106 protein-coding genes (1 of these 106 running past the window's edge) are annotated in these 115,343 nt (G+C 37.6%); 82 read left to right on the top strand and 24 right to left on the bottom strand.

Annotated elements, in window-relative coordinates; all coding sequences use genetic code 11:
- Nucleotides 1-46: 46 nt before the first annotated feature.
- Nucleotides 47-1,330 (bottom strand): UDP-N-acetylmuramoyl-tripeptide--D-alanyl-D-alanine ligase, encoded by a 1,284-nt coding sequence (gene murF, locus LZZ90_RS07750; RefSeq protein WP_237790110.1) that lies wholly within the window; start codon nt 1,328-1,330, stop codon nt 47-49.
- A gap of 71 nt (nt 1,331-1,401) precedes the next feature.
- A complete protein-coding gene (gldJ, locus tag LZZ90_RS07745) occupies nt 1,402-3,111 on the bottom strand; it encodes a gliding motility lipoprotein GldJ (protein WP_237790109.1) in 1,710 nt (569 codons plus the stop codon).
- Nucleotides 3,112-3,322: 211 nt separating this feature from the next.
- Between gldJ and porU the strand changes: the two genes are divergently transcribed.
- The 8 genes from porU to LZZ90_RS07705 all read left to right on the top strand — a co-directional run bounded on the left by porU (nt 3,323) and on the right by LZZ90_RS07705 (nt 14,196).
- Nucleotides 3,323-7,195 (top strand): type IX secretion system sortase PorU, encoded by a 3,873-nt coding sequence (porU, locus tag LZZ90_RS07740; protein ID WP_237790108.1) that lies wholly within the window; start codon nt 3,323-3,325, stop codon nt 7,193-7,195.
- A gap of 38 nt (nt 7,196-7,233) precedes the next feature.
- A complete protein-coding gene (gene porV, locus LZZ90_RS07735; protein ID WP_237790107.1) occupies nt 7,234-8,427 on the top strand; it encodes a type IX secretion system outer membrane channel protein PorV in 1,194 nt (397 codons plus the stop codon).
- A 73-nt stretch (nt 8,428-8,500) separates the two neighbouring features.
- Nucleotides 8,501-8,983, top strand: a complete 483-nt coding sequence (gene cdd, locus LZZ90_RS07730) for a cytidine deaminase (RefSeq protein ID WP_237790106.1) — start codon at nt 8,501-8,503, stop codon at nt 8,981-8,983.
- A 134-nt stretch (nt 8,984-9,117) separates the two neighbouring features.
- On the top strand, nt 9,118-10,116 hold the full coding sequence (gene pdhA, locus LZZ90_RS07725) for a pyruvate dehydrogenase (acetyl-transferring) E1 component subunit alpha (protein WP_237790105.1): 999 nt from the start codon (nt 9,118-9,120) through the stop codon (nt 10,114-10,116).
- 6 nt (nt 10,117-10,122) lie between these two features.
- Nucleotides 10,123-11,730 (top strand): pyruvate dehydrogenase complex dihydrolipoamide acetyltransferase, encoded by a 1,608-nt coding sequence (locus LZZ90_RS07720; protein ID WP_237790104.1) that lies wholly within the window; start codon nt 10,123-10,125, stop codon nt 11,728-11,730.
- Between the two features lie 68 nt (nt 11,731-11,798).
- Complete coding sequence (locus tag LZZ90_RS07715) at nt 11,799-12,476, top strand: SDR family oxidoreductase (protein WP_237790103.1); 678 nt, start codon at nt 11,799-11,801, stop codon at nt 12,474-12,476.
- Between the two features lie 3 nt (nt 12,477-12,479).
- The gene (locus LZZ90_RS07710; protein ID WP_237790102.1) at nt 12,480-13,079 is read left to right on the top strand and encodes a SprT-like domain-containing protein; all 600 of its coding nucleotides are present in this window, start codon (nt 12,480-12,482) and stop codon (nt 13,077-13,079) included.
- A 49-nt stretch (nt 13,080-13,128) separates the two neighbouring features.
- Nucleotides 13,129-14,196 (top strand): mannose-1-phosphate guanylyltransferase, encoded by a 1,068-nt coding sequence (locus LZZ90_RS07705; RefSeq protein ID WP_237790101.1) that lies wholly within the window; start codon nt 13,129-13,131, stop codon nt 14,194-14,196.
- A gap of 26 nt (nt 14,197-14,222) precedes the next feature.
- On the opposite strand, the gene LZZ90_RS07700 is transcribed toward LZZ90_RS07705, so the two are convergent.
- Together LZZ90_RS07700 and LZZ90_RS07695 are read right to left on the bottom strand one after the other, a co-directional pair.
- On the bottom strand, nt 14,223-14,993 hold the full coding sequence (locus tag LZZ90_RS07700; protein WP_237790100.1) for an ABC transporter ATP-binding protein: 771 nt from the start codon (nt 14,991-14,993) through the stop codon (nt 14,223-14,225).
- 1 nt (nt 14,994) lies between these two features.
- Nucleotides 14,995-15,738: an ABC transporter permease gene (locus tag LZZ90_RS07695; protein WP_237790099.1), complete on the bottom strand. Its 744-nt coding sequence runs from the start codon at nt 15,736-15,738 to the stop codon at nt 14,995-14,997.
- Between the two features lie 264 nt (nt 15,739-16,002).
- On the opposite strand from LZZ90_RS07695, the gene LZZ90_RS07690 reads away from it, so the two are divergent.
- Entirely contained in the window at nt 16,003-19,584 is a 3,582-nt protein-coding gene (locus LZZ90_RS07690; RefSeq protein WP_237790098.1) for a T9SS type A sorting domain-containing protein, read from the top strand.
- Between the two features lie 75 nt (nt 19,585-19,659).
- Here LZZ90_RS07690 and LZZ90_RS07685 read toward each other — a convergent pair whose 3' ends face one another.
- The gene (locus LZZ90_RS07685; protein WP_237790097.1) at nt 19,660-20,508 is read right to left on the bottom strand and encodes a glycosyltransferase family 2 protein; all 849 of its coding nucleotides are present in this window, start codon (nt 20,506-20,508) and stop codon (nt 19,660-19,662) included.
- 37 nt (nt 20,509-20,545) lie between these two features.
- Between LZZ90_RS07685 and LZZ90_RS07680 the strand changes: the two genes are divergently transcribed.
- The 4 genes from LZZ90_RS07680 to LZZ90_RS07665 are packed head-to-tail and all read left to right on the top strand — an operon-like array spanning nt 20,546 to nt 24,339.
- The gene (locus LZZ90_RS07680; protein WP_237790096.1) at nt 20,546-21,688 is read left to right on the top strand and encodes a hypothetical protein; all 1,143 of its coding nucleotides are present in this window, start codon (nt 20,546-20,548) and stop codon (nt 21,686-21,688) included.
- A gap of 4 nt (nt 21,689-21,692) precedes the next feature.
- On the top strand, nt 21,693-22,457 hold the full coding sequence (locus LZZ90_RS07675; protein ID WP_237790095.1) for an FkbM family methyltransferase: 765 nt from the start codon (nt 21,693-21,695) through the stop codon (nt 22,455-22,457).
- A gap of 24 nt (nt 22,458-22,481) precedes the next feature.
- Nucleotides 22,482-22,847, top strand: a complete 366-nt coding sequence (locus LZZ90_RS07670) for a four helix bundle protein (RefSeq protein WP_237790094.1) — start codon at nt 22,482-22,484, stop codon at nt 22,845-22,847.
- Nucleotides 22,848-22,872: 25 nt separating this feature from the next.
- On the top strand, nt 22,873-24,339 hold the full coding sequence (locus LZZ90_RS07665; protein WP_237790093.1) for a lipopolysaccharide biosynthesis protein: 1,467 nt from the start codon (nt 22,873-22,875) through the stop codon (nt 24,337-24,339).
- A gap of 172 nt (nt 24,340-24,511) precedes the next feature.
- Here LZZ90_RS07665 and LZZ90_RS07660 read toward each other — a convergent pair whose 3' ends face one another.
- Complete coding sequence (locus tag LZZ90_RS07660; RefSeq protein ID WP_237790092.1) at nt 24,512-24,928, bottom strand: DUF3788 domain-containing protein; 417 nt, start codon at nt 24,926-24,928, stop codon at nt 24,512-24,514.
- An 860-nt stretch (nt 24,929-25,788) separates the two neighbouring features.
- On the opposite strand from LZZ90_RS07660, the gene LZZ90_RS07655 reads away from it, so the two are divergent.
- Both LZZ90_RS07655 and LZZ90_RS07650 read left to right on the top strand, forming a co-directional pair.
- Nucleotides 25,789-26,316, top strand: coding sequence for a helix-turn-helix transcriptional regulator (locus LZZ90_RS07655; RefSeq protein WP_237790091.1), 528 nt, complete (start codon nt 25,789-25,791; stop codon nt 26,314-26,316).
- A gap of 145 nt (nt 26,317-26,461) precedes the next feature.
- Nucleotides 26,462-26,872: a hypothetical protein gene (locus LZZ90_RS07650; protein ID WP_237790090.1), complete on the top strand. Its 411-nt coding sequence runs from the start codon at nt 26,462-26,464 to the stop codon at nt 26,870-26,872.
- 42 nt (nt 26,873-26,914) lie between these two features.
- On the opposite strand, the gene LZZ90_RS07645 is transcribed toward LZZ90_RS07650, so the two are convergent.
- The 3 genes from LZZ90_RS07645 to gcvP form a co-directional block, all read right to left on the bottom strand.
- Nucleotides 26,915-27,628 carry a hypothetical protein gene (locus LZZ90_RS07645; RefSeq protein WP_237790089.1) on the bottom strand — a complete coding sequence of 238 codons (714 nt, stop codon included), beginning with the start codon at nt 27,626-27,628 and terminating at the stop codon, nt 26,915-26,917.
- A 239-nt stretch (nt 27,629-27,867) separates the two neighbouring features.
- Nucleotides 27,868-28,926 (bottom strand): 3-oxoacyl-ACP synthase III family protein, encoded by a 1,059-nt coding sequence (locus LZZ90_RS07640; protein ID WP_237790088.1) that lies wholly within the window; start codon nt 28,924-28,926, stop codon nt 27,868-27,870.
- A gap of 544 nt (nt 28,927-29,470) precedes the next feature.
- Nucleotides 29,471-32,320, bottom strand: a complete 2,850-nt coding sequence (gene gcvP, locus LZZ90_RS07635; protein ID WP_237790087.1) for an aminomethyl-transferring glycine dehydrogenase — start codon at nt 32,318-32,320, stop codon at nt 29,471-29,473.
- Between the two features lie 181 nt (nt 32,321-32,501).
- Between gcvP and LZZ90_RS07630 the strand changes: the two genes are divergently transcribed.
- Both LZZ90_RS07630 and LZZ90_RS07625 read left to right on the top strand, forming a co-directional pair.
- Nucleotides 32,502-33,317: a hypothetical protein gene (locus LZZ90_RS07630; RefSeq protein ID WP_237790086.1), complete on the top strand. Its 816-nt coding sequence runs from the start codon at nt 32,502-32,504 to the stop codon at nt 33,315-33,317.
- Between the two features lie 155 nt (nt 33,318-33,472).
- On the top strand, nt 33,473-40,768 hold the full coding sequence (locus LZZ90_RS07625) for a T9SS type A sorting domain-containing protein (protein ID WP_237790085.1): 7,296 nt from the start codon (nt 33,473-33,475) through the stop codon (nt 40,766-40,768).
- 101 nt (nt 40,769-40,869) lie between these two features.
- Here the strand turns inward: LZZ90_RS07625 and LZZ90_RS07620 are convergent, their stop codons facing one another.
- The 4 genes from LZZ90_RS07620 to LZZ90_RS07605 form a co-directional block, all read right to left on the bottom strand.
- The gene (locus LZZ90_RS07620; protein WP_237790084.1) at nt 40,870-42,897 is read right to left on the bottom strand and encodes a M3 family metallopeptidase; all 2,028 of its coding nucleotides are present in this window, start codon (nt 42,895-42,897) and stop codon (nt 40,870-40,872) included.
- Nucleotides 42,898-43,071: 174 nt separating this feature from the next.
- Nucleotides 43,072-43,557: a 5-(carboxyamino)imidazole ribonucleotide mutase gene (gene purE / locus LZZ90_RS07615; RefSeq protein ID WP_237790083.1), complete on the bottom strand. Its 486-nt coding sequence runs from the start codon at nt 43,555-43,557 to the stop codon at nt 43,072-43,074.
- Nucleotides 43,558-43,572: 15 nt separating this feature from the next.
- Nucleotides 43,573-44,733, bottom strand: a complete 1,161-nt coding sequence (locus LZZ90_RS07610; protein ID WP_237790082.1) for a 5-(carboxyamino)imidazole ribonucleotide synthase — start codon at nt 44,731-44,733, stop codon at nt 43,573-43,575.
- Nucleotides 44,734-44,797: 64 nt separating this feature from the next.
- Nucleotides 44,798-45,331 (bottom strand): hypothetical protein, encoded by a 534-nt coding sequence (locus LZZ90_RS07605; RefSeq protein WP_237790081.1) that lies wholly within the window; start codon nt 45,329-45,331, stop codon nt 44,798-44,800.
- A 119-nt stretch (nt 45,332-45,450) separates the two neighbouring features.
- Here LZZ90_RS07605 and hpt point away from each other — a divergent pair, with 119 nt between their 5' ends.
- The 6 genes from hpt (at nt 45,451) to LZZ90_RS07575 (ending at nt 52,714) form a co-directional block, all read left to right on the top strand.
- Nucleotides 45,451-45,981, top strand: coding sequence for a hypoxanthine phosphoribosyltransferase (hpt, locus tag LZZ90_RS07600; RefSeq protein ID WP_237790080.1), 531 nt, complete (start codon nt 45,451-45,453; stop codon nt 45,979-45,981).
- 40 nt (nt 45,982-46,021) lie between these two features.
- Nucleotides 46,022-46,594: an adenylate kinase gene (locus LZZ90_RS07595; RefSeq protein ID WP_237790079.1), complete on the top strand. Its 573-nt coding sequence runs from the start codon at nt 46,022-46,024 to the stop codon at nt 46,592-46,594.
- A gap of 66 nt (nt 46,595-46,660) precedes the next feature.
- Entirely contained in the window at nt 46,661-47,893 is a 1,233-nt protein-coding gene (locus tag LZZ90_RS07590) for a hemolysin family protein (RefSeq protein WP_237790131.1), read from the top strand.
- A 63-nt stretch (nt 47,894-47,956) separates the two neighbouring features.
- A complete protein-coding gene (obgE, locus tag LZZ90_RS07585) occupies nt 47,957-48,967 on the top strand; it encodes a GTPase ObgE (protein WP_237790078.1) in 1,011 nt (336 codons plus the stop codon).
- A 153-nt stretch (nt 48,968-49,120) separates the two neighbouring features.
- Nucleotides 49,121-50,404, top strand: coding sequence for a zinc-dependent metalloprotease (locus tag LZZ90_RS07580; protein WP_237790077.1), 1,284 nt, complete (start codon nt 49,121-49,123; stop codon nt 50,402-50,404).
- Between the two features lie 159 nt (nt 50,405-50,563).
- A complete protein-coding gene (locus LZZ90_RS07575; RefSeq protein ID WP_237790076.1) occupies nt 50,564-52,714 on the top strand; it encodes a S46 family peptidase in 2,151 nt (716 codons plus the stop codon).
- A 67-nt stretch (nt 52,715-52,781) separates the two neighbouring features.
- Here LZZ90_RS07575 and LZZ90_RS07570 read toward each other — a convergent pair whose 3' ends face one another.
- Nucleotides 52,782-53,963 (bottom strand): carboxypeptidase-like regulatory domain-containing protein, encoded by a 1,182-nt coding sequence (locus LZZ90_RS07570; RefSeq protein WP_237790075.1) that lies wholly within the window; start codon nt 53,961-53,963, stop codon nt 52,782-52,784.
- Nucleotides 53,964-54,061: 98 nt separating this feature from the next.
- On the opposite strand from LZZ90_RS07570, the gene LZZ90_RS07565 reads away from it, so the two are divergent.
- Nucleotides 54,062-54,745 carry a lipopolysaccharide assembly protein LapB gene (locus LZZ90_RS07565; RefSeq protein WP_237790074.1) on the top strand — a complete coding sequence of 228 codons (684 nt, stop codon included), beginning with the start codon at nt 54,062-54,064 and terminating at the stop codon, nt 54,743-54,745.
- A gap of 18 nt (nt 54,746-54,763) precedes the next feature.
- Nucleotides 54,764-56,119 (top strand): UDP-N-acetylmuramate--L-alanine ligase, encoded by a 1,356-nt coding sequence (murC, locus tag LZZ90_RS07560; RefSeq protein ID WP_237790073.1) that lies wholly within the window; start codon nt 54,764-54,766, stop codon nt 56,117-56,119.
- Here murC and LZZ90_RS07555 read toward each other — a convergent pair.
- Nucleotides 56,112-56,699, bottom strand: coding sequence for a DUF1287 domain-containing protein (locus tag LZZ90_RS07555; RefSeq protein ID WP_237790072.1), 588 nt, complete (start codon nt 56,697-56,699; stop codon nt 56,112-56,114). The two genes, murC and LZZ90_RS07555, sit on opposite strands and share 8 nt — an antisense overlap.
- Nucleotides 56,700-56,889: 190 nt before the next feature.
- On the opposite strand from LZZ90_RS07555, the gene LZZ90_RS07550 reads away from it, so the two are divergent.
- The 5 genes from LZZ90_RS07550 to LZZ90_RS07530 are packed head-to-tail and all read left to right on the top strand — an operon-like array spanning nt 56,890 to nt 60,686.
- Nucleotides 56,890-57,519, top strand: a complete 630-nt coding sequence (locus LZZ90_RS07550) for an ABC transporter ATP-binding protein (RefSeq protein ID WP_237790071.1) — start codon at nt 56,890-56,892, stop codon at nt 57,517-57,519.
- Nucleotides 57,516-58,730, top strand: coding sequence for an FtsX-like permease family protein (locus tag LZZ90_RS07545; protein WP_237790070.1), 1,215 nt, complete (start codon nt 57,516-57,518; stop codon nt 58,728-58,730). The genes LZZ90_RS07550 and LZZ90_RS07545 overlap by 4 nt, the downstream gene beginning before the upstream one ends.
- Nucleotides 58,723-59,262 carry a hypothetical protein gene (locus tag LZZ90_RS07540; RefSeq protein WP_237790069.1) on the top strand — a complete coding sequence of 180 codons (540 nt, stop codon included), beginning with the start codon at nt 58,723-58,725 and terminating at the stop codon, nt 59,260-59,262. Before LZZ90_RS07545 ends, LZZ90_RS07540 begins: the two co-directional genes overlap by 8 nt.
- Before the next feature lies 1 nt (nt 59,263).
- Nucleotides 59,264-59,953: a YjjG family noncanonical pyrimidine nucleotidase gene (locus LZZ90_RS07535; RefSeq protein WP_237790068.1), complete on the top strand. Its 690-nt coding sequence runs from the start codon at nt 59,264-59,266 to the stop codon at nt 59,951-59,953.
- A gap of 1 nt (nt 59,954) precedes the next feature.
- Nucleotides 59,955-60,686 (top strand): hypothetical protein, encoded by a 732-nt coding sequence (locus tag LZZ90_RS07530; protein WP_237790067.1) that lies wholly within the window; start codon nt 59,955-59,957, stop codon nt 60,684-60,686.
- A gap of 15 nt (nt 60,687-60,701) precedes the next feature.
- On the opposite strand, the gene LZZ90_RS07525 is transcribed toward LZZ90_RS07530, so the two are convergent.
- Entirely contained in the window at nt 60,702-61,979 is a 1,278-nt protein-coding gene (locus LZZ90_RS07525) for a replication-associated recombination protein A (RefSeq protein WP_237790066.1), read from the bottom strand.
- Between the two features lie 174 nt (nt 61,980-62,153).
- Here LZZ90_RS07525 and LZZ90_RS07520 point away from each other — a divergent pair, with 174 nt between their 5' ends.
- Nucleotides 62,154-62,957 (top strand): rhomboid family intramembrane serine protease, encoded by an 804-nt coding sequence (locus LZZ90_RS07520; protein WP_237790065.1) that lies wholly within the window; start codon nt 62,154-62,156, stop codon nt 62,955-62,957.
- A gap of 82 nt (nt 62,958-63,039) precedes the next feature.
- Here the strand turns inward: LZZ90_RS07520 and rlmB are convergent, their stop codons facing one another.
- The 4 genes from rlmB to LZZ90_RS07500 form a co-directional block, all read right to left on the bottom strand.
- On the bottom strand, nt 63,040-63,774 hold the full coding sequence (rlmB, locus tag LZZ90_RS07515) for a 23S rRNA (guanosine(2251)-2'-O)-methyltransferase RlmB (protein WP_237790064.1): 735 nt from the start codon (nt 63,772-63,774) through the stop codon (nt 63,040-63,042).
- A gap of 63 nt (nt 63,775-63,837) precedes the next feature.
- Nucleotides 63,838-65,298 carry a SusD/RagB family nutrient-binding outer membrane lipoprotein gene (locus LZZ90_RS07510; RefSeq protein ID WP_237790063.1) on the bottom strand — a complete coding sequence of 487 codons (1,461 nt, stop codon included), beginning with the start codon at nt 65,296-65,298 and terminating at the stop codon, nt 63,838-63,840.
- Nucleotides 65,299-65,302: 4 nt separating this feature from the next.
- Entirely contained in the window at nt 65,303-68,578 is a 3,276-nt protein-coding gene (locus LZZ90_RS07505) for a SusC/RagA family TonB-linked outer membrane protein (protein WP_237790062.1), read from the bottom strand.
- A gap of 74 nt (nt 68,579-68,652) precedes the next feature.
- Complete coding sequence (locus LZZ90_RS07500) at nt 68,653-70,317, bottom strand: hypothetical protein (protein WP_237790061.1); 1,665 nt, start codon at nt 70,315-70,317, stop codon at nt 68,653-68,655.
- A 180-nt stretch (nt 70,318-70,497) separates the two neighbouring features.
- Here LZZ90_RS07500 and rpsL point away from each other — a divergent pair, with 180 nt between their 5' ends.
- The 42 genes from rpsL to LZZ90_RS07290 all read left to right on the top strand — a co-directional run bounded on the left by rpsL (nt 70,498) and on the right by LZZ90_RS07290 (nt 101,985).
- Complete coding sequence (gene rpsL, locus LZZ90_RS07495) at nt 70,498-70,881, top strand: 30S ribosomal protein S12 (RefSeq protein WP_026981392.1); 384 nt, start codon at nt 70,498-70,500, stop codon at nt 70,879-70,881.
- A gap of 23 nt (nt 70,882-70,904) precedes the next feature.
- Nucleotides 70,905-71,381, top strand: coding sequence for a 30S ribosomal protein S7 (gene rpsG / locus LZZ90_RS07490; RefSeq protein WP_237790060.1), 477 nt, complete (start codon nt 70,905-70,907; stop codon nt 71,379-71,381).
- Between the two features lie 10 nt (nt 71,382-71,391).
- A complete protein-coding gene (gene fusA, locus LZZ90_RS07485; RefSeq protein ID WP_237790059.1) occupies nt 71,392-73,548 on the top strand; it encodes an elongation factor G in 2,157 nt (718 codons plus the stop codon).
- 11 nt (nt 73,549-73,559) lie between these two features.
- Nucleotides 73,560-73,865 (top strand): 30S ribosomal protein S10, encoded by a 306-nt coding sequence (gene rpsJ / locus LZZ90_RS07480; protein ID WP_023579610.1) that lies wholly within the window; start codon nt 73,560-73,562, stop codon nt 73,863-73,865.
- A 115-nt stretch (nt 73,866-73,980) separates the two neighbouring features.
- Nucleotides 73,981-74,598 carry a 50S ribosomal protein L3 gene (gene rplC / locus LZZ90_RS07475; RefSeq protein WP_237790058.1) on the top strand — a complete coding sequence of 206 codons (618 nt, stop codon included), beginning with the start codon at nt 73,981-73,983 and terminating at the stop codon, nt 74,596-74,598.
- Nucleotides 74,598-75,227: a 50S ribosomal protein L4 gene (rplD, locus tag LZZ90_RS07470; RefSeq protein WP_237790057.1), complete on the top strand. Its 630-nt coding sequence runs from the start codon at nt 74,598-74,600 to the stop codon at nt 75,225-75,227. The genes rplC and rplD overlap by 1 nt, the downstream gene beginning before the upstream one ends.
- Before the next feature lie 7 nt (nt 75,228-75,234).
- Complete coding sequence (gene rplW / locus LZZ90_RS07465) at nt 75,235-75,525, top strand: 50S ribosomal protein L23 (protein ID WP_237790056.1); 291 nt, start codon at nt 75,235-75,237, stop codon at nt 75,523-75,525.
- A gap of 6 nt (nt 75,526-75,531) precedes the next feature.
- Nucleotides 75,532-76,356, top strand: a complete 825-nt coding sequence (rplB, locus tag LZZ90_RS07460) for a 50S ribosomal protein L2 (protein ID WP_237790055.1) — start codon at nt 75,532-75,534, stop codon at nt 76,354-76,356.
- Between the two features lie 10 nt (nt 76,357-76,366).
- Nucleotides 76,367-76,645, top strand: coding sequence for a 30S ribosomal protein S19 (rpsS, locus tag LZZ90_RS07455; protein WP_023570340.1), 279 nt, complete (start codon nt 76,367-76,369; stop codon nt 76,643-76,645).
- 9 nt (nt 76,646-76,654) lie between these two features.
- Complete coding sequence (rplV, locus tag LZZ90_RS07450; RefSeq protein WP_237790054.1) at nt 76,655-77,065, top strand: 50S ribosomal protein L22; 411 nt, start codon at nt 76,655-76,657, stop codon at nt 77,063-77,065.
- An 8-nt stretch (nt 77,066-77,073) separates the two neighbouring features.
- The gene (gene rpsC, locus LZZ90_RS07445; protein WP_237790053.1) at nt 77,074-77,808 is read left to right on the top strand and encodes a 30S ribosomal protein S3; all 735 of its coding nucleotides are present in this window, start codon (nt 77,074-77,076) and stop codon (nt 77,806-77,808) included.
- Nucleotides 77,809-77,826: 18 nt separating this feature from the next.
- A complete protein-coding gene (gene rplP, locus LZZ90_RS07440) occupies nt 77,827-78,246 on the top strand; it encodes a 50S ribosomal protein L16 (RefSeq protein ID WP_026981383.1) in 420 nt (139 codons plus the stop codon).
- A gap of 12 nt (nt 78,247-78,258) precedes the next feature.
- Nucleotides 78,259-78,450 carry a 50S ribosomal protein L29 gene (rpmC, locus tag LZZ90_RS07435; RefSeq protein WP_237790052.1) on the top strand — a complete coding sequence of 64 codons (192 nt, stop codon included), beginning with the start codon at nt 78,259-78,261 and terminating at the stop codon, nt 78,448-78,450.
- A gap of 17 nt (nt 78,451-78,467) precedes the next feature.
- Complete coding sequence (gene rpsQ / locus LZZ90_RS07430; protein ID WP_026981381.1) at nt 78,468-78,725, top strand: 30S ribosomal protein S17; 258 nt, start codon at nt 78,468-78,470, stop codon at nt 78,723-78,725.
- Nucleotides 78,726-78,727: 2 nt separating this feature from the next.
- Complete coding sequence (gene rplN, locus LZZ90_RS07425; protein ID WP_014166275.1) at nt 78,728-79,096, top strand: 50S ribosomal protein L14; 369 nt, start codon at nt 78,728-78,730, stop codon at nt 79,094-79,096.
- Between the two features lie 12 nt (nt 79,097-79,108).
- Nucleotides 79,109-79,423 (top strand): 50S ribosomal protein L24, encoded by a 315-nt coding sequence (rplX, locus tag LZZ90_RS07420; protein ID WP_237790051.1) that lies wholly within the window; start codon nt 79,109-79,111, stop codon nt 79,421-79,423.
- A 2-nt stretch (nt 79,424-79,425) separates the two neighbouring features.
- Nucleotides 79,426-79,977: a 50S ribosomal protein L5 gene (gene rplE, locus LZZ90_RS07415; RefSeq protein WP_237790050.1), complete on the top strand. Its 552-nt coding sequence runs from the start codon at nt 79,426-79,428 to the stop codon at nt 79,975-79,977.
- Between the two features lie 3 nt (nt 79,978-79,980).
- Nucleotides 79,981-80,250, top strand: a complete 270-nt coding sequence (rpsN, locus tag LZZ90_RS07410) for a 30S ribosomal protein S14 (RefSeq protein ID WP_023574067.1) — start codon at nt 79,981-79,983, stop codon at nt 80,248-80,250.
- A gap of 142 nt (nt 80,251-80,392) precedes the next feature.
- Nucleotides 80,393-80,791, top strand: coding sequence for a 30S ribosomal protein S8 (rpsH, locus tag LZZ90_RS07405; RefSeq protein ID WP_237790049.1), 399 nt, complete (start codon nt 80,393-80,395; stop codon nt 80,789-80,791).
- Between the two features lie 18 nt (nt 80,792-80,809).
- The gene (rplF, locus tag LZZ90_RS07400; protein ID WP_237790048.1) at nt 80,810-81,352 is read left to right on the top strand and encodes a 50S ribosomal protein L6; all 543 of its coding nucleotides are present in this window, start codon (nt 80,810-80,812) and stop codon (nt 81,350-81,352) included.
- A gap of 11 nt (nt 81,353-81,363) precedes the next feature.
- A complete protein-coding gene (gene rplR, locus LZZ90_RS07395) occupies nt 81,364-81,711 on the top strand; it encodes a 50S ribosomal protein L18 (RefSeq protein ID WP_237790047.1) in 348 nt (115 codons plus the stop codon).
- 5 nt (nt 81,712-81,716) lie between these two features.
- The gene (gene rpsE / locus LZZ90_RS07390) at nt 81,717-82,241 is read left to right on the top strand and encodes a 30S ribosomal protein S5 (protein ID WP_237790046.1); all 525 of its coding nucleotides are present in this window, start codon (nt 81,717-81,719) and stop codon (nt 82,239-82,241) included.
- A gap of 12 nt (nt 82,242-82,253) precedes the next feature.
- Nucleotides 82,254-82,436 (top strand): 50S ribosomal protein L30, encoded by a 183-nt coding sequence (gene rpmD, locus LZZ90_RS07385; RefSeq protein ID WP_237790045.1) that lies wholly within the window; start codon nt 82,254-82,256, stop codon nt 82,434-82,436.
- Between the two features lie 13 nt (nt 82,437-82,449).
- The gene (rplO, locus tag LZZ90_RS07380; RefSeq protein ID WP_237790044.1) at nt 82,450-82,902 is read left to right on the top strand and encodes a 50S ribosomal protein L15; all 453 of its coding nucleotides are present in this window, start codon (nt 82,450-82,452) and stop codon (nt 82,900-82,902) included.
- A gap of 13 nt (nt 82,903-82,915) precedes the next feature.
- The gene (gene secY / locus LZZ90_RS07375) at nt 82,916-84,262 is read left to right on the top strand and encodes a preprotein translocase subunit SecY (RefSeq protein WP_237790043.1); all 1,347 of its coding nucleotides are present in this window, start codon (nt 82,916-82,918) and stop codon (nt 84,260-84,262) included.
- A 5-nt stretch (nt 84,263-84,267) separates the two neighbouring features.
- Nucleotides 84,268-84,483 (top strand): translation initiation factor IF-1, encoded by a 216-nt coding sequence (infA, locus tag LZZ90_RS07370; RefSeq protein WP_026714631.1) that lies wholly within the window; start codon nt 84,268-84,270, stop codon nt 84,481-84,483.
- Between the two features lie 12 nt (nt 84,484-84,495).
- Nucleotides 84,496-84,612 carry a type B 50S ribosomal protein L36 gene (gene ykgO / locus LZZ90_RS07365; protein ID WP_002987490.1) on the top strand — a complete coding sequence of 39 codons (117 nt, stop codon included), beginning with the start codon at nt 84,496-84,498 and terminating at the stop codon, nt 84,610-84,612.
- A 2-nt stretch (nt 84,613-84,614) separates the two neighbouring features.
- Nucleotides 84,615-84,989, top strand: coding sequence for a 30S ribosomal protein S13 (rpsM, locus tag LZZ90_RS07360; protein WP_237790042.1), 375 nt, complete (start codon nt 84,615-84,617; stop codon nt 84,987-84,989).
- Nucleotides 84,990-85,000: 11 nt separating this feature from the next.
- The gene (rpsK, locus tag LZZ90_RS07355) at nt 85,001-85,384 is read left to right on the top strand and encodes a 30S ribosomal protein S11 (RefSeq protein ID WP_023574076.1); all 384 of its coding nucleotides are present in this window, start codon (nt 85,001-85,003) and stop codon (nt 85,382-85,384) included.
- Nucleotides 85,385-85,468: 84 nt separating this feature from the next.
- Nucleotides 85,469-86,074, top strand: a complete 606-nt coding sequence (gene rpsD, locus LZZ90_RS07350) for a 30S ribosomal protein S4 (RefSeq protein WP_237790041.1) — start codon at nt 85,469-85,471, stop codon at nt 86,072-86,074.
- A 25-nt stretch (nt 86,075-86,099) separates the two neighbouring features.
- Complete coding sequence (locus LZZ90_RS07345) at nt 86,100-87,092, top strand: DNA-directed RNA polymerase subunit alpha (RefSeq protein ID WP_237790040.1); 993 nt, start codon at nt 86,100-86,102, stop codon at nt 87,090-87,092.
- Between the two features lie 62 nt (nt 87,093-87,154).
- Entirely contained in the window at nt 87,155-87,658 is a 504-nt protein-coding gene (gene rplQ, locus LZZ90_RS07340) for a 50S ribosomal protein L17 (RefSeq protein WP_237790039.1), read from the top strand.
- 243 nt (nt 87,659-87,901) lie between these two features.
- On the top strand, nt 87,902-89,011 hold the full coding sequence (carA, locus tag LZZ90_RS07335) for a glutamine-hydrolyzing carbamoyl-phosphate synthase small subunit (RefSeq protein ID WP_237790038.1): 1,110 nt from the start codon (nt 87,902-87,904) through the stop codon (nt 89,009-89,011).
- A 41-nt stretch (nt 89,012-89,052) separates the two neighbouring features.
- Entirely contained in the window at nt 89,053-90,342 is a 1,290-nt protein-coding gene (gene eno, locus LZZ90_RS07330) for a phosphopyruvate hydratase (RefSeq protein ID WP_237790037.1), read from the top strand.
- A 154-nt stretch (nt 90,343-90,496) separates the two neighbouring features.
- Entirely contained in the window at nt 90,497-91,540 is a 1,044-nt protein-coding gene (locus LZZ90_RS07325) for a leucine-rich repeat domain-containing protein (RefSeq protein WP_237790036.1), read from the top strand.
- Between the two features lie 171 nt (nt 91,541-91,711).
- Complete coding sequence (locus LZZ90_RS07320) at nt 91,712-93,679, top strand: tetratricopeptide repeat protein (protein ID WP_237790035.1); 1,968 nt, start codon at nt 91,712-91,714, stop codon at nt 93,677-93,679.
- Nucleotides 93,680-94,441, top strand: a complete 762-nt coding sequence (locus LZZ90_RS07315; protein WP_237790034.1) for a LytTR family DNA-binding domain-containing protein — start codon at nt 93,680-93,682, stop codon at nt 94,439-94,441.
- A 97-nt stretch (nt 94,442-94,538) separates the two neighbouring features.
- Nucleotides 94,539-96,812, top strand: a complete 2,274-nt coding sequence (locus tag LZZ90_RS07310) for a T9SS type A sorting domain-containing protein (RefSeq protein WP_237790033.1) — start codon at nt 94,539-94,541, stop codon at nt 96,810-96,812.
- Between the two features lie 201 nt (nt 96,813-97,013).
- Nucleotides 97,014-98,297 carry a citrate synthase gene (locus LZZ90_RS07305; RefSeq protein ID WP_237790032.1) on the top strand — a complete coding sequence of 428 codons (1,284 nt, stop codon included), beginning with the start codon at nt 97,014-97,016 and terminating at the stop codon, nt 98,295-98,297.
- Nucleotides 98,298-98,444: 147 nt separating this feature from the next.
- A complete protein-coding gene (locus LZZ90_RS07300; RefSeq protein WP_237790031.1) occupies nt 98,445-98,747 on the top strand; it encodes a hypothetical protein in 303 nt (100 codons plus the stop codon).
- A complete protein-coding gene (locus LZZ90_RS07295) occupies nt 98,713-99,939 on the top strand; it encodes a hypothetical protein (RefSeq protein WP_237790030.1) in 1,227 nt (408 codons plus the stop codon). Before LZZ90_RS07300 ends, LZZ90_RS07295 begins: the two co-directional genes overlap by 35 nt.
- 123 nt (nt 99,940-100,062) lie before the next feature.
- The gene (locus tag LZZ90_RS07290) at nt 100,063-101,985 is read left to right on the top strand and encodes a T9SS type A sorting domain-containing protein (RefSeq protein WP_237790029.1); all 1,923 of its coding nucleotides are present in this window, start codon (nt 100,063-100,065) and stop codon (nt 101,983-101,985) included.
- 46 nt (nt 101,986-102,031) lie between these two features.
- Here the strand turns inward: LZZ90_RS07290 and LZZ90_RS07285 are convergent, their stop codons facing one another.
- On the bottom strand, nt 102,032-102,409 hold the full coding sequence (locus LZZ90_RS07285; protein ID WP_237790028.1) for a hypothetical protein: 378 nt from the start codon (nt 102,407-102,409) through the stop codon (nt 102,032-102,034).
- Between the two features lie 264 nt (nt 102,410-102,673).
- Here LZZ90_RS07285 and LZZ90_RS07280 point away from each other — a divergent pair, with 264 nt between their 5' ends.
- Nucleotides 102,674-103,627, top strand: coding sequence for an arginase (locus LZZ90_RS07280; protein ID WP_237790027.1), 954 nt, complete (start codon nt 102,674-102,676; stop codon nt 103,625-103,627).
- Between the two features lie 3 nt (nt 103,628-103,630).
- On the top strand, nt 103,631-104,575 hold the full coding sequence (gene ctlX, locus LZZ90_RS07275; RefSeq protein ID WP_237790026.1) for a citrulline utilization hydrolase CtlX: 945 nt from the start codon (nt 103,631-103,633) through the stop codon (nt 104,573-104,575).
- Nucleotides 104,576-104,606: 31 nt separating this feature from the next.
- On the opposite strand, the gene LZZ90_RS07270 is transcribed toward ctlX, so the two are convergent.
- Together LZZ90_RS07270 and LZZ90_RS07265 are read right to left on the bottom strand one after the other, a co-directional pair.
- A complete protein-coding gene (locus LZZ90_RS07270) occupies nt 104,607-106,037 on the bottom strand; it encodes an SDR family oxidoreductase (RefSeq protein WP_237790025.1) in 1,431 nt (476 codons plus the stop codon).
- A 46-nt stretch (nt 106,038-106,083) separates the two neighbouring features.
- A complete protein-coding gene (locus tag LZZ90_RS07265; RefSeq protein ID WP_237790024.1) occupies nt 106,084-106,707 on the bottom strand; it encodes a MarC family NAAT transporter in 624 nt (207 codons plus the stop codon).
- A 134-nt stretch (nt 106,708-106,841) separates the two neighbouring features.
- Between LZZ90_RS07265 and LZZ90_RS07260 the strand changes: the two genes are divergently transcribed.
- Nucleotides 106,842-107,198, top strand: a complete 357-nt coding sequence (locus LZZ90_RS07260; protein WP_237790023.1) for a CoA-binding protein — start codon at nt 106,842-106,844, stop codon at nt 107,196-107,198.
- On the opposite strand, the gene LZZ90_RS07255 is transcribed toward LZZ90_RS07260, so the two are convergent.
- The gene (locus LZZ90_RS07255; RefSeq protein WP_237790130.1) at nt 107,195-108,700 is read right to left on the bottom strand and encodes a sodium:solute symporter; all 1,506 of its coding nucleotides are present in this window, start codon (nt 108,698-108,700) and stop codon (nt 107,195-107,197) included. The two genes, LZZ90_RS07260 and LZZ90_RS07255, sit on opposite strands and share 4 nt — an antisense overlap.
- Nucleotides 108,701-108,784: 84 nt before the next feature.
- On the opposite strand from LZZ90_RS07255, the gene recR reads away from it, so the two are divergent.
- The 6 genes from recR to LZZ90_RS07225 form a co-directional block, all read left to right on the top strand.
- Nucleotides 108,785-109,405, top strand: coding sequence for a recombination mediator RecR (gene recR / locus LZZ90_RS07250; RefSeq protein ID WP_237790022.1), 621 nt, complete (start codon nt 108,785-108,787; stop codon nt 109,403-109,405).
- A gap of 80 nt (nt 109,406-109,485) precedes the next feature.
- Nucleotides 109,486-110,280: a polysaccharide biosynthesis/export family protein gene (locus LZZ90_RS07245; RefSeq protein ID WP_370640643.1), complete on the top strand. Its 795-nt coding sequence runs from the start codon at nt 109,486-109,488 to the stop codon at nt 110,278-110,280.
- 9 nt (nt 110,281-110,289) lie between these two features.
- The gene (locus LZZ90_RS07240; protein WP_237790021.1) at nt 110,290-112,752 is read left to right on the top strand and encodes an exopolysaccharide transport family protein; all 2,463 of its coding nucleotides are present in this window, start codon (nt 110,290-110,292) and stop codon (nt 112,750-112,752) included.
- A 1-nt stretch (nt 112,753) separates the two neighbouring features.
- Nucleotides 112,754-113,614 carry an ABC transporter permease gene (locus LZZ90_RS07235; protein ID WP_237790020.1) on the top strand — a complete coding sequence of 287 codons (861 nt, stop codon included), beginning with the start codon at nt 112,754-112,756 and terminating at the stop codon, nt 113,612-113,614.
- A 69-nt stretch (nt 113,615-113,683) separates the two neighbouring features.
- Entirely contained in the window at nt 113,684-114,664 is a 981-nt protein-coding gene (locus LZZ90_RS07230) for an SDR family oxidoreductase (protein WP_237790019.1), read from the top strand.
- A 2-nt stretch (nt 114,665-114,666) separates the two neighbouring features.
- On the top strand, nt 114,667-115,343 hold the beginning of the coding sequence (locus tag LZZ90_RS07225) for a UDP-glucose 6-dehydrogenase (protein ID WP_237790018.1). Its footprint extends 715 nt past the window's final position; only the first 677 of its 1,392 coding nucleotides appear in the window; its start codon is at nt 114,667-114,669; its stop codon lies beyond the right edge, outside the window.

Raw genomic sequence — 115,343 nt, 5'->3', positions numbered from 1 at the left:
TTGTTACTATAAACTAAAAAGCACTTCATTTGAAGTGCTTTTTAGTTTATAGTAGTTCTAAAGTTCGTTCCAGTGCCATGCCTCTGGACCCTTTTATTAAAATGGTTTTGTTTGTGGGTTTGTTGTTTTTAAAAGCTGAAGCGAAACTTTCAAAGCTGTTGTGGAAATGAAAATGTTTAATTTCGATTTTGTTTGTGTAAAAATCGTTACCTACAAAATGGGTTTCAATAGTTGGTTCGTTGTTAAGTAATTCGATTACTTTTTTGTGTTCTGCTAGGCTTTCTGTCCCTAATTCAAACATGTCACCTAAAATTGCAATTTTTGCACTTGCATCCAATTGAATAAAATTAGCAATGGCTGCGGCCATGCTGCTTGGATTTGCATTGTAGGCGTCTAATATTATCTGATTGCCGTTTTTCTCCATCAACTGTGAACGGTTGTTTGCAGGGGTGTAATTTTCTATAGCAGCTTTAATATCGGAGTCGGGTACATTGAAATAATTTCCAATTGTTATTGCGGCGTTAATGTTGTTGGCGTTGTAAATTCCAATTAGATGTGAATTTACTGTTTGGTTGTTGTATCCAATTTTTACCATTGGATTTGCTTCAATGGAATCGATTTGAATGTCGGCTTTTTCTGATTGAGAAAAAGTAATGCGGTTTAATTTGTTGGATTTCTCTCTTTGTGTTGGGTCATCTAAATTTACAAAAGCTGTTTTTTGATGCTCTTCTAAATACTGGTAAAGTTCGCTTTTCCCCTTAATAACTCCTTCGACTCCTCCAAAACCTTCAAGGTGTGCTTTTCCAAAGTTTGTGATGTAACCGTAATCCGGTTGTGCGATTTGGCAAAGCATTTCAATTTCTTTTTGATGATTGGCACCCATTTCTACTATTCCGATATCGGTGTTTTCATTAAAAGACAGCAAGGTTAATGGGACTCCAATGTGGTTGTTTAGGTTGCCAACAGTGGCCTTGGTTTTGTATTTTTTTGACAATACCACGTTGATTAGTTCTTTGGTGGTGGTTTTGCCGTTACTGCCTGTTAGGGCAATGATAGGTAATCCAAGTTCCTGACGATGGTACTTGGCTAGCTCTTGAAGTGTTTTTAAGCTGTCGGGAACCAAAATCATTTTCTCTTGGTCGGTAAGAAACTTTTTATTGTCAATAACCACAAAAGCAGCTCCTTTATTTAAGGCTTGCTGTGCGAATTCATTAGCGTCAAAATTGTCTCCTTTTAAAGCGAAGAATAATGAATCAGATTCTATTTTCCGTGTATCAGTAGAGATTGTTTTGCATTGCAGAAAGTACTCGTATAATTCCTCAATTTTCATATGAAAAGTATATATAAAAATAAAAGCCCTAAAATAGGGCTTTTATTGTAGAGTATGAAAATTTATTTTAATTAACCTCTTGGTTTTTTCTTGTTGTCTTTTGGACCTACTTTAGACATTGCGCAACGGAAACCAATGTAGTCAGTTGCCATGTCTTGTGGGTAGTATCTTCTTGAAGCAGGGTCTAGCCAATACGCTCTGTCTCTCCATGAACCTCCTTTGTAAACTCTTGAATCATCGTTTACTAAAGTAGTTCTTTTGCTCATAGCGGTTTTGTCGTACTGTCTGTTCATGTTTCCTAAACTGTCTACAGAAATCATGTGTTTAGGAGAGTTGTACATTACTTTTGAATCAGTTTTTTTATCTCCTTCTTCACTACCAGCAAAGTCAAAATAACGAGTAGATTGCTTGTCACCATCTCTATAGTTTCTGTTGTCAGAAGTAGAGAAGTTGTATCTTAAATAGGTTTCGTTTTCGTCAACTGGTACTTGTGCAATCTGACCAGGGAAGTTTCTAGCCATTACTTTGCCATTGCTTAATGTGTCGTATTTAACAGTTTCAGCAGTAACCATTTCCACTTTACCGTCTTCGCCAATTTTGTTTTTAGTGTAAACGTTACCACGGAAGTAGTTGAAGTCGTTAGCTTCGTCGTCAACCATTGGACGGTAAACGTCTTGTACCCACTCAGCTACGTTACCAGCCATATCATATAAACCGAAGTCGTTTGGTGGATATGCTTTAACTTTGTTAGTGATGTCAGCACCATCATCAGACCAACCTGCGATTCCGCCGTAATCTCCTTTACCTTGTTTGAAGTTGGCTAATTGATCACCTCTCATTTGGCGTTTTCCAGAGCGAGTGTATTGACCTTTCCAAGGGTATTTCTTTTTACCTTTATAGATATTGTACTCACGGATCCCGTTTAATGCAGTAGCAGCATATTCCCATTCAGCTTCGGTTGGAAGTCTGTACTCTGGCAAAATGATACCTGATGATCTTTGAGCAAATACGTTTTTAGGTTCGATGGTTTTACCATCTTTAGTAGTTTTAGGTTTAGCTGCTTTACCTTTTTTAGCACCTTTCCCACGGAAAACAATTTCTTCGTTTCCGCCACGAGCTGTAGAAGGACTAGCTAAATAAGCCTCGGTACTGAAAGTGTTTGATGCATCTACCTCATTGATTTTAGCATCTTTCTTCAAATACTGCTCTCTTTCAAGGATAGCCTCGTTCACACGGTCAGTTCTCCATTTGCTAAATTCAGAAGCCTGAATCCAGTTAACACCAACTACTGGGTAGCTTCCGTAAGCTGGGTGTCTTAGGTAGTTGTTGGTCATCGTTTCGTTGTATCCTAAACGATTTCTCCATACTAACGTGTCAGGTAGAGCACCTGTATAAATGTTTTTGTAGTTTTCTTGATCTGGAGGGAAAACGGTTTTTAACCAAAACAAGTATTCAGCATACATCATGTTGGTAACCTCAGTCTCATCCATGAAGAACGATTGTACGTGTTGCTGATTTGGAGTATTGTTCCAATCGTGCATTACGTCGTCCTCCACTTTACCCATTGTAAAGGTTCCCCCTTCAATGGAAACCATTCCTGGTGGAGTTTCTTGTTTTTTAAATTTGTCGTTGTATTGGAAACCACCTTTTTTGTCGTTGATTTTCCAACCTGTTGCTTGAGAACCTCCCTTAGACGACCCTTTTTTGCTGCAACTTGCAAAAGATATTGTTAGCGCTAAAGCTGCGAACATCTGTAAAGTCAAAATTCTTCTAATTTTCATACTTCAAGTAGGTAATAAATTTAGTGCCGCAATATAGTAATTAACCATTAAACTCCAACACCTTTTTTTCAAATTATTAAAAAAAATATAAAATACTGTTAAACTCTTCCGGTATAACGTTTTTGCATAACATATATTGTGTAAAATTAGCTATTCCCGAAAATATTTTATCTATTTGTAATAACTTTACCAATATAGCGTTACTAAAGGAATGAAAAAACAGTTACAGGTTATTATTTTTTTCTTTTCTTTCTTTTGCATGGCCCAGCAGAGGGAAGAGGTAGTTGTGGACTGGAAACCGGCAACTAATTATTATATTGATTCCATAGCTTATTTAATTCCTCAGTTTAATGTTAGAAATCTGGAGTTTAACCCTGCTACCAAGACGGTAATGTTTAAAAAACTTTTCCCAGCCCAAGGGGTTGTAGATGAGAAGTCTCTCGAAATTTCAAATATTGTTTACGAAACCATTTCAAAAAACGACCTTAAAGATCTTTCTTTTGATAATCTGCCAAATTCGATAAAAGCGTCTCTTAATTATAGTATAGCGCGAGATGTTTATAGTGGACTAATCACTTTTTCCCCAATAATTAATGAAGGCGGTGTTGTTCGAAAAGTGAAATCATTTACGTTTCGATATTCTTATAAGGCAGACTCGGTTAAAGATTCCTCAGCGCGTTTTACCTTGACCAATTCGGTTTTGGCTACCGGAGATTGGTATCGATTTTATGTAGAGAAATCTGGGGTTTATCGCTTAGATAAGGCTTTTTTACAGCGTTTGGGCTTGGATACCAATATAGATCCTAGGAGAATTAAAATTTACGGTAACGGAGGACGTATGATTCCGCTTCAGAATTCTGTTTACTATCCTAAAGATTTGGAAGAAAACGCAATTCAGGTTGTAGGTGAATCGGATGGAGTTTTCAACGATGGAGATTACGTGCTTTTTTATGCAGAAGGAGTAGATGTTTGGAATACAGACAGTTATACAAGTGTGAATTTATACGATTCAAAATCCTATTATTATGTTACGGTTCAAGGTGGGAATGGGAAGCGTATGGCTGCTTTAACTCAGCCAACTGCTGCTCCGGATAGAGTTTTTACCGATTTTGATGATTATCAATACCATGAAATTGATAAAATTAATGTGGGTCGTTTAGGTAGGAAATGGGTAGGAGAAGCTTTTAATTTTGAAAACAGTCAATCGTTTGGTTTTACTTTTCCGAATATTGTTACAAGTGTTCCTGTAAAAGTAAAAGTGAATGCGATTTCAGCCTCTTATAATGCTACGTCTTTCAAAGTTAAGGCAAATGGGCAGGAACTCGGAAGCATGAGTTTTACTCCGCTAAGCGCAATAGTTCACGTATCGGCCTATGAAAATGTGTTTATTGGAACCTACACTGCTACTTCGCCAAATATTTCCATTGGGCTTGATTTTGTAAATGGAGGAGTGCCTTCTTCAAACGGTTATCTGGATAATATTACGGTTGTGGCAAAAAGAAGCCTTCAGGGATATGGGCGTCAGTTTTTCTTTAAAAACGATTTGGTTCCCACAAATATTGGAGTTGCAGAGTATCAGTTCTCATCTGCAAACGGAATTTCACAGGTCTGGGATGTGACCGATATTTATAATGTTGAAAAATTGGATACTTCGGGACAATCCAATTATTCGTTCAAAGCGCCAATGGGATCTGAACGCCGTTATGTGGCTCTGGATATGGCGGATGTGTATGTGCCGCCTACGCTTTCTAATACACGAATAGCCAATCAGGATTTGAAAGGAACAATTTTTAAAAATAATCTGGGTGTTAATGAAGGGCTTGATTATTTGATTGTAACGCCTTCTTTTTTAAAACCTCAGGCTGAGCGTCTTGCTGAATTTCACAGAAACTATTCTCAGTTGAATGTGAAAGTTGTCGAGCTCCCTTTGATTTATCAAGAGTTTTCCTCAGGGAAACAGGATATTGGGGCAATTCGAAATTTAATCAAATACATTTACGACAACAGTGGTTTGTTTTCAAGTCATTCTTTTAAATACGTGAATTTGTTTGGGGATACTTCTTTTGATTATAAAAATGTAATATTCAACAATACCAATGTCGTTCCTGTTTTTCAGTCTGTTTTCCCTGTAAGTCCGTCATCAAGTGGAGGTTCTTCTGAAAATTTTTCGAATTATTCCACCTTTATGTCGGATGATTTTTATGTGCTCATGGGGGATAACGAAGGTACAATGCAAACTGCTTTAGGATTGGATTTGGCGGTTGGAAGGATGCTTGTGAGTTCTGTAGCTCAGGCTGATGAAATGGTAAATAAAGTAATTGAGTACCACGATGAGAAATCTTATGGGAGATGGAGAAATAATGTAGTTTTCCTTTCTGACGATGCAGAATACGGTACACAGGATTATACCCTGGAACTTGATTTAGATGGTCTTGCTGATGATGTGGTAAGTTGGAAGCCGTTCTTAAATGCAAAAAAGATTCACTCGGATGCTTATCTACAGGTTACAACTTCTGGGGGTGAACAATATCCGACGGCCAAAGCCGATTTTTTAAATGAGATTGAAAGTGGTGCTTTGGTGGCTAGTTATTTTGGACATGGAGGTGAAGACGGTCTGGCTCAAGAGCGCCTTTTTGAGAAAGTGGATGCGCAAAATCTTAAAAATCGCTACCGTTATCCTTTATTTGTTACAATAACCTGTGAGTTTACACGTTTTGATAATCCGTACCGGCCTACCGGAGGGGAGTATATGTATTGGAACAGGGCTGGAGGTGCAATTGCTTTAGTGACAACAACTAGGGAAATTGGAAAGGGGCCGGGTGAGGTGATTAACAGGGAATTGTTTTCTAAATTGTTTCCTGCTAATACGACAAATTATACTACTATTTCTGAGGCGTTGCGCTTAACTAAAAACGCGCAAACTTCTCGTGATAGAAATGTAGTCTTTTATGTTGGAGATCCGGCTTTAAAGTTGGCGATTCCTAAACCGGAAGTGCGCTTGACGAAAATTAACGATGTTCCCATTGCTCAATCTACGGATATTTTGAAGGCCTTGAGTTATGTGAAGCTTTCAGGAGAAGTTGTGGATGAATCAGGGAATTTACTCGCGAATTATAAAGGTGATTTGGCTGTGCAGATTTTTGATAAGAATATTCAGCGAAGAACTTTGGGTAATGATGGAACCTTTGTTGGAAACCAATTGTATATAATGCCTTTTGAAACTCTTGGGGAAACTGTTTTTCGTGGAAATGCCGCGGTGGTGAACGGTCAGTTTGAGTTTGGTTTTATTGTGCCTAAAGATATTATGATGCCGGTTGGAAATGGAAAAGTGAGTTTTTATGCGAAAAACACCCAACCGTTAGAGGACCATACAGGATACAGCAGAGATATCCGAATTGGAGACATCAATCTTAATGCTCCTACAGACAATCAGCCGCCGAAGATTCGATTGTATATGAATGACGAAACTTTTGTTTCGGGAGGGATAACCAATGCTTCGCCTATTTTGTTGGCTTTTCTTTCGGATGAAAATGGAATTAATACTGCTAGTGGTATTGGTCACGATATTGTAGCTATTTTAGATGGTGATGAAACCAAACCCTATATTTTAAATGATTATTTTGAAACCCAGCCAAATGATTATACCCATGGAGTTATTCGTTTTCCATTTAGGAATTTGGCAAAAGGTCTGCATGCCCTGACACTCAAAGTTTGGGATGTGTATAATAATTTTGCAATGGCGGATATTCAGTTTGTTGTTATGGGGGATGAAGACATGTCACTATCGAATGTTTTGAATTATCCAAATCCGTTTGTGAGTTATACTGAATTTTGGTTTTCGCACAATCATCCTTTCGAGCCTTTGGATGTTCAGGTGCAGATTATGACCATTACCGGTAAGGTGGTAAAAACCATAAATCAATCTGTAGCGACTGATGGCTTTCTTTGCAGGGAAATTCAGTGGGACGGTAAAGATGATTTTGGGGATCGAATTGGAAAAGGAGTCTATGTATATAAGTTAACGGTGCGTTCGTCTATTACAAATAAAAAGGCCGAAAAAATCGAGAAACTTGTAATCCTTTAATAAAATAGTATATTTGTTGAATTAATTTTAATGGTAAAATGAAAAAAATATCAATTGGAATCCTGTTTTTGCTTGTAGCACAATTAGTTAATGCACAAGATAGGGTGATTACCACAGGAGTTCCTTTTCTTTTAATTTCAGCCGATGCTCGAGCAGCCGGTTTAGGTGATATGGGAGTTGCTACTTCTGCGGATGTTTTTTCACAGCAGTACAATCCTTCAAAATATGCTTTTTCGCCTAACAAATATGGTTTTTCAGTAAGTTATACTCCTTATTTGACCAGTATTGCCAATGATATTTCGTTAGGGCAGGTGACTTTTTATAACCGATTCAACGATCGTAGTGCATTTGCGGCGAGTTTGCGTTATTTTGGTTTAGGAGATATCGAATTAAGAGAAACCGGTGATCCGAACGAGTTAACTCGAACAGTGAGCCCAAATGAAATGGCTTTTGATTTGTCGTATTCCCTAAAGTTAAGCGAGCAATTCTCCATGGGGGTTGCCGGACGTTACATTCGTTCTGCGCTAAAAGTACAATCGGAGAATGTGGATGCTTCTGCGGCAAATTCTTTTGCGGTTGATGTTTCCGGGTTTTACCAGTCGGAAGAAATTGCGTTAAGCGACTTTAACGGGCGTTACCGTTTAGGATTTAATTTCCAGAACCTGGGGCCGAAAATCTCTTATGATGGAGATGTGGAGCGCAGTTCGAACTTTTTACCTTCGAATTTAAAGTTAGGAGGAGGTTTTGATTTCATCATGGACGAGTACAATAAAGTTTCCGTAATTGGTGAGGTTAATAAATTATTGGTTCCAACTCCGGAAAAAGTGGTTCCAACCGATAGGAATGGAGATGGAAACATCGATCAAAGCGAAGTAAGTACCGCTTATTCAGAAGCAAATCAACGTTACAGAAAAATTGGCTGGGCTTCGGGTATTTTTAAATCTTTTGGGGATGCGCCCGATGGTTTTGGTGAAGAGTTGAAAGAGTTTACCTGGGCTTTAGGAGCAGAATATTGGTATCAAGATTCTTTTGCTTTTAGAGCGGGGTATTTCAATGAAAGTATAGAGAAAGGGGCAAGAAAATTTGCAACGATTGGTGCAGGATTCAAATATAATATCGTAAAAGTAGACGTTTCGTATTTGTTCTCTACTTCGAAAGTAAGAAACCCACTGGAAAATACACTGCGATTCTCCTTAACATTTAATTTTGGTGATTCGTATGATGATTTATAGGAATAAAATTTAATTAATAAACTATCCAAATTCGTTTTGAATTTGGATTTTTTGTCTGTAATAATGTGATTGAATGAAGAGTATTAGTGTTACATCAACGTTTTCGGTGTTTGATTCCCGTGAAGATCTTGCTTTAGAGGTAAATGAATTGATGGGTCAGGCGATTAAAATCAGGAAAAAAGCTTATGCCCCTTATTCCAAATTTAGAGTGGGAGCGGCTATATTGTTGGATAATGGTAAGGTGGTGTTGGGTTCTAATCAAGAGAATGCTGCCTATCCGTCTGGGTTGTGTGCAGAGCGTGTGGCTATCTTTCAAGCAGGGGCTATTTATCCGGATGCTAAAATTTTGAAAATTGCAATTTCTGCAACGGCAGATGATAAAGAGATTTCTGATCCGATTCCTCCTTGCGGTGCGTGCCGTCAGTCGATTGCTGAGTATGAATTTCGTCAGGATGTACCCATTGAAATTTATTTTATGGGAGCAGTTGGTAAAGTTTATAAATCAGATTCTTTAAAGAATTTGTTGCCCCTGATGTTTGATAAAAACTTTTTGTGATATTTATAAAATCCTGAGTTTAAATTTTCACTTCTTAATAGGAAGTGTTACTTTTGCATTTCGCAAAATTGTGAGAAACAGAAAAGTGCTTTTTGTCTTGTTATGAGAAGTGCTTGTAAAAAGCAAACAAACGAATGAAACCAATTACAAAAGAAGTTTACCTAAAATGGTACGAAGACATGCAGTTCTGGAGAAAGTTCGAAGACAAACTCGCTGCATTATACATTCAACAGAAAGTTAGAGGATTTCTACATTTATATAACGGGCAAGAGGCGGTTTTAGCGGGAGCTTTACACGCTATGGACTTGTCTAAAGATAAAATGATTACCGCTTACCGAAACCACGTTCAGCCTATCGGAATGGGGACAGACCCGAAAAGAGTAATGGCTGAATTATTAGGTAAGGTAACCGGAACTTCGAAAGGTATGGGGGGATCCATGCACATTTTTGATAAAGAACACGGTTTTTATGGTGGGCATGGAATTGTAGGAGCACAAATCCCCGTTGGAGCAGGAATTGCTTTTGGAGATAAATATTTTAATACAGGTGGAGTAACCTTAACTTATTTTGGTGATGGAGCTGCACGTCAGGGATCACTTCACGAAGCGTTCAATATGGCGATGTTGTGGAAACTTCCGGTAGTTTTTATTGTGGAAAACAATGGATATGCGATGGGAACTTCGGTTGAAAGAACGGCTAATCATACCGATATCTGGAAATTAGGGTTAGGTTATGAAATGCCATGTGGACCTGTTGATGGGATGAACCCAATTAAAGTAGCCGAAGCAATGCACGAAGCTATCGAAAGAGCACGTCGTGGCGATGGTCCAACGTTCCTTGAAATGAAAACGTATCGTTACCGAGGACATTCAATGTCGGATGCACAACATTATAGAACCAAAGAAGAAGTAGACGAGTACAGAAAAATCGATCCGATCACTCAGGTTTTAGACATTATTAAAGAAAACAACTATGCAACTGAGGCTGAAATTGAAGTTATCGATCAGCGCGTGAAAGATTTAGTAGATGAATGTGAGAAATTCGCCGAAGAGTCTCCGTATCCAGAAGTAAATCAGTTGTATGATGTTGTATATGAACAAGAAAATTATCCATTTTTACCACATAAATTATAATCGATTATGGCAGTAGTAATTACCATGCCGCGTTTGAGCGACACCATGACCGAAGGAGTTGTGGCAACTTGGTTAAAAAAAGTGGGAGACGTTGTTAAAGAAGGAGACATTCTTGCGGAAATCGAAACGGATAAAGCAACAATGGAATTTGAATCTTTCAATGCGGGTACGCTTTTGCATATTGGAATTCAGGAAGGCGAATCGGCTCCGGTAGATTCACTTTTAGCAATTATAGGGCAACCAGGTGAAGATATCTCGGCTTTATTAAGCGGAGCAAGTGCACCGGCAGCCAAAACTGATGCGGCACCAGCTGTCGAAACTAAAGCAGAGGCTCCGGCAGCTACAGCAGTTGAAATTCCGGCAGGCGTGAAAGTGGTAACCATGCCACGTTTGAGCGATACCATGACGGATGGTACGGTAGCCACTTGGTTGAAAAAAATAGGAGACACCGTAAAAGAAGGTGATATTCTTGCGGAAATCGAAACGGACAAAGCAACGATGGAGTTCGAATCGTTTAACGCCGGAACACTTTTATATATTGGAGTTAACGAAGGGCAAACTGCTCCGGTTGACAGTATTTTAGCAATTATTGGCCCTGCAGGAACAGATGTTTCGGGTATTGCAGCCAATTTTAAAGCTGGCGGAAGTGTTGATGCACCAAAGACAGAAGCTAAAGCGGAAGTGATAGTGCCTACTTCGGCAACAGCACCAGTTCAAAATACCAATGCGAGTGGAAGAGTGTTTGCTTCTCCTTTAGCTAAAAAAATTGCACAGGACAAAGGAATTGATTTAGCACAAGTAAAAGGTTCAGGTGAAAACGGAAGAATCGTAAAAAGTGATGTAGAAGGATTTACACCACAGGCTGCTGCTTCTCAAGCGGTTGTGGCTTCTGCTTCTGCACCGGCTGTAAAACCATTTGTTCCGGCAGGAGAGAAATTCCAAGAGGAAATCAAAAATTCGCAGATGCGTAAAACAATTGCACGTCGTTTGGCAGAGTCGAAATTCACGGCACCGCATTACTACTTAACTATTGAAGTAGCGATGGATGAAGCCATGAAATCGAGAGCGGTTATCAATACCGTACCTGATACCAAAGTATCATTCAACGATATGGTGGTGAAAGCATGTGCGATGGCACTTAAAAAACATCCACAGGTAAATTCACAATGGAGAGAGGATGCAATGATCATCAATCATCATGTAAATATTGGTGTTGCCGTTGCCGTTGAAGACGGATTGGTTGTTCCGGTATTGAATTTTACCGATCAAATGAGTTTGTCTCAAATCGGTGCTAACGTTAAAGATTTAGCAGTAAAAGCAAAAAATAAAAAACTGACTCCGGCAGAAATGGAAGGAAGTACTTTCACGGTATCCAACCTGGGAATGTTCGGAATCCAATCGTTTACCTCGATCATTAACCAACCGAATTCTGCAATTTTATCAGTAGGGGCTATTGAAGAAAAACCAGTAGTAAGAAACGGACAAATTGTTGTGGGTAATACGATGACAGTTACATTGGCGTGCGACCACAGAACCGTAGACGGAGCAACTGGGGCACAGTTCTTACAGACTTTACGTCAATATTTAGAAAATCCAGTAACGATGTTGGCGTAAGCCCGTTGTTTTTAATAAATTAAATCCCGTTTTGAAATTCAGGACGGGATTTTTAGTATTTTAGTTTTATGAAAAACATTATCATCACTGGGACTTCACGAGGAATTGGCTATGAATTGGCATTGCAGTTTGCTCAGGCCGGACATCAGGTTTTGGCTGTTTCCCGCAAGATTCCGCAAGGGTTGTTGGGGAATTCAAACATTACCTGTCTTTCTGTAGATTTGTCTTTGGAAAAAGATTTGGGCAAAGTTGATCATTTTATTGAATCAAGTTGGAAGAACGTAGATGTAATCATTCACAATGCAGGTTCTCTTTTGAATAAGCCTTTTGGTGAAATTTCTTCCGAAGAATTTGAAAATGTATATAAGGTGAATGTTTTTGGTGTGGCAAATCTAACTAGAATCTGTTTGCCTTACCTTAAAAAAGGCAGTCATGTAGTTACAATAAGTTCTATGGGCGGTATTCAGGGAAGTATGAAATTTGCAGGGCTTTCGGCCTATAGTTCAAGTAAAGGCGCTGTGATAACCTTGTCGGAACTGCTTGCCGAAGAGTACAAAGAAAGAGGGATTTCATTCAATGTTTTGGCTTTAGGGGCAGTTCAAACTGAAATGCTGCAAGAGGCTTTTCCGGGTTATGAAGCTCCAATTAAAGCGAAAGAAATGGCGGATTATATTTTTAATTTTGCTTTGACCGGAAATCAATATTTTAACGGTAAAGTGCTTCAGGTTTCGTCAACTACTCCTTAATGTATGAGTGATGTGCTTCTGAAATATCTGCCCGAACACGCGGTACCAGCTTGTTTTGAACTAATCAAGACCTATAATGTGCACTTGAAAATTGTCAATGAGCGCGTAACCCGTCATGGTGATTATCGAAGGCATCCGGATGGATTTCATCAGATTACAGTAAATGCAAGTTTAAACAAATACCGTTTTTTGATTACCCTGATTCATGAAATTGCTCATTTGGTCGCTTTTGAGAAATACGGAAGGATGATCAAGCCGCATGGAGATGAATGGAAACTTACGTTTCAAAAACTGATGGTGCCTTTCATCCGCCCTGAGATTTTTCCAAATCAGTTACTTCCTCTTTTAGCAAGACATTTCAGGAACCCAAAGGCGAGTAGTGATACCGATGCAACTTTATCGCTGGCCTTAAAGCAATTTGATCCGGTAAATGATAAAAATTATATCTTTGAGATTCCTTATGGAAGTACGTTTAGAATCCATAACGGGAAAATATTTAAAAAAGTAGCACTCAGAACTAAGCGTTATGAATGTATTGAGGTGAGTTCGGGAAGAATTTACCTGTTCAATCCAAATGCTGAAGTTGAATTGCTGACGAACTAAAACTTAAATTTGAGCTTAGGTTATCCTATAACTTAGCAACTCTGAAAAAATGAATAAAAATTATTATGCAATAATTATGGCCGGTGGAATTGGATCGCGTTTTTGGCCGGTAAGTACCACTGAATTTCCTAAACAATTCCACGATATGTTGGGAACAGGCGAAACGCTTATTCAAAAAACTTTCAGCCGTTTGTCGCAACTTATTCCGAAGGAGAATATTTTAATTCTAACCAATGAGGCGTACAATTCTATTGTATTGGAACAATTGCCAATGGTCAAACAAGACCAGATTGTTTTAGAGCCTGCGATGCGTAATACGGCTCCTTGTATTTTGTATGCTTCCTTAAAAATTAAAAAGGAAAATCCAGATGCGGTTATGGTGGTAGCACCAAGTGATCACTGGATTGAAGATGAAATGCAGTTTTGTGCAAACTTACAACGTGCATTTGATTTTTGTGAGCGCGATGAAAATTTAATGACTTTAGGGATTTTGCCTACTTTTCCCAATACGGGTTATGGGTACATTGAATACGATAAGCTGGATTCAAGACCTATTAAAAAGGTAAAGCAGTTTCGTGAAAAACCGGATTATGTTACGGCGCGAAAGTTTATTCAGAGTCGCAACTTTTTGTGGAATGCCGGAATATTTGTTTGGAGCGCTAAGACGGTCTTGAAAGCTTTTGAAGAATTTCAGCCGAGTATGTACGCGCATTTTATGAATGGATTTGAGGCTTACAACACCGATAAAGAAAATGCTTTTATTCAGGATAATTATCCTATGGCGCAAAACATTTCGGTAGATTATGCTATTTTGGAAAAAGCGCAGAATGTTTTTGTTTTGCCGGCTACATTCGATTGGAATGATTTGGGCACTTGGGGTTCGTTATACGACAAATTGCCAAAAGATGAACAGGATAACGCTGTGGTTAATGCAACGGTTATTCTCGAGAATGCTTCAAATAACATTATCCGTACTGAAGGTAAGAAATTAGTGGTGGTTGATGGATTGAAAGATTTTATTATTGTGGATAAAGAAGACGTTTTGCTTATTTATCCTAAAGATAAAGAGCAGGAAATTAAGCGAATTACAGCAATGGCCAATGAAGTCAATAAATAAAAAAGGAGCAGTAAATGCTCCTTTTTTTATAATTTGTCTGCTCTGTTTTGTGCTTTTCGAACTTTTTTGAATAACTCTGAAGAATACACGAAATCAACAATGGCTTCGTTGTCGGTTTTAAAAATCTCTTTTTTAGTCCCTTCCCAGGCCAAAATACCTTCTTTTAAAAAGATGATTTTTTCGCCAATTTCCATTACCGAGTTCATATCGTGGGTATTGATTACCGTTGTGATGTTATATTCTTCGGTAATTTCCTGAATCAGGTTGTCGATAACAACAGATGTTTTCGGATCAAGCCCTGAATTGGGCTCGTCACAAAATAAGTATTTCGGATTGTTAACTATCGCTCTTGCAATGGCTACCCTTTTTTGCATTCCTCCGGAAATTTCAGAAGGTTTCTTTTTATGGGCATTGATCAGTTTTACGCGGTCGATAACAAAATCTACGCGTTCCTGAATTTCCCTTGGGTTTTTGTTGCTGAACATTTTTAAAGGGAACCCGATGTTCTCTTCTACGGTCATGGAATCAAATAGGGCGCTTCCTTGAAATACCATCCCTATTTCTGTACGTAAATCACGTTTTGCATCGGCACTCATCTCAGAATAAATCCTGCCGTCAAAAGAAATGATTCCTTTGTCTACGGTGTGAATTCCAAGTAAACTTTTAAGTAAAACGGTTTTGCCCGAACCCGATTGACCAATGATTAAGTTGGTTTTTCCGGTTTCGAAAGTGGTGGTGATTCCTTTTAAAACTTTTTGTTCGCCAAAGGATTTCTCTACATTTTTTACCTCTATCATCTTATTTGCTTAAAAGTAACTGGGTTAAAATATAATTCGTCAAAATAATAGCCACAGAAGTCCAAACGAACGATGTTGTACTGGCTTTACCTACTTCAAGCGCTCCTCCTTTCATGTAATATCCGTGAAAAGAAGGGATTGTTGCTAGTAAAAAGGCGAAAACAACGGTTTTAATAAACGCATAAGTAACATGGAACGGAATAAACTCTACCTGAAGTCCGGTTTGAAACTCTGTGCTGGTGGCAAAACCACCGTAAACACCGGCCATCCATCCGCCTAAAATTCCTAAGAACATACTTAATCCGATTACAAACGGATACAACATCATGGCTACGATTTTAGGGAAAACCAGGTAGTTTAAAGAATTTACTCCCATTACTTCCAACGCATCAATTTGCTCTGTTACCCGCATTGTACCAATGCTTGAAGTGATGAAAGAGCCCACTTTTCCGGCCATAATAATGGAAATGAAAGTTGGAGCAAACTCTAAAATCACCGACTGACGCGTTGCAAATCCAATGAGGTATTTTGGAATTAAAGGGTTGGTTAAATTCAATGCTGTTTGAATGGCTACAACTCCGCCTACAAAGAAGGAGATGAAGGCTACAATTCCCAAAGAACCGATTACCAGATCATCAATTTCTTTCATGATGAGCTGTTTCATCATAGTCCATTTAGTGGGTTTGTTCAAAACCTCTTTGAGCATTAAAAAATATTTTCCTATTTGGGATAGATATCGAATCATGCGTGTAAAAATATCCGCTAAAATAGTAAGAAGTTACGAGTTATGAGTTATGTGAAGTGAGTTTTTGTTCCCCTGAGCTTGTTGGAGGGTGGGCGTGCCCTTTCAGGTCGGGCTGTCCGCTATATCTTTTACTGCGCGAGGTTCCATAAAAGGATGCCGCTGCCATCCCTCACGCAGTGGCAACAAGTTGTGTACTTTGAGAAAATAGTTTTTTAAATAGTAAACGGATTACAAAAAAAGTTATATTTACGCAAAATTATTTCAATGAGAAATCTATACTTTTTTCTGTTTTTTTTACTTTTTTCTTTTGGTCATGCGCAAAATCCAGCGGATGTTGATCCGTCATTTAATTTCGCGGCAATTCCGTCAAATAACTACTATCTTGATGGAAGTGGAATAGGTAAAATTCAGATTAATTCTTCCGGAAGAATGATCATGCTGCATTCAGACGATCATTATTTTAACACTTCAAACATCAGAATAAAAAAACTGGTGGTTTTGAATAATAATTTTTTAGAGTCTGAATTGTCCAGTAGGATGAATGGGGAGGTGCTGGATTTTGTTTTGCAACCGGATAATAAGGTTGTTGTTGTTGGAAAATTTACGTCCTATGATGGTATTTCTAAAAATAGAATTGTAAGATTAAATTCAGATTATACTATTGATGAATCCTTTGTCATAGGAGCAGGCTTTAATTCGGGTTACGTTTCAAAAGCTGATTTGCTTTCAAATGGGAATATTGTTTTGCAAGGATCGGGAATTTCTAATTATAATGGTACACCTGTTTCTAGGTTTATAACGTTAAACAGTACGGGAGGACTGGTGAATACTTTCAATGTTCCTTCAAATTTCAATGTCAGAGCTGTACAAAATGACGGTAAAGTGGTGGGTGTTGATTATTATGCTGGTTTGATCCGTATCAATACTGATGGTACTCAGGATTTAACATTTACTGCAGGGACGACAGAAAGCAATAACACTATTGAAAATGCTTTTATTCAACCTGATGGGAGTATAATTGTAACAGGAGATTTTACAACCTTCAATTCAATTTCGAAAAGAAGTATGGTTAGAGTTCTTTCAAATGGCCAGCTTGACACTTCTTTTGTAGGACATACCGGTACAAACGATTTAAATATCATTGATGTGAAATTTCAACCCGATAACAAGATACTAGTTTATGGCGGTTTTAATCAATACAGTGGTGTGAATTGTAAGCGGATTATACGGCTGAACCCAGATGGAAGTAGGGATACCAGTTTTACGCTCCAAAACGATTTTAATGATGTTTATTTTAATGGAACTGACAGAAAATTACTGATTCAGAATGATGGAAAAGTTTTGCTATATAATAATTCTTCGATTGGTTTAGCATACAACAATTCTTATTATAATGGGCTGATAAGATTTAACAGTGACGGCACAAGAGACAACAGCTTAAATTTTGTTACTAAAGGGGCAGATAGAAAAATAAAGGCAGCCTATCAGCAACCTGATGGAAAAATAATTGTTTCAGGTGCTTTAGCAACGTATAATGGAATTGAAAAAAAAGGAGTGGCAAGGCTAAATAGCGACGGATCTTTAGATGCTTCATTTAGTGTAACACAAAATCAATGGTTTTATGACGATGAGTATGTTGTCAAAGGGCTGAGTGATGGTAAGTTCTTGTGTTATGTTGATGGCGGTCTCCAGAATCGTATTAGTGTTATGAATGCTAATGGAACACAATTCAGCTCTACTGTTCCCGGTTATGCAGGTTCTTTTAATAATTCAATTTCAACGGTAGAAGTAAATGGGAATGATCTTTATTTTGCTGGGGATTTCACTACTTTTAACAATATCTCTTGTGGGAAAATTGCTAAAGTGAATTCGGGGCTTAATTCATTGAATTCGTCGTTTAATTGTCCTCAGAATATTGGAATTTCTAATATCACACAAATGCAGATTGACGCTACCGGAAGGGTTTATGCAATGGGTTATAGTACTGGTCCTGAAAGAATTGTTAGATTAAATACCAACGGTAGTTTTGATAGAATAATTTATAATATGTCTGGTTTGGCGCGTATTAAGAATTTTTTGGTGCAACCAGATGGGAAAATTTTAATTTATTTCTTGGATGCTATCAATAATGGTAATACTATTGTTTATAAGGTAATACGTGTTGATGAAACCGGAGTTTTAGATAATAGTTTTAATGCATATACTCTTTCAGAGAATGGTCTGCGAAACGGTGATGATATTGCAACATTGAAATTATTACCAGATGGGAAAATTTTATTTTCGGCAGATTACGTGTTGTCCGATAAAAACTATTCAAAATTATTTAGGTTAAATGCCAACGGGGTGCCTGACAGTACATTTGATAACAGTAAAGTATATAACGATAGAATAAAGTGTATTGCATTAATGAATAGTGGGGGAATTTTGGTTGGAGGATACTTTAGGACTGTCGATAATTATCAGTCAGGAGGTATCGTTAAATTAAAAGGTGAAAATTACTATTTTGCTCAAGGAGAAAATAAGTTGGATTATAACATAAACGGCTGTGATTCTTCAGATTTCAGTTTCTCGAATCTGAAATTTAATATTGCATCCGGCTCTGGAAATAACGCGGTAATTTCTAATATTACAGGTAATTACTTAATTGGGGTAACAAGTGGAAATTATACGATTACCCCGGTTCTGGAAAATCCAAACTATTTTACTGCTAGCCCATCCAGCATCACTGTTGATTTTCCAACACAGGCAAGTCCGTTAGCTCAAAATTTCTGTATTACACCAAACGGTATTCATTCGGATTTGGAAGTTAGTATGATACCTATAGCTCCTGCAAGACCAGGTTTCGATGTGAAATACAAGCTAGTTTATAAAAACAAAGGCAATCAGGTGCAGTCCGGAAGTGTTGTTTTAACTTTTAACGATGCGGTTTTAGATGTGGTGTCTTCAGTTCCTGCAGCTTCCAATCAGTCAGTTAATACAAGATCATGGGATTTTACAAATTTGAACCCTTATGAAACCAGAGAGATTGTTGTAACGTTCAATCTGAATACCCCAACAGAAACGCCATCGTTAAATGGAGGGGATGTGTTAAATTACTCCGCTACAATTTCATCTGCTCAAACTGATGAAACACCAAACGACAACACGTTTGCATTAAACCAAACGGTTGTAAACTCCTATGATCCTAATGATAAAACCTGTTTACAGGGAACTACTGTGGGAACAAATAAAGTAGGTGATTATGTGCACTATGTAATCCGTTTTGAAAACACCGGAACGTATAACGCGCAAAACATAACGGTTACGGATTTTATCGACACCAGTAAATTTGATGTTTCCACATTGATTCCGGTTAGTGGAAGCCATTTGTTTACTACCAAGATTTCCCAAGGCAATAAAGTGGAATTCGTGTTTGATAACATCAACCTTCCTTTTGCCGATGCTACCAACGACGGTTATGTAGCCTTCAAAATCAAAACAAAACCAACGCTGGTTTCCGGTGATACCTTCACAAACGGAGCAAGTATTTATTTTGATTACAATTATCCAATTGTAACCAATACTTATTCAACGACCATTCAGGCGTTAAATGTTCAGGATTTCAGCTTTGGAACTTACTTTAGCCTGTATCCGAATCCGGTTGCAGAGGTGTTGAATGTTTCTAAAAAATCAGATATTGAGCTTCAGTCTTTGGAAATTTATAACAGTTTAGGGCAAATCGTTCTGGCGGTTCCAAATGCTAAAGAAGTGTCAACAATTGATGTTTCTAACTTAACTTCGGGAACGTATTTCGTAAAAATAAACTCCGATAAAGGAAGTGCCATTACCAAATTTATTAAGAAATAAGAAGTAAAAAAGCCTCATGATAAATGAGGCTTTTTTATTTTATAAATTTTTGAAAACTGTCACCGCGACTGTCGGCTAAAACAATTTTTCCTTCATCTTCTTCCAACGGTAGCTACGAACAAACTTGGCTTGTTCTGGCGTGACCAACATGGTTTTCTTTTCGGATTTTGCTTTCCAGAAGCCATTAAGGTAATCCAAAAACAATAATGGTTTTCCTTTTCGCATTGCCAGTTTTACCGAAGCGATTGCCGTGATGAAAAATCCGTAACCCAAGGTGTAAAACGCTTCACCTTGTTTGTAACGGGAAGCCTGGTTGTAATTCGCACCGGTGGGTTTTAGGTGTTTTACTTTTAAGGATTCGTCTGTTACTACTTTCCAATTGTAGAAGTTACACAATAATTCGTCTACGGTGTCCCAGCCCATAGCGGGTTTAAGTCCGCCAATTTGTTCGAAACAGACTTTTCGGTAGGCTTTGAACGCGCCGCGAATGTGGTCTTTATCGGTTAGATTCTCTAAAATCCAATCGTTATTCTTTTCGATATACGCGAATCCGCCCGCCATTCCGATTGTTTCATCACTTTTAAAATGACGGATAATCGTTTCGAAATAATTATCAGGGAAAATTAAATCCGCATCGGCTTTTACTATGAAATCGTAATCATGATCCAATGTTTCCAAGCCTTTCTGAAATGCCTGAATCACTTTGCTTCCCGGTAAATGAATCGCGTCCGAGGTTTTGTTGACTAATGTAATCCAAGAATGTTTTTGCGCAAATTCCTGAACAATTTCAGCCGTTCTGTCGGTAGAGTTGTCGTTTACCACTACTACTTTAGCGGGTAAAACGGTTTGTTGTACCAACGATTCGAGAGTTAGGGCAATGAATTTTTCTTCGTTATGTGACGGGATTACGATGTAATATTTCATAATTGTACAAAAGTAGTGTGTAAATATCTTTATTTTTGTGGGATTAGAAAAAATTACCGGCTTGGAAAAGAAAAAAATCGCTTTTATTGAACTCGAAACGCATTCCGCGTTGTTGGAGCAGTGGTACCTGCTCTTGAAGGAAATGCCGTCAATCGAGTTTTATTTCTTTGTCAGCCAAAAAGTGAAAAGCAAAATCACTGCGATTCCGGCCGATTTCATGATGCTCGTGCACAATACCAAGGCAATTGAAAAAGAACTCACTGGTTTTGACGCGGTGGTAGTGAATACTTTTCATCGTAATTTTGAGCACTACCAAAAGATTTTCGAGAAGAAGAAAAGCTTAGTGGTGTTGCATAATCTCAATTTCAGCCTGTTCTTTCAACCGGTAAACTGGAAGAATATCTGGTCGGAAAAAGCACGACTTACCTATTTCCTGAAACTTTATTTTGCCGAAAAGATAAATTCCCGCAGAAAGGTCGTTTTAAAAACGAAGCATTTCGGCGTTTTGTCGCAAAGCCTTTTGGATGAGGTAAATCACAGAAGCCCGTTGGGAGCAAAAACCAAACTGATTCAGATGAATTACGGTCAGTCTTCGTCCTTAATAGCATCTGAAACACTTCAGATCGTGATGCCCGGGAACGTTTCCAACAAACGAAAAGATGTGAAGACCTTGTTTGAAATCCTTCCCAAGTTACAACCGCAATCCAAACTGCATTTCACGTTTTTAGGAAAACCGGAATCGGATGAGGTATTGCAGCAGCTTGAGAATCTAAAGCAAAAATGTTCCGATAAAATTGAAATCACACACTACCATCGTTTTATTCCTTGGGAAGAATACAGCCGTGTGATTGCAAAAGCGCATTTGTTGTTGTGTCCGATTAAAAACAAAACCTCTTTTTATTTAGTGGATGAGGTGTACGGCAAAACCAAAGTAAGCGGGAGCGAGGCGGACTGTATTCATAACGGCAAAATCGGTTTATTCCCAACATCCTATCCGAAAATGAACTGGCACAATCTGTATTACCAAAACGCTTCGGACTTGGAATCGATTTTGAACAATCTGACATTTGAACAACTTTCTGCCGAATACGAAAAATTACAACCGTATTTAAGCCAATATACTTTTGAAAGCGTAAAAACTAATCTCGAAAACCAATTATTGCAATTGGCAAATTCATAAAGCTATGCTGAAATTTTTAATTAAAATGGCCTATCAATTTTGGCCTTCGTTATATAAAAAACGTTATTATAAAACGCTCGATTCTCTTGCAACGGGCAATTATAAATGCGAACCGGAATTACTGTACATCCAGCAGGTTCTGAAATCGGATTCGGTGTTTATCGACATCGGCACCAACAAAGGAATCTATTTGTATCAGGCCGAAAAAGTAATCAAATCAGGAAAAGTGATTGGTTTCGAGCCTAACAAAAGTTTAGTGAATTACATCAAGCCTTTGTTTTCCAAAGCGGAAATTTATCCGTTGGCAGCCTCCTCACATTCCGGAACAGCTGTCTTGAACATCCCTAAGAAAGCAAACGGCTTGCAAGACACACGCGCTTCATTGGAAACTATGGGTGAAGACGTAGAGAAAGTCGAAATTCAAATGGTGGCGCTGGATGAATTCGTAAAAGAAAAACAGCTTTCCAAAATCGATGTAATAAAAATCGATGTGGAAGGGCATGAATTCGACACCATAAAGGGCTGCGCGGAAATTTTAAAAACGATTAAACCGATTTTCATCATCGAGATCGAATTGCGCCACGCACACTACCCAATTAAAAATATTTTTGATTTTATCGTTGACTTTGGATATGAGGTGTTTTACTTCGATCGAAAAACCCTGAAAACCGTTCCGTTTGATTTTAACCAAATGGCGGAGTTTCAAAAAGATGAGTATTTGAACGATTTTAATCTATATATCAATAATTTCATTTTTATTCCGAATTAAGTTATGAATTATGAGTTATAAGTTATGAGTGGAAGTATAGTCAAAAATAAAAGTTATCAGTTGGCAATAAACGGAGTTAAGTTTTGTCAGTTATTGCAGCAGGATAAAAAAGAGTTTATTTTGAGTAAACAACTTTTACGTTCCATAACATCGATAGGAGCCAATGTAAGGGAAGCAGTTAACGCACAGTCAAAACCGGATTTTATTCATAAATTGTCAATTTCACAAAAAGAATGTGACGAAAGTCTTTATTGGTTAGAATTGTTAAGAGATACACAAATCGTTTCAGAAGAAGAGTTCTTGCCTATTCATAATCAGGCAATTGAAGTACGGAAAATTATAAGAAGTATAATCATCACTTCAAAGAAAAACCTACCTCATAACTCATAATTCATAACTTATAACTAAAAGAAAAATGAGCGTAGTCGTACGTCAAAGTTTAAAATACAGCATCGTAGGCTATTTCAGTACGTTGATAGGGATTTTGTCAACGGTATTCCTGTATCCGCACGATTTGATTTTTGCCGGTAAGATTCAGTATATCCTGCCAACCGCTTTGCTTGCTTTGCCACTAGTGACCTTTGGTATCATGCACGCTAACGTTCGTTTTTACCCAAAAATGGAGCAGTCGCAAAACCAGCACAATCTTTTGAAGTATTCCATTTGGTTTATTTTCAGAAACTTTGTGATCGTTACTGCTTTGTTTTGTGGATTGTCTTTTTTTAGTGAACAAATCAGAACAACCCAGTTTTATGTTTTTGCGGAATACATTTTTCCGGTCATGTTGTGTTTGGCGCTGATTCAGTTGTTTTCAAGGTTTATTTCTATTAAAAAACGAATTGTTGTTCCCAATATTTTCGAAAACGTTTTTCCGAAATTAGGACTCATTTTTGCGTTCGGCGCTTATTTCTTTTTGAATGTGGAAGCCACTGCAGCGATTTGGATCGTAGTGTTGTTCTTCGTTTTGGCGCTAATTGGGATGTTCTTCTATATACAACGCCTAGACCGATTTACAGGTAAAACCTCTTTCGCCTTCCTAAAAGAAGATAATTTCCAGAAAGAACTGATGCAATACTCGTTCTACACTTTTTTTGGAAGTTTGGGTTCCATCGTAGCCCTTAATATTGATGCTTTCATGATTGGTGAATTCATCGACGATTTCTCTCAATTGGCCATTTACAATACCTCTGCGAATTTAGTACGTATGATTACCGTTCCGGCTCTGGGTGTTTACACGATTTCCGCACCAATCATTGCTAAATACATTGAAGAAAATAATATGGGTGATTTGAAAACCCTACACCACAAAACTTCCTTGTATTTATTCACTATGGGAGCAGTTTTATTTGGTTTGGTTGCTTCCGGTATAGAGGATCTATTTTTCCTAATGAAAAATGGCAGCGAATTAGCCAAAGGTTTGCCGGTAGTGTACATTTTAGGTTTTGCACTTTTATTCGATTTAGCTACGGGATTCAACGGTTACATCATTACCAATTCGAAATACTACAAATTCAATAATACCACTACTATTGCATTAGCATTATTAACCATTATGAATAATCTGATCTTTTTGTTGGTGTTCAAAATGGGGATTGTTGGGGTTGCGATTGCCACTTCCATTTCGTTAACTGTTTATAACCTAATCAAAATTGTGTTTAATTACCGTAAGTTTGGCGTGCATCCGTTTAGTTATAAGTATCTTTATGTTTTGGGACTTTTGGTTGTAGTGTTGGTTGTTGGGTACTTTCTGCCCGATTTTGAGAATAAGTTTGTGACGCTTTGTTATAAACCTGCGGTTGCTTTTGTGATTTTTGCTCTTGGGAATTGGGTTTTTAAAATTATTCCGGTGAAAGAGGTAATGCCGAAGTCGTTGTTTAAGTAATTCTTTTTTTGTCTTTTATTGATGTGCCTTCGAGGGCATCAGGCACCGTATGACGTTTTTAATACCGTTCGTTTTAGGGATCGGTGGCTGAGGCTCTCGAAGCCACGTGTTTTAGGTCGTAATGCTCCGTTGGCGTTTTTCTTTTAAATACAGCAATAGGGTTGAGGTCGCCTTAGTTTGCGATTTTAATGGTAATCAATTTTTGGATGTCTGCCACAAGCGATGTGTCTTTAATTTCAATTCGGATACCCCGTCCTTCGGCATAGGGTTTGGCAAGCATTAGCTCTTTTTTGATGGTTTCCGATATGTCGCTTTCCATAATCCGGGCGGTTGCTTTCTCGCCAAATACAAAAGCGGTTTTAAAGAAACGATCCCGAGGAAGTAAATACAGCAACACTCTTTTTTTGTCTTTTATCCGATAACTCCAGCCAAATTTGTCTCCGGAATAATGCCATTCGACGGTTGCGGCTGGGTATTGTTCTTTTGCAAAGGTTTCAAAGGTTTGCCAAAGCGGGAAAGTGTTTGCTAAGGCTTGTTCTAAGGCTGTTGGGGTTGGGGTAGTGGTTTTGTTTGTGAAGATGCTTTTCATGGTTTTTCTTTGTGGGCACGAGCAAGATGCTCGCGCTAGCGGGGGAACTCTTTTTTCTTTAAAAAATCAAAAAATTTCATTAATTATGTTTTTAACGTTTAGTTTTTTTAGCATTAGTTACAACTCGTATATATGCTATCACTCTTGCTTTAGTATCAAAAAATTGAAAATATATTATCAGCGCTAAGATAGCATTTGTAATAAAAAACTTCAAAATGTAATTAAAGTTTATCAGCAACTTTGTTGATACTTCCATTGCAATCAATCCTCAGTACATTTTCCAAACCTACCGATAATAAGCCACCTGCACAATCACCAAATTCAGTGATTTTTCAAAAAAAATAAACGAAAGGAAAAAGTGGCTTCGGGAGCCTCAGCCACCGCGCGTAACAGCCAAACGACCAACAATAACAAAACCCTAATCAAAGCACCCCTGACCTTAGAACGCGGAGCCGTTAAGAAAAATAAAGTCAACTCCGTTAAGAATTATTTTCTGTTTGAGCGAAGCGAGTTAAAATAATTTAGGAGTTGTCTTTGTTTTTTAGGTGCAGCGTTCCAGTCTTGACCTTTTGTTTCTTTTAACTCATTAGAGAATATTTTATTTTGGTATTCGTTGAATCAGAGATTTGTGTCAAGACAAAAGAAAAGCAATTAATACAGAATTAGCTATACCGCAGGTTTACGTCAAAACAAAGTACAAAACAACATAAGATTGCTTCGTCGTCCCTCCTCGCAATAACAAACCGTGTTAAACCATCATTTTTAAAAACTTTAACACAAAAATCGTGTTAAAGTCGAAACATTTTAATGTTTAACACAATTTTTGTGTTAAGTTTGAAAAACAACCAACACTAACACAAATGAAAAACACGACTCCCTTAAAAAACCTCTTAGGCTTAACGCAGGAAGAAATGGCACTGCTGCTGGGCATTCACGCCAGCCAGTGGTCGATGTTTAAGTCGGGGAAGCGTTCGCTGCCTGTTGAGGCATTGGTATTCTTTGCTGCTTTAATGAAGGGCGTACAGCACAAAAAAGAACGATCCAAAGAAGCGCAGCAGCTTATCAAAGCAGAGCAGGAGCAGGCCAAAGAAAAAAGGCATCTCGAATATTTAAGAGTACAGGTGAAATTGGGTCAGGTCGAAAAGGAACTTGAATTGTTGGAAATCCGGCGTGCCGAAAGTTTTGCAGCCCTGGAAACGATGTGCTTTTTAGAAGGGCAGCAGGAGGGTAAGGCAGACAAATATTTTATACAGAGTATCCGAAGCAGGGCTTTAGCTACCTTAAAAAAACAGAGCCTGTACAAACTCGAAGAACTGCAACTGCAAAAGGAAAACCTCGAAATGTTAAAATTGAAAATCGAAAATAAAATGACTGAGGGAGAAAAATAATTGAGAATCAACAACATAAATTAAATCATTGAAAGGTTTGTTTTTCCTACAAAATGTTAAATTTTCTCACAGTATTATTTGTGGGAATTTTTTGGCATCACATTTGAAAATGACTTGGTATTATAAACCTTTAAAAATTTAAATTATGTATTCATTGAACAGAATTACCACAGTAACCGATTGCGACGTATTATTGGCATGGGCTAACAAAGAGAAAACCGGTTTAACCCGTAAAAAGATGAATGAGGAGTACGCGGTGGCGACCTATGGGACCACTTCGGTAGAGATTGATGCCATCTTACAGGGTGTGCTGATTGAAATTGCCGCAAACGATCAGGTACTTGCTGTTGTATCGGAAGGTACCACAAGGGAGGAAGCCATCAAAAAGAAAAAACGCTTGGAATACAGGCAATTTGTTTTAGAAACCCGCAGGGAAAATTATGGTTCTGTTGCCTTGCTGGAAAAGGAATTGGAACTGGAGCGCATCAGCAAAGAACTTATCGAAGTAGACACCTTCATCACGAGCCTAACCGCACATAGGGGAACATTACAGTAACAAAAAAGGGCAGCTCCATTGAGTTGCCCTTTTTTAGTCTTATTATTTAAAATCTTCCTGAGAAATCCCTTTATTATAATACAATTCAAGAACTGTTGCAGTTTGATTATTACCTTCCGCTAAAAATGTCATTGTACTGTAATAGGTTAGATTTCCGTATTTTTTATAGCCGCCGAAAAGGACAGAACTGAACGAACCTGTCTCTGCATTGGCAACGGTTTCCTCTTTTATTTGCAGGCCTGTCTCATTCGAGTAATATAAATATTTTACTTCTCCGTTCGCTAAAGTTGTCTTGATTTTTTGGCAAACTAAACCGTTTGCTTTTTCTTCACCGATGTATTCAAGCGTGTACAACGTTTTATCTAAATAGTCGAATTCATTAAAAATATTTTTCTTGTATTTTTTATTTTTGAATTCATCCTGGTTCGCTAACTTTCTTTCTCCCGCTGCTAATTCATACCCTGTCGTACCGTCAAACCAGGATTTATAAACGGTTCTTCCCTGAAAAACAATGTCAAAACTTCCTTTGTTGGGTAGCATCTCTTTGGTTATCCAATTCACCTCATGACCTTCCATGGTTGTTTTTGAATCTGTATATAAGGTAGTGATGCTTTTTAAGAAATCTTTACCGCCCATTGCCTTAATTGCTTTTTCAACTATTTCAACTGCTTTATTTTCATTAGACATCTGAGCGAACGAGCTTGTAGGTAGTATCAAGGCAACGATAAACAAGGAGATAAATAATGTATTTTTCATGAGTTTTCGGTAGATTTTATAATTCAAAATTTTTATTTGCCGCAAACGTACCGATAATTAGTCACTTGCACAATCACTAAATTCAGTGATATTGAGATTACTTCGTCTGTTCGCTTTCCACTGTGCTCACAATGACTGTGTATGCAAAATGCAGGAAAAGAAAAACCCCATACAAAAAGTACAGGGTCTATATCAAAGAGTCACAATTCATAACTCATAATTTATAATTCGTAATTACGTTAGCATCGATACACAAACGCATTAATATTCATACCCGCACCAACAGAAGCAAACAAAACCACATCGCCTTCGTTCAGTTCCTGATTTTCAATCTCGCCTTTCAGAATTAAATCGTATAAGGTCGGGATGGTCGCCACACTGCTGTTGCCTAACTTTTTAATGTTCATCGGCATTACGTTTTCGGGCGGTGTCAACTTATAAAGTTTGAAAAAACGCTGCACTATGGCTTCGTCCATTTTTTCATTCGCCTGATGAATCAGAATCTTTTTAACATCGGAAATTGGTATGCCGCTTTTCTCCAGACAGGATTTCATAGCTTGCGGCACTTGGCTAAGGGCAAACTCGTAAATTTTACGCCCGTACATTTTAATATAACGTACATCAGGGTTGTGGTCTTTGTTGTAGGATTTTCCGAAGAACAAAAAGTTAGCTTCCTGATAGGTGAAAGAGGCGGTTTCGTGTGCCAGTATGCCGTCTGTACCTTCCACTTCTTCCAAAACTGTAGCGCCTGCACCATCCGAATAAATCATACTGTCTCTGTCGTGCATATCAACTACTCGGGAAAGCGTTTCGGCACCAATTACCAAACATTTCTTGGCCATACCTGCTTTAATAAAAGCCTGCGCCTGAATCATGCCTTCAATCCAACCCGGGCAGCCGAACATTACATCATAGGCCACACATTTCGGGTTTTTGATCTTTAGTTTGTTTTTCACGCGTGACGCCACACTAGGTACGGTATCGCTTTGAATCGCGCCGTGACGCACATCTCCAAAGTTATGAGCTACAATAAGGTAATCCAGTGTTTCCGGATCGATCTTGGCATTTTCTATCGCTTTTTCAGCGGCAAAGAACGCAATGTCGGAAGTGTTTAAATGATTTTCAACATAACGACGTTCTTCAATTCCGGTAATGTCCAGGAATTTCTCGGCAATTACCTCGTTGGGAACGGCATAAGTGGAACCGTCCTCGTTAAGAAATTGATGTCGTGCAAAATCGGTATTTGTAACAATTTGGGTGGGAATGTAACTTCCTGACCCCGTTATTTTTATAGCCATGACGTAGGTTTCAATAGTACTAAGTTAAGCATTCTATATGGGGAACCGTTTAAAAAAGCAGTTTTATGGCTTATTTTTATGAAAACGTTACGGGAATGTCAATATAATTATTAAATGTGTTTTTATTTTTTAATTTACTGTGAAAAATAATAGCCATTTCGCTAGAAATGACAAAGTGATGGCAATCTTCAGCCAGCATACGAAGTATAAAAGAAAAACGACAATCAAAGCGCCTCCCGACCTAGGGACACGGAGCCGTTAAGAAAAATGAAATCAATTCCGTTAAGAATTATCCGTTGTCTGAGCGCTAGCGAGTTCGGAGAATTTAGGAATTGGTTTTATTTTTTAGGCGGAGTGTTCCAGTCTTGATTTTTGGTACTTTAACTCATAAGGTATTATTTTGCTTTAGTATTCGTTGAATCTTCGATTTGTATCAAGACAAAGTACAGAATAACATTGATGAATTGATTGTCTTGTATAAAACAAAAGAAGTAACAAAAAAGCCCTTTCGTTAGAAAGGGCTTTTATTATAAAAATAAAAAGATTAATTCTCAATATATGCTTCAATCGGCGCACAAGAACAAACAAGGTTTCTATCCCCAAAAGCATCATCTACACGACGCACAGAAGGCCAGAATTTGTTATCTGCAATGTATTCCAATGGATATGCAGCTTTCTCTCTTGAGTATGGGAAGTCCCAACGCTCAGCGGTTAGCATTGCTAGTGTGTGAGGTGCATTCTTAAGAGGGTTGTTTGTGTCTTCTGCAGTAACGTTAGCGATTTCTTTTCTGATGGAAATCATCGCGTCACAGAAACGGTCTAACTCTGCTAAATCTTCAGACTCCGTAGGCTCAACCATTAATGTGCCCGCAACTGGGAACGATACTGTTGGTGCGTGGAAACCGTAATCCATTAAACGTTTAGCGATGTCGGTTACTTCGATACCGTTTTGTTTGAACTCACGGCAGTCTAAGATCATTTCGTGAGCGGCACGTCCGCATTCTCCTGAATATAAAATTGGATAATGCTCTTCCAAACGCGCTTTCATATAGTTAGCGTTCAAAATAGCGTGTTCTGTAGCTGAACGTAAACCTTCAGCTCCTAACATAGTGATATAACCGTACGAGATCAAACATACTAAAGCCGAACCATACGGAGCAGCTGAAATAGCCGAGATAGCATCTTTACCACCCGTTGCCACAACCGGGTTTGTAGGTAAGAAGTCTACCAATTTCTCGTTCACACAGATTGGTCCAACACCCGGTCCACCACCACCGTGAGGGATAGCGAAAGTCTTGTGTAAGTTAAGGTGACAAACATCAGCACCAATAGTAGCAGGATTTGTTAATCCTACCTGTGCGTTCATGTTTGCTCCGTCCATATATACTAATCCGCCATTATCGTGGATTAATTTTGTGATTTCAATAATTGAAGATTCGTAAACCCCGTGAGTAGAAGGGTAGGTTACCATCAAACAAGACAAGTCGTCTTTGTGCTCGATGGCTCTTGCTCTTAAATCTTCTACGTCGATGTTTCCTTCCGGAGTCGTTTTTGTTACGATGATTTTCATTCCTGCCATTGCAGCAGAAGCCGGATTGGTTCCGTGAGCAGAAGATGGAATCAAACAAACGTTACGGTGTCCTTCGCCTCTTGAGATGTGGTACGCACGAATCGCCATAAGTCCAGCGTACTCACCTTGAGCGCCAGAGTTTGGTTGTAACGAAGTTCCTTTGAAGCCGGTTACTACGTTCAATTGCTGCTCTAATTTTCTAAGCATTGTCAGATAACCTTGTGCCTGATCAGCCGGAGCGAATGGGTGAATGCTGTTCCAGTTTGGCATTGAAAGTGGTAACATTTCTGCTGCTGCGTTCAATTTCATGGTACAAGAACCTAAAGAAATCATTGAGTGGTTCAACGATAAGTCTTTACGCTCTAATTTTTTGATATAACGCATCAACTGGCTTTCAGAATGATGGTTGTTGAATACTTCGTGCTGTAAGAACGATGAGGTACGGATTAGTTTCTCAGGTAACTGCGCTGTGTTCTCCAATTGGGAAACGTGTACTGCAGATTTTCCTGCTGCCTCTGCAAAAATCGCCACAATCGTGTTGATGTCTGAAAGGGAAGTCGTTTCGTTGAAAGAAATCGATACGCTGTCGTTATTAGGATAGAAGAAGTTTACTTCGTTTTTCTCAGCAATTGCTCTTACTTTAGCAGCATCAGCTTTAACTAAAATCGTATCGAAGAACGCAGAGTTCACTTGGTTTACACCGATAATTGATAATGCTTTTGCAGCTGTAACCGCCGAAGCGTGTACTTTATCAGCGATGTACTGTAATCCTTTCGGACCGTGGTAAACCGCATACATTCCCGCCATAACTGCTAACAATACCTGAGCAGTACAGATGTTAGAAGTCGCTTTTTCACGTTTGATATGCTGCTCACGAGTACCTAATGCCATACGTAAAGCACGGTTTCCGTTCACATCGATAGAAACTCCAATGATTCTACCGGGCATGGAACGTTTGTATTCTTCTTTGGTGGCAAAGTAACCTGCGTGAGGACCTCCGTAACCCATCGGAATACCGAAACGTTGTGTAGTTCCCACTACAACATCCGCTCCTAATTCTCCCGGAGAAGTCAATTTTACCAACGATAAGATATCAGCAGCAACGGCTACTTTAATTTCTTTTGATTTTGCAGTGTTGATAAAACCTGCGTAATCGAAAACCTGTCCGTATTTACCAGGGTATTGTAAAATTGCCCCGAAGAAATCTTCTGAAAAATCAAAAGTTTCATGATTACCAACCACTAGTTCAATGTTTAGTGGTGTTGAACGTGTTTGTAAAATCGATAAGGTCTGGGGTAAAATTTCTTCCGAAACGAAGAACTTATTAATGTTATTTTTCTTTTGGTCACGCGTTCTTACGTCGAAAAGTAAGGTCATGGCTTCTGCTGCAGCTGTTCCTTCGTCAAGAAGTGAAGCGTTTGCGATTTCCATTCCGGTTAATTCGATGATGGTTGTCTGGTAGTTCAACAAAGCCTCTAAACGACCTTGTGCAATTTCAGCCTGGTACGGAGTATAAGCCGTATACCATCCCGGATTTTCGAAAATGTTTCTTTGGATCACCGGCGGAACAATCGCAGGATGGTATCCCAAACCGATGTACGATTTGAATACTTTGTTTTTAGCGCCCAACTGTGTAATATGAGTGGCATACTCGTATTCCGTCATGGCCGGGTCTAATTCAATATCTTGTTTTAAACGGATTCCGTCAGGGAATGTTTCGTAAAGCAATTGGGTCATGTCCTTCACGCCAATGGTTTTGAACATGTGTTGCAGGTCCGATTCTCTCGGGCCAATGTGTCTTAAAGCAAATGCATCTGTTTTCATCAGTTGTTCTGTACTGTTTGTTTAAGTGTTTGGGGCAGAACCGCAAACGGTATAAGTTGTGTTTTAAAAGCGAACAAAAATAATTATTAATCTGCTAATAATCTTGTTTTTTAACGTCATTTTTTGGAGGAATTTTTAACCAAAAACGAAGGTTATTAACATATTGATTACTTTTGTAAGTATGCAACTACTCAAACGCATATTCGACTTGTATTTACACGGAAGTGTGCATGTGGCTTTAGCAGTCTATGCCCTGGTTCGTATGACCTTTCATTTTTTTCATATTGACTACAATCCGCCAATGGCATTTTTTGCTTTTTTTGGAACGATAGTGGGGTATAACTTCGTGAAATACGATGAGTTGGTGCGCGCTAAAAAATTAAAAATGACACCTGAACGAAAAGCGATTGTTGTCTTGAGTTTCGCTTCTTTTTTGGCTGCGGCGTATTGTTTTTTTCAATTGGAACGTCAGACGCAAATTGTTTCTGTGGCTTTTTTAGGACTCACGATGTTGTATACACTGCCGGTTTTTCCGAAGATTGGCAATGCGCGAAATTGGGCAGGGGTTAAAATTTACATAGTTGCATTTTGTTGGGCGGGCATTACTCTTTTTCTTCCGATTATCAATGCCGATTTACCGCTTTCACAGGATGTGTGGTTAAAATTTTGCCAGCGCTTTTTACTGGTGATTATCCTAATTTTAATCTTTGAAATCATCGACCTGAAACACGACGACGCTTCTTTACAAACCGTTCCGCAAAAACTTGGCGTGAAGAAAACTAAATGGCTTAATCTTTTTTTATTGATTCCATTTTATTGTCTGGAGTTTTTAAAATCGGATTTTCAAATAATCCAACTCTGGATTAATTTTATATTGATAGGAGTAATTGCTGTGTTTACTGTTTTTGCCAGCCCGAAACGTTCGGAATATTACACTTATTTTTGGGTGGAAAGTGTGCCGGTTTTTTGGTGGCTTTTGGTCATTATTTTAAAATAAATACTTACGTTTTTTACAGAAAAAACAAAACGTTTGTTTTTTTATAGTTTTCCGTCTTTTTTGTTAAAAAATAACATTTTTGGGGAATAAGTAAACTTTTTTGGGAAATATAAATATATCTTTGATATCTTTTTAATTAATTAAATTTTATGCTTATGATGAATTATTACAATTCACTTCGAAGTTTGGGAAATCAGATTTCGGGTTCATTGCATCAGCGGCGAACGGAGAAACGTTTTAAGGGCGTTGTCCGTTTTTTTAATGCTGCTGTAATGCTCTTGGCTGTATTGTTTGTTCAGGGTTCCTTTGGACAAAGTACGGCTAATTATGCTTTTACAACGAATGCGACAAGTTCTTTGGCGCTTGATGCTAATGGTAATACAGTTGATATGTCATCTGGAACAACTCAATTAGTTGGGGCTGGACTGGATGCTGCTGCTTCTGTAGTGACTAACATTGGTTTTAATTTTGTATTTATGGGAACCGGCTTTACACAATTTTCAGTTAATGAAGATGGTCAGCTAAAGTTAGGTTCAGTAGTGGTGGGAACTAATTCTTATGGGATTACTGGAGGTACTGCTGCAGCACCACTACTTACGGCACTTAATGCAGATTTTAGAACGGGTACAACTACTGGGAAAATTCACTACAAACTTGTTGGAACAGCTCCAAATAGAACGTTGGTGGTTGAATTTAAAGACATGCAGATTTTTTATACGGGTACTGCTGCTGCTGGTAATTCGACTTGGCAAATGCGTTTGTATGAAACTTCAGGAAGTGTTGAATATGTTTATGGAACTGTTAACGCAACAGATATTTCAACCGGAAACAGAACACCAACTATTGGTTTTTATACTGGGGGAACAAGTAATTTATTTGCGTCTGTTTTATATGCGAGTCAAACTGTTTCGACAACAACCCCATATACAGTTAATCCAATTGTAAGTGCATTGGGTGATTTTACAGGGTTGTCATCTGCTTCAAATGGCTCCAGAAGAGCATATAAATTTACACCGTCGACACCTGCTGCAGGGCCTACAGGTTTGTTATTGTCGGCTGTAACTCCTTCTGGGATGACTCTGAACTGGACAGCTGCTTCACCAACAACAAATATTGTAAGATATGTAGTTTACAGTTCTACAAACGGTGGTGCAACGTATAATTTTGTAGCCAATGTGGCTTTAGGAACAAATACTTATGTAGCAACAGGTTTAACTCCAAGCACAACGTATGACTGGAAAGTTGTCGCAGTAAGCGAAGGAGTTGAAAGTACGGGAGCTACAGCAACACAAGCTACAACAGCAGCTGCTACTTATTATTGGGTAGGAGCTACGGGAGGCAGCTGGAATACAGCTGCAAACTGGAATACAGCTGCAGACAATACAGGGGCAACAAGATCGGTTGTTGCAAATACTGACATACTTGTTGTTGATGGAGACGGAACAACACCTGGTGGAACTACAACAATTAATGTTGATTTAGCTAGTTTTACTATTGGTCAGTTAATTGTTAACAGTAATACGAATTTAACATTACAATCTAATATTGCAACTACCAGAACAATCACTATCAGCGGAGCGCTTGGAGATGATTTTGTGGTAGCAGCCGGAAGTACTTTGAATTTGACCAATGCAGCTAATGCAGTTGCATTTGCTTTTTCTGGTACAGGAAATGTTGGTTTAATTGCAGGTACATTGAACATTGGAGGTGCCTCTGGTAATACTTTTAATTCTACAGGAGGTACGGCTACTTTGGTAACTGTGACGGCTACGGGAATTATCAATAACACTTTTGCAGGTTCAAGCGGGGTAACAGGTTCTGTTGCCACATTATCATTTTTAGACGGAAGTGCTTATAATGTTTCCGGAGCGACTACTGGAGCACCGAACATTCCATTAGCAACTTGGGCTACAAATGCTACTTTAACAGTTAGTGGTTTAACAACTTCTACAACTGCTCCAACAAATAATAATCAATCTTTTGGAAATTTAGTTTTCAATTGTCCTGGTTTAACAGGGAGTTATCCGTTTTTTACAACTGTTACAACGGGAATTGTAAAAGGAAATTTATCAGTTACAACTGGTTCGGGTCAATTTAGAACGGTATCTTCAGGAACATTGAATATTCTTGGAAATGTAAATGTTCTTGCAGGAAGATATCAGCCATTTTCAGGAACAGGTACTGTAATCGTTGGTGGTAATACTGTGATTGCTGCCGGAAGTACTTTTGATGTGTCTCTATCCGCTGGACTTTATGTTCAAAGAGGAGCAACATTTACCAATAACGGTACAATTGCCGGTCCAAACAGTGCAACAGCAAGTACTTTATATTTTTTCCCGGTTACAGCTATGCCTCAAACATGGGGTGGTACAGGTACAGTAAATCCTGCTTTAAACACGGTGTCATTAAATAATACAAGTGGTTTAACAATTTCACAACCTGGACCTATAACACTTTTACGTGCAAATTTATTTACAGGGAATATTGTCGGAAGTGATAGATTAACTTTTGGAACTGGCGCAGCATTAGCTGCTACAATTCAGGTTGGTTCTACAGGAAGTACAGATCCGGGAGGAGTTTTGGTATCGGCACCTACATGGAATTTAGGGACTGGAGCTTTCAATTTATTGTATGCACAATCGGCAGCTTATACCACAACAAACGAAATTCCGCCATCAAGAACTGCTACTAATGTAACTTTAAACAATACAAATGGGGTAACATTAGCTGGTGGGTCGCTTGAAGTTTCTGGGACACTTACCTTAACGGCAGGAAACTTTACAACAAGTACCGCGAACTTACTTTCTTTGGGTACCGCTTCTGCAGCAGGAACATTAGCTGGAGGTTCTGCAACATCCTATATCAATGGTCCATTTGCCAGAACGATTGCTTCAGGGAATGCAAATTCAAACTATATTTTATACCCGGTAGGTAAAACGGCTTTTAACCCAGTTTCTTTAGCACCAGCTACTACCGCTGTGTCAATTATGAAGGCGGAAGCTTTTGACACTAATACAGGTACAACAGATGCTTCTATTCTTTCATTATCATCAAAAAGATGGGAAGCACCATTAATGAGCGGTACAATCACTAATATCAATGTGCGATTAGGGGATTCTGGAATCGGAGCTACAAATATTCCGGTACAGGCGCCAAGTGCAGCTGGAGTATATAGTGCAATATTAGGTTCAACAGCTACTTTTGCTGCCGGAACACCAAATACAACTACTACTAATACTGCTACTGCGGGAGCAGGTTATACGGGTTACTTAGCTTATGCTGTATCCAATGCTTGTTCAGGAACACCTAGCCCTGGTAACACAGTGTCTTCTGCAACTACAATCTGTTTAGGAGGATCAGTAAATTTAAGTTTACAAAACACAACTACTGGATCAGGTGTTACTTATCAGTGGCAAAGTTCTACAGATGGGGTAACATACAGTAATATAGCTTTGGCTACAAATAGTACTTATACTGCAACACCATCAGATGTTACTTATTACCAATGTGTGGTAACATGTACAACAGGTCCTGCATCAACCACATCAACTCCTGTACAAATTACATTTACAAATACAGTTTTATCAACTACTCCAGGAACACGTTGCGGAACGGGAACTGTGAATTTAGCAGCTACCGGAAGCGGAGGAACAACTGTGAAATGGTATGCTTTAGCTAATGGAGGAACTGCATTAGGAACAGGGACATCATTTGTAACACCTTCAATCAGTGGTAATACAACTTATTATGCTGCTGCTGAAAGCTATAGCGCTGGCATTTCTTCTTTAGGAAATGGATTGACAAACAGCAATACTGCAGGAGAAAGTATTTTTCCAGGTGCTTGGGGAGGTGCTAAAACACAATACATTATCAAAGCATCTGAACTGATAGCAGCAGGTTTTTCTGCTGGAAACTTAACAAGTTTAGGATTTGAACCAACAAATTCAGGGCAAACCTACCAAGGGTTTAATGTAAGTATTGGTCACACAGCAAATGTAACTGCGCCAACTACAACATTTATCAGTACAGGTCTTACCCAAGTTTATGCTGGGCCAGGAGCTAATGATTCTTTTGTACCGGTTGCAGGGAGTTTGAATACACTTGTATTTGGAACAGGTACAGGTTCTTCTTCTTCATTTACTTGGGATGGAACTTCAAATATTGTTGTTAGTATCGCATGGAGTTCTGTGCCTTCAGCAACAACTTCTACATCCACTACAATGAAAGTTGATAATGTTGGGTTTGTTTCATCGGCTTACAGACAGAGAGATAGTTTTACGCCTGCTCAAATGCTTGCGGAAACTTCTGTTTCATCGACTACAAGTGTGCGACCTAGATTTACAATTAACGGTCAGATTATATGTTCATCTCCAAGAGTTGCTGTTGCAGCTACGGTTACTACACCACCTGCATTAACGTTAAGTGCCTCTTCTGTCTCTATTTGTAACGGAGCGAGCTCTTCTGCAGTGACTTTAACAGCTGGAGGTGCTGATTATGATACTTATGTATGGTCGCCAGCAACAAATGTAACTGGAGATTCTGTTTCAGGATGGGTTTTTAATCCAGGTTCAACAACAACCTATACCTTGACAGCTTCGCAAAGTTCCGGTAGTTTGTGTACTACTTCTGCAACTGTTAACGTAACGGTGAATCCGCTGCCATCTGTTCTTACTATTTCTCCTGCTTCTGCTTCTGTTTGTGAAGGAGTCGTTCAAACCTTGACTGCAACTGTGCCTTCAGGTTCTACTACGATAGGTTCAGATACAACGGTAACAACTCAAAATGGAATAGAACCAACTGCTTTTAATAACAGGTATGAGCATTATTGGATGCAAATGGTGTTTACAGCTGCTGAATTAAATGCGGCAGGAGTGCAAGCAGGAAATATCAATGGTATTAAGTTTAATATTACGACAATTGGTTCTGCAACGAGTGTTTCGGATTATAGAGTTTATATGGGTAATACAGCTTTGAGTACTTTAACTGGTTACGTAACAACTGGTCTGTCTGAAGTGTTTGCAGCTGCTACCTATACTCAACAATTGGGAGTTAATACTATAACGTTTAATACTCCATATGCGTGGGATGGAATTTCAAACATTATTTTAGATGTTAGAAGTACTGGAGCTGATTCTACGAATAATTCAAGTACTTATTATACTGCAACAGCAGACAATAAAACGGTAACGTCAGTAACATCTACTACCTTCCCAAGTTCTAATGCTTATGTGGCATCTAATCCGGCTGGAACTTTAAGTTTAAAGAGATTAAACACTACTTTTGATTGGTCAAGTGTTACTCCAAATTCAATAACATGGTCACCGACTACAGATTTGTATACTGATGCTTCTGGAACTGTACCTTATACAGGGACAAATGCAAATACAGTTTATTTTAAATCAAGTACTGTTGGTGTAGCTTCATATAATGTAACAGCTACCTCTGCAGCTGCATGTACTCGAACTACACCAGTTTCAGTAACGGTTAATGGAAATAGAGCAATTGCTTTAAGTTCATCTGTTGGTACTGATGCTCAGGTATTATGTAATGGTAATTCAATTTCAGCTATTACTTATGCTTTATCTAATGCAACTAGTGCTTCAGTTTCAGGTTTACCAACTGGTGTAACAGGAAGCTATTTAGCAGGAACCTTTACAATCTCTGGGACTCCATCTGTATTAGGAACTTTCAATTATACTGTTACTCCGGTAGGTTGTGGTTCTGCAATTGCAACTGGAACTATTACAATTAATCAAACTGCTGCTGCTACGGCTAGTACAACAGTTCAGCCAACATGTTCGGTTCCTACTGGTACAATTGTAGTTTCTGCTCCAACAGGTGCAACTTTAGAATACAGTGTTGATGGTGTAACTTATCAGTCATCAACTACATTTTCAGGATTGACTCCTAATACTTACAGTGTAACGGTACGTGATACAGCAACAGGATGTGTTTCTTCGGCTACTTCGGTAACGGTGAACGCGATCCCTGCAGCTCCAACTGCTCCAACAGCAAGTGTTACTTCACAACCGACATGTTCAGTTCCTACAGGTACAATTGTAGTTTCTGCTCCGGTAGGTGCAACTTTAGAATACAGTGTTGATGGTGTAACTTATCAGTCATCTACTGCATTCACAGGACTAACTCCAAATACTTACAGTGTGACGGTTCGCGATACAGCTACAGGATGTGTTTCTTCGGCTACTTCGGTAACGGTTAATGCAATTCCGGCTGCTCCGGCTGCTCCAACCGCAAGTACTACAGTTCAGCCAACTTGTTTAGTTTCAACTGGAACAATTGAGGTGTCAGCGCCAGTAGGTGCTACTTTAGAATACAGTATTGATGGAGCAACATACCAAGCATCAACTACATTTGCAGGATTAGTTCCAGGTAGTTATAGTGTAACGGTTCGTGATACAGCTACAGGATGTGTTTCTTCGGCTGCTTCGGTAACGGTTAATGCAATTCCTGCGGCTCCAGTTGTACCAAGTGCAAGTGTTACAGTTCAACCAACGTGCTCGGTTCCAACAGGAACTATTCAAGTATCTTCTCCAGTAGGTGCAACTTTAGAATACAGTATTGATGGAGCAACATACCAAGCATCAACTACATTTGCAGGATTAGTTCCAGGTAGTTATAGTGTAACGGTTCGTGATACAGCTACAGGATGTGTTTCTTCGGCTGCTTCGGTAACTGTTAATGCAATTCCAGCAGCTCCAACGGCACCAAGTTCATCGGTTACACAACCAACTTGTTCGGTGTCTACTGGTACAATTCAGGTGTCTACTCCAGTGGGAGCATCATTGGAATATAGTATTGACGGGGTTACTTATCAGGCGTCTACAACATTTGCAGGTCTTACCTCTGGTACTTACAGTGTAACGGTACGTGATACAGCAACTGGATGTATTTCTTCTGCAACTAGTGAAACTATCAATGCTGCTCCGACAGCGCCTTCTGCACCAACAGGAGCGGCTACTCAGGTGATTTCTGTGGCAGATCCGGCAGATGCTACTATTGAAGACCTTGTGGCAACAGGATCTAACATCATTTGGTATAATTCTGATGCTGATGCTTTAGCAGGAATCAATCCAATTGCAGCAGGTACTCAATTGGTAGATGGTGCAATTTATTATGCAACACAAACAGTTGGAGGATGTACAAGTACTTCAACGCTTGCAGTTACCGTAACGGTTACTTTAGGAATGAACGACTTTGCTATGAATTCATTCAAATTCTATCCAAACCCGGTTACTGATGTGTTAAACATTGAATATTCATTGAATATTTCAAATGTTGAGGTTTACAATGCGCTTGGTCAACAAGTGGCTGTGAAATCAGTAAACCAAACAAGAACAAGTCTTGATATGTCTGGATTGGCTGGCGGAACTTATTTAGTTAAGGTGACGTTGGAAAATGCAGTAAAAACAATCAAAGTAATCAAGAAATAATTAATAGTTTTTGATTTTAAAACCACCCGAAAGGGTGGTTTTTTTATGCATAAAAAAACCGAAACTATTTTAGTTTCGGTTTTTGTTTTTTATGGAGTATTTTAAATTAAGCCTGCTCTTCTTAAGAGTGCTTCAGGTTGAGGTTCCTGTCCTCGAAATTTTTTATACAAGGTCATTGGTTGATCAGTTCCCCCTTGAGAAAGAACATTGTTTTTGAATTTTTCGGCAATTTCACGGTTGAAAATTCCATTCTCTTTAAAGAACTCAAAAGCGTCTGCATCCAAAACTTCTGCCCATTTATAACTGTAATATCCGGATGAATACCCTCCTTGAAATATATGTGAAAACGAAACACTCATACAGTTTTCGGCAATATCAGGGTACAATGCTGTGTTTTCCATCGATTTTTTTTCAAAGACCTTTACGTCTTTAATTTCAGAAGGATTATTACTGTGGAAATCCATATCTAAAAGACCAAAACTTAATTGTCGAAGAGTAGCCATTCCTTCTAAAAAACTTGCGCTTTCCTTAATTTTATCAACATATTGCTGAGGAATGATTTCTCCGGTTTGGTAATGATGGGCAAACAAAGCCAAAGCTTCCGGCTCGTAGCACCAGTTCTCCATCACTTGACTTGGTAATTCTACAAAATCCCAATATACGGAAGTTCCTGATAAACTCGGATAGGTGGTATTGGCAAGCATCCCGTGCAAAGCGTGGCCGAATTCGTGAAATAAAGTGGTTACTTCGTTGAAAGTTAATAGAGAAGGCTTGGTTTGAGTCGGTTTGGTGAAATTACAAACGATGGAGACATGAGGGCGTTCATTTTTACCGTCTTTGGTATATTGTGGCTTGAACGAAGTCATCCAAGCGCCGTTGCGTTTTCCTTTTCTCGGGAAGAAATCCGAATAGAAAATGGCTACCAATCCTCCTTTTTCATCACTTACTTCAAAAGTGTGTACATCTTGGTGGTATTTGTCGATATCAAATACTTCTGTAAAGGTTAATCCGAAGAGTTTTTTGGCTACTTCGAAAGCACCGTTTTGTACATTTTCTAATTTGAAGTAAGGCTTGAGCATCTCATCATCTAAATTGAATAACTCCTGACGCAATTTTTCCGAATAATAGGCGCCGTCCCATTTTTCAAGCTGTTCAATCGTATCAAGCTGCTTGGCAAATTGGGTAAGTTGTTTAAATTCTCTTTCGGCAGCCGGTTTGGCTTTTACTAATAAGTCGTTCAAAAACGATTTTACTTTTTCTGGATTTTGCGCCATACGTTCCTCTAATACAAAATCAGCATGGGTTTTATAACCTAACAAAATAGCTCTTTCATGACGCAGATTAGCAATTTTAAGTACATTTTGCTGGTTATCAAATTCATTGTCTTGGAATGCTTTTTTTCCGTAGGCGATAACTAATTCTTTGCGCAATTCCCGATTTTCTGCATAGGTTACAAAAGGTTGATAGCTAGGGATGTCTAAAGTGAAAACCCAGCCTTCTTTATTGTGGCTTTTTGCGGTAGCATGAGCGGCTTCAACAGCACCTTCCGGCAATCCTTTTAAATCTTCTTCTTTAGTGATGTGTAACTGATAGGCGTTGGTTTCTGCTAAAACATTTTCTCCGAAAGTTAGTTTTAGTTTAGCCAATTCGGTATCTATTTCACGCAAACGGCTTTTTTTGTCTTCGTCCAATAAAGCACCATTTCTTGAAAAACTTTTGTATTTTTTATCCAAAAGAGTCGCCTGTTCTGTAGTTAAGTTTAGCGTGTCTTTTTGTTGGTAAACAGTTTTAATGCGTTGGAATAAATCTGAATTTAAGGTAATGTCGTTGCTTAATTCAGTCAGTAACGGAGAAACTTCCTGAGCGATTTTCTGCATTTGGTCGCTGGTTTCTGCGGAGTTTAAGTTGAAAAAAATGCTGGTAATTCGGTCTAGAGTTTGTCCTGAAAATTCTAACGCTTCTATGGTATTGCTGAAAGTCGGAGCTTCAGGATTGGTAACAATTGCGTCAATTTCTCCTTTTGTTAGAGCAATTCCTTCTTTTATTGACGGAACATAATCCTCAATTTTTATAAGGGAAAAAGGGGCGGTATCGTGTTTGGTGCTGAATTTATGTGTTAAAATGTTCATTTTTTATTTGCAGTTTGTCGTTAAAAAGTATATTTTTGACGAGTAAATTCATGATTTTGAATTTTTTACACGCCTTTTTGGCCCAAACAATATTTAAGAAACACAGCAACTAATATAACCCATTAGTTTTGTGGACCCCGAAAAAGCGCTAGCCACAAAGCGCTTTTTCACTTTTTATTTCTTAAGGTTTTCTGCCGCGGTAAGCACAGCTTGTTTCAATCCTTCTTTGTACGTAATAATTTTATCCAAAACCAAAGTGTCGTGGCTTGCGATAATTTGTGCTGCCAAGATTCCTGCATTTTTAGCTCCGTTTAAAGCCACGGTTGCCACGGGTACTCCACCAGGCATTTGTAAAATGGATAAAACACTGTCCCAGCCATCAATGGAATTACTTGATTTTACCGGAACGCCAATTACCGGAAGTGGGCTCATCGAAGCTACCATTCCCGGAAGATGTGCAGCGCCACCGGCACCGGCAATAATTACACTGATGCCTCTGTGGTGAGCGTTTTTGCTGAAATCAACTAATTTTTCCGGGGTGCGATGTGCGGATACGATATCCACTTCGGTTTCAATATCAAAGCTTTTTAAGATGTCTATGGCTTCCTGCATTACCGGCATATCGGAGATGCTTCCCATTACGATGGCTACTTTACTCATTATTGTAAGGTTTTTTTAAATCGGATTACTGATTACTCTTATACTGTTTTTTACTTCTTCGGCAATTCTTCGGGCTTCGTTCATGTTTTGATTAACGATGGTTACATGTCCCATTTTTCTAAATGGTCGGGTCTCGCGTTTTCCGTAGATGTGTGGTGTTACCCCATCAATAGCCATGATTTTTTCAATGTTTTCGTAGATAACCGGACCGGAAAAACCTTCAGCGCCTACCAAATTTACCATAATTCCGGCAACTTTACTTTCGGTGCTTCCAAGTGGTAAGTTTAAAATGGAACGGATATGTTGTTCAAATTGAGAAGTATAACTTGCTTCAATGCTGTAATGTCCTGAGTTGTGTGGGCGAGGAGCAACTTCGTTTACCAAAATGTCATCGTTTTCGGTTTGGAACATTTCTACAGCTAAAAGACCAATATGGTTAAACGCTTCCGAAACTTTTAAAGCTACTTTTTGCGCTTTATCTGCTACTTTTTCATCGATACGAGCAGGGCAAATTACATATTCTACCTGATTGGCTTCCGGATGAAATTCCATTTCTACCACCGGATAGGTTTTAACTTCACCCGAAACACTTCGCGAAACAATAACGGCCAATTCGTTTTTAAACGGAACCATTTGCTCGGCGATGCATTCTACTTCGGGTAAATCGATTAAATCCATAGTAGAACGAACAATTTTCACCCCGTTTCCGTCGTATCCGAACTGGGCGCATTTCCATACAAAAGGAAAGTCTAATTCGTCTTTTTCTAATGATTTTTTTAAGTCATTTATATCGACAAAGCGCTGGTGAGCTGAAGTAGGGATTTTATTTTCTACATAAAAATCCTTCTGACGCCCTTTATTTTGAATTAAGCGCAAGGTTTTTGGAGAGGGGTAAACTTTTAGTCCCTCTTCTTCCAAAACATCTAAAGCATCCAGATTTACGTTTTCGATTTCAATGGTTAGTAAATCGACCATTTTTCCAAACTGGTACACGGTTTCAAAATCCATTAAATTACCACGAAAGAATTTTGTAGCGCCAAATTGACTTGGAGCTTCGCTGCTTGGGTCTAAAACATAGGTTTGAATGTCAAATTTACGGGTTTCGGCAAGGAGCATTTTGCCTAATTGTCCTCCACCCAGAATTCCTAATTTGAAATCGGAAGAAAAGTAATTCATTTTTGTGTGTTGTTGTTTGAGTGCAAAGATAGGTAACTATTTGAGGATTTGAAAATCTGAAAGTTTATTTCGTTTTTCCGAGAATCTCCCTTGCAGCGGCTTTATATCCAGCAGATTGACAGGTATAATCACGGCTCACGATATCTCTTAATTCATTCATGATCCAAAGTTCTTTTTTGCCAAAATAGTGAAGTGTTTTCATCGCGTATACTTTGCAGGCAACACGTTCATCCCGAATTAACCAATCCAGACAGATTTCAACCAGTTTTTCGTGCTGTGATTCGGTTAGTTTTATGTTTTTTGAAGTGCCGAGAAAATAAGCCACGCGGGAAATACCTCGAATCGCTGAATCGTTTTTGTAACTTGAAATCGTATGACAAATTACATCAATGAAAGGAATCAGTAATTCGGTTTGATGCTCGGCCAGCATTTCAATAATCCAAACGCCTTTGTGGTGGTTTTTGTTGGATAAATCGGTTCCGAAAGCGATCAGTTCTTTTAAAATTTCAGGATGGCTTAATACAAAATCCCGCATCCGGTTACGGTTTTCGGTACTGGCATTAATCGTGCTTAATTGGTCGCTGAATGTGGAATTCATTTTTGATTTTCTTGAAGGTACTAAAATAGATGAAAATGACGGATTAACAATTCATAACCTATAATTCATAACTCATATCTAAAAATAATTATCTTTGCCAATTATTCTATAAGTAAACGATGGAAATTCAACTTCACGACAAACACTTTGTGCCTTTCATATCGGCGGCAGAACTGGACTGGGCAATTGCAAAAATGGCGAAACAGGTTGCAGAAGATATGGGGGATGAAACTCCTGTGTTTATTGGTGTTTTAAATGGAGCCTTTATGGTGGTTTCCGATTTTATGAAGCACTATAAAAAGCCTTGCGAGGTTAGTTTTATCAAAATGGCTTCTTACGATGGGATGGAAACGACTCATCAGGTAAAACAACTCATCGGTTTAAATCAGGATTTGACCGGAAGAACCGTTGTGATTATTGAGGACATTGTTGATACAGGAAATACAGTAGAAGAACTTCATAAGCTTTTTGAGGCGAAAAACGTAAAAACTCTGAAATTTGCCACTTTGTTTTTAAAGCCGGAAGCCTACAAAAAAGACATCAAAATTGATTATATTGGTATCGAAATTGAAAACCGTTTCATTGTTGGTTTTGGTCTTGATTATGACGGATTGGGAAGAAACCTGCCGGAAGTTTATCAATTAAAGTAATTTGAAACATAAACAACATACTATAACATAACTTTTTAAAATGATTAACATTGTTTTGTTCGGGAAACCGGGCGCTGGTAAAGGAACTCAGGCAGAATTTTTAAAAGAAAAATACAATTTGACCCATCTTTCCACAGGGGATATTTTTCGCTACAATATGAAAAATGACACGGCTTTAGGGAAAGAGGCAAAAACATACATCGACAACGGAGATTTGGTTCCGGATAGTGTGACCATTAAAATGCTTCAGGATGAAGTGGATAAAAACATGGATTCGAAAGGGTTTTTGTTTGATGGATTTCCAAGAACTTTGGCTCAGGCAGATGCTTTGGATGCTTTTTTGAAAACTAAAAACTGGGAAGTAACGGCAACGATTGCTCTTGAAGCGGATGATGATGTTTTAGTTGAACGCATCCTTGAAAGAGGAAAAACTTCCGGTAGAATTGATGATCAGGACGAAAAGAAAATCCGTAACCGTTATCAGGAATACAATGAAAAAACAGCTCCTTTAATGGACTATTATAAAGCACAAAATAAATTCCATGCCGTTAACGGTATTGGTTCTATCGCAGAAATTACAGAGCGTTTGAGTAACGTGATAGACAAATTGTAACTAAAATTCTAAAATTTGGAAATAGTCATAATCTTCTTGCTGATTTTACTTAATGGAGTTTTCTCCATGTCGGAAATCGCACTCATATCAGCAAGAAAGAACAGGTTGGAAACCGCCGCTAAAAAAGGTAACACGAGTGCAAAAACAGCTTTAGATTTGGCCAATTCGCCAAACAAATTCTTGTCTACGGTACAAATTGGAATCACCTTAATCGGGATTTTGACGGGTATTTACAGTGGAGAGAAAGTAACCGACAATGTTCAGCTCTTTTTAGAGCAGTTCGAAATGCTAAAACCGTATTCTCAAAGCTTGGCTGTTGGGATTGTGGTGGTTGTTTTGACGTATTTTTCATTGGTTTTAGGTGAATTGCTTCCAAAACGTATCGGGCTTAATTATCCGGAAACGATTGCCAAAGCGGTTGCGGTTCCAATGAAAATGATTTCTGTGGCAACGGCTCCCTTTATTTGGTTGTTGACAACTTCAACGGATTTTGTGCTGAATGTGTTGAAAATCAAGCCAACGGCAGACGGAAAAGTAACCGAAGAAGAAATTAAGGCTATCATTAAAGAAGGAACCGAAGTAGGCGAAGTTCAGGAGATCGAACAAGATATTGTAGAACGTGTGTTTCATATTGGGGATAGAAAAGTAAATTCCTTAATGACGCACCGTAAATCGGTAATGTATCTTTCTTTGGAAGATGATTTAACCGAAACCAAACAAAAGGTTCTGGAAGAATTACACTCTGTATATCCGGTTTGTGAAGAGAATCTGGACAATGTGGTTGGGGTGGTATTGTTAAAAGACCTGTTTTTGAGTTTTGAGAAGAAAGGAGACTTAGACCTGAAAGCTATTTGCAAAGAACCGGTTTATTTCATTGAACATACTTCGGCTTATAAAGCACTTGAGATTTTTAAAACCACAAAAGTGCACTATGCGTTGGTAACCGATGAGTACGGAATGGTTCAGGGGATTATCACATTAAATGACATTCTTGAAGCTTTGGTGGGAGATGCTGCTGAGTTTTATGATGAAGAATTCCAGTTAATTGCTCGCGAAGACGGAACCTGGTTAGTTGATGGACATTATTCGTTACATGATTTCTTAACCTATTTTGATTTAGACGATCAGATAAGCGATTACGATGTTACTACGGTTAGTGGTTTAATCATGACCGAGTTGTCCTATATTCCTAAAGTTGGAGAAAAACTTATCTGGAATAAAATGGAATTGGAAGTAATCGACATGGACGGGGTTAAGATTGATAAAGTAATGGTCCGTGTTTTAAAAGATAATGAATAATAATTAAGCTTAGTTTGTTTCTTTCTTGTAAATGATTGAAAACTAAGACTGAAAACTGAGAGAATGACAGAAGGGAATTTTGTAGATTACGTTAAAATATATGTTGCTTCCGGTAAAGGAGGTAAAGGTTCTACGCATTTACACAGAGAAAAATTTATTGAAAAAGGTGGCCCAGATGGAGGTGATGGTGGTCGTGGTGGTCACGTATATTTAGTGGGGAATAAAGGATTGTGGACTTTGTTTCACCTGAAATTTGCCCGTCATATTAAAGCAGGTCACGGTGGTGATGGAGGAAGTGCCAGAAGTACCGGTGCCGATGGAGAAGACAAATACATCGAAGTTCCTTTGGGAACAGTGGTTCGTGATAAAGAAACCGATGAGATCCTTTTCGAAATCACCGAACATGGTGAGAAACAAATCTTAGTTAAAGGAGGAAAAGGAGGCTTAGGGAACTGGCATTTCAGAAGTTCTACCAATCAAACGCCTCGTTATTCACAACCAGGTATGCCGCCCGAAGAGCGCGATGTAATTCTGGAATTGAAAGTTTTGGCCGATGTTGGATTGGTTGGTTTTCCAAATGCGGGTAAATCAACCTTATTGTCTGTGTTAACCTCTGCAAAACCAAAAATTGCTGATTATCCTTTTACTACTTTAAAGCCAAATTTAGGAATTGTTGCCTACCGCGATTTTCAATCGTTTGTGATTGCTGATATTCCGGGGATTATTGAAGGAGCAGCGGAAGGAAAAGGCTTAGGGCATTACTTTTTGCGTCATATTGAACGTAATTCGACCTTATTGTTTTTAGTTCCTGCAGATGCTCCGGATATTAAAAAGGAATACGATATTTTATTGGACGAGTTACGCCGTTACAATCCGGAAATGCTTGATAAAGATCGATTGATTGTAGTCTCCAAATCGGATATGTTAGATGAGGAGTTAAAATCGGAAATGAAAAAACAGCTCGATAAAGACTTTAAAGGGATACCGTATATGTTTATCTCTTCGGTTGCCCAACAAGGACTTACTGAACTGAAAGACAAGCTTTGGCAGATGTTGAATCAAACTATAGATTAGAAGAAAGGCATTCGTTTTAGAATGCCTTTTTTGTTGTTAATGAGTTGGTTAGATGTGTGGAAAAGTTATTTTTTTAGCGAAAGTCTTGCAGATTGTTGTGAGAAAATAAAAAAAATGTTGTTAATTTGCCCTACTTAACTAACAATATTGAATATGAAAATTAAATTACTTATCGTAGCTTTAATCTCTCAAGTAGCTATTTCTCAGCACAGAAGCTGTGGTATGAAAGAGTATATGCAACAAATTATGTCTGATCCTCAGGCAAGAGAGCAGTATTTAAAGCAACAAGAACTTTTTAAAGCAGAATACCAACGTGTTATGGCGGAATATAAAGCCAATAAAGCTGCTGGAATTAAAAGAACTACCAATGCAACATTGAGAATTCCTGTTGCTGTACATTACCCAAGTGCTACTACGGCAACTGCTGCAGTTAAAACTTGTTTAAGAAACTTTGCTCAAAACCAGATTAACATACTTAATGCAGATTACAATGCAACCAATGCAGATATTTCAAACTGGGCAGGAGTTAGCGATTTATATCCGGGAACTCAAGTTGGAGATTTGGATGTTGAATTCGTTTTAGCTACCCAAAACCACCCGGCTGGAACTGGATTGGTAAATGGCGAAGTTGCGGTTACTTTTGGAACTGATTTTTTAAATGCTGGTAACGTAAATTGTACCAATGGATGTAATGATGATACTACTTGGGCAGGATATATGAATTTTGTGGTAAAAAATATTACAGGAGGAATTTTAGGCTTTTCACCACTGGGAGGTTCTCCAAATGGAGGACATGCTGTAGTAATGGATAACAATGCTTTTGCTTCTGGTGCGGGTTGTACTGGATATGTACCGGGTGCTCCTTATAACCTTGGAAGAACGGTTACTCACGAGTTAGGACATTTCTTCAATTTGGATCATACTTTTGCAAACGATAATGGTTGTGGTTCTGATGATGATGGAATTGCGGATACTCCAAAAACGGGTTATGCAACTTATGATTGTCCGGCTGACGGATCTGTAGCGGGTTGTGTGCCGGGTGAATTTGCCCTTACAATGAACTATATGGATTATGTAAACGATGCGTGTATGTACATGTTTACAGAAGGTCAGCGTTTGGTAATGTTGTCGTATTTGAATGTTATCAAGACTCAATACAATAGCAATACGTTAAGTACTCCAGAAGTTGCTAAATCAAGATTTTCTGTATATCCAAATCCAAACAAAGGAAGTTTTTCAATTCAGTTTGAAGAAGTGTTGAGCGATTTTTCAGTTCAGGTGGTAGACCAGTCCGGAAGAGTGGTTTTAGAAAATGACTATGCTGCAAACAACAACATGGTGCAAACAATTGATTTGAATACTACAGCTACAGGGGTTTACTTTGTTACTGTTAAATCGGATAATTCGGTAACTACTAAAAAAGTTATTGTTCAGTAATTTACAAGATATATTATAATTAAAAAAGCCTTTCTTTTTGAAAGGCTTTTTTGTTTTAAAAAAGTTAAAATTTTCTTAACAAAAAATATTTATAAACTATAATTTTTCAGTCAATTACTAAAAAAAGGTATATTCGCACCACTAAAAATATATTTAACTATGAAAAAATTACTTTTATCTCTTATCGCTGCAATTACGCTTGTTCCTGCAAGTGTAAAGGCTGATGAAGGAATGTGGTTTTTAATGTTCATCGAGCGATTGAACCACAGAGATATGCAAAAGATGGGATTGCAGTTAACTGCTGAGGAGATTTACAGCATTAACCATCACAGTTTAAAAGACGCTATTGTTCAGTTTAACGGTGGATGTACTGCAGAAATGATTTCAAAAGATGGATTGGTTTTAACTAACCACCACTGTGGATACGATGCAATCGCAGAATTATCTACAGCCGAAAAGAATCACCTTAAAAACGGTTTTTGGGCAAATTCTAAAATGGAAGAATTAAAGCCTTCTAGCTTGTTTGTTCGTTTCTTCGTGCGTATGGACGACGTTTCTAAGCGTATCTTATCTCAGGTAAACGATAAAATGACCGAAGCTGAGCGTGAAAAAGCAATCAATGCTGAAATCGCTAAAATTGAAAAAGAAAACAACGAAGGTGGAAAATACACAGTGTCTGTTCGTTCATTCTTTCAAGGGAATGAGTACTACTACTTTGTTTATCAGGATTATAAAGACGTTCGTTTAGTAGGTACACCACCAGAAAGCTTAGGTAAATTCGGTGGAGACACTGATAACTGGGAGTGGCCTCGTCACACTGCGGATTTCTCTATGTTCCGTGTGTATGGAGATGCTAACGGAAATCCGGCAGATTATTCTAAAAACAACGTTCCTTTAAAACCAAAACATTACTTACCGGTAAATATTGGTGGAGTTAAAGAAAACGATTATGCAATGATCTTAGGATATCCTGGAAGAACCAACCGTTGGATGCCTGCTTCAGGAATCGATCAAAACGTGAAATATGCATATCCTGCTTGGGTTGAAGGATCTAAAGTAGGGATGGACAACATGAAAAAATACATGGTTCAGAGTGATGCTTTAAACCTGGTGTATGCTTCAAAATTTGCAGGTGTTGCGAATTATTGGAAAAACCGTCAGGGAATGATCGACGCGTTAACAAAATTCGGAACGGCTAAAACCAAAGCAGCTCAGGAAGCGAAATTCAACAAATGGGCTAACAAAGCTGAAAATAAAGCGAAATACGGTAATGTTGTGGCAACAATCAATAATTTCTACAAACTTACTAACGAGAAATCACGTCACGATAATTATTTGACTACACTTTTCAGAACAAGTGCTTACGGTACTATCGCTAGAAGTTTAGGAAAACAGTTAGAGAACTATGCAAAAGCTGATGGAGTTAAACGTGCACAAATGGCACCTGCAATTTCAGAAATGGCAGACGAGTTCTTTAAAGAAGTTTACATTCCTGCTGAGAAAGACATTTTAGCTGCTGAATTGAAATTATATGCTACAAAATCAACTGGGTATACTATTGCTCCGTTTGTTGCAGAATTAGGTAAAGCAAACAATAACGATTTTTCTAAATACGTTAATGCTGCTTTTGATTTGAGTATCTTATCGTCTAAAGAAAGAATCAATGCGTTCTTGGAAGTTCCAAACGAAGCTTTAATTACAAACGATCCGTTAGTAAAATTATCTAATGAGTTGTTGAATCATTTCAACTCTAAATCTGACGAAATTGCTAAGGCTCAAAACGATTACGGTGCCGCTTTCCGTAAATTAGTAGAAGGTTTAAGAGAGTCAAAAATCGGAACTATTAAATATCCGGATGCAAACTCAACCTTGCGTTTAACTTACGGAAAAGTTCGTTCTTTACCAGCAGACAAACGTAACGATGCCACTATTAACAACTACACTACTTTAGCAGGTCAGGTGAAAAAATACAAAAAAGGCGATGCTGAATTTGATTTACCGGCTAAAGTTTTAGAAATGAACAAAAACAAAGAGTTCGGTCGTTATGCTGATAAAGACGGTTCATTACACGTAAACTTCTTAACGGACAACGATATTACTGGTGGTAACTCAGGTTCGCCGGTATTAAACGGAAAAGGAGAGTTAATCGGTATTGCTTTCGACGGAAACATCGAGGCTATGGCTGGAGACGTAATCTTTGATAAAAACCTACAAAGAACCATCAACTGTGATATTCGTTATGTATTGTGGGTAATTGAGAACTTCTCAGGTGCGAAACACATCGTAGACGAAATGACTTTGGTGAAGTAATTTGAAAATAATCATCCTTTGGGATGAGAAAATTGAAAACCAGATATTGTAGAATATCTGGTTTTTTTTATGGGGTAACTTCGGGGTTATAATCAAAAGGAAGAAGCTCTCCTACTTTTTTCCAGCCCATATAACCATAAGTTGCTAAGCGTTGCGGTTGTGAAACACTTCCGTTTTTGAAAATTTCAATAGGATCACTGCTTGTGATTTTGAGTTGGGATCTTTGGAAATTACCAGCATGTAAATGGTTTAAAAAGATGTATTTCGTTTCTTCTTTTGCATTTTTGTAAACTACAGAAAGGTAATCTTCGAAATAAAGAAGCTTCCTGTTTTCTTTCTCATCAATAAGTTGTTCTTCATTGCAGTAAGTTGGGTTATGAGTTATAATGTATTTACTTGGAATTTCCGGATAAGAACGTTTGTTTTCCTTGTAATCCTTCCACATTTTTGAAATGGTTTCTTCGGTTGGATAGTTAGGATTTGGCTCATATTTGAATTTTCTCATGGTAAAGCCTTCCTTTTTACATGAATTGTTAAATAGTGAGCGCATGAAATGAAGAATGGATCCTTTATACAATTCTTGACGTGTTTTGGAAATTTTATCAGCATTTAGTTTTCGCTCCGCAATGATTTCTTTAAAGAAAGGATAGCCAAAGTAAACGGTTTCCTTTTGAAAGTTGTTTTCTTTTAGTGTTTTAGATTCAAAGAAGACCAAGTTGTATGAAATCTCATAACCGGTCTTTTCATTAATCAAAACTATAGGCACATCAGCAGTAGTGGTTAGGATTGTCTTTTCTGTATTGAGCTGGAAATTTAAAACTTCAGGGTTTACTATTTTGGTTTGTTCCGCGATTTTTCCTCTTCCGATGAATTCATTTTTAAAAGTTTCCAGGTGTTTTTCACGTTCTTTGGCACTCATTTTAGAGATCACCACTTCCTTTAATTGGTTAACAACCGGATTCAGGTAAATAACACTTGTTTGATTTGGATTGGCTAGTGAAGATGCGGGTACCAAAACATTATCATAACCTACATAAGTGATTAAAACTTCATTTTGATGCTCTGATAAGGTAAAGGAGAATAGCCCTTCTTGGTTGGTTGCGCCGCCATTGGTCGTGTTGGGTGCAAAAATGGAAGCTCCCGCTAAAGGTTCTTTTGTGGTCCCGTCACGAACAATCCCTGAAATTTTTGTTTGGGAAAAAGATTTCGACAATGAGATGAATAAGACAATTGATAGAATTTGTTTCATTCTGTTTTAATTTATCAGCAATATACTACATTTAAATTTTGATTTTAAATACGAAAAAGAGTTTATTTTATTTTGTTGTAAATGCCTATTTTTGAACCATGAAGCAACTTTTTTTTCTTTTACTTTTTCCGCTACTGCTTTGGTCACAATCCGATTTTGAGAAGGCACAATTGCTTTTTGAACAAAAGAAGTATGCTTCGGCTAAAATCTTGTTTGAGAAATATCTAAAGCAAAAACCAAATGATCCTAAAAGCATGGAATATTTGGGGGAAGTGGCAGGTTATCAAAAACAATGGGATGTGTCCATTGATTACTTCAGAAAGTTAAAGACAACTTATCCTAAAAATGCTGATTATCATTATAAATTTGGTGGGGCTTTAGGGATGAAGGCTAAAGACGTAAGCAAGATTAAGGCTTTTGGAATGCTCGATGATATTGAAAAAGCTTTTGAAACGGCAGCGGTTTTGGATTCAAAACATATTAATACGCGCTGGGCATTGGTGATGTATTATATCGAACTTCCTGGAATTGTGGGCGGAAGCGAAACCAAGGCACAAAAGTATGCCGGCCAACTGCTTCAGCTTTCTAAAGTTGATGGTTATTTGGCAAAAGGTTATATCGATGTGTATTTTAAACGCTACAAAAGCGCGGAAGATAATTTGAAAAAAGCCCACGAAATTGGTCGCTCCAAAACTACTTTCGAAAAGCTTTATGATTTATATTTGAACAAATTAAAAGCGGTCGAAAAAGCAAGACAGTTAAAGTCTGATTTTGAAGCATAACATTACATGATTTTATAAATGCGTACACATTTTATAGCAATTGGCGGAGCTGCCATGCACAATTTGGCCTTAGCCTTACACAGTAAAGGATATCAAGTAACCGGTAGCGATGACGCTATTTTTGAACCGTCTAAATCCCGTTTGGAAAAGAAAGGTTTGTTGCCTGCGGAAATGGGGTGGTTTCCAGAAAAAATCACTTCCGACATCGAAGCAATTATCTTGGGGATGCATGCCAAAGCCGATAATCCGGAATTACTTAAAGCACAGGAATTAGGCTTGAAAATTTTTTCCTATCCTGAATTTTTATACGAGCAATCCAAAAATAAAACCCGCGTGGTTATTGGTGGTTCTCATGGTAAAACGACCATTACTTCTATGATTCTTCATGTGATGCATTACCACGGAATCAATGTGGATTACATGGTGGGTGCGCAATTAGAAGGTTTTGATACGATGGTTCACTTAACCGAAGAAAACGATTTTATTGTTTTGGAAGGAGATGAATACTTGTCCTCACCAATGGATAGAAGGCCAAAGTTTCATTTGTACCAGCCAAATATCGCCTTGATTTCAGGAATTGCCTGGGATCATATCAACGTGTTTCCTACTTATGAAAATTATGTGGAACAGTTCGAGGTTTTCATTCAGAAGATAACCAACGGAGGAATTTTGGTGTACAACGAAAACGATCCCGAAGTAAAACGCGTAGCGGAAGCCGCAACCAATCCAATTCGAAAAATAGCTTATCATACTCCGCAGTATACTGTCGAAAATGGCGTTACTTTGTTGGAAACTCCGGAAGGACCAATGCCAATTGAAGTTTTCGGAGCGCATAACCTAAACAACTTGGCTGGAGCGAAATGGATTTGTCAAAACATGGGCGTAGATGAAGCAGAATTTTATGAAGCTATTGCCAGTTTTAAAGGAGCTTCCAAACGTTTGGAAAAGATAGCTGAGGGAAAAACCAAAGTTGCTTATAAAGATTTTGCCCATTCACCAAGTAAAGTGGCTGCTACAACCAAAGCGGTAAAAGAGCAATATCCAAATAGAACTTTGGTGGCGTGTTTGGAACTTCATACTTACAGCAGTCTAAATGCAGCATTTTTGAAAGAATATGAAGGAGCACTGGATAATGCAGATGTGGCAGTGGTTTTTTACTCACCTGATGCGGTTAAGATTAAACAATTGGAAGAGGTTACTTATGAGCAAATTGCCCAAGCTTTCAAACGCAACGATTTGATTATTTATACCAATCCGGAAGAGTTTAAAAACTTCTTGTTCAATAAAGATTTGGAAAATTCTGCTTTACTACTAATGAGTTCCGGGAATTATGGAGGACTTAATTTTGATGAAGTTAAAGCGCTGATCAATTAGAAAACTTGTAATGCCCGACAATTTTATAAGAGAATAAACAATCCTCCAAAACTTGTCCGGCACCCACATTATGAACAATCATCGGGCGTTTTCCGTCCGGTGATTTTTTATTTGTGACAATTCCTATGTGAGGCAGTTTTTCGTTAATCATCCAAGTAACGAGTTCTCCGGTTTTGTAATCGTCCGGATTTTCAGAAATGTTCAGTTTTTGACCTTTTCGTGTAAAGAAAACTTCAAGATTAGGCACTCTCCGGTGATCGATATTGGTGTCCGGCTTTTTTAATCCCCATTTTTTTAAGTTCGGATAGTGCGAAAAATTACTTTTCATGTCCAGATGAACTTCCTTTTGTAAATCGATGCCTAGTTTTCGGTAAGCTCGAATTACCACATCGGTACAGACGCCTTTGTTTTTGGGAACATCACCATTAGGATATTTTACAGAAACATAGCTGGGATCGTAGGTTACACTTTCTTTTGTGAGGGAAAGTGCGGCATCAGAGAGTTTGATGAAAAACTTGTCCTGTAAGTTGATAGGAAGAAGAAAAGTCCAGAAAATCAATAAAGAATAGATCAGTTTCATTATTTTCGTTTTTGATTATAACGTAGGAAAAAAATTAAAATTGTGGTCTTGAGATTGGAGTGTTAACAAAACGGTTTTTGTTCTGGTTTTACAGTTTGACGAATTACAACAGATTAATTTTTCTTTAAGAGGATAATCCTTTTCAAATTCCTAAATTGCACCCGGTTCTATTAGAATTGAAGATTCAAAAATGATAAGCACAAAAAACATCACGTTCTCTTACGGAAAAACAGTTACTTTTCAATTTCCCGATCTTGTTTGTCAGGAAGGGGAAACTTGTCTGATTACAGGAGGTTCTGGAAAAGGAAAAACTACTTTGTTGCATATTCTGGGCGGGTTACTACATGCGGAATCAGGCGAAGTGATTATTAATAATACGAACATCGAACAGTTTTCCGAGCGAAAGTTGGATCATTTTCGCGGGAAGAATATCGGTTTGGTTTTGCAGGAAAATCATTTTATAACCTCGTTTACAGTTCTGGAAAACGTACTGTTGGCTTCTTGGCTGGCCAGTGGAAAGCAAGCGCGTGAAAAGGCAAAAAATCTACTTGAGCATCTCGATTTAAAAGAACAATTACACAAATTACCTTCCCAATTAAGTGTGGGGCAACAACAAAGGGTTTCTATAGCAAGAGCATTAATTAATGAGCCGAAAGTAGTTTTAGCTGATGAACCTACTTCAAGCTTGGACGACGAAAACGCGTTCAAAGTAGCAAATTTACTTGATAAACTGGCTAAAGAATACAAAACGGCAATGGTCATCGTTACCCACGATTCCCGATTAAAGGAACGTTTTTTAAATCAAATTGTATTGTCATGATTGGGAAATTAGCTTGGAGAAATACTTGGTTTAAACCTTTAAATACTGCCTTGAGCATTCTTTTGTTGATGTCGAGTGTTGCCATTATTACTGTTTTAATTTTATTGCAGAAGCAATTTGAGGAGCAGTTTTCCAGTAATGCCGATGATATTGATTTGGTTTTGGGAGCGCAAGGAAGTCCTTTGCAATTGGTGTTGTCTGCTGTATATCAGATGGACGCACCAACGGGAAACATTGATTATTCGGAAGCAAAAACCTGGATGCAGAATCCGTTTGTGAAATCTGCAATCCCACTGGCTTACGGGGATAATTACCTAGGATTTAAAATTTTGGGAACTACACCTGCATATTTATCCAAATTTGGCGGAACTGTTGAAAAAGGCACTATGTTCTCTAATACTTTTGAAGTAGTTTTAGGTAGCGAAATTGCCCATAAGCTCAATTTAAAGGTTGGCGATACTTTTTTTGGCGCTCATGGCGATGCTAAGGAAGGAGAAAAGCACGAAGAATCATCGTATAAAGTGGTGGGAATTGCATCGAAAACCGGAAAAGTGGTAGACAATTTGATTTTGTCAAACATTCAAAGTGTTTGGGCAATGCATGATGTTCACGAACATGAGCAAGGCGAAGAACATCATACCGAGGAAATGATCTCAGAAGATGGAAAGGAAATAACAGCGGTACTGATTAAATTCCGAAACAAAATGGGAATTGTGTTGTGGCCCCGAATGATTGCCCAAAACACAAAAATGCAGGCTGCTTCCCCGGCAATCGAAATCAACCGATTGTTCACCCTTTTCGGAATCGGTTTAGATGCCTTGCAATACCTCGCTTACGGGATTATGCTCATTTCGGGAATCAGTATTTTTATTGCTCTGTTCAATACACTTAAAGAGCGTAAATATGAGTTTGCATTACTGCGTATTCAGGGCGCTTCTAGAATTCAATTGCTGCGGGTTGTAGTTGTTGAAAGTCTTATTTTGTGTGTTATGGGATTCATTTTTGGAACAATTCTTGGTAGGATAGCCTTGTGGTTCATTTCCAAATCTTCCGATCAGGATTTCAAAATTGCGTTCAATCCTTTGGAATTCGTTTGGCAGAAGGAAGGGATCTTATTTTTAGTAACCTTGTCCGTAGGATTTTTAGCCGCACTTATACCGGCAGTAAAAGCCTATCGACTTAATATATCAAAAACTTTATCTCATGCGTAAGCAGTTTGTATTATTAGTGGCTTTAATTACAGTACTTTTGACTTTGGAAGCGTTTTATCATCCAAAGGAACAAGCGGTTGGTTTTAAATCGCGTACTCTTCAAAAAGCGGGCTTTATTAGTTTTTCGACCGAATTGAATTTTTTGCAGAAAAACCCGGATACGTTAACCTGGAAGCTCTTGGGTGATATCAAGTTTGTCAAGAAAAAAGATAAAACTTATGGTGAAGTGATGTTTCCTCAGGTAAATCCGAAATTAAAACTGACCAACAAAAAGCGCGTTGCCATTAGTGGTTTCATTGTTCCTATTGACAATAAGAATTTCGCAATCAGTAAAAATGTTTTTGCTTCGTGTTTCTTTTGCGGGAAATCAGGGCCGGAAACCATTGCCGGAATTAAATTCAGAGGTGAAACTCCAAAGCTGAGAACCGATCAATACGTGACTCTGGTTGGAACCTTCCGATCAAATGAAACCGATGTAGACGACTGGATTTACCATATTGAGGATGCTGTGATTGTAAAAGGAGCCAAATAGTATGCGATTCTTAAATAAAACCGATATCTTTTTCGATCTGGACCACACGCTTTGGGATTTTGAACGAAATTCTGCTTTAACTTTTGATGCAATTTTCAAAAAGCATGCTATAGATGTTGATTTAGACGAATTTCTGAAACATTACGTTCCGATTAACCTCAAGTACTGGGTGTTGTTTCGGGAAGAAAAAATCAACCATATTGAACTGCGTTATAAAAGGCTAAAGGAAACCTTTGATCAAATTCCGCACGCTATTGATTTGGAGACTATTGATTTGATTTCAGAGGAATATATTCGTTATCTGCCTACGTTCAATCATCTTTTTGAAGGAGCGATAGAAATTTTGGAATATCTTAAGCCTAAATATCACCTTCATATCATTACCAATGGATTTCAGGAGGTGCAATACGGAAAACTAAAAAACTCTAATATTGAGCATTATTTTTCTACGGTAACAAATTCTGAAATGGCAGGTGTAAAGAAACCAAACCCAAAGATTTTTGAATTTGCGCTGGATTTAGCCAATACAAATAAAGAATCAAGTGTGATGGTTGGAGACAGTTTTGATGCCGACATTGAAGGTGCCTTGAATATTGGTTTGGACGCCGTTTTTTTTAATGAAGCCAGAGTTAACATTACAGCTGATGTAAGACAGATATTTAATTTAACAGATCTAAAAACTATTTTATAGGATGAAACGATTGCTTTTTTTACTGATTGCCTTTTTCTTTTGCGGAATATTGATTGCTCAAAAAGCAAATGATTACAAATACATTATAGTTCCGGTTAAATATAGTTTTTTAGACGAGCCGAATAAATACAACCTTAGTGCATTAACCAAAATGGTTTTTGAGAAACAAGGTTATCAGGTTTTTTATGAGAATGATATCTTGCCGGAAGATTTAGCAGAGAACCGATGCAATGCTTTGTATGCTGATATGAAGGGAAAAAGCAGTATGTTTATCACCAAAATTGTGTTGGAATTGAAAGACTGTCAGAATCAAGTTGTTTTCACTTCGGTTGAGGGTAAAAGTAATGAGAAAGAATATAAAGTAGCTTATATTCAGGCATTCAGGGAAGTAGGAAAGTCAGTTGAACAATTAAAATCGAACGCGAAGCATGGGGAAAGTATTAAAACAGAATTAATTACTGCGCCAGAAAAGCTTCACGTTGAATCATCTTCAGTGATAACAAAAAATCAAAATGACAATCTATGGTATCCGCAAGCAACAGCTTATGGTTTTCAATTGGTGGATAAAACACCAAAAGTTGTTATGAAGCTCTACAAAACCTCTCAAACTAATTTATTTATTGCTCAAAAAGACTCTAAACAAGGGGTGGTCTTTACCAAAAATAATCAATGGTGGTTTGAGTATTATCAAAACGAATTATTGGTTTCTGAAAAGCTGGAAATTAAGTTTTAAACCACTAATTTTTTATTAATACCCATATTTGTCTTCCCATCGGTTTTTTAAGAACTGACGCAACTCACGCTCTCGGGCATTGTTTCCCGGTTCGTAAAAGGTAGTGTTGCTCAACTCGTCTGGTAGAAATTCCTGTGCTGCAAAATTGTTGTCGAAATCATGCGAATACTTGTATTCATCGCCGTAGCCTAATTCCTTCATGAGTTTGGTCGGAGCATTGCGCAAATGTAAAGGCACGGGTAAATCTCCGGTCTGTTTTACGATTTGTTGTGCTTTTCCAATGGCCATATAGCTTGCGTTGCTTTTTGCTGAAGTGGCTAAATAAACAGCGCATTGACTTAAAATAATGCGGCTTTCCGGGTATCCAATAGTAGTTACCGCCTGAAAAGTGTTGTTAGCCATAATCAGAGCAGTTGGATTGGCATTACCGATGTCTTCTGAAGCTAAAATAAGCATTCTTCTTGCGATGAATTTTACATCTTCACCACCTTCAATCATTCTAGCCAGCCAATAAATGGCTCCATTTGGATCACTTCCGCGTATAGATTTTATAAAAGCAGAAACAATATCGTAATGCTGTTCGCCGGTTTTGTCGTACAATACGGTGTTTTTCTGAACCAGTTGCATGACTTTTTCATTGGTGATCTCAATTTGTTCAGCATCAGATGCATTAATGATTAGTTCGAAAATATTGAGCAGTTTTCGACCGTCTCCACCAGAAAGTCTTAATAAGGCTTCGGTTTCTTTAAGTTGGATGTTTTTGGTTTTTAGGATGGTATCGGTTTCGATGGCTCGCTTTAATAATGCTTCTAAATCTTCTTTTGTAAAAGCATTTAGTATGTAAACCTGACATCTTGACAATAATGCGGGTATTACTTCAAAGCTTGGGTTTTCGGTGGTTGCTCCAATTAAGGTAACCCAGCCTTTTTCTACAGCAGCCAGTAGGGAATCCTGTTGCGATTTACTAAAACGATGGATCTCGTCGATGAATAAAATAGGGTTTTTGGCGGTGAATAAACCACTGCTTTGTTTGGCTTTGTCAATTACTTCTCGAATATCCTTTACTCCGGAGTTAATGGCGCTTAAGGTGTAGAACGGGCGCTTGCTTTCCTGTGCCATTATCTGTGCCAAAGTAGTTTTTCCTGTCCCTGGAGGTCCCCATAAAATAAGTGAAGGGATGATTCCTCTTGAGATTTGATGGGTTAATGAACCGTTCGGGCCCACCAAATGCAATTGACTGATGTACTGGGAGAGGTGTTGCGGGCGAATGCGTTCGGCTAAAGGTGCTTCCATTTTATGCTTTTGAATATTCGGAAATTGCGGAATGTCAAATTTAGTTTTTTTCAGGGATAAATCAACTTATCGCTGCTCACTAAGTAGAATCTATGACAAAACTTCATTAAATTTAATTTGGAAACATTTTTGAAGGGATATTATAAATGTTTAATCCTTTAATTGTTCAATGTAGTGGTAAAAGAAAACGAATTTAAGTTCTCCTCATCGGTTATAGGCTTGCCTCTTGTTTTTCTGTTGGCTATTTGGCTGGTGTATTGGTTTGAGATTCGTTTTAAGATGAGTCTGTATGATTATGGGATTTATCCGCGTACTTTTTCTGGTTTGAAAGGGATTGTGTTCAGCCCTTTTTTACATGGTGATTTGCAACATATTTACAACAATTCCATCCCGCTTTTTTTGTTGGTAATGGCACTTCGTTATTTTTATCGAGAGCAGAGTCTACAAGTTCTTTTTTTTGGAATCTTGCTTTCCGGTTTTGGAACTTGGTTGATAGGGCGGGAGAGTATGCACATTGGAGCCAGTGGATTAATTTATGTATTGGTTAGCTTCATGTTTTTTAAAGGGATGCAATCCGGATACTATCGCTTAGTGGCGCTTTCTCTTACTATCGTGGTTCTTTACGGCGGAATGGTTTGGTATCTTTTTCCTAGTGCAGAGCAGAATATTTCATGGGAGGGACATTTAGCAGGTTTTCTTACCGGGTTTTTGCTTTCTTTTTTTATTAAGACACAGGATTATCAAAAACCAATTAAATATGAATGGGAAAAACCGGATTTTGACCCGAGTACTGACCCGTTTATGAAACATTTTGATCAAGATGGTAATTTTGTGCCAACTCCAAAGCCGGAACCACTGCAGGAACAGTATACCTATTTTATCTCCAATTTACCGGTTGTGTATTTTGTAAAAGAAACCAAAGATGAAAACGATGGCCTGATTAGCCCCGATAGAGCGGAAAGCTCCGAAACGCAGTGAAGGACTTAGAGCGAAAGCGGGAATAGGGTTAGCAAAAAAGCCTGAAACTTTCGCTTTAGGCTTTAAGTATATTTTAGAAATATTAACTTCTTTGTCTAACGCTTTCGTATAAAAATGCGCCACATGCCACGGAAACATTTAAGGAAGATATAGTTCCGAACATAGGTAGTTTTGCTTTTTCATCCACAATTTTCAATACCGATGGATTTACCCCGCGATCTTCACTTCCCATGATGATGGCAACGGGTTGGTTAAAGTCTATGGTGTAAATAGTGTCATCTGTTTTTTCTGTGGCAGCCACTGTTTTGATACCCGAACCCTGAAGATAGAAAATAGCATCCTTAATGTGATCAACTTTGCAGATCGGAACATTGAAAACCGCTCCGGCTGAAGTTTTAACTGTGTCCCCATTTACTGGAGCCGAGCCTTGTTTTTGGATAATAATACCGTCTACTCCGGTACATTCTGCGGTTCTTATGATGGCACCAAAGTTTCTGGCATCAGACAATTGGTCTAGGATCAGGAATAATGGTTTTTTGCCACTTTCAATAACACCTTCCACCAAAGTTTCCAAAGAAACGAAAGAGATAGGGGCGATACTTGCTATTGCTCCTTGGTGGTTATTATGGGTTAATCGGTTTAATTTTTCAACAGGGACATAAGAGAAATTGATGTTGTTGCGTTTCATGGTTTTCATCAGCTCCTGCATCAAGTCGCCTTGAGCGTCTTTTTGTATAAAAACTTTGTCGATTTCTTTTCCTGCATTGATGGCTTCGATGATTGCTCGAATACCGAATATTTGGTGTTCTTTTTCCATGAGGCAAAGATAAAAAAAACCACCGACTAAGCGGTGGTTTTATTTTTAAAGACTTAAAAGAGATTAGTTAACGTCCCAGAATACTTTATTTTTCAACTTGTCACCACCCATAGCGGCTGATGCGGCTTGCCAATTTGCGCCGTTAACAGTCTGCTCATTTACTGGATAAGTATAGCGTTTTGGCACTACACCTTCAGCTTCAGGAAGTGCACTTGCAGGAGCAGTGATAACAGGAGCATCTAATCTTCTCCAAGTAGTCCAAGATTCAAAACCTCTATTGAAGTATGCAATCCAAGCCTGATAACCGATTTTTTCTTTATAAGTTCCCGCAGCAGTAGTATAAGCTACACTCGGGTTTAATAGATAGGCATCAGCATCAGCAGTTGAAAGACCCCATGAGGTGAATGAATTTCTGATGGCTTCATTGTAATAGTACTCACCAGTGTTTCCTACATTATAACCTCTTTCTGCAGCTTCAGCTAAGTAAAACTTCATTTCTGTAGATTCAAATAGAATTCCTGCAGCATCAGGTTGTTTAATGTTATCGCTGATGTGTGAGAAGTTTATGTAAGCATTTGCGTAACCATAATTTGCCCCTTTGTAGATCCCGTTAAACAAAGTGAAATACTTAGCTCTTCGTGGATCATTTAAAGTGTTCATAGCGTTAACAATTGTGCTTGCAGGAACAAAATCATTTCTACCACTAGCCACTAGGTTAGCATAAATTGGATTGTAATTCGGAGCGGCAACAACGTAGTTGAACTTTGCATTGTCTGCATCTGTCATAATTACACCATCTGCGTAGGCAGTTTCTACAGTAGTTTTTGCTAATGCAGGGTCAACGTCTGCTAAATTAATTCCTAATTTTACTTTCAGAGAGTTTGCAAATAACTTCCATGCATGAACATCACCGTTATAAATATAATCACCTTGTTCAAAAGAAATACCACTATCGTCTAGATTTGCAAGTGCAGCGTTTAAACGAGTGATTAGTTTTGGATAGATTGTTGCATCATTATCATACTTAGGTAGAACGATAGAAGGGTTTAGAGCATCTGTATAAGGGATATCTCCAAATGTATCAACAAGAATCTGATAAGTGTAAAGCTCTTGAATTTCAATAATAGCTAACTTGTTTTTTTGTTGAATATTCCAATCTGCAGTAGAAACATCTGAAGGTTTTACTTCATTGTTAACTGCAAGTTTGGCAGTTTCTAGATTTCCTAGAACATCTCTATAAAGATTATTCCAATGGTTATCAGGAATATTTCTTGTTTTAATTCTATATCTCGTCTCTGTTGTATATTGAGTTGCAGCCCAATATTGAGAAAAATAACGGAACACATTTAAGTTTACACTTGGCGTTGTCATTTGATCAGCCAATTCTTTTTGAGCATTTGTCAATAAAGAACCTGCAGGTACTGAATATGGCAAATCTCTATCCAAGTTGTAATCGTCAGATTCGTTTACGCAACTTACTGTTAGTGCAGCTAAAGTTGCTATTGAAAAGATTATTTTTTTCATTTTTTTAGAAATTTAATTTTACGTTAAAAGAATACACTTTTACAGTAGGCATAACACCAGATTGATATCCTTGTACGTTTCCAGATGATGTTCCTGCTTCAGGGTCAGCATGTGGTAAGTTTTTGTCGATAATCCAAAGATTGTTTCCAGACACTCCAAAAGATGCACCACTAATGAATGTTCTTTCTAATAATTTAGTAGGAAGCGAATACGTTAATCCAACTTCTCTTAACTTAACGAATGATGCATCATATACATAAGCTTTATCCGGATTAGCTGTAATACCATATCCTAAACCACTAGCCTCACTTGAATCTGAAGCATCCACTCTGATTGTATTAGGGATGTATTGTGGTTGACCGTTTCCAGGTACAAAAGCAGGATTCAACATAACTCCTGGGTTAATAAATCCTCCTCCATCAGCTAAAGTATTACGAACTGGATTTCCTAAATCGTTTAGTCCAGCAGTTTCTGGATAAAGACCTGTATCTTGACCATAAGCTTGGTCTAATGAGAATACACTACCACCTTTTTTAACATCGATTAAGAAATTCAATGAAAGGTTTTTGTAAGTTACTTTATTACTTACACCACCTGTCCATTTAGCTTGAATGTTACCAATAACGTGATCACTTGTTGTTGTTTGAAGGTAATTCCCGTCTGCACCAACAATTTTGTTACCAGCATCATCATAAATATAGTCTGTACCCCTAATAGTTCCATATGGTTGACCAACAGTTGCGTTAAGTGTAATACCAGATTGGAAACTTGCTAATTGTAAGTTTGATCTTCCTTCGTCTAAAGAAAGTAATTTGTTTCTGTTTTGAGCCCAGTTAACATTAATTTGCCATTGGAAATCTTTTGTTTTAACAGGGTATCCAGAAAGAGAAACTTCGACACCTTTGTTTTGTAATTCACCTGCGTTAATTCTTGAAGTACTGTATCCAGTTGATGTAGATTGTGGTACATTAAAAATTTGATCGACCGTGTTTGTTTTGTATAAGGAAACTTCAAAACTTGCTCTGTTGTTAAACATAGAAGATTCTATACCAACCTCCCAGCTTTTTGAAGTTTCAGGTTTTAATTTTTGGTAGTCGAAAAAAGTTGTACTGTTTGAATACATAGGATTTCCGTCAATTAAACCATTAGAAACTTTAGCGCCTGCTCTGGCAGTGTTGATGTCGTTTCCTACTTCAGCGTAGCTAAGTCTTAATTTTCCTAAGTTTAACCAGCTTGGTTTAATAACTTCAGAAAAAACGAAACTACCTCCAATTGAAGTGTAATTGTAGACATTATGTCCTGTATAGATACCGGTAGATTTATCCTGTCTGAAAGTTCCGTCTAAGTATAACATCTTTTTGTAATCAAAAGAAGCTTGCCCGTAGAAACCAGATTTTTTAAATGAAAGTTCTGATTCAACCGGTGCCACATAAACACGTGAATTTGCTAGGTTATAGTTGCCAGGAGTTATTAATCCACCAGTTGTTGACCCGTTGAATGAATCAATTTTTGAGTGTTTTAATGTTCCACCTCCAAGTAATTTTAATCCTAAATCATTTGTGATGTTTATATCGTAAGTTGCAATTAAATCATAAGTCTGTTGAGAAAATGATCTTGTGAATAATTGGTAACCAGATGACTCGTCTATTTGAGAAATACCAAATTCTTCAGGATGGCTTCCTACAGCTTTTCTTTGTTCTTGTCTGTCATTAGAAGTTTCAATAGTTGCGCGACCTAAAACATTGAAGTTTTTAGTGATGTCGTAAGAAACGTTTCCACCTAAGATAAGTCTTTTTCTTCCGTCAGTTTCATAATTCTCGTATCGATCCCAATATGGGTTGTTCCAATAAGCAGGGGTTAAGTCACCACCTACAGGATCGTTCATGTTCCATGTTACGTTGGCTTTGTTTTGGAAGTAAGCATCTCTTAATTCTTTTACGTCAACGTTTGTTTGCCACCATTGTCTAAAACTTCCTAAGAAGTTATCACCATAACCTACACTGTTTCTTCCTCTGGTACTTTGGTCTGAATAATTAAACTGAACGCCAGTTTTAATTCTAGATCCAAATTCTTTGGTAAAGTTACCTGTAAGAGTGTTTTTTATTAATCTTGAGTTTGGTAACACACCATTTTCAGTATTGTTAGTGTAGTTGAAATTGTAAGTACTGTGCTCATCTCCACCATTAAAGTTTATACTGTTTACTGTACCTAAAGATTTTTGGAAAAATGCTGAAGGATCGTTTTTAGCACCAACCCAAGGTGTAGGTTGGCCATAATTAGGGTTTGTTGGTACAAACGCATTCCATTGGTATACCATTAAATTTGGATTAAATGCATTACCGTAAGAAATATCATATCCAGTTGGAACTAATAAATCATCAATGCCATCACCATTAACATCTTGTACTAATAAGTTGTCGTGACCGTCATATCCACCACCACCATAAAGTTTTTGGTATTTTGCAAAAGTTGATCGGTCTATCGTTCCTCCAGAAACTGTTGAATTGATAGAGATACCTAATGCTTTATTTTTTTTACCTTTTTTAGTAGTAATCATGATAGCTCCATTTGCAGCGTCGCTACCATAAAGCGCCGTAGCCGCTGCTCCTTTTAGTACGTTTACTGATTCAATGTTGTTAGGATCAATATCTGAAGCTGAGTTACCGAAGTCATATCCGTCTCTTGCATTAGCAGCATCAGCAGTATTTAAGTTAGCATTGTTAACCGGCACACCATCAATAACGATTAATGCTTGGTTATTTCCTGTTATACTTTTAATACCACGTAAAACAATGTTTGTTGATCCTCCGAAGTTTGAGTTCATTTTAACCTCTAAACCAGCAACTTTACCTGATAAATTGTTTAAAAAGTTGTTTGTTGGGGTTTGGTTAATAGCTGCTCCGTCTACCTTCTGAGAGGAATACCCTAAAGCTTTTTTCTCTCTTTTGATACCTAAAGCTGTTACTACTACTCCTTCAAGAGCTTTTGCTTCGTCTACCATTTTTACATTAACGGAGTTTGAAGAAGCTTTCATTTCTTGAGATTTCATTCCAATGAAAGAGAAAACTAATGTTGCGTTTTCTTTTACCTTAATAGTATACACTCCATCCATATCGGATTGAGTACCATTTTTAGTCCCCTTCTCGGTAATACTTACGCCAGGTAGAGGAAGTCCTCCCTGATCTGTAACCTTACCTGAGACTGTCCTTTCCTGCGCAAAAATTACTTGCGATAATAACACTATGGCTAGTGTCAAAAAAGCTTTGAACTTTGTTCTCATTTGTTATTTCAATTATAGTTAGGTTCCAAATTTCTTAAAATTATATTAAAAAAGCAAGAATTTTTTTGTGTTTTCTAAAAAATTGTCTTAAAGCTGATGTGAATAATTGAATTTGAAAGTTTTATAGTTTCGCCTTTACTGCTGCCATTTGCGTAAATTAAATTAAGAATCCCGTTTTTGGTGGCTATTCCTAATCCTAATCCTAATCCTAATAAATTATTGTTAAAATTTGAGCTTTTGTCTTGAAAATATCCGTAGTCTGTAATGCTGTGCAGGTACATGTTTTGTGTTAACAAATAGCGGTACTCAGTCATAAAACCTGAAAAACTACTGGCTTGAAGGCTGTTTTCAGAAAATCCACGAATCGAATTGATTCCTCCAAAACGGTGAAGTTCGTTTGCTATGTAGTTGGGGCTTTGAAGGAAAAAGCTTTGATTTTTTATATAGATCAGATTTTTTTTGTTAAGATTGAAGTTGTGAAAGGCTTCGAGTAGGATAAAGTACTGGTTGTTGGATTCTAATTTAGAATTTCGTTTTCCTGTTCCTGTTTTTATAAAGAAATTAGTTTTTTCCTTGAAAAGATAATTCTCAGGATTGAAATTGAAGAATTCATAGGAAGCGGTCCAGAAGGTGCTTTTGAATCCGCTGATCAGAGAAGTGTTTGATTTTTGGATGTCTATAGATTCTTCGGATTGGTAGCCTAAGTAAACTTTGGAGTTGTATTGAAAGTAATAACCTAAATTTAGATCGGTAGTTGTGTTTTGAAAAATGCTGTCCTGTTTAAAAATTCTGAGATTGGCTTTAATGCCTAAAGGTGTTTTGAAAATGTAAGGGAGTTCGGTTCCGATGTTGAAAGAGGTCTGTTTTTTACCATCGCTTTTCCAATACAGATTGAATTTTTCACCTGTGTTAAGAGCGTTATTCAGAAGCAGGTCAAGGTAGCCAATAAAGCGGGTTCCGGAATTTTCATCGTTGGAAAAGCCTATGAAACCTTCAAATCGGTTGGAGCGTGTTTTTTCTAAATAAACATATGCTTTGGTGTTGTCTTTAGTAAAGAGTATTTCCGGATATTTTGTTTGGTTTGTAAAAGGTAAAGCTTTAAAAAGGCTGTGAAGTTGTTTTAAATTTTCTTGGTTAAAGGTTTTTTTTTGAAATTGTTTGACAATGTTTCTTCGGATGCCTTCGGGAAACTTTGGATAGCCCAGAATGACAATGTTGTTTAGTTTTCGTTTGTTTTCGGTTTTGATTTTCAGTTCGGCTAAAAGATGGTTGTTTTCTTTTTTGTGATTTACAAGTTGCAGTTCGCTTAAGGAGTAGCCTTTTTGCTCCAGGTTTGCTAAATTTCGGTTCATGAAATTGTCAACTTCCGAGAGTTTGATTTTTAAAGTGTCTGCGCTTAATTCGAGAAGTTTTTTTTCTTGACTGGGAATTCCACCTATATATATGTGTATGAGATTTGTTTTTTTGCCAATATGATACTTGAAAAGGAAGGTGGAGTCGTTTATTTTTTTTTGACTTTTGAACTCGGTTTCCAGATATCCGTTTTTTGTCAATATTGAGCTGAAGTTTTTAGTTTCGTCAATAATGGATTTTGTGTCGGGGTGTTTGCTTTTGTAGCCTATGCTGTCGATGATTTTGGTTTCTTCTGTCGAGTTTCCTTCGATTTTTAAATACAGATTTTGGGCTTTTGAGGTAAAGCCTGTGATGATCAGAAGTGAAAAAAGCAGCAAATTTTTCAAGCGGGAAAATCTTTTGGTAAAAATAACGTAAAAAATGGTTTTTGAATATGTGATTTTTGTTGAATATAGAATTGTGTTGAAAATTAAATATTTAGGGTTTGTTTTTTGAAAATTAATTTCTACATTTGCAGCCCCGAAAAGTGTCGGGAATTAATAACGTTAGTAATTTTATTAAACATTATGCCAACAATTCAACAATTAGTAAGAACAGGGAGAGCCCAGGTAACTAAGAAGAGTAAATCGGCTGCTTTAGATTCTTGTCCACAAAGAAGAGGAGTTTGTACGCGTGTTTACACTACTACACCAAAGAAACCAAACTCTGCAATGCGTAAAGTTGCGCGTGTGCGTTTGACCAATGGTAATGAAGTGAATGCTTACATCCCAGGAGAAGGACACAATCTACAAGAGCACTCGATAGTATTAGTTAGAGGCGGAAGGGTAAAAGATTTACCAGGTGTTAGATACCACATCGTACGTGGTGCTTTGGATACTGCCGGAGTTAACGGTAGAACACAAAGAAGATCTAAATATGGTGCTAAACGACCTAAAGACGCTAAAAAGTAATTTTTAACTTTTAAGAAAAAGACATGAGAAAAAGAGCGGCCAAGAAAAGACCCCTTTTACCGGATCCGAAATTTAACGATCAGTTAGTAACACGTTTTGTAAACAACTTAATGTGGGACGGTAAGAAATCAACAGCTTTTAAAGTTTTTTATGATGCATTAGACATTGTAGAGGCTAAAAAGCAAGATGCAGAGAAATCTGCTTTAGAAATTTGGAAAGATGCATTAACAAATGTTATGCCTCACGTAGAAGTTCGTTCACGTCGTGTGGGTGGAGCTACGTTCCAGATCCCAATGCAAATTCGTCCAGATAGAAAAATTTCTTATTCTATGAAATGGATGATTTTGTATGCAAGAAGAAGAAATGAAAAATCTATGGCAGGAAAACTTGCTTCTGAAATCTTAGCTGCGGCTAAAGAAGAAGGAGCGGCTGTTAAGAAAAGAATGGATACTCACAAGATGGCAGATGCTAATAAAGCATTCTCTCACTTTAGATTTTAATTCATAAGAAATGGCTAGAGATTTAAAATTCACAAGAAACATAGGTATTGCTGCTCACATTGATGCTGGTAAAACAACAACAACAGAGCGTATCTTATTTTATACTGGAAAATCACACAAGATTGGTGAAGTGCACGATGGTGCTGCAACCATGGACTGGATGGCGCAAGAGCAGGAAAGAGGTATTACCATTACTTCTGCAGCGACAACTTGTGAGTGGAGCTTTCCAACAGAGCAAGGTAAATTAACTCCGGAATCTAAACCGTACCACTTTAACATTATCGATACCCCGGGACACGTTGACTTTACAGTTGAGGTAAACCGTTCGTTGCGTGTATTGGATGGTTTAGTATTCTTGTTTTCTGCTGTTGACGGTGTAGAGCCTCAATCAGAAACCAACTGGAGATTAGCAGACCAATACAGAGTTCCTCGTATGGGATTCGTAAACAAAATGGACCGTCAGGGTTCTAACTTCTTAAACGTTTGTCAGCAGGTTAGAGATATGTTAAAATCTAACGCGGTGGCGATTACTTTACCAATCGGTGAAGAAAATGACTTCAAAGGAGTTGTAGACTTAGTAAAAAACCAAGCGATCGTATGGCATGATGCTACTCAAGGGGCGACTTTTGATATCGTAGACATTCCTGCTGATATGGTGGCTGAAGTTAAAGAATACAGATCGATCTTAATTGAAGCGGTTGCTGAGTACGATGAGAATCTACTTGACAAATACATGGAAGATGAGAACTCAATCACTGAGGACGAAATCAACGCTGCATTAAGAGCTGCTACTATCGACATGGCGATCATCCCTATGATTGCTGGTTCTTCTTTCAAAAACAAAGGAGTTCAGTTCATGTTGGATGCGGTTTGTAAATATTTACCGTCTCCTTTAGATAAAGAAGGTATCGAAGGTATCCATCCTGATGATGCTGATTTGTTAGAGGAAGATCAAACTAAAATCTTACGTCGTCCAGATGTAAAAGAGCCTTTCGCGGCTTTAGCATTTAAGATTGCTACTGACCCTTATGTTGGTCGTTTGGCGTTCTTCCGTGCTTATTCTGGTCGTTTAGATGCAGGTTCTTATATCTTGAATACTCGTTCAGGAAACAAAGAGCGTATTTCTCGTATCTATCAAATGCACGCGAACAAACAAAATCCGATCGAATACATCGAGGCTGGAGATATTGGAGCGGCAGTAGGATTTAAAGATATCAAGACTGGGGATACAATGTGTGATGAAAAACATCCAATTATTCTTGAGTCGATGAAATTCCCTGATCCGGTAATTGGTATCGCGATCGAGCCTAAAACAAAAGCTGACGTAGATAAAATGGGTATGGCTTTAGCGAAATTAGCTGAAGAGGATCCAACGTTTACTGTTAGAACAGATGAGGCTTCAGGTCAAACGATTATCTCAGGTATGGGTGAGCTTCACTTAGATATCTTAGTAGACCGTATGAAACGTGAGTTCAAAGTGGAAGTTAACCAAGGTGAACCTCAGGTTGAGTACAAAGAGGCATTTACAAAATCTGCACAACACAGAGAGGTGTACAAGAAACAGTCTGGTGGTCGTGGTAAATTCGGGGATATCGTTTTCCGTTTAGAGCCGGCAGAAGCTGTTGATGGTAAGCCAGCTGTGGGATTACAGTTTGTGAATGAAGTAAAAGGTGGTAACGTTCCTAAAGAATATATCCCTGCAGTTGAAAAAGGTTTCCGCGAAGCAATGAAAACGGGTCCTTTGGCAGGTTATGTGGTTGATAGCTTGAAAGTTACTTTATTGGATGGTTCTTACCACGCGGTGGATTCGGATGCACTTTCGTTCGAATTGGCAGCAAAAATGGGTTACAAAGAAGTTGCGAAAGCTGCTGGAGCTGTAATCTTAGAGCCAATCATGAAAATCGAAGTTATTACTCCGGAAGAAAACATGGGTGATATCGTAGGTGATTTGAACCGTCGTAGAGGACAAGTTAACGACATGGGTGACAGAAATGGTGCAAAAACTATTAAAGCAAACGTGCCACTTTCTGAAATGTTTGGTTATGTAACTACATTGAGAACATTGTCATCGGGTCGTGCAACTTCTACTATGGAATTCTCGCACTATGAGCAAACGCCATCGAACATTTCCGATGAAGTAATTAAAAAAGCAAAAGGTAACGCTTAATTTTTATCAAGATGAGTCAAAAGATCAGAATAAAATTAAAATCTTACGATCATATGTTGGTTGATAAATCAGCAGAAAAAATCGTAAAAACTGTAAAAAGTACAGGTGCAGTGGTAACAGGGCCTATTCCATTACCTACTCACAAAAAGATTTTCACTGTTTTGCGTTCTCCGCACGTAAACAAAAAATCAAGAGAGCAATTTGAAGTGAGTTCATACAAAAGACTTTTGGATATCTATTCTTCTTCTTCAAAAACTATCGACGCTCTAATGAAATTGGAGCTTCCTAGTGGAGTTGAAGTAGAGATCAAAGTGTGATAAATCACGCATTTTAAAGTATTTAGGCATTATGTTTTGATATTCAAAACATAATGCCTACTTTTGCGCACTCAAAAAAAGAGAATTTTTTATAATTTATTAATAAATAGTTTATATGTCTGGGTTAATTGGAAGAAAAATCGGCATGACCAGCTTATTCGATGAGAACGGGAAAAATATTCCTTGTACTGTAATTGAAGCAGGTCCATGTGTCGTTACCCAAGTCAGAACCAATGAGGTTGACGGGTATGAAGCGTTACAACTTGGTTTCGATGACAAAACAGAAAAACACGCTACTAAAGCTGAGTTAGGTCACTTTAAAAAAGCGGGTACTGTTGCTAAAAAGAAAGTCGTTGAATTCCAGGATTTTGTAACTGAGCACAAATTAGGTGATGTTATCACGGTTGATGTATTTGCTGAAGGCGAATTCGTTGATGTGGTGGGAGTATCAAAAGGTAAAGGTTTCCAAGGGGTTGTTAAGCGTCACGGTTTTGGTGGGGTTGGACAAGCAACTCACGGTCAGCACAACCGTTTGAGAGCGCCAGGTTCTGTTGGAGCATCGTCTTATCCATCAAGAGTATTCAAAGGAATGCGTATGGCGGGAAGAACAGGAGGAGAAAATGTAACAGTTCAAAACCTTAGAGTTTTAAAAGTAGTGGCTGATAAGAACCTACTTGTGGTTAAAGGAGCGATTCCTGGGCACAAAAACTCTTACGTAATCATTCAGAAGTAATGGAAGTAAAAGTATTAGATATCAACGGAAAAGATACTGGTCGTAAAGTACAACTTGCTGACTCAGTATTCGCAATTGAGCCTAATAATCACGCTGTATATCTTGATGTTAAGCAATACTTAGCAAATCAAAGACAAGGTACACACAAAGCTAAAGAAAGAGCTGAAGTGACCGGAAGTACGCGTAAGATTAAAAAACAAAAAGGAACAGGTACAGCTCGTGCTGGTTCTGTTAAGAATCCTTTGTTTAAAGGTGGAGGTACAGTTTTTGGTCCAAGACCAAGAAGTTATTCTTTCAAATTGAATAAAACTTTAAAAAGATTGGCTCGTAAATCAGCTTTCTCTTTAAAGATGAAAGAATCAAATTTAGTAGTTCTTGAGGACTTCAACTTTGAAACTCCAAACACTAAAAATTTCATTAACGTATTGAAAGCTTTAGGGTTAGAAAACAAAAAATCTTTATTCGTGTTGGGTGATACAAATAAAAATGTATATTTGTCGTCACGCAATTTAAAGGCTTCTAATGTTGTAACTTCTTCAGAATTAAGCACTTACGCAATTTTGAATGCAAATAGTTTAGTGCTTTTAGAAGGTTCGGTAGAAGGAATTGTAGAAAATTTAAGCAAATAATAGGGCTATGAGTATCATAATTAAACCTATCATTACTGAAAAAATTACCAAAGAGGGAGAAACTTTCAACCGCTTTGGTTTCGTTGTTGACAAAAAAGCAAACAAAATCCAAATCAAAAATGCTGTTGAGGCTACTTTTGGTGTGAATGTAGTTGCTGTTAATACAATGAATTACAGAGCTGATAGATCGGTTAAATACACTAAGAGTGGTTTAATCAGTGGAAAGACTAATGCTTATAAAAAAGCAGTAGTGCAAGTACAAGAAGGAGAAACAATAGATTTTTATACTAATATCTAATAGAAAATGTCAGTTAGAAAATTAAAACCTATTACCCCGGGTCAGCGTTTTAGAGTTGTAAATAGCTTTGACACTATTACAACTGACAAGCCGGAGCGTTCATTGATCGCACCGAAAAAAAACTCTGGAGGTAGAAATAGTCAAGGAAAGATGACCATGCGCTACACAGGTGGTGGTCACAAACAAAAGTACCGTTTAGTAGATTTCAAAAGAACTAAAGTAGGAGTTCCTGCTACAGTGAAAACTATCGAGTACGATCCAAACCGTTCCGCATTTATTTCGTTATTGCACTATGCAGATGGTGCTAAAACGTATATCATCGCTCAGAATGGTTTACAAGTAGGACAAACTGTAGTTTCTGGTCCTGAAGCGGCTCCAGAAATTGGTAACACTTTGCCTTTAAGTAAAATTCCTCTAGGAACTGTTATTTCTTGTATCGAGTTAAGACCAGGTCAAGGAGCTGTTATCGCTCGTTCGGCTGGAACTTTTGCTCAGTTAATGGCGAGAGATGGAAAATATGCTACAATTAAAATGCCTTCAGGGGAGACAAGATTAATCTTGCTTACTTGTTCTGCAACTATTGGAGCGGTTTCTAACTCAGATCACCAGTTAGTTGTATCAGGTAAAGCTGGTAGATCTAGATGGTTAGGTAGAAGACCAAGAACTAGACCGGTAGCAATGAACCCTGTTGATCACCCAATGGGAGGTGGAGAAGGACGCTCTTCTGGAGGTCACCCACGTTCAAGAAAAGGTTTACCTGCTAAAGGTTATAGAACTCGTTCTAAAGTTAACCCGAGTAATAAGTATATCGTAGAACGTAGAAAGAAATAATAAGTAAGATATGGCACGTTCATTAAAAAAAGGACCTTTCGTACACTTTAAGTTAGAGAAGAAAGTTCAGGAAAATATCGAAAAAGGTAACAAAGGAGTGGTTAAGACTTGGTCTCGAGCTTCTATGATTACTCCGGATTTCGTTGGACAGACTATCGCAGTACACAACGGTCGTCAATTTGTACCTGTTTACGTTACAGAAAACATGGTAGGTCATAAATTAGGAGAGTTTTCGCCAACAAGATCTTTTAGAGGTCATGCTGGAGCTAAAAATAAAGGTAAAAAATAATAAGAAGCTATGGGAGTTCGTAAAAGAGAAAGAGCCGAGCAGGTTAAAGAAGCTAAGAAGCAGGTTGCTGTTGCTAAGCTGAATAACTGCCCAACTTCACCTAGAAAAATGCGCTTAGTAGCAGATTTAGTAAGAGGTCAGAAAGTTGAAAAAGCTCTTAACATATTAAGATTTAGTTCAAAAGAAGCTTCTCGTAAGTTAGAGAAATTGTTGTTATCCGCTATTGCTAACTGGCAAGCGAAAAACGCAGAGGCTAACATGGAGGAAGCAGGCTTATTTGTAAAAGAGATCCGTGTAGACGGCGGTATGATGTTGAAAAGACTTCGTCCGGCTCCACAAGGTCGCGCACACAGAATCAGAAAACGTTCTAACCACGTAACAATCGTGTTAGGAGATATTAATAACACACAAAGCAATTAATAAGCAGTATGGGACAAAAGACAAATCCAATCGGAAATCGCCTTGGGATCATCAGAGGATGGGACTCAAACTGGTACGGTGGAAATGACTACGGTGATAAATTGGCAGAAGATGCTAAAATCCGTAAGTATATCCATGCTCGTTTATCAAAAGCTAGTGTTTCTAAAGTAATCATCGAGAGAACTTTGAAACTTGTAACCGTTACTATCACTACTGCTCGTCCAGGTATCATTATCGGGAAAGGTGGTCAAGAGGTAGACAAGTTGAAAGAAGAACTTAAGAAAATTACTGACAAAGAGGTTCAAATTAACATCTTTGAAATTAAAAGACCTGAGCTTGATGCTTACTTAGTAGGTACAAGTATTGCTCGTCAGATTGAAAGTCGTATTTCATACCGTCGTGCAATTAAAATGGCTATTGCTGCTGCTATGCGTATGAACGCAGAAGGTATCAAAGTTATGATTTCTGGTCGTTTGAACGGTGCTGAAATGGCACGTTCTGAAATGTTCAAAGAAGGACGTATTCCTCTATCAACTTTCAGAGCTGATATTGATTATTCACTTGCTGAAGCACATACTACTTACGGTAGAATGGGTATCAAAGTGTGGATCATGAAAGGTGAAGTTTACGGAAAAAGAGATCTTTCTCCGTTAGTAGGTATGGATAAAAAACAATCTAAACCTTCAGGATCTTCTCATTCTCCAAAAGGGAATGGTAAACCAAACCAACGCAAAAGAAAGTAATTTTTAAACTAAAGAAAAATGTTACAGCCTAAAAGAACAAAATACCGTAAGGTACAGAAAGGTAAAATGAAAGGGGTGTCTCAAAGAGGTCACGAACTTTCAAATGGAATGTTTGGTATTAAATCTTTAGATTATTCATTCATTACTTCTCGTCAAATTGAGGCGGCTCGTATCGCTGCAACACGTTACATGAAGCGTGAAGGACAATTGTGGATCAAAATCTTCCCAGATAAGCCAATCACCAAAAAACCTCTTGAAGTACGTATGGGTAAAGGTAAAGGTGCAGTTGAATACTGGGCTGCTGTTGTAAAACCAGGAAGAATCATGTTTGAGGTTGGTGGAGTGCCAATCGCAGTTGCAAAAGAGGCATTACGTCTTGCAGCACAAAAACTTCCAGTTAAAACCAAGTTTATCGTTGCTAGAGATTTCGAAGCATAATAAAAAAGCATTATGAAACAATCAGAAATTAAAAATCTGTCTGCAGCTGAGTTACAAGGACAACTTAGTCAGTTAAGAAAGACTTATACCGACCTAAAAAACGCTCACGCAATTTCTCCAATTGAGAATCCTTTACAGTTAAGAGCTGTGAGAAGATCAATCGCTAGAGTTGCTACTGAGTTAAGCAAAAGAGAGTTACAATAATTGTATTCTGCTGAAAGATGGAAAAAAGAAATTTAAGAAAAGAGAGAATTGGTGTTGTTACTAGCAACAAAATGGAAAAATCTATTGTTGTTTCTGAAACAAGAAGAGTAAAACACCCATTATACGGTAAGTTCGTGTTGAAAACTAAGAAATATGTAGCACACGACGAAACAAACGATTGCAACATCGGCGATACGGTAAAGATCATGGAAACACGACCTATGTCTAAGTCAAAATGTTGGAGATTAGTTGAAATCATTGAAAGAGCGAAGTAATTATGGTACAACAGGAATCGAGATTAAAAGTAGCAGATAACACGGGAGCAAAAGAAGTTTTGACCATTCGTGTTTTAGGAGGAACGAAACGTCGTTATGCCTCTGTTGGAGATAAAATTGTAGTAGCGATTAAAGATGCAACTCCGAACGGAAACGTGAAAAAAGGAGCGGTATCTACTGCAGTTGTTGTACGTACTAAAAAAGAAGTGAGAAGAGCTGATGGATCTTACATCCGTTTCGACGATAACGCATGTGTGTTGTTGAACGCTGCAGGTGAAATGAGAGGAACTCGTGTTTTTGGTCCGGTAGCAAGAGAACTTCGTGAAAAACAATTCATGAAAATTGTATCATTAGCACCAGAAGTGCTTTAATTCGTTAAGACAATGATAAAGCTAAAAATCAAATCAGGAGACGTGGTAAAAGTTATCGCAGGTGACCATAAAGGTGCTGAAGGTAAAGTTTTACGTGTTCTTCGCGAGAAAAATAAAGCGGTAGTTGAAGGGGTGAACATGGTGTCGAAACACACTAAGCCAAGTGCTAAAAACCCTCAAGGTGGTATCGTGAAAAAAGAAGCTCCTATTCATATTTCTAACATCGCTTTAATCGATCCTAAAACTAAGTCTGCGACTAGAGTAGGGGTTAAAGTTGAAGGGGATAAGAAAGTGAGAATTTCTAAAAAATCTAATCAAGTATTATAGTCATGACTTATATACCTAGACTTAAAGAAGAATACAAGAGCAGAGTAATTGCTGCTCTTACAGAGGAGTACGGTTATAAAAACGTAATGATGGTTCCTAAATTGGAGAAAATCGTTATTAGCCGTGGTGTTGGAGCTGCTGTATCTGATAAGAAATTAGTAGATCACGCAGTGGAAGAGTTAACAAAAATCACAGGTCAGAAAGCAGTTGCTACTATCTCTAAGAAAGACGTTGCGTCGTTCAAATTGAGAAAAGGAATGCCGATCGGAGCTAAAGTTACTTTACGTGGAGAAAGAATGTATGAATTCTTAGATCGTTTGATCACTTCTTCATTACCACGTGTAAGAGACTTCGGTGGTATCAAAGCTACAGGATTTGACGGAAGAGGAAACTACAACTTAGGTGTACTTGAGCAAATCATTTTCCCTGAAATTGATATTGACAAAGTAAACAAAATTGCAGGTTTCGATATTACATTTGTAACTTCTGCAAACACAGACAAAGAAGCAAAATCATTATTAGCTCAATTAGGTTTACCTTTTAAAAAGAATTAAGACATGGCTAAAGAATCAATGAAAGCCCGTGAGGTTAAAAGACAAGCGTTGGTAGAAAAGTATGCTGAAAAAAGAAAGGCTTTATTAGAAGCTGGAGATTATGAAGGTCTACAAAAATTACCAAAAAATGCTTCTCCGGTACGTTTACACAACCGTTGTAAATTAACTGGAAGACCAAGAGGGTACATGCGTCAGTTCGGAATTTCACGTGTTACTTTCCGTGAGATGGCCAACAGCGGATTAATTCCAGGAGTAAAAAAAGCAAGCTGGTAAGATTGTTTATTTAGCAGATAATTGTACATTTGCCGGATTTTTGTCGGTAACGTACAATTATCTGCTTTAAAAAAATAGAGTTTAATGGCTTCAGGTTCAGTGAGATGGTCTTATTGAAAACCGTTGCCGCAATTTAATAAATATGTATACAGATCCTATTGCAGATTTCTTGACAAGAGTTAGAAATGCAGTGCGTGCTAACCACAAAGTGGTGGAGATCCCTGCTTCTAACATGAAAAAAGAAATCACTAAGATTTTATTCGATCAAGGATATATCTTAAGTTACAAATTCGATGACAGTACTGTACAAGGTACCATCAAAATCGCTCTTAAGTACGATAAAGATACTAAAGAGTCTGTAATCAAAGATATCCAAAGAATCAGTAAACCAGGTTTACGTAAGTACGCTGGTGCTGCTAAACTGCCTAGAATCTTAAACGGTTTAGGTATTGCTATCGTTTCTACTTCTAAAGGTCTTATGACTGGAAAACAAGCGAAGCAATTAAATGTTGGTGGTGAAGTTGTTTGTTACGTATACTAATTTTAAAAAGACTTAACAATGTCAAGAATAGGTAAAAGTCCAATTGCAATTCCAGCTGGTGTAACTGTTGAAGTTAAGGATGCTGTAGTTACAGTTAAAGGAAAATTAGGTGAGCTTTCTCAAAATTTTTCAGATGTATCTGTTAAAGTTGAAGAAGGACAAGTAATCGTGGAAAGATCTTCTGATCACAAAGACGAAAGATCAAAACACGGTTTATACAGAGCTTTGATCAACAATATGATTGTTGGTGTATCCGAAGGTTTCACTAAAGAATTAGAATTAGTGGGAGTAGGTTATAGAGCGGCTAACCAAGGACAAAAATTGGATGTTGCTTTAGGTTTTTCTCATAACATAGTTCTTGAGGTGGTTCCTGAGGTGAAAGTAGAAACTGTATCTGAAAAAGGTAAAAACCCTATCATTAAATTAACTTCTCATGACAAGCAATTGTTAGGGCAAGTAGCTGCGAAAATCAGAGGTTTCCGTAAGCCAGAGCCTTACAAAGGAAAAGGAGTTAAATTCGTAGGGGAAGAGTTAAGAAGAAAAGCAGGTAAATCAGCTTAAAAATTAAGACTATGTCATTAACAAAATCTGAAAGAAGACAAAGAATAAAGTTCAGAATCAGAAAGATTGTAAGCGGTACTGCTGCAAATCCAAGACTTTCTGTTTTCAGAAGTAATAAAGAAATCTATGCGCAAATCATAGATGACGTAAACGGTGTGACACTAGCTGCTGCCTCTTCAAGAGAAGCTGGCGCAAAAGGAACAAAAATTGAAGTTGCTGCTGCAGTAGGTAAATTGATTGCCGACAAAGCACAAAAAGCAGGAATCAGTACTGTTTCATTTGACAGAGGTGGTTATTTATATCACGGAAGAGTTAAATCATTAGCAGACGGTGCCAGAGAAGCTGGACTTAAATTCTAAGAATTATGTATCATAATTATAAAAACGTAGAACTAGTAAAACCTAGTGGTCTTGAATTGAAAGATCGTTTGGTTAGTGTGAATCGTGTAACTAAAGTTACAAAAGGTGGTAGAGCTTTCGGGTTCTCTGCTATTGTAGTTGTAGGGGACGAGAACGGAGTAGTTGGTCACGGTTTAGGAAAATCAAAAGACGTTTCGGAAGCTATCGCTAAAGCAGTAGAAGATGCGAAAAAGAATTTGGTTCGTATTCCTTTAAGTGGGCAATCGGTTCCTCACGAACAAAAAGGTAAATTTGGTGGAGCAAGAGTATTATTGATGCCGGCTTCTCACGGTACAGGAGTAATTGCCGGTGGTGCAGTTCGTTCGGTATTGGAGTCTGTGGGTATTCACGATGTATTGTCGAAATCTCAAGGTTCATCAAACCCTCACAATGTTGTTAAAGCTACTTTTGATGCTTTATTACAAATGAGAAGTGCTCACACTGTTGCAAAACAAAGAGGTATTTCTTTAGAGAAAGTATTCAAAGGTTAATTCAAGGAAATTATGGCAAAGATATTAGTAAAACAAGTAAAAAGTCAAATTAACTGTCCTCAAACACAAAAGAGAACATTAGTGGCTTTAGGTCTTAAAAGATTAGGACAAGTTGTGGAGCATGATGCAAATTCTGCTATCCTTGGAATGGTAAATAAAGTTAAACACTTAGTTTCTGTAGAAGAAACTAAATAATATCATATTCATTATGAATTTAAGTAACTTACAACCGGCTGAAGGTTCAACACATAACCAAAATAAAAGAGTAGGTAGAGGAGAAGGTTCTGGAAAAGGTGGTACCGCTGCACGTGGACACAAAGGAGCTAAATCGCGTTCTGGTTATTCTAAGAAAATTGGTTTCGAAGGAGGTCAGATGCCTTTACAGAGACGTGTTCCTAAGTTTGGTTTCAAAAACATCAACCGTGTGGAATACCAAGGGATCAACCTTTCAACTTTACAGACATTAGTAGATAATGGTGTAGTAACTGATACAGTTGATTTCACAACAATGGTAGAAAACCGTTTGGCAACTAAAAATGAGCTTGTAAAGATTTTAGGAGGAGGAGAGCTTAAAGCAAAATTAAAAGTAACTGCTCACAAATTTACTGCGACTGCAAAAGCGGCTATCGAGGCTGCAGGAGGAGAAGCTGTAACTTTATAATCCAATATACCAGATGAAGAAGTTTATAGAATCGTTAGTTAATGCTTGGAAAATCGATGAGTTAAGAAACAAAATTGTTCTTACTCTTGGAATGTTAGTGGTGTACCGTTTCGGAGCACAGGTAACCCTTCCAGGTATTGATGCAACTAAATTGCACAATTTATCGACTCAAACTGATCAAGGTATAGGATGGTTAATCAATGTATTTACAGGTGGCGCGTTTTCGCAGGCATCTGTATTTGCATTGGGTATCATGCCGTATATTTCTGCTTCCATTGTGGTTCAGTTAATGGGAATTGCTATTCCTTATTTACAGAAACTGCAAAAAGACGGAGAAAGCGGTAGAAAGAAAATTAACCAAATTACAAGATGGTTAACAATTGGTATTACCCTATTACAAGGGCCGGGTTATATCTATAACCTGTACAAACAATTGCCAGCGGATGCCTTTTTATTAGGATTCAGCTCGTTCTCATTCTTATTCTCTTCTGTAATTATCTTAACTACAGGGACAATATTTGCAATGTGGCTTGGTGAGAAAATTACTGATAAAGGTATTGGAAACGGAATTTCGTTATTAATCATGGTTGGGATCTTGGCTCGTTTGCCTCAGGCATTCATTCAGGAATTCTCTTCTCGTGTAACTGAAAACAACGGAGGTCCAATGCTAATTGTTTTAGAAGTTATCATTTGGTTATTAATCATTATTGCATGTATTTTACTTACCATGGCTGTAAGAAAGATTCCGGTACAGTACGCTCGTCGTACAACAGCTGGTGATTTCGAACAAGACATGATGGGAGGTAACCGTCAGTGGATTCCATTAAAGCTTAATGCTTCTGGAGTTATGCCGATTATCTTTGCACAGGCAATTATGTTTATCCCGGCAGCTGTTGCAGGATTATCCTCTTCGGATGCGGCTCAAACCATTACGACTAGCTTCCAAAACATCTTTGGATGGCAGTATAATTTAGTTTTTGCTTTGTTAATCATTATTTTTACTTACTTTTACACCGCCATTACGGTTCCTACAAATAAAATGGCTGACGATTTAAAGCGCAGCGGAGGTTTTATTCCGGGAATTCGTCCAGGTGTGGAGACAGGTGATTATCTTGATAAAATAATGTCATTACTTACCTTTCCAGGTTCGTTATTCTTAGCATTAATTGCTGTGTTCCCAGCGATTGCCGTTAGTTTGTTAGGAGTACAACAAGGTTGGGCAATGTTTTATGGCGGAACATCATTGTTAATTATGGTGGGAGTTGCAATTGATACTATTCAACAGGTAAATTCATACTTATTGAATAAGCATTATGATGGGTTGATGAAAAGCGGTAAAAACAGAAAGGCGGTAGCTTAATTTTTATGGCAAAACAATCAGCAATAGAACAAGACGGTTCAATCATTGAAGCATTGTCAAATGCGATGTTCCGTGTAGAATTAGAAAACGGGCATGTTGTAATTGCTCACATTTCAGGAAAGATGCGTATGCATTACATCAAATTGTTACCTGGTGACAAAGTGAAACTGGAAATGAGCCCTTATGATTTGTCAAAAGCAAGAATTACTTATAGATACTAAAGCTATTATAAAATGAAAGTAAGAGCATCAGTTAAAAAAAGAAGTGCCGAGTGCATTATTGTACGTAGAAAAGGAAGATTGTACGTTATTAACAAAAAGAATCCTAGATTTAAACAAAGACAAGGATAATTATGGCAAGAATAGCAGGGGTTGATATCCCAAAAAACAAAAGAGGAGTTATTGCTTTAACCTATATCTTCGGAATTGGTAGAAGCAGAGCGCAAGAAATCTTAGAGAAAGCTAACGTTAGCGAAGATAAAAAAGTTCAAGATTGGAATGACGACGAAATCGGAGCAATCCGTGAGGCGGTTTCATACTTCAAAATTGAAGGAGAATTACGTTCTGAAATCTCTTTAAACATCAAACGTTTAATGGATATCGGATGTTACAGAGGTATCCGTCACAGAGCTGGTCTTCCGTTAAGAGGTCAGAGAACTAAGAACAACTCTAGAACAAGAAAAGGTAAAAGAAAAACTGTTGCTAACAAGAAAAAAGCAACTAAATAATAAGTAGTAGTATGGCTAAGGCAAGTACAAAAAAACGTAAAGTGATCGTTGAATCAACAGGCGAGGCTCATATTAATGCAACTTTTAACAACATCATCATCTCGTTAACTAACAAGAAAGGTGAAGTTATTTCTTGGTCTTCAGCTGGTAAAATGGGCTTCAGAGGTTCTAAAAAGAATACTCCTTACGCAGCTCAGATGGCAGCAGAAGATTGTAGCAAAGTAGCGTTAGAAGCTGGACTTAAAAAAGTAAAAGTTTACGTTAAAGGTCCAGGAAACGGAAGAGAGTCTGCAATCAGATCAATCCACAACGGAGGAATTGAAGTTACTGAAATCATCGATGTAACTCCAATGCCACACAACGGATGTCGTCCTCCAAAAAGAAGAAGAGTATAATTATAGTATAACCAAAGGTAGGAGAACGATTATCGGAGGATAAGACCTGAATTCATAATCCCTACCTTTTTATTTATTTTAGCAATGGCAAGATATACTGGTCCAAAAACAAAAATTGCCCGTAAATTCGGGGAAGCTATCTTCGGAGATGACAAAGCCTTCGAAAAAAGAAATTACCCTCCTGGTCAACATGGTTTGGCTAAAAAAAGAGGTAAAAAATCTGAATATGCTGTTCAGTTAATGGAAAAGCAAAAAGCGAAATATACTTACGGTATTTTAGAGCGTCAATTCAGAGGATTATATGAAAAAGCAGCGGCTTCTAAAGGAGTAACTGGTGAAATTCTTTTACAACTTTGTGAAGCACGTTTAGACAATGTGGTTTACAGAATGGGTATCGCACCTTCTCGTCGTGCAGCTCGTCAAATTGTATCTCACCGTCACATCACTGTTAATGGTGAAGTAGTTAACATTTCTTCTTACCACTTACGTCCAGGTGATAAAGTTGCAGTTCGTGAGAAATCAAAATCTCTAGAGGCTATCGAGCGTTCGTTATCTAATTCTAGTGCTGTTTACGAGTGGATTACTTGGAATAATGATACTAAAGAGGGAACTTTTGTTTCTGTTCCTCAAAGACTTCAGATTCCAGAAAACATCAAAGAACAGTTAATCGTAGAGTTGTACAACAAATAATAACTGACAACAGTCGAAAACAAATATGGCATTATTCAATTTTCAAAAGCCCGATAAAGTTATCATGATCGATTCAACCGATTTTGAAGGTAAGTTTGAATTCAGACCTTTAGAACCGGGATACGGATTGACCGTTGGTAACGCTTTAAGACGTGTTTTGCTATCTTCTTTGGAAGGATACGCAATCACTTCGGTACGTATTGAAGGAGTAGAACACGAATTCTCTACAATTTCCGGTGTGGTTGAAGATGTTACAGAAATTATCCTTAACCTTAAACAAGTGCGTTTCAAACGTCAGATTGAGGACATCGATAACGAATCTGTATCAATTTCTTTCTCAGGTAAAGATCAGTTAACCGCGGGTGATTTCCAAAAATACATCTCTGGTTTCCAGGTGTTAAACCCTGATTTGGTGATCTGTAACCTAGATGGTAAGATTACTATCAACATGGAATTGACTATCGAGAAAGGTCGTGGTTATGTTCCGGCTGAGGAAAATAAAAAACAAAACGCACCAATTGGTACTATTTTCACGGATTCAATTTACACTCCAGTAAAGAATGTGAAATATGCAATTGAAAACTTCCGTGTGGAGCAAAAAACTGACTACGAAAAGTTGGTTTTCGAGATCATCACAGACGGTTCAATTCATCCAAAAGATGCGTTAACAGAGGCAGCTAAAACGTTGATTCATCACTTTATGTTGTTTTCTGATGAAAGAATCACACTTGAGGCTGATGAAATTGCTCAAACTGAATCTTACGATGAGGAGTCTTTACACATGAGACAATTGCTTAAAACTAAGCTTGTTGATATGGACTTGTCTGTGAGAGCATTAAACTGTTTGAAAGCGGCTGAAGTTGAAACACTTGGTGATTTAGTTTCATTCAACAAGAATGACTTGATGAAGTTCCGTAACTTCGGTAAAAAATCATTAACTGAACTAGACGAACTAGTTGCTGTTAAAGGTTTGAATTTCGGAATGGATTTAGCTAAGTACAAATTAGATAAAGAATAAATTACTTCATATTTTGCGCTCCATAACGGATTGAAGCAAGATGAAGTTTAAAAAAGTACGTCATGAGACACGGAAAAAAAGTAAATCATTTAAGCAGACAGACTGGACATAGAAAAGCTATGTTGGCTAATATGGCTTGTTCGTTAATCGAGCACAAACGTATTAACACGACTGTCGCTAAAGCAAAAGCGCTTAAACAATTTGTAGAGCCTTTAGTAACAAAATCTAAAGAAGATACTACTCACAACCGTCGTATTGTTTTCTCTTACTTGAGAAACAAATATGCAGTTACTGAGTTGTTCAGAGAAGTTGCTGCTAAAGTTGGAGATCGTCCGGGAGGATATACTCGTATCATCAAGTTAGGAAACCGTCTTGGGGATAACGCTGATATGGCAATGATCGAGTTGGTAGATTTCAACGAATTGTACAACGGAGGTAAAAAAGAAGTTAAAAAAGCTACAACCCGTCGTGGTAAAGCTAAAAAAGCGGAGGCTACTGAGGCTCCTGCTGCAACTCCTGAAGCACCTGCGGCTGATGCAACAGAAAATACAGAAGCTACTGAATAATCATGAAACATTGATTTTCAATAAAATTAAGGATGAACTTTTTAAGTTTGTCCTTTTTTTTTGGTTTTTCGTGAGCAAATCCTCAGCGTTTTTTTAAACCATGTTCCCGCTGTCCGCTTTACAAGGTGTCGCTTCCATCGGGGCTAAAAGAAAACTAAAGGCTTCTTTTAAGCGAAATTTTTTAAAAGCAATTATTTAACCTAAATTTGCACAACTTTTTACAACACAACATAACAACACACAATGAAATATTCAAGTAGAAATCAGGCCATTTTATTGTTAAACGACGGAACTGTTTTTTATGGGAAATCCATAGGAATCGAAGGTAAAACCTTTGGGGAAGTTTGTTTTAATACGGGAATGACCGGATATCAGGAAATTTTTACCGACCCTTCTTATTACGGTCAAATCATGGTGGCCACCAATGCACACATAGGAAATTATGGGGTACATGCGGATGAAACGGATTCAGACAGCATCAAAATCGCCGGATTGGTTTGTAAAAACTTTAGTTTCAATTATTCTCGTCCTGATGCAGAAGGCAGCTTGTTGGAGTACTTCCAAAAAGTAAATCTGGTAGCTATTTCCGATGTAGATACACGCGCCCTTGTGGCATACATCCGTGATAACGGAGCGCAAAATGCAGTTATTTGTACCGATGGAACTTCGTTGGAAGAATTAAAAAAACAACTTGCCCAAGTCCCGAATATGAAAGGTCTAGAATTGGCTTCAACAGTTTCTACCAAAGAACCTTATTTCTTTGGAGATGAAAATGCTACATACAAAGTAGCTGCCTTGGATTTAGGGATCAAAACCAATATTTTAAGATGCTTGGCTGAAAGAGATTGCTATGTTAAGGTGTATCCTTATAATGCTACTTTTGAAGAATTGAAAGCGTTCAATCCTGACGGTTATTTCTTGTCAAACGGGCCTGGAGATCCCGAGCCTTTGAAAGAGGTGCAAGAAGTTGCCAAACAAATTATTGCTTCTGATAAGCCTGTGTTTGGAATTTGTTTGGGTCATCAAATAATCGGTTTGGCTAACGGCATTTCAACGTATAAAATGTTCAACGGTCACCGTGGGATTAACCATCCGGTGATGAATGTGATTACCAACAGAGGAGAAATCACCTCGCAAAATCACGGTTTTGCAGTAGTTCGTGAAGAATTGGAAAACCATCCTGATTTTGAAATTACCCACGTACACTTAAACGATGGAACGGTTGCTGGTATGCGCATGAAAAACAAAGCAGTTTTCTCGGTACAGTACCATCCTGAAGCAAGTCCTGGGCCGCACGATGCCCGTTACTTGTTTGACCAGTTCGTTGAAAATATTAAATTAGCAAAAAACTAATCCAAATCTGGATATTAAATAACCAAAAGATAAGATAGATTATGAGCATGATTATCAAAATTCACGCGAGACAAATATTAGATTCAAGAGGAAATCCTACCGTAGAAGTAGATGTAGTTACTGAAAACGGTATCTTAGGAAGAGCCGCTGTTCCATCAGGAGCTTCTACAGGAGAGCACGAAGCAGTTGAATTACGCGACGGCGGAAAGGCGTTCATGGGAAAAGGTGTTCTGAAAGCGGTTGAAAACGTAAACACGACCATCGCTTCTGAATTGGTTGGAATGTCGGTTTTTGAGCAAAATGCAATCGATAAAATGATGATTGAATTGGACGGTACACCAAACAAATCGAATTTGGGGGCAAATGCAATTTTAGGGGTTTCTTTGGCTGTGGCTAAAGCGGCGGCTAACGAATTAGGATTGCCTTTGTATCGCTATGTAGGTGGTGTTTCTGCAAACACGCTTCCGGTTCCGATGATGAATATTATCAACGGTGGTTCACACTCGGATGCGCCTATTGCATTTCAGGAGTTCATGATTATGCCGGTAAAAGCTCAGAATTTTACACATGCCATGCAAATGGGGACGGAAATTTTCCACAACCTTAAAAAAGTATTGCACGACAGAAACCTTTCAACAGCAGTTGGCGACGAAGGTGGTTTTGCTCCAAACTTAGCCGGTGGAACTGAGGATGCTTTAGACTCGATTAAATTGGCGGTTGAAAACGCAGGATATACTTTTGGTGATGATGTTATGATTGCTTTAGACTGTGCAGCTTCAGAATTCTATGTAAACGGAAAATACGATTACACAAAATTTGAAGGCGAAACCGGAAAAATCAGAACTTCGGAAGAACAAGCACAATATTTGGCGGATTTATCAGCTAAATACCCAATTATTTCTATCGAAGACGGTATGTATGAAGACGATTGGAACGGTTGGAAGTTGTTAACTGAGAAAATCGGGGATAAAGTGCAATTAGTTGGAGACGATTTATTTGTGACTAACGTACAGCGTTTATCGAGAGGAATTGAAGAAAATATTGCAAACTCGATCTTAATCAAAGTAAACCAAATCGGTACGTTAACGGAAACGATTGCAGCAGTAAACATGGCGCATAACGCTGGTTATACTTCAGTAATGTCGCACCGCTCTGGAGAAACAGAAGATAATACAATCGCTGATTTAGCGGTTGCTTTAAACTGTGGTCAAATCAAAACCGGATCGGCTTCGCGTTCAGACCGTATGTCGAAATACAACCAGCTTTTGAGAATTGAGGAAGAATTGGCGGAAGTAGCTTATTTTCCTGGATCAAAAGCATTTAAACAGTAATATTTTGTGTTCAGTTAAAAGTGTTTAACTGATACAAGTTACTTTTCAATAATTAAAAAAGCCTCAAGAGTTTTATAACTTTTGAGGCTTTTTTCGTACAAAGAATTAAAACGATTAAGGGAATCACTATCTTTGAGCTTCTATACTTGCAAACATGAAAAAACTACTACTTCTTTTATTGATGGTAACGGGAATGGTCAATGCGCAAATTGTGAATATTCCGGATCCGGTTTTTAAGGCGAAATTGTTGGCTGCGAGTCCTTCAAATAGAATAGCAAGTACTGATGAGTATCCTACTTATTCACCTACCTCTCCACCTAGTTTTGTTAAAATTGATGCTAATAATGATGGTGAAATACAGGTAAGTGAAGCATTGCTAATTAAAATTTTATGGCTAGATAGAGTTGATTCTCAATTGATAACTAATATGGAAGGTATTGAGGCTTTTGTGAATCTTAGATATTTGTATTTGTCCAATAATCAGATAGCAAGTTTAGATGTTTCGAATAATGTAAATCTTACTTATATCGATTTATTCAATAATCGATTAACAAGTTTAGATGTTTCGAATAATGTAAATCTTTATTATTTGAATTGCAACTATAATCAATTGACAAGTTTAGTTATAGGTGACATACATCTTCAAGTATTGCATTGTCAAAGGAATCAATTGACTAGTTTACCTGATATTGATCATTTAATGGAATTGAATTGCCAATATAATCAATTAACAACTTTAGATTTAACTCGTAATAGAGATATTTTAGCTGTGTATTGCAATAATAATCAATTAATTACTTTATTTGTTAAAAATGGGAAGGATGATGAGTATCTTCAGTTCTCTAATAATCCCAATTTAACCTATATCTGCGCAGATGCTGCTCAGGTGTCCAGTGTTCAGGCTCAAGCAGGTTCAGGCGTGATTGTAGATTCAAATTGTGTGTTAGGACTAAATGAAAATCATTTTGAAAATACAATTACTGTTTATCCTAATCCTTCACGATCAACGGTTGCGGTTTCTTCAAATTCCGTGGTCAAATCAATTCAAATAACGGATTACATGGGAAGGGTGGTAAATGTAAAATCTGTGAACGATTTACAAATTCAAATCGATGTTTCGGGTTTTGCTAATGGGGTTTACTTCTTTAAAATAGAAACCGAAAACGGAACGAAAATAGAGAAGATTATAAAAGAATAGCTTTCTGATAAAGTCTTCGAAAAAAATAGTTGCCTAAAAAAGCCTGATAAGAAAACTTGTCAGGCTTTTTTAGTTTATCAAATTCTCAATCAAATATGTGATATGCTCAATTTGTCTTTTGGTTAAGGAAGTAAAGGTTATTTTTGTTTTTCATTCTTTTGAAAGTTTTTTATGAAGCAAAGCTTTGGGTTTTTAGTATTCATTTTAACGGTTACAATGTCGGTGTTTTCGCAGAATTCATCAGTTGATAGTCTTCAGCAGGTTCTGAAAAATACACGTAACGATATTGATCGTACTGAACTTTTCAATGCGATCGCCGTTGAATACGGAGCCAATAATCCTAAATTAATGCAGCACTATGCAGAAAAGGCACTTCAGTTATCCAAAAAGATTAATCATCGATTAGCCGAAGGTAGCGCTTATCAGAATATGGGTAATGCCAATGTGGTTCTTGGAAATTATGTTCTGGCATTACAGTCCTTTTCCAACGCACAGTCGGTTTTTGAAGCTGAAATGGAAAAGAAAGCCGGAGCAGAAAAAGAAGAAAACCGAAATGCTTTAGCAAGGGCTTATGGAAGTATTGGAATCGTTTTTTCAGAGCAGAGTAATTATTCCAAAGCGCTCCAGTATCATCTGAAAGCTTTAAAAATTTATGAGCAAACTAAAAACAGCGAAAAACTTACTCGCGTATACAACAATTTAGGAATCGTTTACAAATCGTTGGGTGAAGATTTTAAAGCGCTCACTTATTTTATAAAATGCTTCAAAATTCAAGAAAAAATTCTGGATCCGGCCATTGGGATTACTACAACCAATATCGGAAACATTTATCTGAAGCAAAGAGATTATACCAGAGCATTTGAAAATTATAGTAAAGCGAAACTGTTTTTTGGAAAATATCCCGATCAAAGAGGTTTGGGTGAGCTTTATAATAACTTGGGTTTGTTTTACAAAAAGACTGGGAATAAAGGTAAAGCGTTGCAAAATTACGCATTAGCTTTGGAGGCTTTCAATTCGATTGAGGATAAGTTTGGGGTTTCAGATACGTATTTTCATATAGGTGAAATCAATCTGGAGCAACAGAATTACAAAGAAGCTTTGCTAAATACTTCTAAATCCTTGCAGCTTTCCAAGGAACTTGAGGTAACGGAACAAATTCAGGATGCCGAGAAAAGGTTAAGTGAAATTTATGAAAAGCTGGGCGATTCTCAGCAAGCCTTAACGCATTATAAACTTTACAGTATTGCAAAAGACAGCGTGAGTAATCACGAAAACATTAGAAACAGTGTTCGGGCCGAAATGAATTTCGAATTTGAAAAGAAAGAAACCTTGCAGAAGGAAGAGCAGGAGAAAAGAGAAATCATTTATCAAGAACAGGCAAAAAGACACCAATTGCAAATTTGGTATACCGTTTTATTGGTTTTGTCTTTATGTGGAATCGGGTTTCTGATTTACAGCCGCATTCAGTTGAAAAAGAACCTTACGCTTCAGAAAGATTTAGCAGAATATGAGCAAAAAGCGCTTCACTTGCAAATGAACCCACATTTCGTGTTTAATTGTTTGGGATCGATTTCCAGTTTTATTGTTCAGAACGGAACGGATTCGGCGATTAAATATCTTTCGAAGTTTTCAAAATTGATGCGTCTTACCTTAGAATATTCCAAGGAAACATTAATTCCGATTGATAAGGAAATAGAGAGTTTGCAGAATTATCTTGAGCTGGAGCAATTGCGTTTCAATCAAAAGTTTAGTTTTTCCATTGTCAAAGGCAATGATATAGAAGATGATATGGCGCTTCCGCCGCTTTTGTTGCAGCCTTTTGTGGAAAATGCGATCATTCATGGATTGATTCCCAAGAAAGAAGCAGGAACTATTTCTATCGATTTTTCACTGAATCATGAAAACCTGATTTGTTCCATTACCGATAACGGCATCGGGTTCAATAAATCAAAAGAACTGAAAGAGAATTTAGTGTCGGTGCACAAATCAATGGCGCTCGATATTACCAAAAAGCGTTTGGAAATGATGCAGGCGTACACTTCCAAAAAAGCCAAAGTAGAAATTGAAGAACTAAATGATAACGGAAGTATATCAGGTACCAAAGTGGTTTTAAAACTTCCGATACAATACATAAAATAAATGATTACAGCCTTATTAATCGACGACGATGCCAATTTGCGCAACGGAATGAGAAGCCTTTTGACCCGTTATGCGCCCGAGATTAAAATTATTGGTGAAGCCGATAGTGTAAAAACGGGAATTGTAGCGATGCAACAGTTGGAGCCGCAAGTGGTGTTTCTGGACATTCAACTTGGTGATGGAACCGGATTTGACATCTTGGAGGAAATCGCTCTTAAAAATGGAAAATCCTCCTCACATATTGTTTTTATTACTGCTCACGAACAGTACGCCGTGAAAGCGTTTCGTTTCAGTGCGCTGGATTTTTTGTTGAAACCTGTAGATCCGGAAGAGCTTGAGAAAGTAATCGTGAAAATCAAAAATGCTTTGCATAAGAATGACAGTTATGCGCATATCGATTTGCTTTTGGAGAACATCCGTAAAAAGGTAGACAATTTTAAACGAATTGCGCTTTCCACTTCAGACGGGATTCATTTGTTTGAGATCAGTGATATCATCCGTTGTGAAAGCGAAGATAATTACACCAAGTTTTATATTAAGAACAACAAGCCGGTGCTTATTTCCAAAACACTCAAGGAATACGAAGAGCTTTTGGCGGAACATGGTTTTGAGCGCATCCATCAATCGCACCTTATTAATCTTTCTTATTTGAAATCGTACATTAAAAAAGATGGTGGTTATGTAATTATGGCCGACAATAGTAACTTGCCCATTTCTCAACGAAAAAAAGAGCGCTTGCAGGAAGTTTTGAAGAGTTTATAATGAATTCTAACTGAAAACTATCAAATACTCAATTACTAAAATATACTGTTTGTAAGTTTTTACTTTTACAAAGTACAACTACCGAAAATATCAAATTATGAAAAAACTATTTTTACTTCTTTTGTTGGTCTGTGGCTTTGCCCATGCGCAGATTGTGAACATTCCGGATGCGAATTTTAAGACCGCTCTGGTGAATTCAAATTGTGTTGATATAAATAATGATCAGTATGGGGATTTAGATGCTGATGCTAATAATAATGGGGAAATAGAATTGTCTGAAGCATTAGCTGTTCAAAATTTAATAGTTTTTGGTTCAAATATTTCTTCATTGGAAGGAATACAAAGTTTTGCTAATTTGGTTGTTTTGTCTGCGGGAAACAATCAGATTGCGAGTTTTGACGGTACAGGATTAATCAATTTGAAAAGTCTTCGCTTGTATAATAATCAATTGACAGGACTTGACGTTTCGAATCTGCCGTTACTTGAGAATTTACAATGTTTTGAAAATAATTTAAACTCACTTAATGTGTTAGGTCTTACTCATTTAAAATTGTTAGATTTTAATTCATGTCAGCTCACAAATATCTCTTTAAGTGGTTTGTCTAGCCTTGAAGATTTAAGATGTTATTCAAATCAATTATCAGCCTTGGATTTAAACGGATTAATTGGTCTAAAACATTTATATTGTATGGGTAATCAGTTAACAACTCTTGATTTTACAGGATTGCTTAATTTGCAAGATGTTAATTGTAGAGACAATCAATTAAACCAACTTGATTTTTCGGGAAATCCTTTGTTTGAGGATTTGTCTTGTGCGAATAACTCCTTGTATTATATTAATATTAAAAATGGAAGAACTCATTGGAATCCAGATAATGACTGGTCTTTTAATCCAAATCTAATTTCAGTTTGCATAGACGAAAGTGAGCGTTCAATGATAGAGTGGGTTATAAGTAATAGTACTGCGATTAATGTTGATTCAGTGATAAGTAATTATTGTTCATTTGTGCCTGGAGGGAACTACAACACAATAACCGGAAACGTAATTTTCGATGCAGATAATAACGGTTGTGATGCTTCAGATTTGCCCCAGCCTTTTATAAAAATGGAAATAGCTAATCCAGCGTTGCTAGATGCAACATATACAAATATGGGCGGGAATTATGCTTTTTATACTTCTTATGTTCCATCTTTATTTTATATTGTAAGACCGGATATAGAGAACGCATCATTCTTTAACTTCTCCCCAGCAAGCGCTACAATTACTTTTCCAGATGATAATAACAATGTCGCAACTCAAAATTTCTGTATTACGGCCAATGGCGTGCATCCTGATTTGGAGATTGTGGTTTTGCCTGTTATTCCTGCTCGTCCGGGTTTAAATGCAACCTACAAAATCGTTTTCAAAAACAAAGGAAATCAGGTAATGTCGCAGCTATACGGAGTTACGTTTTCGTTCAATCAGCATCTAATGAATTTAATTTCCTCAAGCATACCTACCTCGTCACAAACGCCGGGAACGCTAACTTGGGATTATTCCAACTTAATGCCTTTCGAATCCAGAAGTATTGATGTTGTGATGCATGTTAATACACCAACTGATACGAATCCGGTGAATGCAGGCGATATTTTACAATTGACTGCAACAGTTTCTCCGATGTTAGGAGATGAAAATGTAATGGATAATACTTTTCAGTACAGTCAAACCGTGGTGAATTCATACGATCCTAACGACAAGATTTGTTTGCAAGGTGAAACAGAATCGCCTACAAAAATTGGAGACTATCTGCATTATGTAATCAATTTTGAGAATATCGGAACGGATGATGCTATAAATGTTGTTGTAAAAGACGTTATCGATACAACCAAATTCGATGAAAAATCCCTTCAGATTTTAGATAGTTCGCATCCGGTTACGGCAAAAATCTCAGGAAATGTGGCGGAATTTATCTTTGAAAGCATCAATCTAACACGAGGCGGACATGGAAATATCCTTTTAAAGGTAAAAACGAGAGACAATTTGGTGGTTGGTGATGTGGTGACCAATAAAGCGGATATCTTCTTCGATTATAATGCTCCAATTCAAACCAATATGGCCGCCACCAGATTCGAGTCTTTAGGGATAGTTGATACTGTAGTTGATAATTTGATTTCGATTTATCCTAACCCAACAAATGATGTAATTCAAGTAAAATCAGAAAGTACTATTCAATCGATACAACTTTTTGATGCGCAGGGAAGATTGCTTCAAACCCGAATTTCAGAAAAACAAAGTGAAACCATCGATTTGAACTCGAAAGCTTCTGGGGTTTATTTTGTGAAGATTACAACCGAAAAAGGTGGTAAAATTGAAAAAGTAATCAAGAAATAATAAAATAGTTTAGTTAAGTGCCCAAAAAGCCCCGGAGTTTGTCTTTGGGGCTTTTGGGGTACTATTTTAAGGGATTTGTGATTAAAATTGTTTTTTTGAAATAATTAACGAAAAGGCTATCGATTTTCTTTTTTAATTCATTGGGAATTTCATAAATTCGCCTAGAACAAAAAATAATTACATTTAATTCCTAATACAAACATGTCGAAAACTGCAATATTAGAAATTGATGGCAACAAATATGAGTTTCCAGTTATCGTGGGAAGTGAGAATGAGGTTGCTATCGATATTGAGAAGCTACGTGCTGCTACCGGTGCAATTACCTTAGACCCAGGGTACAAAAATTCTGGATCTTGTCAAAGTGAAATCACGTTCCTTGACGGAGAAGAAGGAATTCTTCGTTACAGAGGATATGCCATCGAAGACTTAGCAGAAAAAGCAAACTTTTTAGAAGTATCTTATTTGGTTATCTTCGGAGAGCTTCCAACTGCAAAACAGTTAGAGCAATTTGAGAATGACATCCGTAAATATACTTTGGTGAACGAGGAGATGAAAAATATCATCGACGGTTTTCCAAAAACGGCGCACCCAATGGGCGTGTTGAGTTCTTTAACCAGTGCCTTAACAGCATTCAACCCTAAAGTGGTTAATGTGGAAAACGAAAAGGAAATGTATGATGCCGTATGTAAAACAATGGGTAAATTCCTTGTTTTAGCTACCTGGACGTTCCGTAAAAGCTCTGGTTTCCCATTAAATTACTACGATAATACTAAGGGATATGTTGAGAACTTCATGCGTTTAATGTTTGAATTACCAACAGGTCCTTACAAAATCAATCCAGTAGTTGTTAATGCTTTGGATAAGTTGTTCATACTTCATGCTGATCACGAGCAAAACTGTTCGACTTCAACAGTAAGAATGGTTGGGTCGTCTCATGCGGGATTATTTGCTTCAATTTCTGCCGGAGTTTCTGCACTTTGGGGGCCTCTTCACGGAGGAGCAAACCAAGCCGTATTGGAAATGTTGGAAGAAATCCAAAAAGATGGTGGCGATGCAGATAAATTCTTAGCAAAAGCAAAAGATAAAAACGATCCGTTCCGTTTGATGGGATTCGGGCACCGTGTTTATAAGAACTTCGATCCAAGAGCAAAAATCATCAAAAAAGCTGCGGATGAAGTTTTAGCAGAATTAGGAGTAAACGATCCAATTTTGAACATCGCTAAAAAATTAGAAGAGTCAGCCTTGCAGGATGAGTACTTCAAATCAAGGAACTTGTATCCAAACGTAGATTTCTATTCCGGTATCATTTACCGCGCTTTAGGAATTCCTACCGATATGTTCACGGTATTGTTCGCTATCGGACGTTTACCAGGATGGATTGCACAGTGGAAAGAAATGCGCGTGAACAAAGAACCAATTGGTCGTCCGCGTCAGGTTTATGTTGGAGCGCCATTGCGTCCGTTTAAACCTATGAACGAAAGATAAATAGAAACATTTTATAGTTTCAAAATAATAACTAAAGCCTCACATTTTGTGAGGTTTTTCTTTTTGTCAATAAGTTTTATTTTTATTAATGTAGGTATATACTTATGATTTTACATTTGTGGTGTTTAACCAAATTTATATTTACTTATGAAAATTAAAATGTTATTGTTATCATCAGCACTATTTTTTATAGGGCACAAAGTTGTTGGACAAACTTATTCTGCACCGGCAAGTGCAGGGACGGGAGGGTCTAATAATACCAATGTTGGATCTTTTGCAGGAAGTAATTCTACTCATTCCAACAATAATGGGAATATTGCTATTGGATATTATGCAGGAACTTCAAATGTTTCAGGAACTTCAAACAGTTTTTTGGGTCACTATTCTGGAAATTCTAATATTTCTGGGATTCAAAATGCGTTCATGGGGGGAGGAATCTGGTCGATATAATACTGAAGGTTGGGGTAATGCTTTTTTTGGGTTTTCCTCTGGGAAAAGTAATGTTACTGGTTTTCAAAATGTTTTTATGGGTTATAATTCCGGAGTGACTAATTCTGCTGGATATCAAAATGTTTTTTTAGGAGCAGCATCAGGATCTGGCAATACTTCGGGAGATAGAAATACATTTTTGGGGACAAGTTCCGGTTATGTAAATACTACAGGAGTTCTTAATACTTATTTAGGATATTCAGCAGGAGGTAATGCTGCTACTGGATCTAGAAATACATTAATAGGTTTTGGATGTGGTGGAGGATTGGTTTCGGGTAGTAATAATACCTTTTTAGGATATGTTCAAACTTCTGCTGCAACTTCAGAAACAATAATTCTTGCAAATGGTCTTGGTAATCAGGGAATTTATGTTGATCCTACTGGTAAAACAGGGATTCATTTAGGGAATAATGTTGTTCCGCAAAATACACTTGAAGTGAAGCATGGAACACTTGGTAATTCTGGGTTGAGATTGACAAGTTTACGAAATTCCGATCCTTCTATTGCTAATACCACTACTAAAGTCCTTTCGGTAAATGCTAGTGGAGATGTGGTGTTGGTAAATGATATTGTTGGTACTGGTAGTGCTACGTCTGTTTCAGCAGGAACTAATATTAATGTTGCCGGTGATCCTGTTTCAGGATATACTATTTCTAGTCCTTATCAGTCCTTATCGTTAAGTGGAAATATTTTGAGTATTTCTGGCGGGAACACAGTACAGCTTCCTATATATGCGAACATAGATACAAGTATCTATGAAAACGATGGAACTTTAGCCACAGACAGAGTAGTTACCATGAATAACAATGATTTGATTTTTAACACTTCTGGAAATGGAACTAATGCAGGAGGTAGAATTTATGTTGGTAATACAACAGCGTTTACCACAGCAAACTTTCCAACAGCCACAGGAGATTATAGAATGTATATTGAAGGAGGAATTCTAACAGAAAAAGTAAAAGTTGCTCTAAAAAGCACTTCAAATTGGGCAGATTACGTTTTTGCCAACGATTATAAATTAATGCCATTAAGCGAAGTAGAGGCTTTCGTAAAAGAAAACAAACATTTACCGGGTGTTGCTTCTGCAAAAAACATTAACGGAAGAAGGCTTAGACATAGGAGCAATGCAAGCCAAACAAATGGGGAAAAATGAAGAATTGACTTTACATTTAATTGAACAAAATAAACAGATTGAAAAGCAGAATAAGGAGATTGAAGAGTTGAAGAGTTTAGTAAAAGTATTGATCAAGAAATAGTCTTTTTAATTTAAAATATTATGAAAAAGATTTTGAAAATATTTATGCTATTCAGTTTGTTTTTTGCCTCTTTTACTGTTTCGGCTCAAATTGATGATTATTTTAAAGCTGAGAGAAATAGGATAACACAAGCTCAGAAAATTGATTTGCAAATTGAAGATTTTATATCTGATAACCTGAGTAATTATTCCTTGAAACAGTCGGTAATTGATGAGATTATGACTAGTTTTCATGAAGACGATATAGCTTCGGAAGCTGAAATTCAGAATATGATATTAGCAAGAAAAAAGCAAGAATTAAGGAAGTTGTATTTTATTGAGAATAAAGATATAATTGAACATTATGCAGTTGAATTACCAAAAGGTTTAAGGCTAAGTTGTGTTAATGGAGGCTTTGAAGCATCTCCTGCAACTGCGGGTTATCATTTTGGAACTGGTATTGGTGATATTAATGGATGTCAAACCCCTGCGAGACCTATTGATCCAAGTATAACTCCTGCAGAAAATGATTTTTTTGCAAACGTTTCGATTATTTCAGATACGTTACCAAATTTTTTTGAGTTTGATCCATTTTTAGATACGCCTTTGTATGACACTATTAAAGTAAAAACTATTTCACCTAATGGGGGGAATAACTGTATTAAGTTAAATGGAAACAGAAAAAATGGACATGGACATGATATGAGTGTTACTACAATGTACAGAGATTTGACTATAGGTCCAGCTGATGATTTTTTGGAATATGAATTTTCACTTTTTTTACAGGACAGTAATCATTCTAATGATAAAAGACCAACTTTTAGAATTGATCTCATGGTAAATAATGTAGTTGTAAATACTACTTGTTATACTGCTGAGCCCAATTGTTTATATAAAACGGCTCACCCTAATAATCTCCTTCCGAATATTACTGGTAATGATGTTTATTATACCGATTGGCGGTGTGATCGTATTAATGTGTCAAATTTCAGAGGTTTAAATGCAACTTTAATATTTACAATTACGGATTGTGAATATTCTAATGGACATTATGGAACGGTTTATATTGATAATATTTGTAATTTTATTTGCGAGGCTCCAGCTCAAGGCTCGTTGATGATAAAACCTTTAGAAAATTGCGAATCATTAAGCAGTCCGAATTATCAGGTTTGTGGTAGTTTTATTCCTCCTGTAAATTCAACTTTAAACTCTTTAACTTTAAGTTGTTCGCTAAATGGAGGGGCTTTTAATATTGTTACAGGAGCTACTTTAAATGTTACAGGAAATAATTATTGTTTTGAAATTCCATCATCATTTTTTGGGAGTAATCCTAATGGAGCGAATTACCAGTTTCAACTAGATGCAAATTATATTGAAACGTGCGAGTCAGGAAGTTTTGCGATGACCAACTCTACATTTGCAGGTGTTACTTTTATTAATTGCTGCCAACCAACCTTAACATCCGCAACTATAATTAATTTAGAAGTACATGAACAAAGATCAAACTGGATCAAAACTACAGATGAAATAAGGTTCAATAATAATATTCAAGGAGATGCAGTTGTATACCATGCGGGGAATTTTGTTGAACTTAATCCGGGGTTCGAAGCTGTTAATGGTTCACAATTCGTTGCTTATCCAAAGGATTGTGATGGAAATTTTGTTTATAAGAATGGAGACAATCAGTCAAGTCAAACAATCGCTTTAAATGACAGTTCTAAGTTTGGCAATCAATTGAGAATATATCCAAACCCGACTAGCGGTTTAGTAACAATTACCCAAGCTGATAAAATCATAAAATCGGTACACGTAAATTCTATCGACGGAAAGTCTAGATTGTTTCAAAACTTTCAAAACGCCACCGAGTTCAAAATCGACATGACAAATTTTGCAGCAGGAATCTATATTATCTCTGCGGAAACGCAAGACGGTCAAATCATAAACACCAAATTAGTTAAGAACTAATAAAAAAGTCCCGAGCAATCGGGACTTTTATTTTTTAAGTGATTCTTTATTCGGCAGGTTTTTCTTCCTCGTTTTCTTCAGAAGAATTGCCAGTCACCTCGTCAATTTTATTTTCAACGCTGTCTACTACATTTGAAACAGCTTCTTTGGCATCGGCAGCTTTGTCTTCCACCCAGTCGGCAGCTTGTGAGGCTTTTTCTTTGGCAGAATCCACAAGGTTGTTTAGTGAATCTTTAACGCCCATTTCTTCTAATTTGTGGGAAGCACTTTCTGCAACATCAGAAGCCTTTTCCACAGCGTCATGAGCAAAAGATTCTACTTTGTTTATAGCGGAATCCGCCATATTGGAAACGTTTTCGCTTAAGCCTTCGGTAGATTGTTTGGCTTTTCCGAAAAGCGAACTGAAAAAATTTGATAATCCCATAATTTCTGTTTTTTATCAAATTTACTGAAAAAATGATTAAGAATTAACTTATGATTCCTGAATTTAACAATTGGGTTTGTTTTTAATCTTCAGATTTTCTGAAAGTTAACAAATGGAAGGAGTTATTTTGAGTGAATTTTTCGTTTATCAGAGCCCTTTTTTTATCTTTGTCTAAAAGCCTGATTTAACGAATTATCGAATAACTGTTATTTTTTTGAAACAAACAGGCGGGCAATCCAGCTAGAAAATAACAGTCGCAATATTATGAGTAAGAATATAGTTTTTTTAATTAATAAATCTGAAATTACGGCAGGTACCCGAGGTGCTTCTTTAGGGCCTGATGCAGTGTTTACCGCTGCCCGGAAAAGGGGGAGTTTTATTTTTGGAGAAAATCAAGTGGAAAAGCTCCAAAGTGTCAACCATCTCTTGGATCATCCTACCCAATTTCAATTTGCCAAACGAATTGACGGCTTGTCGGAAATTTATACCCAATTAAACGACAAAGTTTCCAACCTTCTTTTAAATAATAACTTTCCATTTGTTTTAGCGGCCGATCACGGTTCAGCAGGCGGAACCATCGCAGGAATCAAATCTGCATTTCCAAGCAAGCGCATTGGGGTGGTCTGGATTGATGCGCATGCCGATATCCACACGCCTTACACAACACCATCGGGTAATATGCACGGAATGCCTTTGGCAACTGCGTTAAATGTGGATAATCTGGAATGTAAGGTCAATGAAGTTTCCCAAGAGACATTGTTGTTTTGGAATAAACTGAAACAAACCGGAGGAACTGCTCCTAAAATCAATCCGGAAGATGTTGTTTATATTGCTGTAAGAGACACAGAAGAGCAGGAAGATGCCATAATGAAGCGCCTGAACATTAGGAATTATCAGGTTACTGAGGTTAGAACTAAAGGGGTTGGGACAGTTATAGCTGAAATTGAAGAAAAGTTGAAGGCCTGCGATTGTATTTATGTTTCGTTTGATGTGGATTCCATGGATCCCGAGATGACTTCGCACGGAACAGGAACGCCAGTAGCCAACGGTTTGTCGCCACAAGAAGCAAAGGAGATATTATTGCGTTTGGCTAACAATGAAAAAACCGTTTGTATTGAAGTAGTAGAGGTTAATCCTTGCTTGGATGAAAAGATCAACGTTATGGCCGAGGTTACTTTCGATATAATAGAAGCGGTTACTCACGAATTAAAAAACTAAACCATGCAACAAACAACTAGCACTTTACTAATGATTCGTCCGGTGGCTTTTCGTAGAAACGAGCAAACCGCAGTGAATAATTACTATCAGAAAGCCTCAGAAGGAATATTGCCCGCAACCATCAATGCAAAAGCTCAGGAAGAATTTGACGGATTGGTCGCTCAGCTTCACAAGGCCGGAATGGAGGTAATTATTGTTAATGATACCGAATCGCCAAGCACACCCGACAGTATTTTTCCCAACAACTGGATTTCTTTTCATCAAACTGCAGATGTGACGTTGTATCCGATGTTTGCAGAAAACCGCCGTTTGGAACGAAGAGACGATATTTTAGATTTGCTCGAGGAAAAAGGATTTTATATTGAACAGCTAGTGGATTATTCTGCTGCTGAAGAAGATGGGGTTTTTTTGGAAGGAACCGGTAGTTTGGTTCTGGATCGTGAAAATGGGAAAGCGTATTGTGGTATTTCACCAAGATCGGACGAGGAATTAATGATTGAGTTTTGTGAGGATTTCGAGATGGATCCGGTAATTTTTGATGCGTTTCAAACAGTGAACGGAGAACGAAAACCAATTTATCATACCAATGTGATGATGAGTGTTGGGGAGAAATTTGCAGTGATTTGCCCGGAATGTATTGACGATTCCAAAGAGCGCAAAATGGTTTTGGATTGTTTGAAATCAGACGGAAAAGAAATTGTCGTTATTACTGAAGAGCAAGTAAGGAATTTTGCTGGAAACATTCTTCAGGTGAAAAACAGTGATGAGGAACGTTTTATAGTAATGAGTGAATCGGCAAGGCAAAGTTTTACTCCAGCTCAATTAAAGGTTTTGGAAAAACATGGAGAAATAATAAGTGCGAAACTCGACACCATTGAGACTAATGGTGGTGGTAGCGCCCGTTGCATGATTGCGGAAGTTTTTTTACCGAAGCAAACCGAAGAATAAATGAGAAAGGCCTTAATTAAGGTCTTTTTTTTTATGTTTTGTTTGCTGCAATATTTCGTAGCATTCCTTCAAAAATAAAAAAATGAAAGGGAAGCATGCTGTACCAATACCATCGGCCTAAAATTCCTTTTGGTCTAAATGTGGCAGTTTGGTGTAAAATATCATTTTCATCAATTCTGAATTCCAACCAAGCTTCTCCAGGCAAGCGCATTTCGGCAAATAACAACAATCGTTTTTTCTCTTTGTCGGCCAATAAGACCCGCCAAAAATCGAGTGCATCACCGTTGTCAAGATGATTTGGGCTTGTTCTTCCGCGTCGTAAACCCACGCCTCCGAATAATTTATCTAAAAATCCGCGCAGCTTCCACATCCAGTTTCCGTAATACCAGCCTTTGTTTCCGCCGATGGTCCATATGTTGTTTAATGCTTTTTCAGGATTTTGAACTTTTATTTTCTGATAATCTTTCAAACAGCCAAAGGTTGGGACCTGTATGAATTCAGAAAGATTTTTTTTGAAACGACTGCTTGCCAAACTGTCTTTCCAACTTGAAATCACTAGATTTTGTTCGATTTTTTCAAAAGCAAGTGTAATGGCTTCCGTGTATGACAAAGGTGTAATGTTGAGGAGTTTTTCCAAGCGATTGTCCCGGATTACAACTTCAATTTTCATGCTGTCTACCAGATTCACAGCTAATTTATAGGAAGTTGAAGTGACAAAATACAGCCAATAAGAAGAGAGTTTCGGTGTCATGACCGGCACGGTGAATACCCAGTTTTTTAAACCGCGTACTTTTGCATATTGCTGAAGCATTTCTTTGTATGTTAAAACATCTGGGCCGCCAATGTCAAACGATTGGTCAAAACAGTCTTCTTTTAACTGAACTCCGATAAGATATTCGATTACGTTTCTCACTGCGATGGGCTGTGTTTTGGTAAGTACCCATTTGGGAGTAATCATAAGAGGAAGTTTTTCGCATAAATCCCGGATGATTTCAAAAGAAGAGCTTCCTGATCCAACCACGATTCCTGCCCGTAAAACTGTCAACCTGAAATTTCCCCTCTGCAGTATCTTTTCAACATTGCTTCTCGATTGAAGGTGTCTTGAAAGGGTGCTGCTGTTTACAATTCCACTTAAATAGACCACTTGTTTTACATGCATTTCTTCCATATAGCAGTTGAAATTTTGTGCTGCTTTTGCCTCCATACTTTCAAAACGTTGGATGGAAGAAGACATCGAGTGTATCAGGTAATAGGCTGTGTCAATATTTTTTGGAATTTCTTTTAAGGTAATATCAGTCAAGAAATCAACTTCCCAAACAGTTATTTTTTTAAGGGTGTCAGGGTCCAAACCTAATCGGAATCGGTCTCTGACAGCGCAAATCACTTCATGACCCTGAGCGAGCAACTCGGGTAAAAGTCTTCGGCCGATGTAGCCATTTGCTCCTGTAAGTAGAATTTTCATTTTTTCTGAAAACTACTTAAAGGTACAAAAAACCAAAATTTTAAAATTAGATTGCTTTGAAAATGTTTACGATAGCACTACTGATGTATTGTACGCCAATGGCAATCACAAAGAAGCCAATTATTCTTGAAATGGCCACAATACCTGAAGCACCAAGTAATTTTGAAAGGTAATGTCCGCTTCTTAAAATGATGAAAATGGCCAAGGCAACTGCCAAAATCGAAAGACAGATGATTGCTTTGTCTGAAAACTCTGGGTAATCCTGGTAAAAAGCAATCAATAAGGAAATGGAGCCTGGCCCAGCTAAAATTGGCATAGCTAAAGGAGTTAAGGCGATATCGTTTCTGCTTTGTGCGTCGTTGGTGACTTTTTTGTTCACGCCTCTTTTTTTGCTGAATTTTCCACTTAGTAATGCAAAACCGGAACTTGCAATTACAAGCCCACCTGCAATACGAAGTGCATCGATACTGATTCCGAAGAAATTAATAACATATTCTCCGACAAAGAACGAAATTATTAAAATGATAAAAACATTGACGGCTGTCCAGATTGAAGTTCGTAATCGTTCCGCCGGTGAATCGTGTTCGGTTAAGCCTACATAAATAGGGATGGCACCAAGCGGGTTTAAAACTGAAAATAAGGCGGCAAAAATGTAAACGAATAATTCCATGGTTTTTATTGCAAAGTTAGAATTGGTAAATCCGATAAGGGTTAACGAAACATTATCTTATCGAAGCGTAATCATAATTCACTAAAATAGGAAAAAAAGGATTAAAACCGTAACTTTAGAAAAAAATAATACCAATGAAAACACTTGTTATTGGGGCTTCAACAAACCCTGAGCGTTATTCTTTTTTAGCAGTTAACAGTTTATTGAAGCACAATCATGAAGTTGTGGCCATCGGGTCCCATCAGGATAAGATTGAAAATGTGGATATTATAACCGAAAAACTTCCTTTTGAAGAAGTTCATACGGTTTCATTATATCTTAACCCGTTGCATCAGAAGGAATATTATGATTATGTAATCGGGCTGCAGCCTAAACGCGTTATTTTTAATCCCGGTACCGAGAATCCCGATTTTTTCGATCTATTAAGCGCAAATAATATTCCTTACGAAGCGGCTTGTACTTTGGTTTTACTGGCTACGAATCAATTTTAGAAAACTTCTTTTTCTGTGGGTTTGCTGATTGCTATTAACAGTAAAAAAGTAATCAGTCCGTTGATGATAATCAGTTCGTTGTCAAATTTGTAGTTTCCGAAGAAGAATTCCGAATAAGAACTCAATACAAATGTAATTGCCGGAGCGATAATACAAACCATCGGCACTAATTTGTCGTGAACGGTTTTCGATTTCATGAACAATCCAAAAGAATACAATCCTAAAAGTGGTCCGTAAGTGTAAGAAGCAATTTTGAAAATCATACTTACCACCGAAGCGTCGTTTATCGCATTGAAAATAATGATAACTAAAAACATCAAAAATGAAAAGCCGATGTGAACGAAATGTCGCGTTCGCACAATATTAGGTTTGTTGATGTTTTCCGCTTTGTCCATTCCTAGGAAATCAACACAAAAAGAAGTAGTAAGCGCGGTTAATGCCGAATCGGTTGTGGCGAATGTGGCAGCGGTCAATCCTAATAAAAAGACAATTGATGGAATAAGTGCCAAATGATTGAAGGCGATTTGCGGGAACAACAAATCGGTTCTTGGTTTTCCGGTTACACTGTCCAGAGGTACTTCAATACCATTTTTGGAAGCATACAAATACAATAACGCACCAACACTTAAAAAGAACAGGTTGATGATCACGAAAATCCCGGTAAAGGTGAACATGTTTTTTTGTGCTTCGCCGATGTTTTTACAGCTCAGGTTTTTCTGCATTAAATCCTGATCCAATCCTACCATGGCGATGGTTACAAAGATTCCGCCTAAAATCTGTTTTACGAAATGGAAGCGGTTTGTGATGAAATCCTCAAAAAAGAAAATTTTGGAATAATTACTCTGTTTAACGGCTTCAAAAGCTTGAATTGCGCTGTAATCCAAACTGTCGCAGATAAAATAAATCGTGAAAAATACCGAAGAAACTAAGAAAAACGTTTGTAACGTATCGGTAATAATGATGGTTTTCAGTCCGCCTTTATAGGTGTAGGCGAAAATCAGCCCCAAGGAAATTAATACGGTAATGGCAAACGGAACATTGTAATAATCAAACACAAAACGCTGTAAAACGATTACGACTAAGTAAAGTCGAAACGCCGAACCAATAGTTCTGCTCAGCAAGAAAATAGAGGCAGCGGTCTTGTAACTTACCACTCCCAAGCGGTGTTCAATGTATCCGTAAATGGAGGTCAGGTTCATCCTATAGTATAAAGGAAGCAACACTTTAGCCACAATGATAAAACCGATGGCATTTCCCAAGACAAACTGAAAATATTTGAATTGTTCTCCGGTTGGAGCACCCACTTCGCCCGGAACCGAGATAAAAGTAACTCCGGAAAGCGCCGTTCCGATCATTCCGAAAGCAACCAAATACCATTTTGAATTTTTGTTGGCTTTGAAAAAAGCGTCGTTACTGTGGTCTTTTTTGCTTATGATATTGGAAATCAATATCAAAACCCCGAAATAAACAACGATGATGGAAAGAATGGTAAGTGGCGACATCTGAATAATTTTAAGTTGCCAATTTACATAAATAATCTTCAGTTTTTCAAATCGGATAACTTTCAAATTAATTACTTTTGCTGCATGGAATTTTCTTCAAAATTATTGGAAAAAGCAGTGAATGAAATGGCGCAACTTCCTGGTATTGGAAAGCGTACGGCCTTGCGTTTGGTTTTGCATCTGCTCAAACAGCCAAAAGAACAAACCGAATTGCTTACAGAGGCTTTAGTGAAAATGCGCAGTGAGATTAAATTTTGCAAAGAATGCCATAATATTTCCGATGTGGAGGTTTGTGAGATCTGCTCTAATCCTTCCAGAGATCGATCGGTAATTTGTGTGGTGGAAGACATTCGCGATGTGATGGCATTGGAGAATACGGGTATTTTTAAAGGGTTGTACCATGTGCTCGGCGGAAAAATCTCTCCGATCGACGGGGTTGGTCCAAGTCAGTTAAACATAGTTTCGTTAATTGAAAAGGTGAAAACCGGTGGTGTGAAAGAAATCATTTTTGCCTTGAGTTCCACTATGGAAGGCGATACAACCAATTTCTATATTTATAAACAAATAAAAGAATACCCGGTTGTAACTTCTGCCATTGCCCGTGGTATAGCTATAGGAGATGAATTGGAATACGCTGATGAGGTAACTTTGGGCCGAAGCCTGATGCAGCGAATTCCTTTTGAAAATTCATTGAAGAATATGTAAAAGTTACTTTTTGGTTTATTATTGCCCAAAAGTTTAAAAATATCATTTGAAAAACTATATTTGTTTTTTTAAAAATAAGAATGATGAGGAAAGGGCTTTTTCTTTTAATGCTGTTTATCGGGATATCTACCATTTCCTGTGTTCCACAAAAAGATTTGATTTATTTACAAAATGCCAAACAGGATAGTCTGTCTGTGGCGGTAAATCCGGTTGTTAATAAACCGTACAGAGTACAGACTAATGATATCTTACATATTAAAATTAAAGCCTTAGACCAGCGTTTGGTAGATATGTTCAGTTCTTCTTCCCAACAAGGAATGGCTCCATCGGAACAGAGTTTGTATTTTGACGGTTACACGGTGGATGATCACGGAAATATTAAAATTCCAGTTTTGGGGGAGATAAACGTCTTGGGATATACTACTGAAGAGATTCGAGCTAAAGTTGAAAAACAGCTGTTGGAAGATTATTTCAAAAAAGAAGCCAATATTTTTATAACGGTTAAATTGGCCGGTTTACGTTTTACAGTTAATGGAGAAGTGAAAAATCCAGGAACTAAAACCTTATATCAGGAAAAAGCGACTATTTTAGATGCTATAGCTAATTCTGGAGATATAGATATTGTAGGTAACCGTAAAGAAGTTCTTTTAGTTAGACAGTATCCTCATGGTACAGAGATGCATACCCTTGATTTAACAGATGCAAAAGTTATGCAATCACCCTACTATTATTTACAGCCCAACGATTATATTTATGTGAAACCTTTGAAACAAAAATCTTGGGGGACAGGATCAACCGGAACACAGTCTATTGCAACAATCGTCACAGCACTTTCACTGGTTGCATCAACAATGTTATTATTAAAAAATTTATAAGAAATTCAAATGCTGGACATAAAAGATTTTTCTTTTTTTGAGAATCAGGACAATTTTGATTTTAGAAGTTTCTTCATAAAAATATCGAGTTATTGGAAATGGTTTATTATTTCATTAATCATAACCCTAACAATTGCCTATCAGGTAAATATTCGTAAGGAGAAGATTTATGGAATGGATGCCTCAATAGTGGTAAAAGATGAGAATAACCCGTTTTTTACTTCCAACACCAGCCTTGTTTTTAACTGGGGCGGTACTTCTGATAAGGTACAAACCATCATTACCACCTTAATTTCACGTTCACATAATGAAGTGGTCGTTGATCGCTTGAATTTTTATGTTGATTATCTAACTCAGGGCAAATACAATTTTAAAGATTCCTATGGTGAGGTTCCTTTTTATGTGGAGCTTGATAAAACCAAAGGGCAATTGGCAGGGGTACCAATTCAAATTAAGTTTTTGAATGATTATGAATACCAGCTGAGTGTTAACTTTGAAAATTCCTCGGTAGGGACCTTTGTATATAGTTCAAATTCAACCGAAAATATTCAGGTGAAAACAGGTGAATTTTCTGCGAAATACAGAATAAATGAACCGGTTTCACTACCATTTGCAAATTTTACATTAAGAAAATTTCCAGATTGGAAAAAATATTCAGGAAACGAATTCTATGTTCGTTTTAATAGCTTTGACGGGACCGTTGGCCATTACAAAGGAATTGGTGTAAGTGCTGGCGATAAGGCAGGTTCAGTGGTTACTTTAAGTTTGCAGGGAACCAATAAAGCACGTTTGGTTGATTATCTTAATACTACGGTAATGGTGTTGAAGAAAAATCAGCTGGACAGTAAAAATCAATTTGCAATCAACACTATTGCGTTCATTGACAGTACTTTACTTGCAATGGAAGATCAAATTAAAAACACTGAAAAAGAGCTTAAAGATTTTCGGAAAAATAAAAATGCCTTTGAGCTTCAAGCTGGTGGTGAAAAGTTAACGGAACGTCTTACTGGTTTTGATGCTGAAAAAGATATCATTGAAAGGAAAATGGCATATTATAATATGCTAAACGGTTATTTGCAACGAAGTACTGATTTTTCAAAGTTGCCGGCGCCTACTGTTGCCGGAATTGATGATCCGAATATTTTGGGTAATGTTTCTAAGTTGATTTTGCTTTCAACAAGACGTTCTGAGCTAGGATATTCGGTAAAGAACAAAAAAATGTTCGATGACTTCGATAATGAAATGAATGCTATAAAGCAGGTCTTACTGGAGAATATTATTTCGGCAAAACGCGCTTTACAATACGATTTGTCGTTAGTAAATAGAAATATTTCTGAAGCAGAAAGTTCAATTAAAAAGCTTCCGGAAGATCAGCAGGAGTTGCTTAAAATTACAAGGAAGTACGATTTAAGTGATAATATTTACAGTACGTTTCTTCAAAAAAGAAGTGAAGCCAATATTGTAAAGGCTGCCAATGTTTCCGATGTTGAATTTATCGATTCTGCTAAGGATGTAGGAGGTGGACTTATCGGTCCTAAAACTAGCGTGAATTATGTTTTGGCTATTATTTTGGGTATTTTGATTCCTTTGGCATTTGCTTTTGGAGTTACCATTTTGGACAATACAATCCATAATACTGAGGATATACGAAAACTGACCAAGATCCCATTAATCGGAGTGGTTGGTAAAAAGAACACCACCAATAATCTTGCTGTTTTTGAAAAACCAAAGTCTCCGTTGGCAGAATCATTCAGGGCAATTCGTTCTTCACTTCAATACATCTATAAAAAACAGGAAGGTGCAGGATCGACAAAAATTCTAATGTTAACATCTTCAGTGGGAGGAGAAGGTAAAACGTTTTGTTCCATCAATATGGCAACTGTTTTTGCACTTAGTGAGAAGAAAACAGTTATTGTAGGTTTGGATTTGAGAAAGCCTAGAATTTTTGGCGATTTTAACATTGAAAATAATATTGGAGCGGTAAATTATTTGATTGGTCAGAAATCCATAGAAGAGGTTATTCAAAATACGCACATTCCTTATCTTGATGTTATTACTTCCGGGCCGATTCCTCCAAATCCTTCAGAATTGATCTTAGGAGAATCAATGGGGCAAATGATTGAGGAGCTTAAAAAGCAGTATGATTATGTTATTCTTGATACACCACCGGTTGGGCTGGTATCCGATGCTCTTGAGCTTGCACAGTATTGCGATGCCACACTTTATGTTACGCGCCAAAATTTCACCAAAAAAGGAATGTTATCCATTGTAAATGAAAAGCATAAGCGAGGAGAATTACATAACATAAGCATATTGCTTAATGGTTTTGAAAACCGAGCTAAATACGGATACGGGTACGGATACGGGTACGGTTACGGTTATGGGTACGGTGCTTATGGTAGTGGATATACCGAAATAGAACGACCTAAGACGATAGTAGGTAAAATTAAGGCAATGCTATTTGGAAAGTAAGATGCAAAAGGAAAACTGGCTGTATGAAATAACTCCGAAAGGAAAATTACTATCTTTTAATTTTGCTGAAATATGGCATTATCGAGACCTGTTGATGATGTTTGTTAAAAGAGATATAGTAACGTATTACAAGCAAACTATTTTAGGACCGTTGTGGTATTTGATACAGCCTATACTTACTTCGGTGGTTCAGTTTATTGTTTTTTTTAAGATTGCTAAAATTCAGTCGGACGGGATTCCTTATTTTTTATTTGCTTTGGCCGGAAACACGCTTTGGTTTTATTTTTCCGAATGTTTTAAAGCAACATCAGATACTTTTAAAACGAATCAGAATATTTTTGGGAAGGTTTATTTTCCAAGGATTATCATGCCGCTTTCAATTACCATCTCAAGTCTGGTGAAATTCGGAATCCAGTTTCTCTTATTTATTGTTGTTCTTGTATACTATATGATAAACGGAGCTCCAATTGAACTTAAATGGACGGTTTTACTGACTCCAATACTTCTTTTGGTAATGGCTTTAATTTCGTTGGGTTTTGGAATGATAATTTCCTCAATGACTACCAAATACCGTGATTTGACTTTTGTGGTATCTTTTGGTATTTCGTTGTATATGTACATTACTCCGGTTGTGGTGCCTACTTCTACAGCCGTTAGGGAACTTACACCTTATGGATTGGAAAATTTGGTTTATCTGAATCCGTTAACCAGTATTTTTGAATTTTTTAAATACTCATTTTTAGGACAGGGAACTTTTACTGCCTTTGGATTGATTTATTCTTTGGTTTTTTCAATTGTAGTAATGATGTTAGGACTTGTGATTTTTAATAAAACAGAGCGAAGTTTTATAGACACAATTTAACGATAATGTAGTAGTAATACCAATGCAGGTTTGGTAAATTAACGTATCTTTGCACCCAAATCAAAACAGATGTCAGAACTAAGTTATTCAATTCTAGTTACAGGTGGAGCCGGTTTTATTGGATCTAATCTCTGTGATTATTTTTTGGGTAAAGGTCATAAAGTGACTTGTCTGGATAATTTTTCAACAGGTTTTCGTCACAATGTCGAACCATTTTTGCAGCATCCCAATTTTACTTTAATAGAAGGAGATATTCGCGATTTTCAAGTTTGTGTCAGGGCGTTGGACGGAATAGATTATGTGCTGCATCAGGCTGCGTTAGGTTCGGTTCCCCGCTCAATTCAAGATCCAATTACTACAAACGAGGTGAATGTTACCGGGTTTTTAAATATGTTGCATGCTTGTAAAGAAACGGGAATCAAACGTTTTGTTTATGCGGCAAGTTCCTCTACTTATGGAGATTCAGAAAGTCTTCCCAAAGTTGAAGATGTGATTGGAAAACCACTTTCACCTTATGCGATTACCAAATATGTAAATGAACTTTATGCCGATGTTTTTAGCAAAACTTATGGTATTCAAACCATCGGACTGCGCTATTTTAATGTATTTGGAAGAAAGCAAAATCCGAATGGGGCTTATGCTGCGGTAATACCTAAATTTGTGATGCAACTGATGCAGCACGAGAGCCCTGTAATTAATGGGGAGGGTAATTTTTCCCGTGATTTTACCTATATTGATAATGTGGTTCAGATGAATGAACTGGCTTTGACCACTCAAAATCCAAAAGCTTTGAATACGGTTTACAATACGGCTTTTGGTGACCGAACTACGCTAAATCAATTGGTTGAGTATTTAAAAGAATATCTTTCGGAATATGATTCTGAAATTAAGAATATAAAAATTGTGCACGGGCCAAACCGTTTAGGAGACATTCCGCATTCGTTGGCCAGTGTGGAAAAAGCAAAAGAGTTATTGAATTATAATCCGCAATTTTCCATTTCTGAAGGGTTGAAACAAGCTGTGAAATGGTATTGGGAAAATTTGAGATAAATATGGAAGTTAAAAATATATGTTGTATTGGTGCGGGTTATGTTGGAGGGCCCACTATGGCAATAATTGCTCAAAAATGCCCCAACATAAAAGTTACGGTAGTAGACTTGAATGAAAAAAGAATTGCTGCTTGGAACGATCCTAATGTGGAAAATATTCCTATTTATGAACCGGGTTTAGCTAGTGTCGTTGCTGAGGCGCGTGGTAGAAATTTATTCTTCTCAACCGAAGTGGATAAGGCTATTGATGAAGCCGATATGATTTTTATTTCTGTAAACACTCCGACCAAAACCTATGGAGTTGGCAAAGGAATGGCTGCCGATTTAAAATACATCGAATTGTGTGCCCGTCAGATCGCTCAGGTTTCAAAAACCGATAAAATTGTAGTTGAAAAATCAACTTTGCCGGTTCGTACTGCCAGTGCGATTAAAGATATTTTGGATCATACAGGAAATGGAGTGCAGTTTCAGATTCTATCCAATCCTGAATTCTTAGCTGAAGGTACAGCTGTGGAAGATTTACATAATCCGGATCGCGTTCTTATTGGAGGAGATACAACTCCGGAAGGTCATAAAGCAATTCAGGCTTTGGTAGATATCTATGCAAATTGGGTTCCTAAAGACAAGATTTTAACCACAAACGTATGGTCATCTGAGTTGTCAAAACTAACAGCCAATGC

The sequence above is a fragment of the Flavobacterium sp. SM15 genome, assembly GCF_022012335.1.
GTDB lineage: Bacteria > Bacteroidota > Bacteroidia > Flavobacteriales > Flavobacteriaceae > Flavobacterium.
This window is presented reverse-complemented; position numbering and strand designations above follow the sequence as displayed.

Excerpts from the sequence above, each read along its gene's own strand:
- murC (WP_237790073.1), top strand. The coding sequence starts at position 54,764 with ATGCGTACACATTTTATAGCAATTGGCGGAGCTGCCATGCACAATTTG.
- LZZ90_RS07550 (WP_237790071.1), top strand. The coding sequence starts at position 56,890 with ATGATAAGCACAAAAAACATCACGTTCTCTTACGGAAAAACAGTTACT.
- rpmC (WP_237790052.1), top strand. The coding sequence starts at position 78,259 with ATGAAACAATCAGAAATTAAAAATCTGTCTGCAGCTGAGTTACAAGGA.
- recR (WP_237790022.1), top strand. The coding sequence starts at position 108,785 with ATGGAATTTTCTTCAAAATTATTGGAAAAAGCAGTGAATGAAATGGCG.
- rpsN (WP_023574067.1), top strand. The coding sequence starts at position 79,981 with ATGGCTAAAGAATCAATGAAAGCCCGTGAGGTTAAAAGACAAGCGTTG.
- rplD (WP_237790057.1), top strand. The coding sequence starts at position 74,598 with ATGGAAGTAAAAGTATTAGATATCAACGGAAAAGATACTGGTCGTAAA.
- LZZ90_RS07660 (WP_237790092.1), bottom strand. The coding sequence starts at position 24,928 with ATGAAAAGCATCTTCACAAACAAAACCACTACCCCAACCCCAACAGCC.
- LZZ90_RS07720 (WP_237790104.1), top strand. The coding sequence starts at position 10,123 with ATGGCAGTAGTAATTACCATGCCGCGTTTGAGCGACACCATGACCGAA.
- rplQ (WP_237790039.1), top strand. The coding sequence starts at position 87,155 with ATGAGACACGGAAAAAAAGTAAATCATTTAAGCAGACAGACTGGACAT.
- LZZ90_RS07505 (WP_237790062.1), bottom strand. The coding sequence starts at position 68,578 with ATGAGAACAAAGTTCAAAGCTTTTTTGACACTAGCCATAGTGTTATTA.
- porV (WP_237790107.1), top strand. The coding sequence starts at position 7,234 with ATGAAAAAAATATCAATTGGAATCCTGTTTTTGCTTGTAGCACAATTA.
- pdhA (WP_237790105.1), top strand. The coding sequence starts at position 9,118 with ATGAAACCAATTACAAAAGAAGTTTACCTAAAATGGTACGAAGACATG.
- LZZ90_RS07260 (WP_237790023.1), top strand. The coding sequence starts at position 106,842 with ATGAAAACACTTGTTATTGGGGCTTCAACAAACCCTGAGCGTTATTCT.
- LZZ90_RS07665 (WP_237790093.1), top strand. The coding sequence starts at position 22,873 with ATGAGCGTAGTCGTACGTCAAAGTTTAAAATACAGCATCGTAGGCTAT.
- LZZ90_RS07235 (WP_237790020.1), top strand. The coding sequence starts at position 112,754 with ATGCAAAAGGAAAACTGGCTGTATGAAATAACTCCGAAAGGAAAATTA.
- ctlX (WP_237790026.1), top strand. The coding sequence starts at position 103,631 with ATGCAACAAACAACTAGCACTTTACTAATGATTCGTCCGGTGGCTTTT.
- LZZ90_RS07705 (WP_237790101.1), top strand. The coding sequence starts at position 13,129 with ATGAATAAAAATTATTATGCAATAATTATGGCCGGTGGAATTGGATCG.
- rplB (WP_237790055.1), top strand. The coding sequence starts at position 75,532 with ATGTCAGTTAGAAAATTAAAACCTATTACCCCGGGTCAGCGTTTTAGA.
- LZZ90_RS07230 (WP_237790019.1), top strand. The coding sequence starts at position 113,684 with ATGTCAGAACTAAGTTATTCAATTCTAGTTACAGGTGGAGCCGGTTTT.
- LZZ90_RS07555 (WP_237790072.1), bottom strand. The coding sequence starts at position 56,699 with ATGAAACTGATCTATTCTTTATTGATTTTCTGGACTTTTCTTCTTCCT.
- rpsS (WP_023570340.1), top strand. The coding sequence starts at position 76,367 with ATGGCACGTTCATTAAAAAAAGGACCTTTCGTACACTTTAAGTTAGAG.
- rpsD (WP_237790041.1), top strand. The coding sequence starts at position 85,469 with ATGGCAAGATATACTGGTCCAAAAACAAAAATTGCCCGTAAATTCGGG.
- infA (WP_026714631.1), top strand. The coding sequence starts at position 84,268 with ATGGCAAAACAATCAGCAATAGAACAAGACGGTTCAATCATTGAAGCA.
- murF (WP_237790110.1), bottom strand. The coding sequence starts at position 1,330 with ATGAAAATTGAGGAATTATACGAGTACTTTCTGCAATGCAAAACAATC.
- LZZ90_RS07670 (WP_237790094.1), top strand. The coding sequence starts at position 22,482 with ATGAGTGGAAGTATAGTCAAAAATAAAAGTTATCAGTTGGCAATAAAC.
- carA (WP_237790038.1), top strand. The coding sequence starts at position 87,902 with ATGAAATATTCAAGTAGAAATCAGGCCATTTTATTGTTAAACGACGGA.
- cdd (WP_237790106.1), top strand. The coding sequence starts at position 8,501 with ATGAAGAGTATTAGTGTTACATCAACGTTTTCGGTGTTTGATTCCCGT.
- LZZ90_RS07630 (WP_237790086.1), top strand. The coding sequence starts at position 32,502 with ATGCAACTACTCAAACGCATATTCGACTTGTATTTACACGGAAGTGTG.
- rpmD (WP_237790045.1), top strand. The coding sequence starts at position 82,254 with ATGGCAAAGATATTAGTAAAACAAGTAAAAAGTCAAATTAACTGTCCT.
- LZZ90_RS07535 (WP_237790068.1), top strand. The coding sequence starts at position 59,264 with ATGCGATTCTTAAATAAAACCGATATCTTTTTCGATCTGGACCACACG.
- rpsL (WP_026981392.1), top strand. The coding sequence starts at position 70,498 with ATGCCAACAATTCAACAATTAGTAAGAACAGGGAGAGCCCAGGTAACT.
- ykgO (WP_002987490.1), top strand. The coding sequence starts at position 84,496 with ATGAAAGTAAGAGCATCAGTTAAAAAAAGAAGTGCCGAGTGCATTATT.
- LZZ90_RS07530 (WP_237790067.1), top strand. The coding sequence starts at position 59,955 with ATGAAACGATTGCTTTTTTTACTGATTGCCTTTTTCTTTTGCGGAATA.
- rpsG (WP_237790060.1), top strand. The coding sequence starts at position 70,905 with ATGAGAAAAAGAGCGGCCAAGAAAAGACCCCTTTTACCGGATCCGAAA.
- LZZ90_RS07305 (WP_237790032.1), top strand. The coding sequence starts at position 97,014 with ATGTCGAAAACTGCAATATTAGAAATTGATGGCAACAAATATGAGTTT.
- LZZ90_RS07570 (WP_237790075.1), bottom strand. The coding sequence starts at position 53,963 with ATGAAACAAATTCTATCAATTGTCTTATTCATCTCATTGTCGAAATCT.
- LZZ90_RS07695 (WP_237790099.1), bottom strand. The coding sequence starts at position 15,738 with ATGATTCGATATCTATCCCAAATAGGAAAATATTTTTTAATGCTCAAA.
- rplV (WP_237790054.1), top strand. The coding sequence starts at position 76,655 with ATGGGAGTTCGTAAAAGAGAAAGAGCCGAGCAGGTTAAAGAAGCTAAG.
- LZZ90_RS07285 (WP_237790028.1), bottom strand. The coding sequence starts at position 102,409 with ATGGGATTATCAAATTTTTTCAGTTCGCTTTTCGGAAAAGCCAAACAA.
- hpt (WP_237790080.1), top strand. The coding sequence starts at position 45,451 with ATGGAAATTCAACTTCACGACAAACACTTTGTGCCTTTCATATCGGCG.
- rplO (WP_237790044.1), top strand. The coding sequence starts at position 82,450 with ATGAATTTAAGTAACTTACAACCGGCTGAAGGTTCAACACATAACCAA.
- LZZ90_RS07295 (WP_237790030.1), top strand. The coding sequence starts at position 98,713 with ATGCGTTCATGGGGGGAGGAATCTGGTCGATATAATACTGAAGGTTGG.
- LZZ90_RS07655 (WP_237790091.1), top strand. The coding sequence starts at position 25,789 with ATGAAAAACACGACTCCCTTAAAAAACCTCTTAGGCTTAACGCAGGAA.
- LZZ90_RS07315 (WP_237790034.1), top strand. The coding sequence starts at position 93,680 with ATGATTACAGCCTTATTAATCGACGACGATGCCAATTTGCGCAACGGA.
- LZZ90_RS07580 (WP_237790077.1), top strand. The coding sequence starts at position 49,121 with ATGAAAATTAAATTACTTATCGTAGCTTTAATCTCTCAAGTAGCTATT.
- LZZ90_RS07620 (WP_237790084.1), bottom strand. The coding sequence starts at position 42,897 with ATGAACATTTTAACACATAAATTCAGCACCAAACACGATACCGCCCCT.
- gldJ (WP_237790109.1), bottom strand. The coding sequence starts at position 3,111 with ATGAAAATTAGAAGAATTTTGACTTTACAGATGTTCGCAGCTTTAGCG.
- rpsM (WP_237790042.1), top strand. The coding sequence starts at position 84,615 with ATGGCAAGAATAGCAGGGGTTGATATCCCAAAAAACAAAAGAGGAGTT.
- LZZ90_RS07700 (WP_237790100.1), bottom strand. The coding sequence starts at position 14,993 with ATGATAGAGGTAAAAAATGTAGAGAAATCCTTTGGCGAACAAAAAGTT.
- LZZ90_RS07650 (WP_237790090.1), top strand. The coding sequence starts at position 26,462 with ATGTATTCATTGAACAGAATTACCACAGTAACCGATTGCGACGTATTA.
- LZZ90_RS07690 (WP_237790098.1), top strand. The coding sequence starts at position 16,003 with ATGAGAAATCTATACTTTTTTCTGTTTTTTTTACTTTTTTCTTTTGGT.
- LZZ90_RS07240 (WP_237790021.1), top strand. The coding sequence starts at position 110,290 with ATGCTGGACATAAAAGATTTTTCTTTTTTTGAGAATCAGGACAATTTT.
- rplE (WP_237790050.1), top strand. The coding sequence starts at position 79,426 with ATGACTTATATACCTAGACTTAAAGAAGAATACAAGAGCAGAGTAATT.
- LZZ90_RS07575 (WP_237790076.1), top strand. The coding sequence starts at position 50,564 with ATGAAAAAATTACTTTTATCTCTTATCGCTGCAATTACGCTTGTTCCT.
- LZZ90_RS07605 (WP_237790081.1), bottom strand. The coding sequence starts at position 45,331 with ATGAATTCCACATTCAGCGACCAATTAAGCACGATTAATGCCAGTACC.
- LZZ90_RS07245 (WP_370640643.1), top strand. The coding sequence starts at position 109,486 with ATGATGAGGAAAGGGCTTTTTCTTTTAATGCTGTTTATCGGGATATCT.
- LZZ90_RS07265 (WP_237790024.1), bottom strand. The coding sequence starts at position 106,707 with ATGGAATTATTCGTTTACATTTTTGCCGCCTTATTTTCAGTTTTAAAC.
- LZZ90_RS07320 (WP_237790035.1), top strand. The coding sequence starts at position 91,712 with ATGAAGCAAAGCTTTGGGTTTTTAGTATTCATTTTAACGGTTACAATG.
- rpsH (WP_237790049.1), top strand. The coding sequence starts at position 80,393 with ATGTATACAGATCCTATTGCAGATTTCTTGACAAGAGTTAGAAATGCA.
- LZZ90_RS07325 (WP_237790036.1), top strand. The coding sequence starts at position 90,497 with ATGAAAAAACTACTACTTCTTTTATTGATGGTAACGGGAATGGTCAAT.
- rplN (WP_014166275.1), top strand. The coding sequence starts at position 78,728 with ATGGTACAACAGGAATCGAGATTAAAAGTAGCAGATAACACGGGAGCA.
- LZZ90_RS07510 (WP_237790063.1), bottom strand. The coding sequence starts at position 65,298 with ATGAAAAAAATAATCTTTTCAATAGCAACTTTAGCTGCACTAACAGTA.
- LZZ90_RS07255 (WP_237790130.1), bottom strand. The coding sequence starts at position 108,700 with ATGTCGCCACTTACCATTCTTTCCATCATCGTTGTTTATTTCGGGGTT.
- rplX (WP_237790051.1), top strand. The coding sequence starts at position 79,109 with ATGATAAAGCTAAAAATCAAATCAGGAGACGTGGTAAAAGTTATCGCA.
- rpsQ (WP_026981381.1), top strand. The coding sequence starts at position 78,468 with ATGGAAAAAAGAAATTTAAGAAAAGAGAGAATTGGTGTTGTTACTAGC.
- gcvP (WP_237790087.1), bottom strand. The coding sequence starts at position 32,320 with ATGAAAACAGATGCATTTGCTTTAAGACACATTGGCCCGAGAGAATCG.
- porU (WP_237790108.1), top strand. The coding sequence starts at position 3,323 with ATGAAAAAACAGTTACAGGTTATTATTTTTTTCTTTTCTTTCTTTTGC.
- LZZ90_RS07545 (WP_237790070.1), top strand. The coding sequence starts at position 57,516 with ATGATTGGGAAATTAGCTTGGAGAAATACTTGGTTTAAACCTTTAAAT.
- LZZ90_RS07595 (WP_237790079.1), top strand. The coding sequence starts at position 46,022 with ATGATTAACATTGTTTTGTTCGGGAAACCGGGCGCTGGTAAAGGAACT.
- LZZ90_RS07685 (WP_237790097.1), bottom strand. The coding sequence starts at position 20,508 with ATGAAATATTACATCGTAATCCCGTCACATAACGAAGAAAAATTCATT.
- LZZ90_RS07715 (WP_237790103.1), top strand. The coding sequence starts at position 11,799 with ATGAAAAACATTATCATCACTGGGACTTCACGAGGAATTGGCTATGAA.
- LZZ90_RS07710 (WP_237790102.1), top strand. The coding sequence starts at position 12,480 with ATGAGTGATGTGCTTCTGAAATATCTGCCCGAACACGCGGTACCAGCT.
- rpsE (WP_237790046.1), top strand. The coding sequence starts at position 81,717 with ATGTATCATAATTATAAAAACGTAGAACTAGTAAAACCTAGTGGTCTT.
- LZZ90_RS07640 (WP_237790088.1), bottom strand. The coding sequence starts at position 28,926 with ATGGCTATAAAAATAACGGGGTCAGGAAGTTACATTCCCACCCAAATT.
- LZZ90_RS07625 (WP_237790085.1), top strand. The coding sequence starts at position 33,473 with ATGATGAATTATTACAATTCACTTCGAAGTTTGGGAAATCAGATTTCG.
- LZZ90_RS07610 (WP_237790082.1), bottom strand. The coding sequence starts at position 44,733 with ATGAATTACTTTTCTTCCGATTTCAAATTAGGAATTCTGGGTGGAGGA.
- rplF (WP_237790048.1), top strand. The coding sequence starts at position 80,810 with ATGTCAAGAATAGGTAAAAGTCCAATTGCAATTCCAGCTGGTGTAACT.
- rpsK (WP_023574076.1), top strand. The coding sequence starts at position 85,001 with ATGGCTAAGGCAAGTACAAAAAAACGTAAAGTGATCGTTGAATCAACA.
- purE (WP_237790083.1), bottom strand. The coding sequence starts at position 43,557 with ATGAGTAAAGTAGCCATCGTAATGGGAAGCATCTCCGATATGCCGGTA.
- LZZ90_RS07675 (WP_237790095.1), top strand. The coding sequence starts at position 21,693 with ATGCTGAAATTTTTAATTAAAATGGCCTATCAATTTTGGCCTTCGTTA.
- rplP (WP_026981383.1), top strand. The coding sequence starts at position 77,827 with ATGTTACAGCCTAAAAGAACAAAATACCGTAAGGTACAGAAAGGTAAA.
- LZZ90_RS07300 (WP_237790031.1), top strand. The coding sequence starts at position 98,445 with ATGAAAATTAAAATGTTATTGTTATCATCAGCACTATTTTTTATAGGG.
- secY (WP_237790043.1), top strand. The coding sequence starts at position 82,916 with ATGAAGAAGTTTATAGAATCGTTAGTTAATGCTTGGAAAATCGATGAG.
- LZZ90_RS07310 (WP_237790033.1), top strand. The coding sequence starts at position 94,539 with ATGAAAAAACTATTTTTACTTCTTTTGTTGGTCTGTGGCTTTGCCCAT.
- rpsC (WP_237790053.1), top strand. The coding sequence starts at position 77,074 with ATGGGACAAAAGACAAATCCAATCGGAAATCGCCTTGGGATCATCAGA.
- LZZ90_RS07540 (WP_237790069.1), top strand. The coding sequence starts at position 58,723 with ATGCGTAAGCAGTTTGTATTATTAGTGGCTTTAATTACAGTACTTTTG.
- LZZ90_RS07590 (WP_237790131.1), top strand. The coding sequence starts at position 46,661 with ATGTCGGAAATCGCACTCATATCAGCAAGAAAGAACAGGTTGGAAACC.
- rplR (WP_237790047.1), top strand. The coding sequence starts at position 81,364 with ATGTCATTAACAAAATCTGAAAGAAGACAAAGAATAAAGTTCAGAATC.
- obgE (WP_237790078.1), top strand. The coding sequence starts at position 47,957 with ATGACAGAAGGGAATTTTGTAGATTACGTTAAAATATATGTTGCTTCC.
- fusA (WP_237790059.1), top strand. The coding sequence starts at position 71,392 with ATGGCTAGAGATTTAAAATTCACAAGAAACATAGGTATTGCTGCTCAC.
- LZZ90_RS07345 (WP_237790040.1), top strand. The coding sequence starts at position 86,100 with ATGGCATTATTCAATTTTCAAAAGCCCGATAAAGTTATCATGATCGAT.
- eno (WP_237790037.1), top strand. The coding sequence starts at position 89,053 with ATGAGCATGATTATCAAAATTCACGCGAGACAAATATTAGATTCAAGA.
- LZZ90_RS07565 (WP_237790074.1), top strand. The coding sequence starts at position 54,062 with ATGAAGCAACTTTTTTTTCTTTTACTTTTTCCGCTACTGCTTTGGTCA.
- rplW (WP_237790056.1), top strand. The coding sequence starts at position 75,235 with ATGAGTATCATAATTAAACCTATCATTACTGAAAAAATTACCAAAGAG.
- rplC (WP_237790058.1), top strand. The coding sequence starts at position 73,981 with ATGTCTGGGTTAATTGGAAGAAAAATCGGCATGACCAGCTTATTCGAT.
- LZZ90_RS07645 (WP_237790089.1), bottom strand. The coding sequence starts at position 27,628 with ATGAAAAATACATTATTTATCTCCTTGTTTATCGTTGCCTTGATACTA.
- LZZ90_RS07280 (WP_237790027.1), top strand. The coding sequence starts at position 102,674 with ATGAGTAAGAATATAGTTTTTTTAATTAATAAATCTGAAATTACGGCA.
- LZZ90_RS07270 (WP_237790025.1), bottom strand. The coding sequence starts at position 106,037 with ATGAAAATTCTACTTACAGGAGCAAATGGCTACATCGGCCGAAGACTT.
- rlmB (WP_237790064.1), bottom strand. The coding sequence starts at position 63,774 with ATGGAAAAAGAACACCAAATATTCGGTATTCGAGCAATCATCGAAGCC.
- rpsJ (WP_023579610.1), top strand. The coding sequence starts at position 73,560 with ATGAGTCAAAAGATCAGAATAAAATTAAAATCTTACGATCATATGTTG.
- LZZ90_RS07525 (WP_237790066.1), bottom strand. The coding sequence starts at position 61,979 with ATGGAAGCACCTTTAGCCGAACGCATTCGCCCGCAACACCTCTCCCAG.
- LZZ90_RS07290 (WP_237790029.1), top strand. The coding sequence starts at position 100,063 with ATGAAAAAGATTTTGAAAATATTTATGCTATTCAGTTTGTTTTTTGCC.